The sequence below is a fragment of the Pseudomonas sp. NBRC 111143 genome (assembly GCF_001320965.1).
Classification (GTDB): domain Bacteria; phylum Pseudomonadota; class Gammaproteobacteria; order Pseudomonadales; family Pseudomonadaceae; genus Aquipseudomonas; species Aquipseudomonas machongensis.
In genome coordinates this window covers 1-101740 of record NZ_BCBT01000019.1, presented here as the reverse complement: position 1 = coordinate 101740, position 101740 = coordinate 1, and the positions used below count along the sequence as shown (strand labels likewise).

88 protein-coding genes, 14 tRNA genes and 1 pseudogene are annotated in these 101740 nt (G+C 62.8%); 21 read left to right on the top strand and 82 right to left on the bottom strand.

Going from position 1 to position 101740, the window contains the following annotated elements:
• Window positions 1–122: 122 nt before the first annotated feature.
• The 6 genes from pepN to APH44_RS13145 are packed head-to-tail and all read right to left on the bottom strand — an operon-like array spanning window position 123 to window position 6635.
• The gene (gene pepN / locus APH44_RS13170) at window positions 123–2783 is read right to left on the bottom strand and encodes an aminopeptidase N (RefSeq protein ID WP_054893124.1); all 2661 of its coding nucleotides are present in this window, start codon (window positions 2781–2783) and stop codon (window positions 123–125) included.
• Window positions 2784–2796: 13 nt separating this feature from the next.
• Complete coding sequence (locus tag APH44_RS13165; protein ID WP_054893123.1) at window positions 2797–3627, bottom strand: DUF2797 domain-containing protein; 831 nt, start codon at window positions 3625–3627, stop codon at window positions 2797–2799.
• Window positions 3624–3884, bottom strand: a complete 261-nt coding sequence (locus tag APH44_RS13160; protein ID WP_054893122.1) for a YeaC family protein — start codon at window positions 3882–3884, stop codon at window positions 3624–3626. The genes APH44_RS13165 and APH44_RS13160 overlap by 4 nt, the downstream gene beginning before the upstream one ends.
• Window positions 3885–3898: 14 nt before the next feature.
• Window positions 3899–4777, bottom strand: coding sequence for a rhomboid family intramembrane serine protease (locus APH44_RS13155; protein WP_054893121.1), 879 nt, complete (start codon window positions 4775–4777; stop codon window positions 3899–3901).
• A complete protein-coding gene (locus APH44_RS13150; RefSeq protein ID WP_172964830.1) occupies window positions 4774–5748 on the bottom strand; it encodes a metallophosphoesterase in 975 nt (324 codons plus the stop codon). The genes APH44_RS13155 and APH44_RS13150 overlap by 4 nt, the downstream gene beginning before the upstream one ends.
• Window positions 5745–6635, bottom strand: coding sequence for an NAD(+) kinase (locus APH44_RS13145; RefSeq protein WP_054893119.1), 891 nt, complete (start codon window positions 6633–6635; stop codon window positions 5745–5747). Before APH44_RS13145 ends, APH44_RS13150 begins: the two co-directional genes overlap by 4 nt.
• Between APH44_RS13145 and APH44_RS13140 the strand changes: the two genes are divergently transcribed.
• Window positions 6634–7668, top strand: a complete 1035-nt coding sequence (locus tag APH44_RS13140; RefSeq protein WP_054893118.1) for a DUF1853 family protein — start codon at window positions 6634–6636, stop codon at window positions 7666–7668. The genes APH44_RS13145 and APH44_RS13140 overlap by 2 nt on opposite strands.
• Before the next feature lie 151 nt (window positions 7669–7819).
• A complete protein-coding gene (locus APH44_RS13135) occupies window positions 7820–8365 on the top strand; it encodes a cytochrome b (protein WP_054893117.1) in 546 nt (181 codons plus the stop codon).
• Here APH44_RS13135 and APH44_RS13130 read toward each other — a convergent pair.
• The 3 genes from APH44_RS13130 to APH44_RS13120 form a co-directional block, all read right to left on the bottom strand.
• Entirely contained in the window at window positions 8356–9255 is a 900-nt protein-coding gene (locus tag APH44_RS13130; RefSeq protein ID WP_054893116.1) for a 1-aminocyclopropane-1-carboxylate deaminase/D-cysteine desulfhydrase, read from the bottom strand. The genes APH44_RS13135 and APH44_RS13130 overlap by 10 nt on opposite strands.
• A gap of 34 nt (window positions 9256–9289) precedes the next feature.
• Complete coding sequence (locus APH44_RS13125) at window positions 9290–13231, bottom strand: dermonecrotic toxin domain-containing protein (protein ID WP_054893115.1); 3942 nt, start codon at window positions 13229–13231, stop codon at window positions 9290–9292.
• An 84-nt stretch (window positions 13232–13315) separates the two neighbouring features.
• Window positions 13316–15352: an NADPH-dependent 2,4-dienoyl-CoA reductase gene (locus APH44_RS13120; RefSeq protein ID WP_054893114.1), complete on the bottom strand. Its 2037-nt coding sequence runs from the start codon at window positions 15350–15352 to the stop codon at window positions 13316–13318.
• A 186-nt stretch (window positions 15353–15538) separates the two neighbouring features.
• Between APH44_RS13120 and APH44_RS13115 the strand changes: the two genes are divergently transcribed.
• The gene (locus APH44_RS13115) at window positions 15539–16657 is read left to right on the top strand and encodes a nitrilase-related carbon-nitrogen hydrolase (protein ID WP_054893127.1); all 1119 of its coding nucleotides are present in this window, start codon (window positions 15539–15541) and stop codon (window positions 16655–16657) included.
• Between the two features lie 4 nt (window positions 16658–16661).
• A complete protein-coding gene (locus APH44_RS13110) occupies window positions 16662–17702 on the top strand; it encodes an AraC family transcriptional regulator (protein ID WP_054893113.1) in 1041 nt (346 codons plus the stop codon).
• A 238-nt stretch (window positions 17703–17940) separates the two neighbouring features.
• Here the strand turns inward: APH44_RS13110 and APH44_RS13105 are convergent, their stop codons facing one another.
• From APH44_RS13105 to leuC, 21 genes are all read right to left on the bottom strand, one after another.
• Entirely contained in the window at window positions 17941–18810 is an 870-nt protein-coding gene (locus tag APH44_RS13105) for a DUF2242 domain-containing protein (RefSeq protein WP_054893112.1), read from the bottom strand.
• A 257-nt stretch (window positions 18811–19067) separates the two neighbouring features.
• Window positions 19068–19144: transfer RNA gene (locus tag APH44_RS13100), tRNA-Asp, on the bottom strand.
• Window positions 19145–19283: 139 nt separating this feature from the next.
• A tRNA-Asp gene (locus tag APH44_RS13095) sits at window positions 19284–19360 on the bottom strand.
• 99 nt (window positions 19361–19459) lie between these two features.
• Window positions 19460–19536: transfer RNA gene (locus tag APH44_RS13090), tRNA-Asp, on the bottom strand.
• A gap of 79 nt (window positions 19537–19615) precedes the next feature.
• Window positions 19616–19691, bottom strand: a tRNA-Val gene (locus APH44_RS13085).
• 168 nt (window positions 19692–19859) lie between these two features.
• Entirely contained in the window at window positions 19860–20633 is a 774-nt protein-coding gene (locus APH44_RS13080; protein WP_054893111.1) for an SDR family oxidoreductase, read from the bottom strand.
• A complete protein-coding gene (locus APH44_RS13075) occupies window positions 20630–21841 on the bottom strand; it encodes an O-succinylhomoserine sulfhydrylase (RefSeq protein ID WP_054893110.1) in 1212 nt (403 codons plus the stop codon). The genes APH44_RS13080 and APH44_RS13075 overlap by 4 nt, the downstream gene beginning before the upstream one ends.
• A gap of 25 nt (window positions 21842–21866) precedes the next feature.
• Complete coding sequence (gene purF, locus APH44_RS13070; RefSeq protein WP_054893109.1) at window positions 21867–23372, bottom strand: amidophosphoribosyltransferase; 1506 nt, start codon at window positions 23370–23372, stop codon at window positions 21867–21869.
• 42 nt (window positions 23373–23414) lie between these two features.
• Window positions 23415–23969 (bottom strand): CvpA family protein, encoded by a 555-nt coding sequence (locus tag APH44_RS13065; RefSeq protein WP_054893108.1) that lies wholly within the window; start codon window positions 23967–23969, stop codon window positions 23415–23417.
• A gap of 196 nt (window positions 23970–24165) precedes the next feature.
• Window positions 24166–24849, bottom strand: a complete 684-nt coding sequence (locus APH44_RS13060) for an SPOR domain-containing protein (protein ID WP_054893107.1) — start codon at window positions 24847–24849, stop codon at window positions 24166–24168.
• Window positions 24833–26140, bottom strand: a complete 1308-nt coding sequence (gene folC, locus APH44_RS13055) for a bifunctional tetrahydrofolate synthase/dihydrofolate synthase (protein WP_054893106.1) — start codon at window positions 26138–26140, stop codon at window positions 24833–24835. Before folC ends, APH44_RS13060 begins: the two co-directional genes overlap by 17 nt.
• Window positions 26140–27033 (bottom strand): acetyl-CoA carboxylase, carboxyltransferase subunit beta, encoded by an 894-nt coding sequence (accD, locus tag APH44_RS13050; protein ID WP_054893105.1) that lies wholly within the window; start codon window positions 27031–27033, stop codon window positions 26140–26142. The genes folC and accD overlap by 1 nt, the downstream gene beginning before the upstream one ends.
• A gap of 252 nt (window positions 27034–27285) precedes the next feature.
• A complete protein-coding gene (locus APH44_RS13045) occupies window positions 27286–27906 on the bottom strand; it encodes a phosphoribosylanthranilate isomerase (RefSeq protein WP_054893104.1) in 621 nt (206 codons plus the stop codon).
• A gap of 60 nt (window positions 27907–27966) precedes the next feature.
• Window positions 27967–28821: a tRNA pseudouridine(38-40) synthase TruA gene (gene truA / locus APH44_RS13040; protein ID WP_054893103.1), complete on the bottom strand. Its 855-nt coding sequence runs from the start codon at window positions 28819–28821 to the stop codon at window positions 27967–27969.
• 95 nt (window positions 28822–28916) lie between these two features.
• On the bottom strand, window positions 28917–31574 hold the full coding sequence (locus APH44_RS13035; RefSeq protein ID WP_054893102.1) for a FimV/HubP family polar landmark protein: 2658 nt from the start codon (window positions 31572–31574) through the stop codon (window positions 28917–28919).
• A gap of 72 nt (window positions 31575–31646) precedes the next feature.
• A complete protein-coding gene (locus tag APH44_RS13030) occupies window positions 31647–32651 on the bottom strand; it encodes an aspartate-semialdehyde dehydrogenase (protein ID WP_054893101.1) in 1005 nt (334 codons plus the stop codon).
• 108 nt (window positions 32652–32759) lie between these two features.
• Complete coding sequence (asd, locus tag APH44_RS13025; RefSeq protein ID WP_054893100.1) at window positions 32760–33872, bottom strand: aspartate-semialdehyde dehydrogenase; 1113 nt, start codon at window positions 33870–33872, stop codon at window positions 32760–32762.
• A gap of 64 nt (window positions 33873–33936) precedes the next feature.
• Window positions 33937–35019 carry a 3-isopropylmalate dehydrogenase gene (leuB, locus tag APH44_RS13020; RefSeq protein WP_054893099.1) on the bottom strand — a complete coding sequence of 361 codons (1083 nt, stop codon included), beginning with the start codon at window positions 35017–35019 and terminating at the stop codon, window positions 33937–33939.
• 52 nt (window positions 35020–35071) lie between these two features.
• Window positions 35072–35836 carry a class I SAM-dependent methyltransferase gene (locus APH44_RS13015; RefSeq protein ID WP_054893098.1) on the bottom strand — a complete coding sequence of 255 codons (765 nt, stop codon included), beginning with the start codon at window positions 35834–35836 and terminating at the stop codon, window positions 35072–35074.
• Window positions 35837–35979: 143 nt separating this feature from the next.
• Window positions 35980–36624 (bottom strand): 3-isopropylmalate dehydratase small subunit, encoded by a 645-nt coding sequence (leuD, locus tag APH44_RS13010; RefSeq protein WP_054893097.1) that lies wholly within the window; start codon window positions 36622–36624, stop codon window positions 35980–35982.
• Entirely contained in the window at window positions 36621–38054 is a 1434-nt protein-coding gene (gene leuC / locus APH44_RS13005; RefSeq protein ID WP_054893096.1) for a 3-isopropylmalate dehydratase large subunit, read from the bottom strand. The genes leuD and leuC overlap by 4 nt, the downstream gene beginning before the upstream one ends.
• 131 nt (window positions 38055–38185) lie before the next feature.
• Between leuC and APH44_RS13000 the strand changes: the two genes are divergently transcribed.
• Both APH44_RS13000 and APH44_RS12995 read left to right on the top strand, forming a co-directional pair.
• On the top strand, window positions 38186–39064 hold the full coding sequence (locus APH44_RS13000; protein ID WP_054893095.1) for a LysR family transcriptional regulator: 879 nt from the start codon (window positions 38186–38188) through the stop codon (window positions 39062–39064).
• A 61-nt stretch (window positions 39065–39125) separates the two neighbouring features.
• Window positions 39126–42422, top strand: a complete 3297-nt coding sequence (locus tag APH44_RS12995; protein WP_054893094.1) for a bifunctional diguanylate cyclase/phosphodiesterase — start codon at window positions 39126–39128, stop codon at window positions 42420–42422.
• Between the two features lie 83 nt (window positions 42423–42505).
• Here APH44_RS12995 and APH44_RS12990 read toward each other — a convergent pair whose 3' ends face one another.
• From APH44_RS12990 to gltX, 12 genes are all read right to left on the bottom strand, one after another.
• On the bottom strand, window positions 42506–42949 hold the full coding sequence (locus APH44_RS12990) for an Hsp20 family protein (RefSeq protein WP_054893093.1): 444 nt from the start codon (window positions 42947–42949) through the stop codon (window positions 42506–42508).
• Between the two features lie 142 nt (window positions 42950–43091).
• Entirely contained in the window at window positions 43092–44072 is a 981-nt protein-coding gene (locus APH44_RS12985; protein ID WP_054893092.1) for a tRNA-dihydrouridine synthase, read from the bottom strand.
• A gap of 51 nt (window positions 44073–44123) precedes the next feature.
• The gene (locus APH44_RS12980; RefSeq protein ID WP_054893091.1) at window positions 44124–44558 is read right to left on the bottom strand and encodes a thioesterase family protein; all 435 of its coding nucleotides are present in this window, start codon (window positions 44556–44558) and stop codon (window positions 44124–44126) included.
• 43 nt (window positions 44559–44601) lie between these two features.
• Entirely contained in the window at window positions 44602–45435 is an 834-nt protein-coding gene (locus APH44_RS12975; protein ID WP_054893090.1) for an alpha/beta fold hydrolase, read from the bottom strand.
• Between the two features lie 25 nt (window positions 45436–45460).
• The gene (locus APH44_RS12970) at window positions 45461–46000 is read right to left on the bottom strand and encodes a TetR/AcrR family transcriptional regulator (RefSeq protein ID WP_054893089.1); all 540 of its coding nucleotides are present in this window, start codon (window positions 45998–46000) and stop codon (window positions 45461–45463) included.
• A gap of 166 nt (window positions 46001–46166) precedes the next feature.
• Window positions 46167–46242 (bottom strand) — tRNA-Glu (locus APH44_RS12965).
• A 41-nt stretch (window positions 46243–46283) separates the two neighbouring features.
• Window positions 46284–46359 (bottom strand) — tRNA-Ala (locus APH44_RS12960).
• 67 nt (window positions 46360–46426) lie between these two features.
• Window positions 46427–46502, bottom strand: a tRNA-Glu gene (locus tag APH44_RS12955).
• A gap of 42 nt (window positions 46503–46544) precedes the next feature.
• A tRNA-Ala gene (locus APH44_RS12950) sits at window positions 46545–46620 on the bottom strand.
• A gap of 53 nt (window positions 46621–46673) precedes the next feature.
• Window positions 46674–46749 (bottom strand) — tRNA-Glu (locus tag APH44_RS12945).
• Between the two features lie 71 nt (window positions 46750–46820).
• Window positions 46821–46896 (bottom strand) — tRNA-Ala (locus APH44_RS12940).
• A gap of 235 nt (window positions 46897–47131) precedes the next feature.
• Window positions 47132–48613, bottom strand: coding sequence for a glutamate--tRNA ligase (gene gltX, locus APH44_RS12935; protein WP_054893088.1), 1482 nt, complete (start codon window positions 48611–48613; stop codon window positions 47132–47134).
• Between the two features lie 143 nt (window positions 48614–48756).
• Between gltX and APH44_RS12930 the strand changes: the two genes are divergently transcribed.
• Window positions 48757–49830 carry an HlyD family secretion protein gene (locus APH44_RS12930; RefSeq protein WP_054893087.1) on the top strand — a complete coding sequence of 358 codons (1074 nt, stop codon included), beginning with the start codon at window positions 48757–48759 and terminating at the stop codon, window positions 49828–49830.
• A 49-nt stretch (window positions 49831–49879) separates the two neighbouring features.
• The gene (locus APH44_RS12925) at window positions 49880–51370 is read left to right on the top strand and encodes an MDR family MFS transporter (RefSeq protein WP_177339334.1); all 1491 of its coding nucleotides are present in this window, start codon (window positions 49880–49882) and stop codon (window positions 51368–51370) included.
• A 37-nt stretch (window positions 51371–51407) separates the two neighbouring features.
• On the opposite strand, the gene uvrB is transcribed toward APH44_RS12925, so the two are convergent.
• Window positions 51408–53423 (bottom strand): excinuclease ABC subunit UvrB, encoded by a 2016-nt coding sequence (uvrB, locus tag APH44_RS12920; protein ID WP_054893085.1) that lies wholly within the window; start codon window positions 53421–53423, stop codon window positions 51408–51410.
• Here uvrB and APH44_RS29735 point away from each other — a divergent pair.
• From APH44_RS29735 to APH44_RS12910, 3 genes are all read left to right on the top strand, one after another.
• Window positions 53422–53583 (top strand): hypothetical protein, encoded by a 162-nt coding sequence (locus APH44_RS29735; protein ID WP_156343750.1) that lies wholly within the window; start codon window positions 53422–53424, stop codon window positions 53581–53583. The genes uvrB and APH44_RS29735 overlap by 2 nt on opposite strands.
• A 127-nt stretch (window positions 53584–53710) precedes the next feature.
• On the top strand, window positions 53711–54907 hold the full coding sequence (locus APH44_RS12915) for an amino acid aminotransferase (protein ID WP_054893084.1): 1197 nt from the start codon (window positions 53711–53713) through the stop codon (window positions 54905–54907).
• 62 nt (window positions 54908–54969) lie between these two features.
• Window positions 54970–55045 (top strand) — tRNA-Asn (locus APH44_RS12910).
• Window positions 55046–55125: 80 nt separating this feature from the next.
• Here the strand turns inward: APH44_RS12910 and APH44_RS12905 are convergent.
• The 16 genes from APH44_RS12905 to APH44_RS29115 all read right to left on the bottom strand — a co-directional run bounded on the left by APH44_RS12905 (window position 55126) and on the right by APH44_RS29115 (window position 68542).
• Complete coding sequence (locus APH44_RS12905) at window positions 55126–55686, bottom strand: DUF1285 domain-containing protein (protein WP_054893083.1); 561 nt, start codon at window positions 55684–55686, stop codon at window positions 55126–55128.
• Window positions 55687–55696: 10 nt separating this feature from the next.
• Window positions 55697–56302 (bottom strand): DUF4823 domain-containing protein, encoded by a 606-nt coding sequence (locus APH44_RS12900; RefSeq protein ID WP_054893082.1) that lies wholly within the window; start codon window positions 56300–56302, stop codon window positions 55697–55699.
• A 65-nt stretch (window positions 56303–56367) separates the two neighbouring features.
• Window positions 56368–57336 (bottom strand): GTP 3',8-cyclase MoaA, encoded by a 969-nt coding sequence (locus tag APH44_RS12895; protein ID WP_054893081.1) that lies wholly within the window; start codon window positions 57334–57336, stop codon window positions 56368–56370.
• Between the two features lie 130 nt (window positions 57337–57466).
• On the bottom strand, window positions 57467–58102 hold the full coding sequence (locus APH44_RS12890) for a TetR/AcrR family transcriptional regulator (RefSeq protein ID WP_054893080.1): 636 nt from the start codon (window positions 58100–58102) through the stop codon (window positions 57467–57469).
• A 568-nt stretch (window positions 58103–58670) separates the two neighbouring features.
• Window positions 58671–59453, bottom strand: a complete 783-nt coding sequence (locus APH44_RS12885) for a TatD family hydrolase (RefSeq protein WP_054893079.1) — start codon at window positions 59451–59453, stop codon at window positions 58671–58673.
• A 36-nt stretch (window positions 59454–59489) separates the two neighbouring features.
• Window positions 59490–60476 carry a DNA polymerase III subunit delta' gene (locus tag APH44_RS12880; RefSeq protein ID WP_054893078.1) on the bottom strand — a complete coding sequence of 329 codons (987 nt, stop codon included), beginning with the start codon at window positions 60474–60476 and terminating at the stop codon, window positions 59490–59492.
• A complete protein-coding gene (gene tmk / locus APH44_RS12875) occupies window positions 60469–61101 on the bottom strand; it encodes a dTMP kinase (RefSeq protein WP_054893077.1) in 633 nt (210 codons plus the stop codon). Before tmk ends, APH44_RS12880 begins: the two co-directional genes overlap by 8 nt.
• A 9-nt stretch (window positions 61102–61110) precedes the next feature.
• Window positions 61111–62295, bottom strand: coding sequence for an endolytic transglycosylase MltG (gene mltG, locus APH44_RS12870; protein ID WP_054893076.1), 1185 nt, complete (start codon window positions 62293–62295; stop codon window positions 61111–61113).
• Between the two features lie 3 nt (window positions 62296–62298).
• The gene (pabC, locus tag APH44_RS12865; RefSeq protein WP_054893075.1) at window positions 62299–63120 is read right to left on the bottom strand and encodes an aminodeoxychorismate lyase; all 822 of its coding nucleotides are present in this window, start codon (window positions 63118–63120) and stop codon (window positions 62299–62301) included.
• Complete coding sequence (fabF, locus tag APH44_RS12860) at window positions 63120–64364, bottom strand: beta-ketoacyl-ACP synthase II (RefSeq protein ID WP_054893074.1); 1245 nt, start codon at window positions 64362–64364, stop codon at window positions 63120–63122. Before fabF ends, pabC begins: the two co-directional genes overlap by 1 nt.
• 175 nt (window positions 64365–64539) lie before the next feature.
• The gene (gene acpP / locus APH44_RS12855; RefSeq protein WP_054893073.1) at window positions 64540–64776 is read right to left on the bottom strand and encodes an acyl carrier protein; all 237 of its coding nucleotides are present in this window, start codon (window positions 64774–64776) and stop codon (window positions 64540–64542) included.
• 204 nt (window positions 64777–64980) lie between these two features.
• Entirely contained in the window at window positions 64981–65721 is a 741-nt protein-coding gene (gene fabG, locus APH44_RS12850) for a 3-oxoacyl-ACP reductase FabG (protein WP_054893072.1), read from the bottom strand.
• Between the two features lie 17 nt (window positions 65722–65738).
• Complete coding sequence (fabD, locus tag APH44_RS12845) at window positions 65739–66677, bottom strand: ACP S-malonyltransferase (protein ID WP_054893071.1); 939 nt, start codon at window positions 66675–66677, stop codon at window positions 65739–65741.
• A 127-nt stretch (window positions 66678–66804) separates the two neighbouring features.
• Entirely contained in the window at window positions 66805–67815 is a 1011-nt protein-coding gene (gene plsX / locus APH44_RS12840; RefSeq protein WP_082420829.1) for a phosphate acyltransferase PlsX, read from the bottom strand.
• 3 nt (window positions 67816–67818) lie between these two features.
• Window positions 67819–68001: a 50S ribosomal protein L32 gene (gene rpmF / locus APH44_RS12835; RefSeq protein WP_054893070.1), complete on the bottom strand. Its 183-nt coding sequence runs from the start codon at window positions 67999–68001 to the stop codon at window positions 67819–67821.
• A 13-nt stretch (window positions 68002–68014) separates the two neighbouring features.
• Complete coding sequence (locus APH44_RS29115; RefSeq protein WP_081255215.1) at window positions 68015–68542, bottom strand: YceD family protein; 528 nt, start codon at window positions 68540–68542, stop codon at window positions 68015–68017.
• Between the two features lie 95 nt (window positions 68543–68637).
• Here APH44_RS29115 and APH44_RS12825 point away from each other — a divergent pair, with 95 nt between their 5' ends.
• Window positions 68638–69216, top strand: a complete 579-nt coding sequence (locus tag APH44_RS12825) for a nucleoside triphosphate pyrophosphatase (protein ID WP_054893068.1) — start codon at window positions 68638–68640, stop codon at window positions 69214–69216.
• A gap of 33 nt (window positions 69217–69249) precedes the next feature.
• On the opposite strand, the gene APH44_RS12820 is transcribed toward APH44_RS12825, so the two are convergent.
• The 3 genes from APH44_RS12820 to rluC are packed head-to-tail and all read right to left on the bottom strand — an operon-like array spanning window position 69250 to window position 71891.
• On the bottom strand, window positions 69250–70245 hold the full coding sequence (locus tag APH44_RS12820; RefSeq protein ID WP_054893067.1) for a S49 family peptidase: 996 nt from the start codon (window positions 70243–70245) through the stop codon (window positions 69250–69252).
• A 2-nt stretch (window positions 70246–70247) separates the two neighbouring features.
• Complete coding sequence (locus APH44_RS12815; protein ID WP_054893066.1) at window positions 70248–70928, bottom strand: HAD family hydrolase; 681 nt, start codon at window positions 70926–70928, stop codon at window positions 70248–70250.
• 6 nt (window positions 70929–70934) lie between these two features.
• Window positions 70935–71891, bottom strand: coding sequence for a 23S rRNA pseudouridine(955/2504/2580) synthase RluC (rluC, locus tag APH44_RS12810; RefSeq protein WP_054893065.1), 957 nt, complete (start codon window positions 71889–71891; stop codon window positions 70935–70937).
• Between the two features lie 742 nt (window positions 71892–72633).
• On the opposite strand from rluC, the gene rne reads away from it, so the two are divergent.
• Entirely contained in the window at window positions 72634–75882 is a 3249-nt protein-coding gene (rne, locus tag APH44_RS12805; RefSeq protein WP_054893064.1) for a ribonuclease E, read from the top strand.
• Between the two features lie 100 nt (window positions 75883–75982).
• Here the strand turns inward: rne and murB are convergent, their stop codons facing one another.
• The 8 genes from murB to APH44_RS12765 form a co-directional block, all read right to left on the bottom strand.
• On the bottom strand, window positions 75983–77002 hold the full coding sequence (gene murB, locus APH44_RS12800; RefSeq protein WP_054893063.1) for a UDP-N-acetylmuramate dehydrogenase: 1020 nt from the start codon (window positions 77000–77002) through the stop codon (window positions 75983–75985).
• On the bottom strand, window positions 76999–77463 hold the full coding sequence (locus APH44_RS12795) for a low molecular weight protein-tyrosine-phosphatase (protein WP_054893062.1): 465 nt from the start codon (window positions 77461–77463) through the stop codon (window positions 76999–77001). The genes murB and APH44_RS12795 overlap by 4 nt, the downstream gene beginning before the upstream one ends.
• Window positions 77463–78227: a 3-deoxy-manno-octulosonate cytidylyltransferase gene (gene kdsB, locus APH44_RS12790; protein ID WP_054893061.1), complete on the bottom strand. Its 765-nt coding sequence runs from the start codon at window positions 78225–78227 to the stop codon at window positions 77463–77465. Before kdsB ends, APH44_RS12795 begins: the two co-directional genes overlap by 1 nt.
• A complete protein-coding gene (locus tag APH44_RS12785; RefSeq protein ID WP_054893060.1) occupies window positions 78224–78409 on the bottom strand; it encodes a Trm112 family protein in 186 nt (61 codons plus the stop codon). The genes kdsB and APH44_RS12785 overlap by 4 nt, the downstream gene beginning before the upstream one ends.
• Before the next feature lie 41 nt (window positions 78410–78450).
• A complete protein-coding gene (gene lpxK, locus APH44_RS12780; protein WP_054893059.1) occupies window positions 78451–79446 on the bottom strand; it encodes a tetraacyldisaccharide 4'-kinase in 996 nt (331 codons plus the stop codon).
• Window positions 79446–79880 carry a biopolymer transporter ExbD gene (locus APH44_RS12775; protein ID WP_054893058.1) on the bottom strand — a complete coding sequence of 145 codons (435 nt, stop codon included), beginning with the start codon at window positions 79878–79880 and terminating at the stop codon, window positions 79446–79448. The genes lpxK and APH44_RS12775 overlap by 1 nt, the downstream gene beginning before the upstream one ends.
• Window positions 79877–80512: a MotA/TolQ/ExbB proton channel family protein gene (locus tag APH44_RS12770; RefSeq protein WP_054893125.1), complete on the bottom strand. Its 636-nt coding sequence runs from the start codon at window positions 80510–80512 to the stop codon at window positions 79877–79879. The genes APH44_RS12775 and APH44_RS12770 overlap by 4 nt, the downstream gene beginning before the upstream one ends.
• 110 nt (window positions 80513–80622) lie before the next feature.
• A complete protein-coding gene (locus APH44_RS12765; RefSeq protein WP_054893057.1) occupies window positions 80623–82845 on the bottom strand; it encodes a DNA internalization-related competence protein ComEC/Rec2 in 2223 nt (740 codons plus the stop codon).
• A gap of 142 nt (window positions 82846–82987) precedes the next feature.
• Here APH44_RS12765 and APH44_RS29105 point away from each other — a divergent pair, with 142 nt between their 5' ends.
• Window positions 82988–83614 carry a DUF2062 domain-containing protein gene (locus APH44_RS29105; RefSeq protein WP_156343749.1) on the top strand — a complete coding sequence of 209 codons (627 nt, stop codon included), beginning with the start codon at window positions 82988–82990 and terminating at the stop codon, window positions 83612–83614.
• Here APH44_RS29105 and APH44_RS12755 read toward each other — a convergent pair.
• From APH44_RS12755 to APH44_RS12745, 3 genes are all read right to left on the bottom strand, one after another.
• Window positions 83498–84277 (bottom strand): ABC transporter permease, encoded by a 780-nt coding sequence (locus tag APH44_RS12755; protein ID WP_054893055.1) that lies wholly within the window; start codon window positions 84275–84277, stop codon window positions 83498–83500. The genes APH44_RS29105 and APH44_RS12755 overlap by 117 nt on opposite strands.
• Window positions 84274–85206, bottom strand: coding sequence for an ABC transporter ATP-binding protein (locus tag APH44_RS12750; RefSeq protein WP_054893054.1), 933 nt, complete (start codon window positions 85204–85206; stop codon window positions 84274–84276). Before APH44_RS12750 ends, APH44_RS12755 begins: the two co-directional genes overlap by 4 nt.
• A 147-nt stretch (window positions 85207–85353) precedes the next feature.
• Window positions 85354–85977, bottom strand: a complete 624-nt coding sequence (locus APH44_RS12745; protein WP_054893053.1) for a glutathione S-transferase — start codon at window positions 85975–85977, stop codon at window positions 85354–85356.
• Between the two features lie 184 nt (window positions 85978–86161).
• On the opposite strand from APH44_RS12745, the gene APH44_RS12740 reads away from it, so the two are divergent.
• Together APH44_RS12740 and APH44_RS12735 are read left to right on the top strand one after the other, a co-directional pair.
• The gene (locus APH44_RS12740) at window positions 86162–88609 is read left to right on the top strand and encodes an acyl-CoA dehydrogenase (protein ID WP_054893052.1); all 2448 of its coding nucleotides are present in this window, start codon (window positions 86162–86164) and stop codon (window positions 88607–88609) included.
• Window positions 88610–88742: 133 nt separating this feature from the next.
• The gene (locus tag APH44_RS12735; RefSeq protein WP_054893051.1) at window positions 88743–89153 is read left to right on the top strand and encodes a PA2817 family protein; all 411 of its coding nucleotides are present in this window, start codon (window positions 88743–88745) and stop codon (window positions 89151–89153) included.
• 99 nt (window positions 89154–89252) lie between these two features.
• Here the strand turns inward: APH44_RS12735 and APH44_RS12730 are convergent.
• The 3 genes from APH44_RS12730 to APH44_RS12720 all read right to left on the bottom strand — a co-directional run bounded on the left by APH44_RS12730 (window position 89253) and on the right by APH44_RS12720 (window position 89567).
• Window positions 89253–89328: transfer RNA gene (locus APH44_RS12730), tRNA-Gly, on the bottom strand.
• Between the two features lie 85 nt (window positions 89329–89413).
• Window positions 89414–89489, bottom strand: a tRNA-Gly gene (locus APH44_RS12725).
• A gap of 2 nt (window positions 89490–89491) precedes the next feature.
• Window positions 89492–89567, bottom strand: a tRNA-Glu gene (locus APH44_RS12720).
• Window positions 89568–89904: 337 nt separating this feature from the next.
• On the opposite strand from APH44_RS12720, the gene APH44_RS12715 reads away from it, so the two are divergent.
• On the top strand, window positions 89905–90672 hold the full coding sequence (locus APH44_RS12715) for a hypothetical protein (RefSeq protein WP_054893050.1): 768 nt from the start codon (window positions 89905–89907) through the stop codon (window positions 90670–90672).
• A gap of 51 nt (window positions 90673–90723) precedes the next feature.
• Here APH44_RS12715 and APH44_RS12710 read toward each other — a convergent pair whose 3' ends face one another.
• Both APH44_RS12710 and APH44_RS12705 read right to left on the bottom strand, forming a co-directional pair.
• The gene (locus APH44_RS12710; protein ID WP_054893049.1) at window positions 90724–91206 is read right to left on the bottom strand and encodes a GAF domain-containing protein; all 483 of its coding nucleotides are present in this window, start codon (window positions 91204–91206) and stop codon (window positions 90724–90726) included.
• Window positions 91203–92093 (bottom strand): ATP-binding protein, encoded by an 891-nt coding sequence (locus APH44_RS12705; RefSeq protein ID WP_054893048.1) that lies wholly within the window; start codon window positions 92091–92093, stop codon window positions 91203–91205. Before APH44_RS12705 ends, APH44_RS12710 begins: the two co-directional genes overlap by 4 nt.
• Window positions 92094–92318: 225 nt before the next feature.
• Between APH44_RS12705 and APH44_RS12700 the strand changes: the two genes are divergently transcribed.
• Window positions 92319–94631 carry a response regulator gene (locus APH44_RS12700; RefSeq protein ID WP_054893047.1) on the top strand — a complete coding sequence of 771 codons (2313 nt, stop codon included), beginning with the start codon at window positions 92319–92321 and terminating at the stop codon, window positions 94629–94631.
• Here APH44_RS12700 and APH44_RS12695 read toward each other — a convergent pair.
• Both APH44_RS12695 and msrB read right to left on the bottom strand, forming a co-directional pair.
• Window positions 94621–95109, bottom strand: a complete 489-nt coding sequence (locus tag APH44_RS12695) for a glutathione peroxidase (RefSeq protein ID WP_054893046.1) — start codon at window positions 95107–95109, stop codon at window positions 94621–94623. The two genes, APH44_RS12700 and APH44_RS12695, sit on opposite strands and share 11 nt — an antisense overlap.
• 12 nt (window positions 95110–95121) lie before the next feature.
• On the bottom strand, window positions 95122–95517 hold the full coding sequence (msrB, locus tag APH44_RS12690; protein ID WP_054893045.1) for a peptide-methionine (R)-S-oxide reductase MsrB: 396 nt from the start codon (window positions 95515–95517) through the stop codon (window positions 95122–95124).
• Window positions 95518–95685: 168 nt separating this feature from the next.
• Between msrB and APH44_RS12685 the strand changes: the two genes are divergently transcribed.
• Together APH44_RS12685 and htpX are read left to right on the top strand one after the other, a co-directional pair.
• On the top strand, window positions 95686–96897 hold the full coding sequence (locus APH44_RS12685; protein ID WP_054893044.1) for a pyridoxal phosphate-dependent aminotransferase: 1212 nt from the start codon (window positions 95686–95688) through the stop codon (window positions 96895–96897).
• Between the two features lie 227 nt (window positions 96898–97124).
• A complete protein-coding gene (gene htpX / locus APH44_RS12680) occupies window positions 97125–98012 on the top strand; it encodes a protease HtpX (RefSeq protein ID WP_054893043.1) in 888 nt (295 codons plus the stop codon).
• A gap of 74 nt (window positions 98013–98086) precedes the next feature.
• Here the strand turns inward: htpX and APH44_RS12675 are convergent, their stop codons facing one another.
• Window positions 98087–98734: a thiopurine S-methyltransferase gene (locus APH44_RS12675; RefSeq protein WP_054893042.1), complete on the bottom strand. Its 648-nt coding sequence runs from the start codon at window positions 98732–98734 to the stop codon at window positions 98087–98089.
• Window positions 98735–98836: 102 nt separating this feature from the next.
• On the opposite strand from APH44_RS12675, the gene APH44_RS12670 reads away from it, so the two are divergent.
• The gene (locus APH44_RS12670) at window positions 98837–99604 is read left to right on the top strand and encodes a class III extradiol ring-cleavage dioxygenase (RefSeq protein WP_054893041.1); all 768 of its coding nucleotides are present in this window, start codon (window positions 98837–98839) and stop codon (window positions 99602–99604) included.
• Between the two features lie 68 nt (window positions 99605–99672).
• Here APH44_RS12670 and APH44_RS12665 read toward each other — a convergent pair.
• A pseudogene (locus tag APH44_RS12665) lies at window positions 99673–101386 on the bottom strand (DEAD/DEAH box helicase).
• Window positions 101387–101740: the final 354 nt, after the last annotated feature.

Here is a 101740-nt window from a genome sequence, read left to right as displayed (position 1 = left end):
GAACACAACGGGCGGGACGTTATGTTTTGTTAACCGCCAAAAAGCATCGCGGGCAAGCCCGCTCCCTGATCCTCGTGGGAGCGGGCTTGCCCGCGAATAGGCCAGCCCGGTTTAAAAGTGAATCAAGCCAGGCTCTTGCTCACCACCTCATACACATCACTGGACAGTGCCCCGGAAGCGAGAATCCGCTCCAGCTCGCCCTTCATCAGCGCCTGACGCGCAGCATCGTACTTGCGCCAGCGGGTCAGCGGCGCCAGTTGGCGCGAAGCGATCTGCGGATTGAGCGCGTTGAGCTCGATCACCAGGTCCGCCAGGAAGCGATAACCCGAACCGTCGCCGGCGTGGAAGTTGACCAGGTTCTGCCCGGCAAAGGCGCCAACCAGCGCGCGCACCTTGTTCGGGTTCTTCAGGGTGAAGGCCGGGTGCTGCATCAGCGCCTTGACCCGCGCCAGCCCGCCCGGAAGGCTGCTTGCCGCCTGCACGCTGAACCACTGGTCCATGACCAGGGGGTTGTCCTTGAAGTGCTCGGCGAAGGCCTCCAGCGCCTTGGCGCGCTCGGCTTCGAACGGCGAGTTGACCAGTACTGCCAGCGCGGTCAGGCGCTCGGTCATGTTGTCGGCGTGCTCGAACTGCTCGAGGGTCGCTTCCAGCACCTGCGACTTGCTGGTGAGCATCAGGTACGACAGCGCGATGTTCTGCAGGCTGCGGCGGGCGAAGTGCTCGGCTGCGGCTACATAAGCAGTGCTGCGCGACACCTGGCGGTTGGCCTGGTAGCGCGCCCACAGCGCATCGAACAACTGCTCGGCGATCTGCTTGCGGGCGAACTCGCGGGCCGCGTGAATCGCGTCGACGTCAGCCACCTGGCTGATCTCGGTGAGGTAGGCCTCGCCGGGCAGCGACAGCATCTCGGCGACCATGGCCGGGTCCAGCGACTCGTTGCCCAGCACCGTACCCAAGGCGGTGATCAGCCGTGGGTCGAGTTTCAGCGCTTCGCCGCGCTGATGCTGGCCGATCAACTCCTGCAGCACCTGCACGGCCAGCTGCTGGCCCGCTTCCCAGCGGTTGAAGCCGTCGCTGTCGTGCTGCATGAGGAACATCAGCTGGTCGCGGTCGTAGGGGAAGCTCAGCTTGACCGGCGCACTGAAGCCACGCAGCAACGACGGAAGCGGCTTGGCGACGATGCCCTGGAAGGTGAAGGTCTGCTCGGCCTCGGTCACCGACAGCACGCGCTGGGTAACGACGTCAGCAGCTGTTTCACCGGCCAATTGCAGCGGCAGGTCATTGCCCTGGGCATCGAGCAGCCCCAACGCCACCGGGATCACGAATGGCAGCTTGTCGAGCTTGTCCGGCGTCTGCGGGCAGCTCTGGCGGAAGGTCAGGCTGTAGGTCTGTGCCGCGGCATCGTAGGTTTCGCTGACCTCAAGACGCGGCGTGCCGGCCTGGCTGTACCAGCGCTTGAACTGGGTCAGGTCGACGCCGTTGGCGTCTTCCATGGCCTTGATGAAGTCGTCGGTGGTCACCGCCTGGCCATCATGACGTTCGAAGTACAGGTCGCTGCCCTTGCGGAAGCCCTCGGCGCCCAGCAGGGTACGGACCATGCCTACCACTTCGGCGCCCTTCTCGTACACGGTCAGGGTGTAGAAGTTGGAAATCTCGATGAAGCTGTCCGGGCGCACCGGATGGGCCATGGGGCCGGCATCTTCGGCGAACTGGTGGGTGCGCAGGTAGGCGACGTCCTCGATGCGCTTGACCGTGCGCGAGTTCATGTCGGCGCTGAACTCGGCATCGCGGAACACCGTGAAGCCTTCCTTGAGCGACAGTTGGAACCAGTCGCGGCAGGTCACGCGGTTGCCCGACCAGTTGTGGAAATACTCGTGGGCGACCACCCCTTCGACGCGCTGGTGGGCGGCATCGGTGGCGGTTTCGGCGCGGGCCAGCACGCAACTGGAGTTGAAGATGTTCAGGCCCTTGTTTTCCATGGCGCCCATGTTGAAGTCGTTGACCGCCACGATCATGAAGATGTCCAGGTCGTATTCACGGCCATAGACTTCTTCGTCCCAGCGCATGGACTTCTTCAGGCTGACCATCGCGTGGTCGCACTTGTCGATGTTCTCGGGTTCGACGTAGATGCGCAGGGTCACGTCGCGACCCGACTGGCGGGTGAAGCTGTCCTCGACGCACCACAGATCGCCCGCTACCAGCGCAAAGAGGTAGGCCGGCTTCTTGAACGGATCTTCCCAGGTTGCCCAGTGACGGCCCTCTTCTGCCGGGCCGCTGCCGACCGGGTTGCCGTTCGACAGCAACACCGGGTAGCGGTGCTGCTCGGCGATCACCGTGGTGGTGAAGGTGCTCATCACGTCCGGGCGGTCGAGGTAGTAGGTGATCTTGCGGAAACCTTCGGCTTCGCACTGGGTGCAGAACATCTTGCCGGACTTGTACAGGCCTTCCAGCGCGGTGTTGCTTTCCGGATGAATCTTCACGCTGGTGTCGAGGGTGAAGCGCTCAGATTTGGGGTGGAGGGTCAGGCTACTGTCATCGAGCGCATAGTCACCGGCCTGCAGCTCCTGGTCGTCCAGCGCGGCGCGCTGCAGCTCCAGCTGCTGGCCATCGAGCACCAGCGGCGGCAAGCCGGCGCCGCGCTCGGGGTTGCGGCGCATGACCAGTTGCGCATGGACCAGCGTGTGGTCCTCGAACAGTTCGAAGGTCAGGTGCGTCTCGTCGATCAGGTACTCGGGCGCCTGATAGTCCTTGAGGTAGATCACTTGCGGTTGTTCGGTACGCATGGTGACGATCCTTTTACTGGAGCACGGCCAGCTGGTAGGCCGTGTACTTGCGAATATTGATCACGCCGGTGTCGAAGATCAGGTACTGGCCCTTGATGCCCAGCAGCGTGCCTTCCACCACCGGGTCCTTGTCCAGGTTGAAGCTGACGATCTTCTTCGGGTAGGCCTGGACCGGGTAGCGCAACTCGACCACTTCGGCGTCGGGCAAGGGTTGGATCGCCTGCAGGCCGAAGCGGCCTTGCAGCTCGCGCAGGCCTTCGGCGCAGGCATCGAAGATCTGTTCGCGCACCGCGACCAGGTCCAGTACCTCGGCATCGCCCTTGAGCAGGGTGCGCCAGTTGGTGCGGTCCGGTACCTGGCTGCGCAGCAGGTCTTCGACCAGGCCCGACTGCTGGCGAGTGGCCACGCGCATGATCGGCAGTGCCTGGCTGGCGCCCTGGTCGAGCCAGCGGGTGGGCAGTTGCGTGGCACGGGTAATGCCCACCTTGATGCCCGACGAGTTGGCTAGGTACACCACATGGTCGGTCATGCAGAACTGCTCGCCCCACGACGGCTCGCGGCAGGTGCCGGCGTCGTAGTGGCAGCGTTCAGGGGCCATGATGCACACATCGCACTGGGCCAGCTTGGTCATGCAGGGGTAGCAGTAGCCCTGGCTGAAACTGGTCTTGGTGCGCTTGCCGCAATGGGTGCAGTGGATCGCACCGAGGTATTCCAGACGCAGCGACTGGCCGATCAACGGGTTGACCGGCACCTGCTCCTCACCGAGGCGAAAGCTGTACTGCACGACCGGTGCTTCGAGACGCACCGCCATCTTGCTCAAGGAGCCACGAGCGAGTTCGATCAATGTACCGAGTCCGACTTGAACAGGATGTTGGGGATCGGCGCGGACTTGGAGGCGCATTCCTGCGGCCCCATATAGCCGGTGCGCTCTTCCTCGGGCAGGTTCTGGATTTCCCAGGCAATCACCGCTTGCAGCGACAGCTCCTTCTGCTCGGCGGTGAGCTTGCGGCCATCGGACCATTTGCCGATTTCCACCGCCGTCTTCAGGCTCTGGTAGATCTCGGGGGTGATGTTTTCGATCATTTGCGCGAAAGTGGACATGAGCGTCTCCTAAATCAAGCCGACAGTTTACGCCGGGCCAGCAGTCCACCCAAGAGGCCTGTCAGGCATCCGATGAGCAACCCGCCGACATGGGCGGCATTGGCGATCTGGCCGAAGCCGAGCTGGCCGACCACGCCACTCAGGCAGATCACCAGCCAGATGAGCATCATCACCAGCACGCCGCGGGGCAGGCTGAACAATGGGGTGGGCGCCAGCCACTGGTAGAGCCAGAGGTAACCGAGCAAGCCATAGAGCACTCCGGACAAGCCACCGAACAGGTTCGGGCCGCCGATGAAATGCTGGGCCAGGTTCGACACCAGGCTGAACACCAGGGTCAGCGCCAGCAACGCCCAGGGCCCCTGGCGCAATTCGATGCGCCGCCCCAGCTCCCAGTACCACAGCCCGTTCATGGCCAGGTGCAGAACGCCGAAGTGCAGCAGCATGGGCGACACCAGGCGCCACCACTGGCCCTCGCCCAGGCTCTGGGCCAGCGGCACGAAGTAGAGGTAGTCGCCCTGTACCTGGTAGTCCTGGAAGGTGAACCAGCTCAGGGTCGAGAGGTTTTCGCCCAGGCCGGTCAAGCCAACGACGGCCATGCACAGCAGCAGCATCCCCGCGGTAACCTTGCAGGCGCGCAACTGTTCCTTCAGCGGGGGCCGGGCCGGCTCGCTCGCCGGCAAGCCTGCGTCCATGACCGGCTCCACGTCGGCATTGCCGTCAGGGTAGCGCCGGTAGAGCTCGAGCACCTGCGCGGCCATGGCGGGCGGTACCCAGAGCACCTGCTCACTGCCCTCCTCGACCACCCGGTGCGGCACCTCGAGGCGCCGCAACAAGGCAACGAAACCACTGAGGTCGACACCCAGCGGCAGACGCATCACTTCGATCACGTTCATTGGCTGGCCTGCGGTCGGTCGACATCGACCCAGACGAACTTGTGCGGGTCGATGCGGGTTTCGTCGTCCAGCCGGTAGGCGGCCAGCTTGCCGTAGAGCACCGCGCTGTAGTCCAGGCAGGCCAGGTTGGCGCGAATCGGCGCGGGGTGGCCGCTGCGCCAGTAATGGCCGACGAACAGCAGTGGCTCATCCTCCGAATAACGCAGCAGCGCGTTCTTCTGGCTGTGGCTGAGTGGCGCGCGGGCCACTTCCTCCGGCAGCGCATCAGGTTGGAACACGATGTCGCCATAGGTTTGTGGGTCTTCTTCCCAGAACTTGGTGCGGAAGAAGGCGCGGGTCAGACCGTCGCCGCCGGTCAGCGTGAGGCCGTCCGGCAGGCGCATGTCGGTGCCGCGCAGCAGGCGGTTGCACACGGTCGAGGCGAAGCTTCCCGATACCGCCGAGGCCTGCACGAAGTGTTCGTCGATACGGCCGTCCGGGTACTGGGCGCGCAGCTGTGCGATCAGTTGATGATCCCAGCAGGCATGCACCAGACGGAAACGCCCGGCGTCGACGAACAGCGGCAGGGTGTAGAACCACTGGATGAAATCGTGCCAGTCGCCGGGATGCTGGGCGAACTGGGTGAGGGTCTCGTCGATCAGGCGGGCATGACGCGGCGTGTGCTCACGCACGAAGGCCTTGCCGCTGCCGGGGAGCGCCGGCGTGACCCAGCCCAGGGCGTTGTATTCGTGATTGCCCATGATGCAGTGGGCCTGGCCGGCTTCGACCATGTCGTGGACGATATGCAGCGCCTCGCGGATGCGCGGGCCACGGTCGACGATGTCGCCGAGGAACAGCGCCTGGCGCCGCGGATGGCGCCAGACACCGCCCGTGCGCTTGTAGCCAAGGGTGTCGAGCAGGCGTTCGAGGGTCAACGCACAACCGTGAACGTCGCCGATGATGTCGAAACTGCGTGCCGGATCGAGCATCAGTCGTCCCTGCCCCCCAGGCGACTGCCCCAGCCAAGCTTGGTGCGGCAGACTTCGTAGTAGTTATGATCCAGCGGATGGATCAGGCGCAGCTTCTGCGGCTTCTTGCTCACCGTGATGGTGTCGCCTGGAGCGCAGGTGAAGTGGTTCTGCCCGTCACAGGAGACCTGTGGATAGATCTGCAGGTCCTTGGCGACCACGATCTTCAGCTCGCTGTTGCCATCGACCACGATCGGCCGGCCAGACAGGGTGTGCGGGTACATCGGCACGATGACGATGGCATCGAGCTTGGGGTGCATGATCGGACCGCCGGCAGACAGCGCATAGGCGGTGGAGCCCGTGGGTGTGGCGACGATCAGGCCATCGGCCTTCTGGCTGCAGACGAACTGGCCGTCGATGTAGATCTCGAACTCGATCATCCGCGTCGACTTGCCCGGGTGCAGCACAACATCGTTGAGCGCGTCGCCCTGGCCAATGGCCTCGTTGTGGCGGCGAACCTCGGCCTGCAGCAGGAAGCGGTTCTCGACCAGGTAGTGGCCGTCGAGCACCTCGGCGACCTTGGTTTCCAGCTCGTCGGGGCGAATGTCGGTGAGAAAGCCGAGGTTGCCGCGGTTGATGCCCAGCACCGGGATGTTATGCCGGGCCAGCGCTCGGGCGGCGCCCAACAAACTGCCGTCGCCACCGACGACGATGACCAGGTCGCAGACCTCGCCCAGCAGCTTGCGCGTGGAGGTCTGCAGGCCGTGGCCCGGCAGCACTTCGGCGATAGTGTCCTCGAGGATCACGTGCAGGTGGCGCTCGAGCAGGAACTTCTTCAGCCGGCGGATGGTGTCGAGCACCTGCGAGCTGCCGAGGCGTCCGATGATACCGATATTGCGAAATTGCTCCATGGGGCTCCTGCAAGGCTCTGCGGCGGGTGACAATGCCTGGATTATGGGCGAAACGACCGGCCAGCGGCAAACCGGCTATGCTCGCAGGATGACACCCTTCACCGACCTCCACGCCCTGCCCCGCCAGCTCCGCCGCCCTGCCGTGCGTGATCTGGCGTGGGCGCTGCTGTCGCCGCCGCTGCTGAGCGAACCGCCCTGCCCGCAACGCCATCCGCTGGCGGCCAGCGGCTGGGCGGACGATCCGGGGCGGTTACGCGACTGGCTGCTGGCTCTGGACCATGATGCGCAGCCCTTGCAGACGTGGCTGGCGCGCCTCACCAGCCGGCGGTTGGGGCTGTACTACGAAAGCCTCTGGCAGTTCGCCCTGCAACAGGCACCCGGTGTCGAGCTGCTGGCCTCCAACCTGGCAATCCGCCGGGGCGGGCAAACCTTGGGTGAGCTGGATATCCTGCTACGCGATCGCACGGGCGACCATCACCTGGAACTGGCGATCAAGCTTTACCTCGGGCCGGATCAGGCTGATGCCCACGACCCGGCGCAGTGGCTGGGGCCAGGCTGTCACGACCGCCTGGGCAGCAAGCTGGCGCACCTGGTCGCACATCAGTTGCCGATCTCGGCTCGGGCTGAAAGCCGGGAAGTCCTGAATCAACTGCAGGTGGGCGATGTGCAGTCGCACCTGTGGCTGGGTGGCTATCTTTTCCATCCATGGCCAGGGCAACTCGCCTCACCCTTCGGGGCAAACCCTGCGCACTTGCGCGGGCGCTGGCTGCATCGACGCGAGTGGGCGCAATATGCCAGCGCTCACCCAACGGCACTCTGGCAACCGCTGCAACGCCATGCCTGGCTGGCACCTGCACGGGTCGAGGCTGGGGATCGCTGGGGGGCGGCGGGTTTTGCGGCCTGGCTGTGGCGCCTGGAGAAAGGAGCCGCGGCACAATTGCTGGTGAGGCTGGAGGAGGATGGCGAAGGCGCCTGGCAAGAGGCGGAGCGAGTGTTTCTGGTGAGTGACAGCTGGCCACACTTACCGGGATGACCCAGGACCAGTGCTCGAGAAAATGCCGTTCCGAGCCCAAGAATCATCGAAACAACCGACCTGAAACAACGAAAAATTACCAACCGACGCGCTAAAGTCCACATCAGGCGCCAGCAAGAGCGCCCATCCAACCTGATGACGAGGACCGACCATGGTTTCATCCACTCCCGCGCCCCACTACGCGCGCCTGTCCATCACCCTGCACTGGCTGATGCTGGTGCTGCTCGCCGCCGTCTATGCCTGCATCGAGCTGCGCGGCCTGTTCCCCAAGGACAGCGCCGAGCGCGACCTGATGAAGAGCCTGCACTTCATGCTCGGCCTCACCGTGTTCGTGCTGGTATGGCTGCGCCTGGCCATGCGCCTGGCACGCCCGACACCGCCTATCGTGCCCAAGCCACCCGCCTGGCAGACCGGCCTCTCCCATCTGGTCCACGTGCTGTTGTACCTGCTGATGATCGGCATGCCACTGGCCGGCTGGCTGATCCTCAGCGCTGCGGGCAAGCCAATACCATTCTTTGGGCTGGAGCTGCCTGCACTGATCGGCCAGGATCCGGACCAGGCAAAGTTCATCAAGGGCTGGCATGAACGCATCGGCACCTGGGGCTACTGGCTGATCGGGCTGCATGCCGTCGCCGGGCTGTACCACCACTACGTACGCCGGGACAACACACTGCTGCGCATGCTGCCTTACAAGTAGCCGCGCCGCCCCTGCAGGCCACCGGTATGAACGAAGATCAGGCGGGTGCCGGGTGAAAATCGCCCGGCCTCGACCTGCTCACGCAGCGCCAACAGCGCCTTCCCTGTGTAGAGCGCTTCGAGTGGCAGACCGCTGTACCGCTCGCTGTCTGCGATGAATGCCAGCAACGCGTCATCGCGCCGGGCGAATCCGCCGCGGCAGGCATCGTGCAGGCAATAGCCCGCTGTACCCGCCAGTTGCGCAATGCCCTGCTCCACACCATGATCGCGCGGCACCGCCAAGGCGCCATGCACCGGATGCGCGCCCTGCTCGGCCAGTACCAGGCCTGCCAGCGTGGTGCCGGTGCCCACCGCCAGCCACCAGGCGTGATAATCATCCCAACCGATCGACGCCAATTGCGCTTGTGCCTGCTCGACGATCTGCCCACATCCCAAGGCACCTTCCACACCGCCCCCACCTTCGGGGATGCAATGCCAGCCGGGATAACGCGCCTGCCAGGGTTGCCAGAAGCCTGGCGCGTGGCGCGCCCGATAACCACCGTAGCCCAACCAGTGCAAGGTCATGCCCAGCGCTTCCAGATCACGGACGGTCGGGGTGTCTTGCCGCTGGCCTCGCAACAACCCGGCGGTGGCGAAGCCTAAGCGTCTGCCCGCAGCGGCCAAGGCGTGCAAATGATTGGAATGGTTGCCGCCCAGACTGATCAGGCCAGGTGCGTTGGCCTTCCGGGCAGCATGCAGGTGATGCTGCAGCTTGAACCACTTGTTGCCACTGACCAGTGGGTCGATCAGGTCCAGACGCAACACCGCGCACGCCACACCGACGTGCGCCAACCAGGGCAGGTGCAGGCTTTGCAGGGGCGCGGCGGTGGAGCCGGAAAGTCCATCGAACATCTATAGCCCCCCGAAAAGCCCGCAAGTTAGCAGGTCAACGGCGCCCCGTCTTCCAGCTGTGGGCGTTACCGACATTGATGTAGTCTTCCAGTGGCGTCAGCAGCGCGGAAACGCGCTTCACCCATTCAAATACCGCGCGCTCGGGACGTACGCCGTTGTCCTGCGAGTGGAAGATATACAGCTTCGCCTCGGTCAAGGCCTTCTCGATCGCGCTGGCGCTGTGCCGCATCGTATTGAGCAGACCAGGGCCAGTCACCCGTGATACCTCACGCATGTACTCGGTGAAACCAGGATCGGAAAACTTCGGACGATGCCCAAGCTTGCGACTAGCGCTGAAACGCTGGGACATTTCCCGCAACACCGCATCGAGCAATGGATTGCCCTTGAGCGAGGCGAAATGACTGTTGTTGGGGCCGTTGAGCATCAGGGTCGCGTTGCTCACCACCCCGCCCACCGCCAGTTGCCCAGGGCGCAATGTCAACTGAGGCAGCGGGCGGAGCAGCACATCGTCCATGTCCATGTACACCCCGCCCAACTCATCTATCAACTTGTAGCGCAAGGCGTCGCAGGCCGCCGCATAGTTGCGGGTTTCCGGCCGCAGGAAGAACTTGAACACCTCACCCTGCGGACCCTCCTCGAAATCCTTGAAGAACGCGTCTCCCTTCAAGGACGTGCAGGTTGCTCCTGGGTAGCGCGAGCGTAGCTTGCGCAGCTGCAACGCATTGTTCACCCCCCATCCACTGCGGCCTAGAAAATGCAGATGCAACTGATAACCGCCGGCCCGTGCCATCTCGATGTTGCCCTTGAGCGTGGAGTCGTGAGACGCAATCAGACTGTCTGCGCTGCCGATCCAGATCTGGTGGATAACCTTCGGGAGCAGCTCCAGCCCACTGCTCGGCGGCAGCTCTGGTAACACCGGCCGCTGGAGACACTCCAGTTCCAGGCGCGCTTGCTGGCGCTCCAATCGAGAAGCCGCAGGGCCAGGGTCGACGGCGCCCAGATAGGTATTCGTCTGCTCATCCCTCCGGTAATAACGACCTTTGGAAGATGAGTACCAGCAGCAATAATCCAGATCGAACAGCACCTCCACCTCCTGGGTGCCGTCCATGATCCGGAAAGTCCTGCCGCTGCTATTGGCGCTTTCTCGGACCCCGCGCATCACCTTCACCGGCATTGGCCGGACCGGCAGCGGTTGATCCATTCCGCCCAGCAGCCCCGGGCGGCGCACGATCAGCCAGTCGCCTGTACGTGGATCACGTTCGATTCTTGGATCGGGATTGGAAAACAACGAGCGGCTTTGAACCCCGTCGCCTGACCCGATATAAAAAGTCGAAGTGCGTTGCAGCGGGTCACGCACTTCGTAGACGGGGTAGTAACGGCCCTGCAAAGACACGTTCAACCGACCATCGAAGACCAGTAACCCCTTGCGCAGGCCGTGAGAAATGACAAAGGGCGCGCCCTGAGGCTTGGGCACTTCGTCGATCGCGACGACCGACCGTACACCGCTGCCGCCCACCAGTCGCAGCGGCACTCCCGAAGCAGCGGGAGCCCTGAACCGGTAGAACTTTGCGTTAGCCAGGCCGCTCAGGCTGGTCAAGGCCTCGAGGGCATAGGTTCCGGCCTGCTCGCGCTGCCCGCTGGCCAGCGCCGCATAGCTGTTGAACATGTAATAGCCAAGCTCTGCCAGGTCGAGCACGGTCATGACCCGCGCAGGAATCAGCGCGCTCAGCACGCGGAACACGGTGACGGCGATATCCAGGCCTCGCTCCAGCCGCAACTCGGCATCGGAAACCGCCAGGCTGTTACCTTCGGCCAGCAGATAAGCGATGCGATAATTGAAAATTGCCTTGCCTATCGGTTGGTTGAGGGTTTGCGTCGCCAGCTCTGCACCGGCCTTGCCATCAGCGATGCGGAGCAACAGAGGCAAGGCGGTCCCGAGCTGATGACGGCCGAACCGCGACACCCAGTACTCAGTGCTTGCAGGCCACGGCGACGTCCGCTGGAGGCCCTCGAGCTCCTGGGCCAGCAAGCTGCGCAGAGCCCTGCGAGAGCTGTGGCGCCTGAACGGCTTGCCAGATGGATGGCCGGGTGTATAGCAGATCAGTGACGACTCACCGACTTCATGGAAGATCAGCACGTCACGCAGGGAGTTGCCACCCAGCGTGAGCAGCTGCAACTCGGCACGCTGCCCTTCGCGTATTGGCCGCTGGTCCGGCGATGGATGATCCAGAATGTCCTGGACAGCCTGATACCCGGAATCGTCAAGGTCACCGGTAGCATGCGCCAGGAACGCATCGAGCCGCAGACGTTTCTCGAACAGGCTTGTCGCAGCATCGTGGCGCCGCTGGTGCAGGCCTTTGGTTTCGCCATCGGAAGGTGTCTTCAACGCGTCGCTGATTGCTTGTAGATAGTGCGCCTGCAGGTCCAGCCGCTGGATCAGGCTGCCCAGCCGAGTACTGGAAAGATAGCGTGACTGAGCCTGGGTGACGCCACTGAATTCGACCGTCCAACTGGCGTCGGCCCTGGCATTCATGCGCATGGCGATGTATTCGAGCAACGAGCACTCGCTCTGCACGCTTTGCGCCTGTCCAGGATCAGGAGTGACGCCAGGCGCAAGTTCCGACTCTGGCAATTCGGGGCTGTATTCGACGACGTCGATCTCGACGGTGACAGCACGGGGGTCCAGATCCTGCCCGTCCTTGCGCAACTCGGCGCGAATCCGATCACAGGCGAAATCCTCGAAAGCGGGTAACTGCTGCCAATAGTCCTCGGCGAGGCTCTGCTGCCGGGCAATGTCCAGCAACAGGCCGTCCAGTATGTCTTGCTGCGCTTGGGCAAGGTTGCGCAGACCATCTGGTAGTTGCGCCCGCAACGACTGGCGTTCGGCCTCGAACGCCAACAACACCTGCGTTGAACGTGCACGCGATACATCCAGGCCGATACGATCATCCCATACACCGGGCTGCTCGCAGGTCGCGCTCGCACGCCAGGCCTCACACTGCTGTCTGGCCAGGTGCTCGAAGGGATTGTCCTCGATCACCCCGGCTCGTACTTCGAAGCTTGCGTCTTCGCGCTCCCATTCTTCCAGCAACGCCTGCTGCGCCTCCGGTGCCAGGCGCATCAACAAGGCCAAGCCCCAGGCGCGATCCTCCAACAATGCCTTGCGCACCCCATCCAGGGTGGCCTGGAGGTTGTCGTGACGACGGATGAAACCGAAGTATCCGCTGCAATACAGCACAGCTTCGCCGGTCAGAGCCTGCCGCTCGGTAACGTAGGAAAGGGCCGGGTCGTAGCCGGCCGGAATTTCGCTGAGGACCAGCACGCCTGGCAAGGAGAAAGACTTCGAGCTTCCACCGGTGCGCACCGTCAGGTCATAGACACCTCTTGGCACGCTGCGGTCGGAGAAACGGGGGTAGGCGACGATGTCTTCGATCAGCGCCCTGGCTTGGGCAGTGAGCGTTCCGACGCTCTCCAGCAGTTGCACATCATCCGCCAGGCTCGCGCGCACCTGCTGCTCCATGGCCAGTTGCCGAGGGGCCAACGACAGCTGCGCGGGAACCTCCCAGTAGGTTTGCGCATCGACCTCGAAGCGGCTGAGCACCATCTTGGCGTCTATAAGCTTCAAGGCGTCGTGCACCTGAGCCAGGGTCACGTCCGCCAGAAGGTCGGCTTCGACCAGCGAACTGGCGCTCGACGACAACACCGCCTGTGCCGGGTCGAAGAGATCAGCCGTGGTCTGCCCCAGGCGTGCGGACTCGACCAGGCTTTTCAGGGTGTGGGCATGGGTGACGGTACGCTCCTCGGAGCCCTCGTCGTCGATGAATTGCAACAGGTAGGGGGCACGCGCCAGCAGGCCTGGCAACTGTGCCTCGAACAGCGCAAGGGCCGACGCGCCGAGCGTGGGCAGGGCATCGGTTTGCGGGAATTGATCCGGCAGTTCGGCGGCAAGCGGCTGGGGTTGCGGGGGATGGGTCATGGCGGCAATCTCTTTTGAAAATCGAGAGGTTGCCGCCACCAGGCGGACAGTCGGTGCTAAGTATGTATTGGGAGTTCGGTCTTTCTAGAGCTCCGCTGCCAGGCGCGATCCCTGATTGATCGCACGCTTGGCATCGAGCTCGGCAGCGACATCCGCACCACCGATCAGGTGCACCGATTGCCCCTTGGCCAGCAGCCCTTCATACAGCTCGCGCTGCGGCTCCTGCCCGGCGCAGATCACCACGTTGTCCACCGCCAGCACCTGCGGTTCGCCTTCGCCAATGCGCACATGCAGGCCCGCATCATCGATCTTCAGGTAATCGACGCTGTTGAGCATCTGTACCTGTTTGTTCTTGAGACCTGTACGGTGAATCCAGCCAGTGGTCTTGCCCAGGCCGTCGCCGACCTTGGTCTTCTTGCGCTGCAACAGATAGACCTGGCGTGCCGGGGCATGGGGTTCAGGCTTGACCCCCGCGATACCACCGCGGGCTTCAAGGCTGGTATCGATACCCCACTCCTTCCAGAACGCAGCGCGATCCTGGCTGGTGGCGATGCCCTTGTGCACCAGGTACTCGCTGACGTCAAACCCGATACCACCGGCGCCGATCACGGCAACCCGCTCACCTACTGGCTTGCGCTCGAGCAGCACATCGAGGTAGCTCAGAACCTTGGCGTGCTCGACCCCGGGGATGGTTGGCGTACGTGGGGTGATGCCGGTAGCCAGGATGATCTCGTCAAAGCCGCCCGCCGCCAGCTCGTCGACACCGACACGGGTGTTCAGGCGCAGCGTCACGCCGCTGTTCTTCACTTTGTTGGCGAAGTAGCGCAGGGTCTCGAAGAACTCTTCCTTGCCCGGCACACGCTTGGCGACATTGAACTGCCCACCCATCTCGGCGCTGGCATCGAACAGGGTCACCTCGTGCCCACGCTCGGCGGCGACCGTCGCCACGGCGAGGCCAGCAGGCCCTGCGCCGACCACGGCGATGCGTTTCACCGCACGTACCGGCAGGTAGTTGAGCTCGGTCTCGTGGCAGGCACGCGGGTTCACCAGGCAACTGGTCAGCTTGCCGCCGAAGGTGTGGTCCAGACAGGCCTGGTTGCAGCCGATGCAGGTGTTGATCTCGTCCGCGCGGCCCTCGGCAGCCTTGTTGACGAAGTCAGGGTCGGCGAGGAAGGGCCGGGCCATCGATACCATGTCGGCATCGCCTTCGGCCAACACGGCTTCGGCCACTTCGGGCGTGTTGATGCGGTTGGTGGTGATCAGCGGAATCTGCACTGCACCGCGCAGCTTGGCGGTTACCTTGCTGAACGCTGCGCGCGGCACCTTGGTCGCGATGGTCGGGATGCGCGCCTCGTGCCAGCCGATGCCAGTGTTGATCAAGGTGGCACCCGCTTGCTCGATGGCCTTGGCCAACTGCACGATCTCGTCCCAGTTGCTGCCACCCTCGACCAGATCGAGCATCGACAAGCGGAAGATGATGATGAACTCACGGCCCACCGCTTCACGTACGCGTCCGACGATCTCTACCGCAAGACGCATGCGGTTCTCGTAGCTGCCACCCCAGCGGTCGGTGCGGTGGTTGGTGTGCGCGGCGAGGAACTGGTTGATGAAGTAGCCTTCCGAACCCATGATCTCGACGCCGTCGTAGCCGGCACGCTGGGCCAGTACCGAACAGTTCACGAAGTCATCGATCTGCTTCTGGATGCCCGCCTCGTCCAGTTCCTTGGGCTTGAACGGGTTGATCGGTGCCTGGATGGCACTGGGCGCCACTTGCCGGGGGCTGTAGGCGTAGCGACCGGCATGCAGGATCTGCAGACAGATCTTGCCCCCTGCCGCGTGCACCGCCTCGGTGACGATCCGATGCTTATCGGCTTCTTCGTCGGTGCTGAGCTTGGCCGCACCGGAGTACACGCCACCCTCGTCGTTCGGCGCAATACCGCCGGTCACCATCAGGCCGACCCCGCCACGAGCACGTTCGGCAAAGTAGGCGGCCATCCGCTCGAAGCCACCCGGGCGCTCTTCGAGACCGGTGTGCATGGAGCCCATCAGGGTGCGGTTACGCAGGGTGGTGAAGCCCAGATCGAGCGGGGCCAACAGGTGTGGGTAACGTTCGGCAGCCATGGAGGGACTCCTGATGAGGCGTGATCACGGAATGCGGGTGCCTCACACGGGCCCCGTCGTTTGTCTGCCGTCGACATTAAACAGGCGTTTGAACCGGCTCAATGATCGAAACTGACAACTTATTGATCCTGCTGCACAGCGGGACTACCCTAGAGCACCGTTGGCCTCAAGATGCCGTACCGCTTCATGCGCAAACTCCTGGCAAGCGCCTTGGCGCTGGTGATGATCGCCGCCCTGTTCAGCTATGGCTTCTGGACCCAACAGCGCCCGGAAGGTCATTACCTGTCCGATCTGCGCATCGAACTGGCGCTCAACCAGGGCGTACCCGGCGAGCACGGCAACCTGCTGGGCATCGAGCCGCTGCTCTACCCCAGCGACTACCAGAGCCTCGGGCGCCTGCACCGCAAGCTCTCGGCATATCTGGAACAGGCCCGCGCCCAAGGCTTGGTCAACCCGCGAACGGTGGTGGTGCTACCCGAGCACATCGGCACCTGGCTCTGGGCCCGCGGCGAGAAAAAGGAGCTGTACCAGGTCACCCAGTTCCGCGAGGCCTGGCAGTGGCTGGAGCTGAGCAACCCCGTGCGCTACGGCCTGGCCATGCTGGCGGCCACTGGTGATGATCGCCGCTCCGACGCGCACCTGCGCATGAAGGCGCGGCAGATGGCCGCTGACTACCAGCAACTGTTTGGCGGCCTGGCCCGCGAGTTCGGCGTCACCCTGGTGGCCGGCTCCATCGTGCTGCCGTCGCCTTATGTCGAGGAGGGCCAGTTGCATGTCGGCAAAGGCCCCCTGTTCAACAGCAGCCTGGTGTTCGCCAGCGATGGCACACCGCTTGGCCAGCCGCAGTTGCAGCAATACGCCGATAGCGAGGTCCGTCGTTTCATTCAAGATGGCCAGGCCCAGCCACTGCAGGTCGTGCAGACCCCGGCGGGGCGCCTGGGTGTACTGGTGGGCAGCGACAGCTGGTATCCGCGCAACCATGAACTGTTGGCTCACCAGTCGGTGCAACTGATCGCCAATCCGGTGTTTCTCAGTGGCAAGGGAAGTTGGCAGGAACCCTGGCGCGGCAACCGCCACCAACAGGCTGCCAACCAGTTGCCGCTGAGCAAAGGCGAAGTCAGTGAAGAGGCGGCTTGGCGTCAACTGATCCTGGCCGCCAACCCCAAGCTGCCAAGCATCAGTGTCTTCCTGCGCGGCCAGTTCTGGGAGCTGGGCAGCGACGGCCAGGGCTTTGCCAACCAGGCGGGCGCGCAACTGGCTGGCAATCCCAGCCAGGGTGCCCGCCTGCTGAACCTGTGGCTGTAAGGGCATGCGCCAGCCACGCGTGCGCCTGGGTGACCTCTCGGTAGGTTTCGTCCAGCCCCTGACCGAAGCCCTGCAGGAGCTGGGACATGACCCGGCACCGCTGCTGCAACGTTATGGGCTGGATGCCATGCGCATGAACGAAGCCGGTGCCCGCCTGTCGATTCCCCGCTACATGCACCTGGGGCATGCAGCCATCGAGCTCAGTGCCGAGCCCGCCCTGGGGCTGCGCATGGGGCGCCTGAGCCGCCTGGCCCAGGCCGGCCTGGCAGGCGTGACGGCAGCGCAAGCCCCGAACGTGCGCGAGGCCGCGCGTACCCTGCTGCGCTATGAGCCGCTGTACGCTGCCAACTATCGTGGCAGCTCGGCCTTCATCGAAGACGCCCAAGGGGCCTGGCTGCGCTTTTATTCGATCAGCCCGTACAACACCTACAACCGCTTCGTGGTCGATTCGTTGCTGGCCGGCTGGCTGGCACAGCTGTCAGGGCTGGCTGACACGCCGCTGCTGGCCGAACGCATGGAAATCGAGTTCGAGGCGCCCGCCTACAGTACCCTGTACCAACCATTGTGCAGCACGCCCGTGCAGTTCGGTGCCGCCAGCAACCAGCTGCGCCTCGGCCAGGCCGCCCTCGCGCTGGGCAACCCACACCACTGCCCCAGTACCTGGCAGCACCTGCTGCAACTGTGCGAGACGGAGCTGACTCAGCGCACGCGTGTGCGCAGCCTGGGCGAGCGCATCACACATCTGCTCGGCCCATTGCTCAACGGCGGACGGGAGCCTGACCTGGAGGAAGTGTCACGCCACCTGCAATTGCCCACCTGGACCTTGCGTCGCAAGCTGGCCGAGGAAGGCTCGAGCTTTCGCGGCCTGCTCAATGACACCCGACGCGACCTCGCCGAAACCTATATCCGCGACACGGAGCTGGCCTTCGGTGAAATCGCCTATCTGCTGGGGTTTGCATCGGCCGAAGCCTTCCAGCGCGCATTCAAGCGCTGGACGAGGCTGACACCGGGGGAGTTTCGCCGCCATCAGCGGCAAGTAGGCTAGAGCTCGGTGGCGTCTTCCGCCGGCTCCGGGGTATCCAGTTCATATGCCTGGAATTCGAGAAGTTCTTCCTGATAGTCGTCCATTGGCCTGCGTCCTCTTGCATTCATTTTTTCATGGGTCTGGCCATCAAGCTAAGCGGGCCGGATGAAGGAATCATGACATCCCCATGAGGAATAAACGTAGCAGGCGTTCAGGTCGTTAACCTCAGTACGTGTGTAACAGCAGATGAAGCATTTCCCTAGAGTGACGAAGGTACCGGCTCGCCGGTGGGTGCCGCTTGCTGCACCTGGATCGGCGCAGCTTCGACCGGCGGCGCAATAGGCTGGGAGCCCTGGCTATCGTCGACCACTGGCGCCGCGGGCGCCTCGCTGGCGGCTGGTGCTGCAGCGGTCGGCGATGGCGCGTGCTCCGAAGGAGTCACCGGCGCTGCCGGCTCGACCTGCGGCGCGCTGCCAGACACCGGTACCGCCGCTGGCTGTGCGGCCGGGGCCAATGCCGCAGGCTCGGGCAAGCCCAACTCCTGCGCCGGTTTTTCAGGCTTGGGCGCCTCCACCTGAGGGGCGGCCTTTTTCTGCTTCTTCTGTTTTGGCAGGTAGCTTTCGACCAGCGCGAAATAACGCTCGTAGAACTGCGGCGAAGTCACGGTTTCGCTGGCCACCTTGACCATGGAGTCGTCGGTGGAGCCGATCGGCATCGACACCGAGCCGAGGATGCCGACACCGAGGCTGGCCGAGGTGTTGGATTTTTTCAGGGTGTAGCGATCCTGCAGGGCGTTGGCAAAGATCGTCGAACGCTGATCGTCGCTGCTGTCGGGGGCGCAGGTGATGTTGAAGCTGATCTGCAGGTGGTTCTCGGCGTTCTGCTGGAAGCTTTTGTTGCCCGCCACCTGGCTCGCGTCACTGCTGGTGATGATATAGCCCTGGCTCAGCAATGCCCGGCGCGCGGCTTCGCACGACCCGGCATCGCTGACCTGGAAGCTGCGCGAGAACGTCCCCGAGTCGTCGAAGTTCTCGTGTTCGTAGATCGCTGCCTTTTTCGAGGAACAGCCGGAAACACCCGCCAGCACCAGGGCCAGCCCGAGCGCTACAGAGACGGTAGATCTGGACATTGTCAATTCCGGGAAGAACGAATGGTGCCTATTGTGCAACACATCGCTGGGTCGCCGAAACCGCTGGTCGGTGAAGAGTCTGTCAGCATCAGGTAAATGTTCAGACTGACCCCGTCAGCTCCACGCCGATGTCTAACAGCACTGGCGATTGATACAAAGGCCGGCACTAGCCATTCACCAGGCCACAGAAACAAAAAAAGCGACCCTAAGGTCGCTCTCTCTGTGCCTCGAGGTGTTCAGTGACCTCGAAGCGAATATGGCGCAGCGGACGGGACTCGAACCCGCGACCCCCGGCGTGACAGGCCGGTATTCTAACCGACTGAACTACCGCTGCGTGTCGCACAGGCCGAAGCCTGCTTGAAACTGGGATCTGCGTGCCAGCGCATGACGCTGGTGTTGCAGGCACAAAAAAGGCGATTGGTTTATCGCCTTCAATGTCGCTTGGAGGAGTTCTAGGGCCTCGAAGCAGAAGATGGCGCAGCGGACGGGACTCGAACCCGCGACCCCCGGCGTGACAGGCCGGTATTCTAACCGACTGAACTACCGCTGCGTATCTCGCAGGCCGTAACCTGCTTGAAACTGGGATCTGGCAGGAAGGTCTTGCCTTCATGCCACAGACCGGTGAAGCTCACCCATCTGTTGAAGTAAGTGGCGCAGCGGACGGGACTCGAACCCGCGACCCCCGGCGTGACAGGCCGGTATTCTAACCGACTGAACTACCGCTGCGCATGTGGACTTGCGTCCTGTTCCTCTCTGGTAGGAAGCCTCTTTCGAAGCGTCCCGGGTCAGGAACAATCTCAGGAAGTGGTGGGTGATGACGGGATCGAACCGCCGACCCTCTGCTTGTAAGGCAGATGCTCTCCCGGCTGAGCTAATCACCCTCGCGATGTTGCTTGTTGCGTTTGCTTCGCTGAGGCCGCGAAATTTACGCAGGTACCGATGCTAAGTCAATAGCCCCGTTGAATTTTTTTTCAAAAACCTGAAAAAGCGTCAGAACGAAAAAGGAGCCTTGTCGGCTCCTTTTGCTTTGCACAGCGGCAAGTGGCGCGTCAGCTGTAGATCATCTTGCGGCTCATGCCGCCATCGACCACAAATTCCTGGCCGGTGACGAATCCGGCCTGACGCGACAACAGCCAGGCCACCAGTGCCGCAACATCCTCCACCGTCCCTACCCTGCCCGTTGGATGCTGGGCATGGTCGGCTTCGGTGAGGGGTTCGGCGCGGCGCTGGGACGGATCGCGAGCGTCGACCCAACCAGGGCTGACGGCGTTGACCCGGATCTCCGGCCCCAGGCTCATGGCCAGGGCGTGAGTCAGTGCCAGCAGCCCGCCCTTGCTCGCGGCATAGGCCTCGGTGTCCGGCTCCGACTGACGTGCACGTGTGGAGGCCAGGTTGACGATCGCCCCGCCATGCGCGCGCAGGTAAGGCGCACAGTGCTTGGCCAACAGCATCGGGCCACTGAGGTTGACCGCCAATACACGATTCCATTGCGCAAGACTCAGGCTCTCGAGCGTATGGTTGTGCGGGTTGGCGATGGCCGCGTTGCACACCAGCGCATCCAGACGTCCGAACTGGCCCAGCACCTGCGCCACACCAGCGCTGACCTGGGCCTCGTCGGAGACGTCCATGGCGATGAACCAGGCGTTGCTGCCCAGGGTCTTGGCAACCTTGGCACCGCGCTGGCGGTCCAGGTCACTCAACACCACCTGCCAACCTTCGCAGATCAGCCAGGCGGCGATGCCCAGGCCGATGCCGCGGGCGGCACCGGTTACCAAGGCCACCCGACCGTTATGGTCTGGCTCGCCACCTGTCCAGTCGATCACAGCGCTGCCAACCCACGCGCCAGGTCGGCCTGCAGATCGGCGACGTCCTCAAGCCCCACCGCAACACGAATCAGGCTGTCACGGATGCCGGCCGCCTCACGCTCCTGCGGGCTCAGACGACCGTGGGAGGTGGTCGCCGGATGGGCGATGGTGGTCTTGCTGTCACCCAGGTTCGTGGTGATCGAAATCACCCGAGTGGCGTCGATAAAGCGCCAGGCGCCCTCTTTGCCGCCCTTGACCTCAAAGCTGACCACCGCGCCGAAGCCACTCATCTGGCGCTTGGCCAGTTCGTGCTGTGGATGGCTTGGCAAGCCGGCGTAATGCACCTTTTCCACACCCTCCTGCTGTTCCAACCATTCAGCCAAGGCCTGCGCGCTCTCGCAGTGCGCACGCATGCGCAGCTTGAGGGTCTCCAGGCCCTTGGTGAAAATCCAGGCGTTGAACGGGCTGAGGGTCGGCCCCGCGGTACGCAAGAAGCCCACCACTTCCTTCATCTGCTCGGCACGACCGGCAACCACGCCGCCCATGCTGCGGCCCTGGCCGTCGATGAACTTGGTCGCGGAGTGGAAGACGATATCGGCCCCCTGCTTGAGCGGTTGCTGCAGCGCCGGCGTGCTGAAGCAGTTGTCCACTACCAGCATCGCGCCACCGGTGTGGGCGATTTCGGCCAGTGCGCCGATATCCACCAACTCCGCCAGCGGGTTGGACGGCGACTCGACGATCAGCAGCTTGGTATTGGCCTTGATGGCGTTCTTCCAACCGCTAAGATCGACCAGCGGCACGTAGTCCACCTGCACACCGAAGCGCTTGAAATACTTCTCGAACAGGCTGATGGTCGAGCCGAACACGCTCTGCGACACCAGCACGTGGTCGCCGGCGCTGCACAGCGACATGACCACGGCGAGAATCGCCGCCATGCCGGTGGACGTCGCCACGGCCTGCTCCGCACCTTCCATGGCCGCCAGGCGCTCCTCGAAGGCACGCACGGTCGGGTTGGTGTAGCGTGAGTAAACGTTGCCCGGCGTTTCACCGGCAAAACGCGCAGCCGCATCGGCGGCCGTGCGGAAGACATAGCTGGAGGTCAGGAACAGCGCTTCGCTGTGCTCGCCCTCGGGCGTACGGTGCTGACCGGCACGCACTGCCAGGGTGTCGAAACCGACACCCTCCAAGTCGCTGTCCAGCCGTCCGGCATCCCATTGATCCGTCATGCCGTTACTCCTAAAAAGCCCAAAGTCAGTTGTTGTACAGGTCGATGATCGCGCTGACAGCCTGGGTCTTGACCTTGGCCGCATCGTTGCGAGCCTGTTCGATACGGTCCAGGTAGGCATCGTCGATGTCGCCGGTCACGTATTCACCGTTGAACACCGCGCAATCGAAGTGCTCGATCTTGATCTTGCCGCCACCGACCGATTCGATCAGGTCCGGCAGGTCCTGATAGATCAGCCAATCGGCGCCGATCAACTCGGCCACCTGCTCGGTGGTACGGTTGTGGGCGATCAGTTCGTGAGCGCTCGGCATGTCGATGCCGTAGACGTTGGGGTAACGCACAGCCGGCGCCGCGGAGCAGAAGTAGACGTTCTTCGCGCCTGCTTCACGGGCCATCTGGATGATCTGCTTGCAGGTGGTGCCGCGTACGATCGAGTCATCCACCAGCATCACGTTCTTGCCGCGGAATTCCAGCTCGATGGCATTGAGCTTCTGGCGTACCGATTTCTTGCGCGCGGCCTGCCCGGGCATGATGAAGGTACGGCCGATGTAGCGGTTCTTGACGAAGCCTTCGCGGAACTTCACACCCAGGTGGTTGGCCAGCTCCAGGGCCGCGGTGCGGCTGGTGTCCGGGATCGGGATGACCACGTCGATGTCGTGCTCCGGGCGCTCGCGGCGAATCTTCTCGGCCAGCTTCTCGCCCATGCGCAGACGCGCCTTGTACACCGAGACACCGTCCATGATCGAGTCAGGACGAGCCAGGTAGACATGCTCGAAGATGCAAGGCTGCAGTTTCGGGTTGTTGGCACACTGCTTGGTGTACATCTGCCCTTCTTCGGTGATGTACACGGCCTCGCCTGGCGCCAGGTCACGGATCAGGGTGAAGCCGAGGACGTCCAGGGCAACGCTTTCGGAGGCGATCATGTACTCGACGCCTTCGTCGGTGTGGCGCTGGCCGAACACCACCGGGCGAATGCCGTTGGGGTCACGGAAGCCGACGATGCCGTAGCCGGTGATCATCGCCACCACCGCATAGCCACCGACACAGCGGCTGTGCACATGGGAGACCGCCGCGAACACGTCCTCCTCGGTCGGCTGCAGCTTGCCGCGTACGGCCAGCTCATGGGCGAACACGTTGAGCAGCACTTCCGAGTCGGAATTGGTGTTGACGTGACGCAGGTCGGACTCGTAGATCTCCTTGGCCAACTGTTCGACGTTGGTCAGGTTGCCGTTGTGCGCCAGGGTGATGCCATACGGCGAGTTGACGTAGAACGGCTGAGCCTCGGCCGAGGTGGAGCTGCCCGCGGTCGGGTAGCGCACGTGGCCGATGCCCATGTGGCCGACCAGGCGCTGCATGTGGCGCTGCTGGAAGACGTCGCGCACCAGGCCATTATCCTTGCGCAGGAACAACCGGCCGTCATGGCTGGTCACGATACCGGCAGCGTCCTGGCCGCGGTGCTGGAGGACCGTTAGCGCGTCATACAGCGCCTGATTGACGTTCGACTTACCGACGATACCGACGATGCCACACATGCGACGCAACCCCTACTTTGACGAAACTTGAGTGAAAAGCGCTCAGGGCCGGGATGGACCGAGCAGCTGTTCCTTGAACGGAAGATCAACTGGAGAGCTGATCCCACTGGACATCCACTGACCGGCGAAACCGAGAATCAGGTTCTTCGACCAGTCAGCGACCAATAGAAATTGTGGTATCAGGCGTGATTCCTGCCACCACGGATCCTGTTGCACCGGGCCCAGGCTGAGCAAGCCGACGGCCACCACCACCAGCAAGGCCCCGCGCGCGGCGCCGAACACCATGCCGAGGAAACGATCGGTGCCGGACAGCCCGGTCACGCGGATCAGCTCGCCGACGAGGAAGTTGATCATCGCCCCCACCAGCAGGGTGGCGACGAAAAGAATGGTACACCCGGCGATGATCCGTGCCGAGGGTGTCTGGATATAGCTCTCCAGGTACTGCGACAGCGACCCGCCGAACATCCAGGCGACCGCGCCGGCAATGATCCAGATGAGCAAGGACAAGGCTTCCTTGACGAAGCCGCGCTTGAGACTGATCAGTGAGGAAACGGCGACGACCGCAATGATCGCCCAATCAACCCAGGTAAATGCCACGGTGCTGCCTGCAGACGTTTGAGGCGGCGCATTTTAACAGAGCGGAGGGCTTGGGGTAAGCGGAATGTCAGGTCGTTGAAGGCCTGCAGCTTGACTTCCAGGACAACTTTGTAGCTCTTGCGAGGGGTGGAATCCGAATGAAAAACGGCCCCGCCCGACCGGCGTCAATACGCTGATCTGGCAGGGCCGCCAGGATTCAGCCTCGTTCCGGCTGGAAACGAACCACGATACCCTTGAGATTCTGCTGGCGGTTGATCACATCACGCAGGCGCTCGGCTTCGGCACGCTCGATCAGTGGGCCGACGAATACCCGGTTCATGCCGTCGGCCGACCGGATATAGGCGTTGTAGCCCTGGCTGCGCAGCGTCTTCTGCAGGTTATCGGCCCCAGCGCGATTGGACAGGCTGGCCAGCTGGATCGACCAGCTCACCGGCAGGCCGTTGGCGTCGATCTTCGACGCTGCCGCCGGCTTGCTTGCACTGGCGGTGGCAGCAGGTGCGGGAGTGGCAGGCGGTACCGGGCGCGCTTCAGCTTTAGCGGCAGGTGCTGGGGGTGGCGACTTGGCCACCGGCACCTGAGCGACCTGCGCAGGTGACGGCGTGATCGGCTGGGTTGGCGCGCTGACCGGTGCAGTGGACTCGTCGACCACCACCGGCGGTTGCTCCGAGGGATCAGGCAGCGCCTGAGGCTCCGGCACCTGCACAGGCTCCACCTTGACGTCGGGCAGGCTTGGCATGGCCGGCGCCTGGGGCGCCTCGACGCGCACCTGGCGCATCTCGTCCTCGCGGGTGAACAGCATCGGCAGGAAGATCACCGCCAGCGCCACCAGCACCAGCGCACCGACCATGCGCTGCTTCATCCCTTTATCCAGCACTGCCATCTACTCCATCCTCCGGGACCTGCCGCTCGAGCCATTCCAGGGCTTGGCCGACGCAGAAAAACGAACCGAACAGCAAGATCTGGTCATCCGCCGTTGCCTGTGCACACTGCCCTTCGAGGGCAGCGGCGACACTGGCATAAGACTTCACCGTAGCACCTTGGTTCGTCAAGGCAGTGGCCAGTTCGGCAGCCGCACGACTGCGCGGGGTATCCAGGGGGGCTACCGCCCAGTCGTCGACCAGGCCCTGCAGTGGCGCGATCACGCCCTCCAGGTCCTTGTCGGCGAGCAGGCCGAACACCGCCAACCGACGCCCCTTCAACGGACGCGCGGCCAGACGGCGAGCCAGGTACTCGGCGGCATGCGGGTTGTGCCCGACATCCAGCAGCAGCTCCACCGCCTTGCCCTGCCAGGTCAACTGCCGACGGTCCAGGCGACCGGTAATGCGGGTATCGAGCAACGCCCGGCGAACCTGCTCGGCTTGCCACGGCAAGCCCATCAGCAGGTAGGCCTGCAGTGCCAGGGCAGCGTTTTCCATGGGCAGGTCGAGCAGCGGCAGGTCATGCAGCGCCACCGGCTGACCGTCGGTCGTGGTGCCACGCCAGCTCCAGCGGCCTTCGGCGCTGTCCAGGTCGAACTCACGGCCACGCAGGAAAAGCGGCGCAGCCAGTTCGGCGGCCTTGTCCAGCAGTGGCTGCGGTGGGTCCAGGTCGCCACATAGCGCCGGCTTGCCCGCACGGAAGATGCCAGCCTTCTCGAAGGCCACCCGTTCACGGGTATCACCCAGGTAATCGACATGGTCAACACCGATGCTGGTCACCAGCGCCATGTCGGCGTCCACCACGTTCACGGTGTCCAGACGGCCACCAAGGCCCACTTCGAGCACCACGGCATCGAGCTGCGACTGTTGGAACAGCCAGAAGGCCGCCAATGTACCCATCTCGAAGTAGGTGAGGGAAATCTCGCCCCGCGCCGCCTCGACGGCGGCGAAGGCTTCGCACAGACGCTCATCGCTGGCTTCGACGCCATCGATCAGCACCCGCTCGTTGTAACGCAACAGGTGCGGCGAGCTGTACACGCCGACCTTCAAGCCCTGGGCACGCAGCAACGAGGCGATGAACGCACAGGTCGAACCCTTGCCGTTGGTGCCGGTGACCGTCACCACCCTCGGCGCCAGCCTACCGAGCGCGAGGCGCGCCAGCACCTGCTGTGAACGCTCCAGGCCCATGTCGATGGCCGACGGGTGCAACTGCTCGAGGTATGCGAGCCACTCGCCCAGAGTACGCTGGCTCATCACGCGACGACGGCCGCTTCTTTTGCCTGCTCGGGAGTCGGTTGGCCGGTCATCTGTGCCAGCAGGCGGGCCAGGCGTGGACGCAGCTCATGACGGGAGATGATCAGGTCGATGGCACCATGCTCCAGCAGGAACTCGCTGCGCTGGAAGCCTTCCGGTAGTTTTTCGCGCACGGTCTGCTCGATCACACGCGGGCCGGCGAAGCCGATCAGCGCCTTCGGTTCACCGACGATGACATCACCCAGCATCGCAAGACTGGCGGACACACCACCATAGACCGGGTCGGTCAGTACCGAGATGAACGGGATGCCTTCTTCACGCAGGCGCGCCAGCACCGCCGAGGTCTTGGCCATCTGCATCAGCGAGATCAGCGCTTCCTGCATGCGCGCACCGCCGGAGGCGGAGAAACAGATCATCGGGCAACGGTTTTCCAGGGCGTAGTTGGCTGCGCGCACGAAGCGCTCGCCCACGATGGCACCCATCGAACCACCCATGAAGGAGAACTCGAAGGCGCTGACCACGATCGGCATGCCCATGAGGGTGCCGCTGACCGAGACCAGCGCGTCCTTCTCGCCGGTCTGCTTCTGCGCGGCGGTCAGGCGATCCTTGTACTTCTTGCCATCACGGAACTTCAGGCGATCGACCGGTTCCAGGTCAGCGCCCAGCTCGGCGCGGCCTTCGACATCGAGGAAGATGTCGATACGCTCACGAGCGCCGATACGCATGTGATGGTTGCACTTGGGGCAGACGTCGAGTGTTTTTTCCAGCTCCGGACGATACAGCACGGCTTCGCACGCCGGGCACTTGTGCCACAGGCCTTCCGGCACCGAGCTCTTCTTCACCTCGGAACGCATGATCGAAGGGATCAGTTTGTCTACCAACCAGTTGCTCATGCTCTATTCTCCCGTTTTGGCCGGTGGCGGGCTTGCTGTCGCCTGCCCTGCCCCGACCCTTGAGCTCAAATTCGTGTTCTAAACGACGATGGACCGGTCACAGGGACCACCCGCGCACCACTCCACCTTCAACCTGTACGCCGACGCCCCTGGCGTCGCGTGTTCTGATGACCAGCCCCACGGGGCCAGCCGGGCAGCACCGGGCTGCGATAGCTATGGACGATGGCACGCCGCCAACCGTCACATCCGCCGTCACGCCGCGCGGACCGCGCGCATGAAGGCTTCGATCTTGCTGGCATCCTTGATGCCCTTGGCCTGCTCGACGCCGCCACTGACGTCCACCGCATAGGGGTTGACCTGGGCGATGGCCTGACCGACGTTGTCCGCCGACAACCCACCCGCGAGGATGATCGGCTTGCTCAAGCGCGCCGGCACCAGCGACCAATCGAAGGCTTCGCCAGTCCCCCCCGGCACGCCAGCCACGTAGGTGTCCAGGAGAATGCCACGGGCGCCGGAGTACTGCTGGCAGGCAGCCTCGAGATCATCCCCGGGGCGCACTCGCAGGGCCTTGATCCATGGGCGGTGATAGCCTTCGCAATCGGCAGGGGTTTCGTCGCCGTGGAACTGTAGCAGGTCCAGTGGAACCACCTCGAGGATCTCGTTCAGCTCACAGCGTGACACGTTGACGAACAGCCCCACCGAGGTCACGAAGGGCGGCAACTGCTCGATGATCGCCCGCGCCTGGCGCACATCCATCGCGCGGGGGCTCTTGGCGTAGAAGACGAAGCCAATGGCATCGGCACCGGCCTCGACGGCGGCCAGCGCGTCTTCGATGCGGGTAATCCCGCAGATCTTGGTGCGGACGTTGCTCATGGACGACGAACCTTGAGTGATCGGTGAAAGGCCGGATGTTAGCAAATGACGTTTCGCCCGTCAGTCTGCCAACGCCTCGTAGCCGGTAAGAAAGTGTGGGCCGATGTAACGCTGCGGCAGGGCGAACTCTTCCGGATACTCCACCTGCACCAGGTACAGGCCATAAGGATGCGCCGTCACGCCCCCCTCCCGACGGTTGCGCCCCTCCAGTACCTCGCGGGCCCATTGCACAGGGCGCTCGCCGGCACCGATGGTCATCAGCACACCGGCGATATTGCGCACCATGTGATGCAGGAAAGCCGTGGCGCGCACGTCGAGGACGATCATCCGACCATGACGGGTAACGCGCAGGTGGTGGATATGCTTGATCGGCGACTTGGCCTGGCATTGGCTGGCCCGGAATGCGCTGAAATCGTGGGTGCCAAGTAGGTATTCGGCGGCCTCGGCCATCGCCGCGACATCCAGCGGGCGGTGATTCCAGGTCACCTCTTCGGCCAGGTGCGCCGGACGGATCGGATCGTTGTAGATGACGTAGCGGTAACGCCGGGCAGTGGCCTTGAACCGCGCATGGAAGTGCGCGGGCATCGTACGTGCCCAGGCCACGCTGATGTCATGGGGCAGGTTGAAGTTGGTGCCCAGGGTCCATGCACGTTCGTCACGCACGGCGCGGGTATCGAAGTGCACCACCTGGCCACAGCCGTGAACGCCAGCGTCGGTGCGCCCGGCGCACATCACACTGATCGGTGAGTCGGCGACCTTCGACAATGCCTGCTCCAGCGCCTGCTGGACACTGGGCACACCGCTGGCCTGGCGTTGCCAGCCGCGGTAGCGCGAACCTTTGTATTCCACGCCCAGGGCGATGCGCGAGTACCCTTCGGCCGCCGATTCGGCCGCGTCGATGTCGTTGATGTCCAAGAAAGCCAAACCTGTGGATGAAACGAAAAGGCGGCCATTATAACGACAACGGCAGCCCACAGGGCTGCCGTTGTCCGATCAGGGCAAGCTACGCGTCAGACCAGACGCGACAGCATGTCCTGCGCCTCCTGGCGCTGGCCGTCGTCGCCATCCTTGACCACCTCGTCGAGGATATCGCGGGCGCCCTGGTGATCGCCCATGTCGATGTAGGCCCGAGCCAGGTCGAGTTTGGTCGCCACTTCGTCGGTGCCGGAGAAGAAGTCGAAGTCCAGGTCATCCAGGGCTCCGGGCTCGAGCGCCGCATCCTCGGCGGTGAAGTGTGGCTCCAACGACGGCGATGCCAGGCTCTGCGACAACTTGTCGAGCTCGGCGTTGACGTCACTGAGTTCCGAGGCGAAGTGCTTGTCGGCTGGCGATTCGTCGTCCAGCGACAACGACAGGTCGAAGTCGTCCGGCAGCTCGAGTTCGGAAATCGGGTCGAATTCCGGAATCTCGTCGAATGCAGCCAGCTCGGCAGCGACATCCACGGGCGCCTCCGGCTCGGCAGCAGGCGGCGCGGCTACGGCCGGCTCACCGACATCCAGATCGAAGTCCGCCAGATCATCCAGGCTTTGTGGCTCGGATTGCGCCTGAGCCTGGGCCAGCAATGCCTCGAAATCGTCGTCGGCATCGCTCTCGACGACCGGCTCGGCCTGCACCGCCGGCTCAACCACGACCTCGGGCGTTTGCGTCGTATCAGGTGCATCCAGCACCGGGGCATCGAGCGAGTCGTCAAGCGCGAGGTCATCGTCCAGACTCAGGTCGAACGCACTGTCCAGATCGTCCGTGGCGGTGACGGGCACCTCATCGAGATCTGGCACGCTGTCCAGCACAGGCTCTGACTGGGGCGCCGCGGCCACCGCTTCGTCGACAACCGGCTCGGGCTCTGCGACAGGTGCCGCCTCGTGTTCCTGGAGCAGCTCCTGCACATACTGCTCGTCCATCTCCGCAGCCAGCGCAGCCGCGCCGAGCCCTGCCGCCGCAACCCCTAGCATGGCCGGATAACGTTGCTTGAGCCCCTCGACTTCGCCCTGGTTCTCAGGTGTACCGGGCAACTGGCGCTCCTGGCCGACGAACGCGTCCTGATCGCCTTGGCGAGCGTAGACTTCCATCAATTTAAGGCGCAGGTCGCTGCGCTGCGGCTCGGCAGCCACCACCGGCTCCAGCAGAGTAGCTGCGTGATTCAAGCGCCCCTTGGCGACGCTCTCGTCGACCTCGGCCAATAGCGCCGCGTGCGGATCGGCATCAGCCGGCGCACTGGCAACGACTGGCTTTTCCGCCGCCGCCGCTGCTGCAGCGGAGGCCGCCACCACGGCAGGCGACAAGGTCACGCTCGGCGCCGAGACGTCCAATCCATCGAAGCTGCTGGGCGGCAGGTCCAGATCCGGACCGCGCTCACCTTCCTCGGCCAAGGCTCGAGCCATGCGCAGGTGCTTCTCAGCCTCTTGCTGGGCCTTGCGCTTGCGCGCCAGAAGCAGCAACAGCAGCAGCAACACGAGGAAGGCCGAGCCCGCCAACAGCGCCAGCAACAGCGGATTGCCCAGCAGTTCGTCGAGTGCACTCGGTGGCTGCTCCGGCGCCGCCGCTGCTTGCGGCGCAGTATCCGCTGCGGCTGGCGGCGGCGTGACCGCAGGTTCGGCAGGGGCCAACTGGGCGTTGACCACCGGCTCGACGGGCGGCGTCGCGGCTACAGGTGCTGCAGGCTCGGCGGCCCCTTGCGCCTCGAGACGCGCCAACTGGTCGTTCTTCAATTCGATCAGACGCTGCAGCTTGTCCAGCTGGCTCTGCAGGTCGGTCATACGGCTCTTGAGTTCTTCGTTGTCGCGGCGGCTGGTATCCAGGCTTTCCTGGGCCACGGCCAGCTTGTCGCTCAGCGCCTTGGCGCTGTCGGCCCCCGTCTGCGTGCCGGGCGCAACCAGCCGCAGGTTATCGCCCTGGGCGATACGTGCAGGCGCGGCTTCGGCAGCCCCCCGACGGGTGGCATCCAACTGGCGCGCACGCGGCCCCAGGCGCCGACCTTCGCGCCAGGCGGCGTACTGCTCGGAAACCTCGCGGATCGCCTCACCCTGGGCAATGCTGCGGATCTGCTGCTCGTCTGGAAGGCGCAGGACCTGACCGGTCTTGAGCTGGTTGATGTTATTGCCGATGAAGGCATCGGGGTTCAGGGCCTGGATCGCCAGCATGGTCTGCTGGATCGAACCGCCGTGGGTGTTGCGTGCGGCGATCTGCCAGAGCGTGTCGCGCTGGCGCGTCGTGTAGCTGGCGGCGCTCACTGCCGGGCTGATGGCGCCCTGGGCAGGCTTGGCGCTGGCCTGCTGCGGCTGGTCGAGCGCCACGTTGTAGTCACGCAACAGCCGCCCTTGGGGCCACATCACCTGAACCAGGAACTTGACCACCGGCTCCGGCAGCGGCTTGCTGGATGTCACGCGCAACACGCTGCGACCGTTGGGATTGATCACCGGCGTGAACGTCAGGTCTTCCAGATAAGCGGGCAGCGTCACCCCTGCCTTGGCGAACTCCTCGGGAGGAGCCAGGCTCGGCGCCACTTCAGCGGCGGTGAGGTCGCGCACATCGAGCAACTCGATCTCGGCATCCAGCGGCTGGTTCTGCGCCGACTTGAGGGTCAACTCCCCCAGGCCAAGGGCATTGGCCATGCCGGACGACAGCGCCGAGGCGGCCGCGATGGCCAGAACCAGTTTGCGAATTCGAAGCATGACCTCTTCCCTTGTATGAATCGTCCTAAAAACCTGCCAGTGGTGTAGGACAAAATTGCTGGCCAGTATCTTTTACGCCATTTTTTTTATCAACAATTGCGCCAATTGTACGGCGTTGAGCGCCGCACCCTTGCGCACGTTGTCGGTGGTCAGCCACAAGTTGAGCTGCTGATCCTCGTCGACGCCATGGCGTACACGACCAACATAGACCACGTCTTGCCCCACTGCGTCACCGACGGGTGTCGGATAATCGTCATTTTCCACACGCTCGACGCTGGCAGCGGCGTCCAGCGCCTGGTTGACCGATTGCAGATCGACCGACTGGCGACTCTGCACCGTCACACTGAAGCTATCGCCGAAAAACACCGGGACTTGAACGCAGCTCACGGAAATCTTCAGCTCAGGCAAGCCCAGCAGCGTACGTAACTCGCTGACCAGGCGACGCTCCAGCGCTGCATGCCCCTGCTCATCGGTGGCCCCCACCTGCGCCAACAGGTTGAACGCCACCTGGCGATCGAAGAAACGCGGCTCCAACGGGCGGGCGTTGAGCAACTCGGCCGTCTGCCGCGCCAACTCGTTCACCGCCTCGCGCCCCTGGGACGAAACGGCCAGGCAGGCCATTACCTGGACCCGCTCGATATCCAGCAACCCCTTGAGCGGCGCGAGCGCAACGGCCAGCGCGACAGCGGCGCTGCTTGGGCTGGCCAGCAAGGCTGGCAATGCAAGGCCGTCGACGGCCTCGCCATTGGCCTCTGGCACCAGCGCCAGCGCGTCATCCAGCCCGCCCGACAGATCGATCACCGAGCAGCCGGCCTCGCGCGCCTTCTGCGCAAAGCTGCGGCTGACTGCAGCACCGGCGGCGAAGAACGCCAGCTTGGCCTGGGCGAAGTCGAAGCTGTCCACCTCACGCACTCGCACCTTCTTGCCAGCAAACATCACACTGCTGCCGGCAGATTCCATACTGGCCAGCAGGTGCAGGGTCGCGACCGGGAACTCCAGCTCCTCGAGAATCTGCACGAGGGTCTCACCGACACTTCCGGTGGCGCCGACGACGGCGATATCTAGGGGTTGGCTCATGGTTTGGCTCCTTCTGCGGGTACGGCGGGAGCGGCACTTTACTTGATTGCCGCACAAACAAAAAACCCGCGCTGTCTCCAGCGCGGGTTTTCGATCAACTTGAGGCGATCAACGCTCCAGCAGAATCCGCAACATGCGGCGCAGCGGCTCGGCAGCGCCCCACAGCAACTGGTCGCCGACCGTGAAGGCGCCCAGGTACTGGGACCCCATGTTCAGCTTGCGCAGACGACCGACCGGAATGTTCAGGGTACCGGTCACGTTGGTAGGACTCAGTTCCTGCATGCTGATCTCACGCTGATTCGGCACCAGCTTCACCCATGGGTTGTGCTGGCTGATCATGCCTTCGATATCGGCGATCGGCACATCCTTGTTCAGCTTGATGGTAAGCGCCTGGCTGTGGCAGCGCATGGCGCCGATACGTACGCAGATGCCATCGACCGGGATCGGGCTCTTGAAGCGGCCGAGGATCTTGTTGGTCTCGGCCTGAGCCTTCCACTCTTCGCGGCTCTGCCCGTTCGGCAGTTCCTTGTCGATCCACGGAATCAGGCTGCCAGCCAGCGGCACGCCGAAGTTTTCAGTCGGGTAGGCTTCGCTGCGCATGGCTTCGGCAACCTTGCGGTCGATGTCGAGGATCGCGCTGGCCGGGTTGGCAAGATCGTCGGCCACCGCAGCATGGGTTGCTCCCATCTGCTTGATCAGCTCGCGCATGTTCTGCGCACCGGCACCGGAGGCCGCCTGGTAAGTCATCGCGCTCATCCACTCGACCAGGCCGGCTTCGAACAGCCCACCCAGGCCCATCAGCATAAGGCTGACGGTGCAGTTGCCGCCGATGTAGTTCTTGGTGCCGGCGTCCAACTGCTGGTCGATGACCTTGCGGTTGACCGGGTCGAGGATGATGACTGCATCATCCTGCATACGCAGGGAAGAGGCAGCGTCGATCCAGTAACCCTGCCAGCCGGCTTCACGCAGCTTGGGGAAGACCTCGTTGGTGTAGTCGCCGCCCTGGCAGGTCAGGATCACGTCGAGGGTCTTGAGCTCTTCGATCGAATAAGCGTCCTTGAGCGGAGCAATATCCTTGCCCACGTTCGGGCCTTGGCCACCCACGTTGGAGGTGGTGAAGAACACCGGCTCGATAAGGTCGAAGTCCTGCTCCTCCAGCATCCGCTGCATGAGCACGGAACCGACCATACCGCGCCAACCGATCAGACCTACACGTTTCATCGCAACTACACCTTTGCTAAAAAGTGGGCCGCCATCGAAGGGAAACGATGGCGGGCCAGAGAGATTACAGATTCCGCAGCGCTGCGACTACTGCGTCGCCCATTTCCTGCGTACCGACCTTGGTGCAACCGGCCGACCAGATGTCACCGGTGCGCAGACCCTGATCCAGCACCAGGCTCACAGCCTGCTCGATCGCCTCGGCAGCGGCCTGCTGGTTGAAGCTGTAACGCAGCATCATCGATACGGAGAGGATGGTCGCCAGCGGGTTGGCGATACCTTGGCCTGCGATGTCGGGCGCCGAACCGTGGCAAGGCTCGTACATGCCCTTGTTGTCGGCATCCAGCGAAGCAGAAGGCAGCATGCCGATGGAACCGGTCAGCATGGAAGCCTCATCCGACAGAATGTCACCGAACATGTTGTCGGTCACCACCACGTCGAACTGCTTGGGTGCGCGCACCAGTTGCATCGCGGCGTTGTCGACGTACATGTGGCTCAGCTCGACGTCCGGGTAGTCCTTGGCGACGTCTTCGACCACTTCGCGCCACAGCTGGCTGGAGGCCAGGACGTTGGCCTTGTCCACCGAGCACAGTTTCTTGCCGCGCACGCGGGCCATGTCGAAGCCCACACGGGCGATACGGCGCACTTCACTCTCGCTGTAGGGCAGCGTGTCATAGGCTTGGCGCTCGCCACCTTCGAGCTCGCGCTGGCCACGCGGAGCACCGAAGTAGATGCCGCCGGTCAGCTCGCGGACGATGAGGATGTCCAGCCCGGAGACGATCTCGGGCTTGAGCGACGAAGCGTCAGCCAGTTGCGGATAGAGGATCGCCGGACGCAGGTTGGCAAACAGGCCCAGTTGCGCACGAATCTTCAGCAGACCGCGCTCAGGACGGATATCACGCTCGATCTTGTCCCACTTCGGCCCGCCGACGGCGCCGAGCAGGACGGCATCGGCCTTGCGCGCGCGCTCCAGGGTTTCGTCAGCCAGCGGTACGCCGTGCTTGTCGATGGCCGCACCACCGATCACGTCGTGCTCCAGGGTGAAGTCCAGGCCGAACTTGTCGTTGGCCAGCTCCAGCACCTTGACCGCCTCGGCCATGATTTCCGGACCGATGCCATCACCTGGGAGAATCAGAATCTGCTTGCTCATGCTTTCCTCTATTCATTCAAACAGCGCGGCTCGGTCAGCCACGCCGGAAACTCTATCGCTCGGCCCACAGCACCAGGACATCCGTGCTGAAGGAGCCATCAGCCTCGATCTGGTAATACTGCCGCACTTCCTCGCCCATCGCCCGCTGCAGCTGGCGAATGGCCACACGCATCGGTTCGGGAGTACGCATGCGCTCCACCCAGGACGCGAACTCCAGGCGCAGGCGCTGGCGGCTATGGCTGCGCGTGAACAGCCCTGCCTCGCTGACCTGACGCTGCCACTGGGCAGCAGAATAATCGCGTACATGGCTGGTGTCGCGCAGCACTTCGACACTTTGCAGGTATGTGTCGAGCAACGGGCTGCCCGGTGACATGACATCGACGAACGCCGCCACGCCACCCGGCTTGAGCACCCGACGCACTTCACGCAGTGCCAGGCCCAGGTCGCTCCAGTGGTGTGCCGAGTAACGGCTGAAGACGAATTCGAACGACGCGTCGGCGAACGGCAGACGCTCGGCGGCGCCGCGCTCGGTGACGATATTGGCCAGCCCACGCTCGCTGGCGGCCTTGGCAACCACGTCAAGCATCGACTGGGAAAGATCGTATGCCACGACTTGGGCCACCAGTGGCGCCACGTGAAAACTGACATGACCGGCGCCACAGCCCAGGTCCAGCACGCGAGCAGCGCCCTGCCCTTGCAGCTCGGCCTGCAGCAGGGCGAACTCGCTGCCCTGGGCATGCACGGTGCTGCTGAGGTAGGCGCTGGCCTGTTCGCCGAACTGACGCTGGACTACTTCGGTGTGGCTGGTACCCGTCATGATTCAATCCTTTTGGTTTTATTGCCTGTACCGGCCTCTTCGCGGGCAAACCCGCTCCCACTGGTACAGCATTGCCTCAGGCCTTGCGATATCTGTAGGAGCGGGCTCACCCGCGAAGAGGCCGGTACTGTCACCTACCTGCTTCAGGCATCCCGGAACAGCCAGGGCTGCGCGGCGCGGTGCTTGCCTTCGAAGGCCTTGATCGCGTCACTGTCCTGCAAGGTCAGACCGATGTCGTCCAGGCCGTTGAGCAGGCAATGCTTGCGGAACGCATCGATCTCGAAGTGCAGCACCTTGCCGTCTGGACGGGTAACAGCCTGCGCCTGCAAGTCGATGGTCAGCTGGTAGCCCGGGTTGGCTTCGACCTGCTTGAACAACTCATCCACTTCCTCATCGCTGAGGATGATGGGCAGCAGGCCGTTCTTGAAGCTGTTATTGAAGAAGATGTCGGCAAAGCTCGGCGCAATGATGCTGCGGAAACCGTACTCGTCCAACGCCCAAGGGGCATGCTCGCGGCTGGAACCGCAACCGAAGTTTTCCCGCGCCAGCAACACGCTGGCACCCTGGTAGCGTTCGTGGTTGAGCACGAACTCCTGGTTCACCGGGCGCTTGCTGTTGTCCTGGTAGGGCTGGCCCACGTCCAGGTAGCGCCACTCGTCGAACAGGTTGGGGCCGAAGCCGGTACGCTTGATCGACTTGAGAAACTGCTTGGGGATGATCTGGTCGGTGTCGACGTTGGCACGATCCAACGGCGCGACGAGGCCGGTGTGCTGGGTAAAGGCTTTCATGCTGCGCTCCCTTGGATCAACTCGCGGACATCGATGAAGTGGCCGGTTACCGCAGCGGCGGCGGCCATGGCCGGGCTGACCAGGTGGGTACGACCACCGGCGCCCTGACGGCCTTCGAAGTTGCGGTTGGACGTCGAGGCGCAATGCTCGCCGCTTTCCAGGCGGTCCGGATTCATCGCCAGGCACATGGAGCAGCCTGGTTCACGCCATTCGAAGCCCGCCGCAAGGAAGATCTTGTCCAGGCCTTCACGCTCGGCCTGGGCCTTGACCAGGCCCGAACCCGGCACGACGATGGCTTGCTTGACGGTAGCGGCAACCTTGCGGCCCTTGGCGATGTCCGCCGCAGCGCGCAGGTCTTCGATCCGCGAGTTGGTGCAGGAGCCGATGAACACGCGGTCCAGCTGGATATCAGTGATCGCCTGGTTGGCGGTGAGCCCCATGTACTTGAGTGCGCGCTCGATCGAACCACGCTTGATCAGATCGGCCTCGGCGGCCGGATCCGGCACGCGCTGGTCGACGGCGAGCACCATTTCCGGGGAAGTGCCCCAGCTGACCTGCGGCTTGATCTGTGCGGCGTCGAGTTCGACCACGGTGTCGAACACGGCATCGTCGTCGGAAACCAGGTCTTTCCAGGCTTCGACGGCACGCTTCCAGTCCTCGCCCTTCGGCGCATACGGACGGCCTTCGACATAGGCAACGGTAGTCGCATCGGTAGCCACCAGGCCGACACGGGCACCGGCTTCGATGGACATGTTGCAGATGGTCATGCGGCCTTCCATCGACAGCTCGCGAATAGCGCTGCCGGCGAACTCCATGGCGTGGCCGTTGCCACCGGCAGTGCCGATCTTGCCGATCACGGCAAGCACGATATCCTTCGCGGTGACGCCGACAGGCAACTGGCCTTCGACGCGCACCAGCATGTTCTTCATCTTCTTGGCGACCAGGCACTGGGTGGCGAGCACATGTTCGACCTCGGAGGTGCCGATGCCATGGGCCAAGGCCCCGAAGGCGCCGTGGGTCGAGGTGTGCGAGTCACCGCAGACCACGGTCATGCCCGGCAAGGTGGCGCCCTGCTCCGGGCTGATGACGTGGACGATGCCCTGGCGCTCGTCGTTCATCTTGAATTCGACGATGCCGTATTCGTCACAGTTCTCGTCCAGGGTCTGCACCTGCAGGCGCGACACTTGGTCGACGATGGCCTCGATACCCCCCTTGCGCTCTGGCGTGGTCGGCACGTTGTGGTCGGGCGTGGCGATGTTGGCGTCGATGCGCCAGGGCTTGCGATTGGCCAGGCGCAGGCCTTCGAAAGCTTGCGGCGAAGTCACTTCATGGATGATGTGACGATCGATATAGATCAAGGACGAGCCATCGTCGCGCCGTTTGACTTCGTGCGCATCCCAGAGTTTGTCGTAGAGCGTTTTGCCAGCCATCAGACTGTTCCTCATCAGCGTCTTTCTATGCCAATAACCCCTTGGCTTGTACGGACGATGCTATGGGGTTAGATTGAATAACTCAAATTCATAATTTTTATGCTTTGGATAACCAATAGGAATTCGAGCGCATGGACCTCGCCAACCTCAGCGCTTTTATCGCCATCGCCGAAACCGGAAGTTTTTCCGGCGCCGGTGAACGCCTGCACCTGACCCAACCCGCCGTCAGCAAACGCATCGCCGGCCTGGAGCAGCAACTGGATGTACGCCTGTTCGATCGCCTGGGCCGTGAGGTCACCTTGACCGAAGCCGGCCGAGCCCTGCTGCCTCGCGCCTATCAGATCCTCAATGTACTGGATGATACGCGCCGCGCCCTGACCAATTTGACAGGAGAAGTTACCGGGCGCCTGACCCTGGCCACCAGCCATCATATCGGCCTGCACCGCCTGCCCCCGCTGCTAAGGGCTTTCACCCGACAGCACCCTTCCGTGGCACTGGATATTCAGTTTCTAGATTCAGAAACGGCCTACGACGAAGTTCTCCATGGCCGCGCGGAAATCGCAGTGATCACCCTGGCCCCCGAGCCCCATCACCTGGTCCGGGCCGTTCCAGTGTGGGACGACGCCCTGGATTTCGTAGCGGCCCCGGAGCACGCCCTGGCCCTTGATAGCGATGTCAGCCTGGCCGATATCGCCCGCCACCCCGCCGTGTTCCCCGGCGGCAACACCTTTACCCACCACATCGTGCAGCGCTTGTTCGAGAGTCAGGGCCTGACGCCGAACATCGCCATGAGTACCAACTACCTGGAGACCATCAAGATGATGGTTTCAATCGGCCTCGCGTGGAGCGTGCTGCCACGTACTATGCTCGATGAACAGGTTGCACCCATCGCCTTGCCCGGCATACAGCTGTCGCGCCAGCTAGGCTACATTTTGCATACGGAACGAACGCTGTCGAATGCGGCAAAGGCGTTCATGGCATTGCTCGACAGCCACTCGGGGTCCGCCTGACCGTCCATCAGCCAGGCATTTCACTTACAAGGACGCTTCATCCGCCAAAGGTCTGGTACCGATGCCCAAATCAGCAAACCGCTTTCCGCGCCTGCCGCGCATCCCTGCGGTCGATCCCCAGGAGTCCGAGCAGGCCTGGCAGAATGCTCCGCAACTGCTCGCCGCGCTCAACGGCGCACGCCTGGGCGCCTGGCTGTGGGATATCGAAACCGGCCGGGTGAGCTGGTCACGAGGCACGCAGGCGCTGTTCGGCTTCGATCCCCTGCGCCCGTTGCCCGCGGATATCGACTACCTGGACCTGCTGCCGGAGGAGGATCGCGCCCGCACCCGCCAGCTGTTCCACGCCGTGGTCAACGGCGAGCCCGTGGAGCAGGCCATGCGCCATCGCATCCGCTGGCCGGACGGCAGCCTGCACTGGCTGGAAATCAATGGCAGCCTGACCCATGATCGCCATGGCCGTCCACAGATGATCGGCGTGATCCGCGAGATCACCCGTCAGCGCGATCGCGAAACCGCACTGATCAACTCGGAAAAGCGCTTTGCCACCCTCTTCCACCTCAGCCCCAATGCCATCCTCCTGACCCGCCGCCACGATGGCATGATCTTCGAGGTCAACCAGCACTTCGAGGACATGTTCGGCTGGCCCGGCGCCCAGGTCGTCGGCAAGACCAGCGTGGAACTCGGCCTCTGGGTCCACCCCGAACAGCGCCAGCAAGTACTGGAAGCCACTCGCAACAATGGCAGCCCGGTGATCATGGAAGTCCAGTTCCGTGCCACCAGCGGCAACATCCACGATGGCATCCTCTGCACCCAGGGTATCGAGCTCGAAGGCATCACCTACCTGATCAGCACCTTTGTCGACACCACCGAACGCAAGCGGGCCGAGCAGGCACTCAAGGACAGCCAGGAGCGCCTGGACCTGGCCCTGGACTCGGCGCAGTTGGGCACCTGGGACTGGCACATTCCCAGCGGAATGCTCTATGGCTCGGCGCGCGCCGCGCAACTGCACGGCCTTGACCCGGTGCCCTTCCATGAGTCCTTCGAAGCCTTCTTCGAAGGCGTGCCCGAGGAAGAACGCAGCGCCATGCGTCAAGCCTACCGCAGCCTGCGCGAAGGGCCGGCCGGCAACTACCAGATCACCTATCGCGTCCAGCTGGAGAACGGCGCATCGCGCTATATCGAAAGCCGTGCGCGGCTTTATCGCGACGAACATGGCAACCCACTGCGCATGGCCGGCACCTTGCTGGACATCACCGACCAGGTCGAGCGCGAGCAACGCCTGAGCGCCTCGGAAGAGAAGTTCGCCAGCCTGTTCCAGGTCAGCCCCGACCCGATCTGCGTCACTCACCAGGATACGGGCCAGTTCATCGAGATCAATCCAGCCTTCACCCAGACCTTCGGGTGGGACGCCGAACAGGTCATCGGGCGCACCGCCGAGCAGATCGGCCTCTGGGCCGAGTCGTCCGCGCGCGCGCAACGCATCGAACGGGTAATCCGCGATCAGGCCTTGAGCAATGTCGCGGTCGTGGTCAACCACCGCAATGGCTCACCACTGACCTGCGTGATTTCCAGCCGCCTGATCACCGTGGACAGCCAGCCCTGCAGCGTCACCACGCTGCGTGACATCACCCAGCAACAGCGCGCCGAGGCGGCACTCAAGGCCAGCGAGGAGAAGTTCGCCAAAGCCTTCCACTCGAGCCCCGACGCCATCACCATCACCGAACGGCTCAGTGGACGCTATGTCGAGGTCAACGACGGCTTCTGCCGCCTGACCGGCTACAGCAGTATCGAGGTGGTGGGGCGTACCGTTTTCGAACTGGGCATCTGGGCCGACGACAAGCAACGGGCAGCCTTGCTTGCTGAACTCAAGGAGCGCGGCCGGGTACACCACCGGGAGATGCTCGGGCGCAACAAACGCGGAGACATCCTGACCGTCGAGGTGTCCGTCGAGCCGATCAGCCTCAATGAAACCGACTGCCTGCTGTTGACCGCCCGCGACGTCAGCCAGTTGAAGAACGCACAAGCACAGATCCGCCACCTGGCCTACCATGACCCGCTGACCAACCTGCCCAACCGCGCCCTGCTGATGGACCGGCTCAGCCAGCAGATCGCCCTGCTCAAGCGCCACAACCTACGCGGCGCCCTGCTGTTCCTCGACCTGGACCACTTCAAGCACATCAACGACTCTCTGGGCCACCCCGTCGGCGACACGGTATTGAAGATCATCACTGCCCGCCTCGAAGCCAGCGTGCGCCTGGAAGACACCGTGGCACGCCTGGGGGGCGACGAGTTCGTAGTCCTGCTCAGCGGTCTGGAGGGGAGTCGCGAGCACGTCGAGGGCAAGGTTCGCGAGTTGGCCGACACCCTGCGCGAACTGCTGGCCGAACCCATGTCGCTGGACGGCCAGCGCCTGCAGGTGACACCGAGCATCGGCGTGGCACTGATTCCCGACCATGGCATCACCCCGGCCGATCTGCTCAAGCGAGCAGACATCGCCCTTTACCGCGCCAAGGATTCCGGACGCAATACCACCCAGCTGTTCCACACCACCATGCAAAAGGCGGCCAGCGAGCGCCTGCGCATGGAAAACGACCTGCGTCTGGCGCTCGCGCGCGGCGAACTGGCCCTGCACTTCCAGCCCCAGGTGGACGCCCGCGACAACCGCATCGTCGGTGCCGAAGTGCTCTTGCGCTGGCACCATCCGCAACTTGGCCAGCAAGCGCCCTCCCAGTTCATCCAGGTGCTCGAGGAAAGCGGCCTGATACTCGAGGTGGGTAGCTGGATCCTTGACGAAGCCTGCGACGCCTGCGCGCGCATGCTCGAGGACGGGCTGATCAGTGCCGACGATTTCAGTCTCTGCGTGAATATCAGCCCCCGGCAATTCCGCCAGAATGATTTCGTCGAACGAGTGCTACGCAGCCTCGACGACTATCGCTTGCCCAGGCGCATGCTCAAACTGGAGATCACCGAGGGCATTGTCATCCAGAACCTGGAAGACACCATCAACAAGATGCGTGAGCTCAAACGCTACGGGGTGAGCTTCGCCATGGATGATTTCGGCACGGGCTATTCGTCGCTGACCTACCTGAAGCGCCTGCCGGTGGATGCCCTGAAGATCGACCAGACCTTCGTGCGTGACGCGCCCAACGACCCCAATGATGCCGAGATCGTTCGAGCCATCGTGGCCATGGCGCGAAGCCTGGAGCTGGCGGTGATAGCAGAAGGTGTCGAACTGACGGAGCAACTGGAATTTCTCGAGCGACAGGGCTGTTACCTGTACCAGGGCTACCTGCACAGCCGACCGCTGCCCTTGCCGGAGTTTCGCCAGATCTTGCAGGAAACCCCGGCAGACTATTAATAGCGCCCTGCCTCTACGGGAGGGGTGTGCCCCATAAATGCGAAAGGGCACCCTAGGGTGCCCTTCCATTCACTTCACTGCATTCAATTCAGTGCAGCCTTTTCACCATTGATCGGAATACGCTTGGCCTTGGCTTCTTCCGGCACGATGCGCAGCAGGTCGATGCTGAGCAAGCCGTTAGCCAGACCGGCAGCTTTTACTTCAATGTGATCCGCCAGGCGGAACGACAGCTTGAAAGCACGCTGGGCGATACCCTGATGCAGATAGGTGACTTCGGCAGCGCCATTTTCGCGCTTGCCACCGGTAACGGTCAGGACGCCTTTTTCGACCTGAAGGTCGAGATCCTGCTCCTGGAAGCCGGCTGCAGCAACCACGATGCGATAGTGGTCATCGCCATGCTTTTCGACGTTGTAGGGCGGGTAGCTGCTACCGGCCTCATTACGTGCCGCGGATTCGAACAGGTCATTGAAACGATCGAAACCTACGGAATGGCGGAACAGTGGTGCGAGGGAGAAAGCAGTAGTCATGGTCATAAACTCCTGAGATTCAGCAAGTAAGTCACTACGCGACCCGACTTCGGCATCGCGTACTCAAGAGATAAGGTCAGGCAACGGACTTTCAAGGGCTCTCATGAAAAAATCTGCCCACCCCGCACGATGCAGCTGCACATCAGGCGACGCACTCGGTGAAAGAGGCCGTTTTCACTGGCTCGACGCCCAACAGCCGGCTGATGCGGGCGCAGTCATCCTCGCGCCGCAACTCGGCAAACAACAGCACCGCCTCCGGGTAGCTGCGGGTCAACATCGCCAACCACTGCTTCATCCGCCCGGGCGCATAGCGCGGCGACAATTTGGCCTGCGCCTGGCGCCAGAACTCGCGCAGCAGCGGTAGCAGGTCGCTCCACACCATCGGCTGGTAGTCCCGCCCCTCGCGCGCCGCGGCGATCTGCAAGCCCAGATCCGGCCTCGACACCAGCCCGCGCCCGAGCATGATGTTTTCGGCGCCGCTGACTTCGCGGCAGCGTCGCCAATCATCGACGGTCCAGATCTCGCCATTGGCAAAGACCGGCACCTTGACCACATCCTGCACCCGCGCCACCCACTCCCAGTGAGCCGGCGGCTTGTAACCCTCTACCTTGGTTCGCGCATGCACCACCAAGTGCTGCGCCCCACCTTCGGCCAGCGCGATGCCACACTCCAGCGCACCATCCGGGCTGTCGAAGCCCAGACGCATCTTCGCCGTCACCGGGATCTGCGCCGGCACCGCCCGTCGAACTTCACGAACGATGGCATGCAGCAGCTCGGGCTCCTTGAGCAGCACAGCGCCCCCGCGAGACTTGTTCACGGTCTTGGCCGGGCAGCCGAAGTTGAGGTCGATTACCGGTGCCCCGAGTTCACAGGCCAGGGCGGCGTTGTCCGCCAGGCACAGCGGATCGGAGCCCAGCAACTGCACACGCATCGGCGTGCCGGCAGCCGTGCGCGCACCGTTGCGCAACTCGGGTGCCAACTTGTCGAACGACGAAGGTGGCAGCAGGCGATCACAGACACGGATGAACTCGGTGACACACCAGTCGATACCCCCGACGCGGGTCAGCACGTCGCGCAGGATGTTGTCGACCAGCCCCTCCATGGGGGCCAGGGCAATTTGCATTTCAGGGTCCCGACGAGAAAAGGCGGCAGTCTAGCAAAAAATGCCCGTGGATCAGGCGCCGATCAGCGCCGGACCATAGCCCTCGATGAACTCGGCCGGCATCCGCCGAGGCTTGCCGCTGGACAGTTCGATACAGGCAAAGGTGGTTTGCGCGCGCAACAGGGTAACGCCGTCACGTGGGCGCTTGAGCTGAAAACGACGGGTCATGCGCAGGCGCTGATCCCAGTCGATGATCCAGGTGGCCAATTGCAGCTCGTCGTCTTCGTACGCCGCTGCCAGGTAGTCGATCTCATGGCGCACCACGGCCATTGCCCGGTCCAGACGACGGTACTCGGCCAGGTCCAGCCCCAGGCGCTGCGAGTGACGCCAGGCGCAGCGCTCCAGCCAGGTGACGTAGACAGCGTTGTTGGCATGACCGAGGCCGTCGATATCCTCGGTGCCGACGCGAAGGTCGATGATGAATGGCGCTGCCAGATCCCAGCTCATGCCCGCTCCTGTAGTCAGTGAACGGGCAGAGTGTAACGGATGCTCAGGCGCTTTGCCGTGCCGGTTGCGTCGTACGCGCCAGCAGCTCGAGCACAGCCTGGGCCAGACGCGGGTCAGCCAGCACCCGTTGATGCCCACCGTCCTCCAGCAGCAACAGGCGACTGTCGAACCAGGCCTTGTGGATGAGCTGCGCCTCACTGACCGCGACCAGCGCATCGTCGGCTGCATGAACCACCAGCCCAGGCAACTCGAGCTGGTAGCCACTGACATCCAGCCGATCGATCTGCACGCCCACGTCACGCTCGACCTGCCGGATGAAGGCTGCACGCGCCCGCCTGGGCATCCCCAGACGCCGGGCAAATCCGCGCAACACACCGAGCAATTGAGCAGGTGCAGCAATGCTCACCGCCGACTCGGCACGCAAGCCCCACTGCAACGCCAACATGACACTGGCGCCACCCATCGAATGACCGATCACGGCCCGCAACGGCGGCAGCTCCGCCGCGGCTTCAAGCAGAGCCCGGGCGAACAGCACCACATGCGCCTGCTGCCCCGGCGAACGGCCATGGGCCGGCCCCTCCAGGGACACGACCGTGTGTCCTGCCTGCACCAGGGCTTCGATCAGCGCGGCAAACTGGGTGGGCCGCCCTTCCCAGCCGTGCATCAGGAGCACCGTCGGCCCCTTGCCCCAGCGCAAGGCCGAAAGACCGAAGCGCAGGGTGATACGCTCGGCCGAAGCCAATAGCGGCAGCTCCCACTGCCGCGCAGGCAGGTTACGCGGCGTCATGAAGGCGCGCCGCATGCGCCCGGCGACATGCTCGGGGGCCAGATGGCCGAGGGTGCCGTTGACGCTGCGAATCCAGCTCAGGGTCGTCATCGCCTTGCTCCAGAGTTGAGGTTGCTCAGATAACCGCCGACTTGGCGGCGCGCAGAATACGGTCGGAAAGTTCGGTAGCGCCCAAGGCTCGGGCCAGGGCCAGGCCGCCGACCATCAGGGCGAGGTCGGCGAACGCCTTGTCGATATCCTCGGGACGATCGACCATCTGCGCCGTCATAAGCTCGAGGTGTTCGGCCAACATTTCGCGAAAGGCTGCGGGCAAACGCTGCATCTCACCCAACGCGTTAGGCAAGGGACAGGCGTGCTCATGGGCATCACGGTGCTTGCGCGACAGATAGAAAGCCGCTGCCAGCGCACGACGCTCAGCACCAGACAGGCTGGGGTCGACCTGCGAAAGCAAGGCCCGTCGCTCACCGAGCAACTGGTCGAATGCCGCCAGCATCAATTCATCCTTGCTATCGAAATGGGCGTAGAAGCCTCCGACGGTGAGGCCTGCTGCAGCCATTACCTGACCTACGCTGGGGTCGGCTGGCCCCTGCTGGATCAGTGCGCTACAGGCGGCGTCGAGAATACGCTCGCGAGTCCTGGTCTTTTTATCGTTCATGGGCACCCCCAAATATGATGATCGAAATATTACGCATATAATATTTTATGGCAAGCGAAATCGCGTACCGCTGATCGGGCACCTGGAAGATTAAGGAGGTAGAAAAACAAAAGGCCCATTCAATAATCGAATGAGCCTTTGAAGTCCCGTAAAACACGGGTAAAAATGGCGTCCCCTAGGGGACTCGAACCCCTGTTACCGCCGTGAAAGGGCGGTGTCCTAGGCCACTAGACGAAGGGGACGTAACCTTCGTGCCGATTCATTTTCACGAACCGTGGCAGATTGGTGGAGCTAAGCGGGATCGAACCGCTGACCTCCTGCATGCCATGCAGGCGCTCTCCCAGCTGAGCTATAGCCCCGAAACAAAACAAAAAGCTCACCCAACAGTCGAATGAGCCTTTCAACCCCGCAAAACGCGGGAAGAAATGGCGTCCCCTAGGGGACTCGAACCCCTGTTACCGCCGTGAAAGGGCGGTGTCCTAGGCCACTAGACGAAGGGGACGTAACCTTCGTGCCGATCCGTTTTCACGAACCGCGGCAAAATTGGTGGAGCTAAGCGGGATCGAACCGCTGACCTCCTGCATGCCATGCAGGCGCTCTCCCAGCTGAGCTATAGCCCCGGATTTCTAGCCTCTCGGCCCAGCGACATCATGAAATATCGCTTGTGCAATACTGGCGTCCCCTAGGGGACTCGAACCCCTGTTACCGCCGTGAAAGGGCGGTGTCCTAGGCCACTAGACGAAGGGGACGAACCTTCTTACCTTCAAGATCTGGTTGCTGGACCAGTCTTGCTTCACGACCTTGATCACGAAGCGGAATTTGGTGGAGCTAAGCGGGATCGAACCGCTGACCTCCTGCATGCCATGCAGGCGCTCTCCCAGCTGAGCTATAGCCCCACAATGTCGCTTTGAACTGAATCACCGGCTGGGTGCCTGGTGCTTCATTTTCGTTCATCGCTGTGGACGGGGCGCATATTAAGATCGGATTGCAGCACTGTCAAACGAATTCGTGAAAATATCAAAAATTTTTTTCACAGATAACAATCACTTACCGCCCTGCCCTGCTCCCGGCGATTGCCAGGTCCTGTGGCAGCGGGCAAGCCCACTGCCACAGGGGCGTGAGATAAGCCAATCAGGCGATGTTCGCCAGCAGCTTTTCCCACTCCTTGTTCTCTTTCTTCGACACGCCGCCCAGCAGTTCCAGCGCCTGGCGCAGACGGTAGCGGGTCAGGTCGGGGCCGAGAATCTCCATGGCATCAAGCACCGACACCGAGCTGGCCTGCCCCGAAATTGCGGCGAACATCAGCGGCATGGCGTCACGCAGCTTCAACTCCAAGGCCTCGACCACCGCCTGGATGCAGCCGGTAATACGCTCCTTTTCCCACTGCCGCAGGCTTTCGAGCTTCCACAAGATCAACTGCATGACCTGACGCACCTGATCGGGCGACAGTTTCTTGTGCTCGAACAGCTTGGCATCGAGCTTGAGGGCGCCCTCGAAGAAGAACCCGCCCAGTGGCGCGATCTGGCTGAAAGTTTCGACACGACCCTGTACATGCGGTGCGATCTTCATCATGTAGTCGCTGTTGAACGCCCACTTCTGTACGCGCGCCGCAAACTCCTCGACCGGCAGGTCGCGCAACCACTGGCCATTGAGCCAGGACAGCTTCTCGATGTCGAAGATCGGCCCGCCAAGGGAAATACGCGACAGGTCAAAATGCTCGACCATCTCTGCCAGGGAGAACTTCTCGCGCTCGTCCGGCATCGACCAGCCCATGCGCCCCAGGTAGTTGAGCATGGCTTCAGGCATGAAGCCCATACGCTCGTAGAACGTGACCGAGGTCGGGTTCTTGCGCTTGGACAGCTTGGATTTGTCCGGGTTACGCAGCAGCGGCATATAGCACAGCTTGGGCTGCTCCCAGCCAAAATACTCGTAGAGCTTGATCAGCTTCGGCGCCGACGGCAGCCACTCCTCGCCTCGCAAGACGTGGGTGATGCCCATCAGGTGGTCATCGACCACGTTGGCGAGGAAGTACGTCGGCAGGCCATCGTTCTTCATCAGAACCTGCATGTCCATGCGGTCCCACGGAATCTCGACATCGCCACGCAGCATGTCCGGCACCACACAGATACCTTCGCTCGGCACTTTCATGCGAATCACGTGGGGCTCGCCAGCGGCCAGTCGACGCTGCACTTCCTCGGCGCTCATTTTCAATGCGCGGCCGTCATAGCGCGGTGTTTCGCCACGGGCCATCTGTTCGGCACGCATCTGATCCAGCTCTTCGGCGGTGCAGAAGCAATAGAACGCATGGCCGGCATCGACCAGTTGCTTGGCGTACTTGGCGTAGATCTCGCCGCGCTCGCTCTGGCGGTACGGGCCGTGCGGGCCGCCAACGTCCGGACCTTCATTCCATTCGATACCGAGCCAGCGCAGGGCATCGAAAATCTGCTGTTCCGACTCGCGGGTCGAACGCAACTGATCGGTGTCTTCGATGCGCAGGATGAACTCGCCGCCGTGCTGCTTGGCAAAGCAGTAGTTGAACAGGGCGATGTAGGCAGTGCCGACGTGGGGGTCGCCAGTGGGCGATGGCGCGATACGCGTGCGAACGGTGGTCATGGACAGTCTCGGACGAAAGATGAAACAAAGGCGGGATGTTAGCAGGGTGCGGGCATCGGGCTCCAGCAATGGCGCTATCGTCACTTGTGACGGTGCATTGCCGAGCTGTTAAATTTGCTTACATTTCTGGAACGATAGTCCCTATGCCTGCTCAACTCAAACGCCGCCTGCTGATCTTTCTCACCTTGGTGGTGCTGATCGCGCTCGCCTTTCTCGCCCACTGGTATTTCAAGGGGCGTTTCTACGAGAGCACCGACAATGCCTATGTGCAGGGTGAGATCACTCGCATTTCCAGCCAGCTGGGTGCGCGGGTCGACGAGGTGCTGGTAGAGGACAATCAACACGTCACGCAAGGCGATCTGCTGGTCCGCCTGGAGGTCGCCGACTTCCAGCTGGCGGTCGAGCGTGCTCGCGCGGCACTGGCTACGCGTGAAGCCGAACGCGTCCAGGCGCAAAGCCGACTGACCCAGCAAGACAGCTTGATCGCCGCCGGCCGAGCCCAGGTGGCCGCCAACCAGGCCACCCTTGATCGCTCGCGCCTGGACCTCAATCGTGCCGAAGCCCTGCGCAAACCTGGGTTCGTCTCGGAGGAACGAGTCACCACCCTGTCTGCGGAAAACCACGTCGCCCGCTCCCAAGTCGACAAAGCCCAGGCCGACCTGCAGAGCCAGCGCCAGCAGATCGATGCATTGACGGCCGAACTCAAGCGCCTCGATGCGCAAATTGCCAACGCCCGGGCAGACCTGGCACAGGCAGAACTCAACCTTACCCGCTGTGAAATCCACGCCCCCATCAGTGGCACCATCGGCCAGCGCAGCGCCCGCAATGGCCAGGTGGTGCAGGCCGGCGCCTATCTGCTATCGATCGTCCCGGACGAAGACATCTGGGTGCAGGCCAACTTCAAGGAAACCCAGATCGGCAACATGCATCGGGGTCTGCGTGCCGAACTGATCTTCGACAGCTATCCCGACACCCCGATCGAAGGCCGTGTCGACAGCCTGTTCGCCGCATCCGGGGCGCAATTCAGCCTGCTGCCTCCAGACAATGCCACCGGCAACTTCACCAAGGTGGTGCAACGCATTCCGGTCAAGCTGACCTTTGCAGCCAATAACCCCTTGCACGGTCGCATTCGCCCAGGCATGTCGGTAACCGCCACCGTCGACCTGCGCAACAGCGCCGATCAGGCAGAGCGCGGCGAAACTCACGATGGCCGGTGACCAACTGCTGCGACCGACTGCGGAGCCTAGCCGGCGCGACTGGATTGCGGTGATGAGCGTGATGCTCGGTGCATTCATGGCCGTGCTGGACATTCAGATCACCAACTCCTCGCTCAAGGATATCCAGGGGGCGCTGTCTGCCACCTTAGAAGAGGGCTCGTGGATCTCGACCTCCTATCTCGTGGCGGAAATCATCATGATTCCGCTGACTGCCTGGCTTGTGCAGTTACTATCCGCACGGCGCCTGGCGGTGTGGGTCTCGCTTGGTTTTCTGGCGGCCTCGCTGTTGTGCTCGATGGCCTGGAACCTGGAAAGCATGATCGTGTTTCGCGCTCTCCAGGGGTTTACCGGCGGCGCACTGATTCCGCTGGCCTTCACCCTGACCCTGATCAAGCTGCCCGAACACCATCGAGCCAAGGGCATGGCGATGTTCGCCATGACCGCGACCTTCGCCCCCTCCATCGGTCCGACCCTGGGCGGTTGGCTCACCGAAAACTGGGGGTGGGAATACATCTTCTACATCAACATCCCGCCGGGGCTGGTGATGATCGCAGGGCTGCTCTACGGGCTGGAGAAGAAAGAGGCGCACTGGGAGCTGCTCAAAAGCACCGACTACGCCGGCATCGTCACCCTGGGGGTCGGCCTGGGCTGCCTGCAAGTCTTTCTGGAAGAAGGCCATCGCAAGGACTGGCTGGAGTCGAGCCTTATTGTCGGCCTGGGTACCGTGGCCCTGCTCTGCCTGATCACCTTCGTCATCCTCCAGCTTTCGCGGGCCAACCCCCTGATCAACCTGCGCATCCTCGGCAACCGCAACTTCGGCCTGTCGAGCATCGCCAGCCTGGGGATGGGTGTTGGGCTTTATGGTTCGATCTATCTGCTGCCGCTGTACCTTGCGCAGATCCAGGGCTACAACGCCCTGCAGATCGGCGAGGTGATCATGTGGATGGGAATTCCACAGCTGTTCCTGATTCCGCTGGTGCCGCAACTGATGAAGGTGATTGCGCCCAAGTTGCTCTGTGCACTGGGCTTTTGCCTGTTCGGGGCTGCCAGCTTCGGCTCGGGAGTGCTCAACCCGGACTTCGCAGGGCCACAGTTCAACCATATCCAGATCATTCGCGCACTCGGGCAGCCCATGATCATGGTCACCATCTCGCTGATCGCCACGGCTTACATTCAGCCCCAGGATGCGGGCTCGGCTTCGAGCCTGTTCAACATCCTGCGCAACCTGGGCGGCGCCATTGGTATCGCCTTGCTGGCCACCTTGCTGGATGCAAGGACCAAGGTGTATTTCGACTACCTGCGCGAATCAGTGGTGCCAAGCAACCCGCAAGTGGCGGAGCGGCTGGCCCAGTTGGCCGAGCGACTGGGCAGTGACAGCGCAGCACTGGGGCGCTTGAGCGAAATCACCCACCAGCAGGCATTGATCATGGCCTACAACGATGCCTTCCATCTGGTAGGGATCGGTTTGGCGGTCAGCATGGTGGCGGTCTTGCTGACACGCAAACTGCCGCAGGGGCTGAAAGCCGGCGAGGCACACTGACCCTGTAACCCGGCCATTTCTGCGCCGACGAGTGCACTCAGCTGGCGATCAGCCGCTCACGCAGTTGCCCGATCTCGTCGCGCAACTGGGCGGCGGCCTCGAACTCCAGGTCGCGCGCCAGCTGGAACATCTTCTCTTCCAGCACCTTGATGCGCTTGGTGATCTCGCCAGGAGTGGCGAGCTCTGCCTCGTAGCGCGCAGCCTCCTCCGCAGCCTTGGCCATGCCCTTGCGCTTCTTGCTGCGCGCACCGGGCACCGTGGCGCCTTCCAGGATATCGGTGATGTCCTTGACCACCCCCTTGGGCACGATGCCATTCGCCTCGTTGAACGCCACCTGCTTGGCCCGACGCCGCTCGGTCTCGTCGATCGCCCGCTGCATGGAGCCTGTCACCTGGTCGGCATAGAGAATCGCCTTGCCGTTTAGGTTGCGCGCAGCGCGGCCAATGGTCTGGATCAGCGAACGCTCCGAACGCAGGAAGCCTTCCTTGTCGGCATCGAGAATGGCCACCAGCGACACCTCCGGCATGTCCAACCCCTCACGCAACAGGTTGATGCCCACCAGTACATCAAAGGTACCCAGACGCAGGTCTCGGATGATCTCCACCCGCTCCACGGTGTCAATGTCCGAATGCAGGTAGCGCACACGCACATCGTGATCTGCGAGGTAGTCGGTAAGGTCCTCTGCCATGCGCTTGGTCAGGGTCGTCGCCAGCACCCGTTCCCCCACCGCCACGCGCTTGCCGATTTCCGACAGCAGGTCATCCACCTGAGTGAGGGCTGGACGCACCTCTACCTGAGGATCGACAAGGCCGGTTGGCCGCACCACCTGCTCGACCACACGCCCGGCATGCTCTGCCTCGTAAGGGCCAGGCGTCGCCGAGACGAAGATGGTCTGCGGGCTGACTGACTCCCACTCGTCGAAGCGCATAGGCCGGTTATCCAGCGCCGATGGCAGGCGGAAACCATACTCCACCAGTGTCTCTTTGCGAGAACGGTCGCCCTTGTACATGGCGCCGACCTGAGGAACGCTGACGTGTGACTCATCAATCACCAGCAACGCGTCGGCAGGAAGATAATCGTAGAGCGTCGGCGGCGGGGCGCCGGCCGGACGACCGGACAGATAGCGCGAGTAATTTTCGATACCGTTGCAATAACCCAGCTCGAGAATCATCTCCAGGTCGAAGCGCGTACGCTGCTCCAGACGCTGGGCCTCTACCAGCTTGTTGGCCTTGTTGAGGTACTCCAGCCGCTCGCCGAGCTCCTCCTTGATGCCGTCCACCGCCTCGAGCAGAGTCTCGCGCGGGGTCACATAGTGGCTCTTGGGGTAGAAAGTGAAACGCGGCAGCTTGCGAATCACTTCGCCGGTCAAGGGGTCGAAGGCGGCAATGTTCTCCACCTCGTCGTCGAACAGCTCGATACGGATGGCCTCGAGGTCCGATTCGGCCGGAAAGATGTCGATCACATCACCACGCACCCGGAAGGTGGCACGGGCGAAGTCCATCTCGTTGCGGGTGTACTGCAGGTCGGCCAGCCGGCGCAGCAGTGCGCGCTGGTCGAGCTTGTCGCCGCGATCGACGTGCAGAACCATCTTCAGGTAGGTTTCCGGGCTGCCCAGGCCATAGATACACGACACCGTGGTGACGATGATCGCGTCGCGCCGCTCCAGCAATGCCTTGGTCGCCGACAGGCGCATCTGCTCGATGTGGTCGTTGATCGAGGCATCCTTCTCGATGAAGGTGTCCGACGACGGGACGTAGGCTTCCGGCTGGTAGTAGTCGTAGTAGGAGACGAAGTACTCCACCGCGTTGTGCGGGAAGAAGGCCTTGAACTCGCCATACAGCTGGGCAGCCAGCGTCTTGTTCGGCGCCAGCACCATGGTCGGGCGCTGGACCTGTTGAATGACATTGGCGATGCTGAAGGTCTTGCCGGAGCCTGTCACCCCGAGTAGGGTCTGGTGCGACAGGCCCGCTTCGATACCCTCGACCATCAGGCGAATGGCTTCGGGCTGGTCGCCGGCCGGCTGGAATCGGGTGACGAGCTGGAACTCGGACATGACGGACCTCTTGGATGTCGCGGCAACTGTAAATTTAGCCAGTAGTCTATACGCAAAAAGACGCGCCGGGGTGGCCTTTGCCGCCGCAGATGTGAACGCTCATTGCGGTGGACAAGGCAATTCGACCAATGGTCGAAAAATATTTGCGCAAAGCGCCTGAAAACCTGTGCCAGAGTGTCGCAGTGACCGATCGGTATCACTATACTGACTCCCCGTTTGCACCGCTTCAGTGCACTGGGCTGGAGGGTGCATTTCCTATCACTCTCCTATTCAGAGCCAAGGTAACAATGAGCCTGTTTTCCGCTGTCGAGCTGGCACCCCGCGACCCCATCCTGGGCCTCAACGAAGCATTCAACGCTGACCCACGTACCGACAAGGTCAATCTGGGCGTTGGCGTCTATTGCAATGAGGAAGGCCGCATCCCGCTGCTGCGCGCGGTGATCGAAGCCGAAACCCAGCGTGTCGCCCAACATGCCTCCCGCGGCTACCTGCCGATCGACGGCATCGCTGCCTACGACCAGGCCGTACAAAAACTGCTGTTCGGCGCTGAATCCGCACTGCTGGCTGAAGGCCGCGTAGTAACCGTGCAGGCTGTCGGCGGTACCGGCGCCCTCAAGATCGGTGCCGACTTCCTCAAGCGCCTTGCGCCGAACGCGGTAGTCGCCATCAGCGATCCGAGCTGGGAAAACCATCGCGCCCTGTTCGAGACTGCAGGCTTCCCAGTACAGAACTACCGCTATTACGACGCACCGAGCAACGACGTCAACCGTGCCGGCATGCTCGAAGACCTGAACAAGCTGCCCTCGGGCTCGATCGTCGTCCTGCACGCCTGCTGCCATAACCCGACCGGTGTCGATCTGTCGCTCGACGACTGGAAGAACGTGCTGGAAGTGGTCAAGGCAAAAGGCCACGTGCCATTCCTCGACATGGCCTACCAGGGCTTCGGCGAAGGCATCGGCGAAGATGCCTTCGCCGTACGCCTGTTCGCCGAGTCGGGCCTGGAGTTCTTTGTCTCCAGCTCGTTCTCCAAATCGTTCTCGCTGTATGGCGAGCGCGTCGGCGCGCTGTCGATCGTCACCGCTTCGAAAGACGAGAGCACGCGCGTGCTGTCGCAGGTCAAGCGCGTGATTCGCACCACCTACTCCAACCCGCCGACTCACGGTGCAACCATCGTCGCCACCGTGCTCAACAGCCCGGAACTGCGTCAGATGTGGGAAGCCGAACTGGGCGAAATGCGTGAACGCATCCACGGCATGCGCAAACAGATGGTCTCGCTCCTGGCCGAGTACGGTGCCAACCGCGACTTCAGCTTCGTCGGTCGCCAAGTCGGCATGTTCTCCTACTCGGGCCTGACTGTGGAACAGGTCGCGCGCCTGAAGAACGACTTCGGCATCTACGCGCTGGACACCGGTCGCATCGCTGTGGCGGCACTGAACCAGAGCAATATCCACGTGGTCACCAAGGCCATCGTCGAAGTGCTGTAACTGCTTGATTTGCCAGGGGGCAGCTTGACTTCCCCTTGGCATTCAGTAAGATACGCGCAGATTCCGCGATAGCTCAGTCGGTAGAGCAAATGACTGTTAATCATTGGGTCCCTGGTTCGAGTCCAGGTCGCGGAGCCAGACACTGAAAAACCTCCAGATGCGCAAGCACTGGAGGTTTTTTGTTTTTCCGGGATCAGAAAGATCGTCGCAAGATGCGCTCAGTGGTCGCGCCCGATGGGGTAGAACACCCCGCCACTCCAAACCCCCAACCACTCCTCGCCATCGATCACGCGTGGCACCGCAAGCTCCACCAGTTGGTAGAACACATTGCGGTGGATGAGCGCTTCGAGGTTGCTGCGCATCAGCAGGTAAGGCGATGGCTCATGCGTTGTCGGATCGGTCTCTACCCGAATGGGGTGATCAGGACCGGCCTCGACCTGATCCTCGACATTGCTGGTGAATCGCAGGACCTGCTGCTCACCACTGCCCTCCACTTCCAGGCTGACCGCCACGAACGGCGCATCATCGACACGAATGCCGACCTTCTCCACAGGCGTTACCAGGAAATAGTCATCACCGTCGCGACGAATGATGGTAGAGAACAAGCGCACCATCGGCTTGCGCCCGATCGGCGTTCCCAGGTAGTACCAGGTGCCGTCGCGGGCGATGCGCATATCGATGTCGCCGCAGAAATCGGGATTCCACAGATGCACGGGAGGCAGCCCCTTCTCCTTGGGTATCTGCGCCAGAAGATCGTTGGCCTTGCCCGTACCTGTCATCACCCGTTCCTTACCGACTCATTCCCAAGAGGCTACGAGCGTACTCGCGCATGGGTGCCGCGAGCAAATCCTGCGGCGTGTTGTCGTGGAACGTCAACAAACCGCCACGGCTCTTGATGCGCGCGGTATCGATCAAATAGCGCGTGCTGGTTTCGATCAGCATCATCTGCACCACACCGGTATCCCAACCGAGGCGATCCACTGCCTGCTCGTCGTACCATTCGTCGCCATTACCAATGCGGTCATCGGTGCGAGCGAAACGGGTATAGAGCACGTAATGGGCTCCGACCGAACGCGCCTCGGCTATCGCGTCCTCCAACCCCAACGGCGCCCTGGCGCGACGCACCAGCGGGAAGTACTCGACGAAGCTCTTGAATGCTTCTTCGGCAACGGCATTCTGCTGCGGCACCGGCCCTTTTCCAGGCGGCACGAAGGCGCCCTGGCCAATGAAGATGAACGAATCAGGCTGCAGCCGAACCGACAGGGTTCGGGCGGTATCGCTGTGATCGAGCAGACCGGCGTCGCTCATCTGATAGCGAACACCTTCGCCCATGTCGCTGACTTTCATGCAGCCGCTCAACGCCATCAGCGCCAGCAGCAAGACCAGGCTACGCATCTTTCCTCCAGTGACCGGTGACGAAAAACCGGCGAATAGCCGCCAGATGCAGCTTTTGCGCCAGCTCAGCCGCCGATCACCTTCATCACTGTCACACCCCCCGAGAACGCCAGCTCCTGCTTGTCCGCCAGAGCCTTGACCAGCAGCCGCTGAATCACTGGAAGTGCCTGGTGACGCGGCTTGTCGAGCAGATCGCCGATAAAGTGGCGATTGCCCGAAGACAGGCAGCCATGCAGCCAGCCAGTAGAGGACAGACGCAAGCGCGAGCAGGTCCGGCAAAACGGCACGCTCTCGTTGGCAATCACACCAAAGTAACCTTGGCCAGGAATCTGGTAGCGCAGGGCCGTTGCATCCAAAGCCGCTGGCGCCTGCTGGAAGTGATGATGATCGCCGATCAATGCCAGCAATTGCTCGAGACTGACGAACTGACGCAGGAATGCATTCGAATCAAGCGCCAGGTGACCCATGCGCATCAACTCGATGAAACGCAGTTCATAGCCTCTTGCCAGGCAGTAGTCGAGCAGCGGCACTACCTGATCGAGATTGCGCCCGCGCATCGGCACCATGTTGACCTTGATGCGCATACCCGCCGCACTCGCCTCCTCCATGCCCCTCAGCACGCTGGCCAGGTCGCCGCCCCGAGCGATGCTGCGAAATGCGGTTGGGTCGAGGGTATCGAGCGAGACATTGAGCCGGTCGATACCCGCTGCACGCAACATCGCAAGCTTGCGACTGAGCAACTGACCGTTGGTGGTCAAGGCGATATCCTTGAGCCCCAAGCCACCGATAACCTTCAGGAACGGCTCCAGGCGGGGGCTGATCAATGGTTCGCCACCGGTGATGCGCAGACGCTCGATACCTGCGGCATCGACCAGAAGAGCCACCCCGCGCGCCAGTGCATCGGCAGACAGCTCATCCTGCGCCGCCACCAGGCGCTTGCCATCGGGCACACAGTAACTGCACGCATAGTTGCAGGCAGCTGTCAGGCTGACGCGCAGATTGCGAAAACGCCTGCCTTGACGATCGACGATCATGGGTGACTCCGGCATGAGAAAAGCGAGCCGGCAAAACTTGACTCAAAGATCAGGTTTTTGCAAGCCCTGTCGCCGAAGCAGAAGTGACTGGCGGAGCCTGTCCGTCATGGACAACGCTCCGCAGGGGTCTTCAGGTGGCCGGTTCCGGGTCGCGCTTGCGCTTGTTGCCCATGCGCACGCCGATGTCCATCAGGAACTGGAAGAAACCTTCCTGATCCTCGAGAACGTTGCTCCAGAACGGCGAGTGATACAGCGCTACGGCGCCATGCACCAACGCCCAGGCAGCACAGTAGTGGAAGTATGGCGGCACATCCTCGAGCTTGCCTTCACTGATACGGCCCTTGATCAGCTGGGTAAGGCGCTCGAAATTGGAGGCGCGAATACGGTGCAGTTCCTCGACCATCTCCGGCACCTGGTTACCCTTGACCACCTTCTCCTCGAGACGGTCGAACAAGCGGTAGCGCTGGGGATCGCGCATGCGGAACTCGAAGTAGGCTCGCGACAGGGCTTCTTTGTCGCGATCGACGTCGTCCGAATGCAACAGCGCGTTCAAATCACGCTCGTAGTCGAGCATCAGGCGCAGGTAGATCTCCGCCTTGGACTTGAAGTGCTTGTAGATCGTGCCTTTGCCGATACCGACCGCGTCGGCGATCATCTCGACGGTGACACTGTCTTCACCCTGTTCGAGAAACAGCTTGAGCGCCGTGTCGAGGATTTCTTGCTCGCGGCGACGAAACTCACGGACCTTACGAGGTTCTTTCTGCATAAGAAGGACTGGATGACAATCGAAGCGGATTATTATGCCTAACTTGCAGCAAATTGCACGGATCATCCAACCATATCTGTGTTTCATGATGAGTTCGAGTGCAAACCGGGTCTGCTTGGTCTGAATCCCAGGGATGCGTGAGATACTCCGCGCCTGACTGCCACTCGTCTACAACCGACGCGGCAGGGCTCGCCAGACTCGCCAGGCTCATCGAACGCTGTACGCAGCCGGGAAGCCGCGCACGATCTACACACTCTCCAGACTTTTCACCGCACATCTATACAGATAGGTACGTAATAGCAGCAAACTCATCCGATTTCTGCTGGCTGCCATACCCTGATGGCCCATTGGTTGTCAGGTGTATTCCAAATCTGTTTAAAAAACGACCAACTGACGCTGGCAGTGCGAGGATACTCGCCAATACTTGAAGTGTTGGCGCGACGCATCCCCCCAAGTGGCGCGCCGATAAAGGTGCCCAGGGACCGCGTACCTTTGTTTTACTCCTAATGGTCTTAACCCGGATTCCTCCCCCAGAATCCGGGTTTTTTTTGCCCGCCTTGCTTTAGCTTCAGGCGACGCGTGCCAAGGGGAACAGGCGCTTGAAGTTGGCGGTCGTGTGCTCGGCCAACTGCGCGTAGCTCACCCCTCGCACCGATGCGACGTACTCGGCGACCTCACGCACGTACTGCGGCAGATTCGGCTTGCCGCGATACGGGATGGGCGCCAGGTATGGCGAGTCGGTCTCTACCAGCAGGCGGTCGACAGGCACCTGGCGTGCGACCTCGCGCAGGGCGTCGGCATTGCGGAAAGTGACGATTCCGGAGAGCGAGATGTAGTACCCCAGATCGAGTGCAGCCTTGGCCATGTCCCAGTCTTCTGTAAAGCAGTGCAACACGCCCGCCTGCGGCAGACTGGCCTCGCGCAGCAGCGCCAGGGTGTCGGCCCGCGCCGCACGCGTGTGAACGATCACCGGCTTGCCTGTCTGCCGAGACGCCTCCAGGTGCAGGCGGAAAGACGCCTGCTGCAACTCGGCGGCCTCAGGCTCGTAGTGATAGTCCAATCCGGTTTCGCCAATGGCCACCACGTACGGGTGAGCCAGTTCGCGCAACAACCACTCCAGCGCCGGCGTCTCCCCCGGGGCCAGGTCGAGCGGGTGCACGCCTACCGAACAGTCGACGTCGGCGTACTGCTCGCTCAGGGCCTTGACCGCCCCGGCGTTCTCGGCGCTTACGCCGATGCACAGAAAATGCCCGACCCCACGCTCGCGGGCCGCCTGCAGGGCGGCGTCGAGCGAGCCCGCATGGGCGCTCAGGTCAAGTCGGTCGAGGTGGCAATGGGAATCTACGAGCATGGAATGAAAGCACACATGAAAATGAACGATGGGGAATCAGCGCGCGGCCAGCATCTGCAGCCAATGGGCCAACAGGGCTTCGAGCAGCAGCACGCGATTGAGGTTGGCCTTGCCCTGCACTTTCTGGCGCTGCTCGAGAATCCAGGCCTGGACCTCGAGCACCCTGCCCGGCCTGCTCTTCTGCGCAAGGTATTGTATGACCTTGCGCATGTCGGCCAAGCCTAGCCCGTCTTCGTCCTGGGTCAATTGGTAGCGCAGGATCAGGTGCGACCAGTCGCAGAACCAGTCGAACAGCAACAGTAGTGGCACGTTGTTCCAGGCCTCGGCCAACTGGCTGGGCGATTGCTGCTGCTTGATCAGCTTCTTCACCCCCTCGGTGACCAGTGCCCGTTGCTCGCGCACACCCTGTGACTGCAAGTTGACAGCCATCAGTGGCGACCCTGCCGCCAGAGTCAGCAGTTCGTCACGCTCGACCTGATCGAGCTCCGGTAGCGCCGTCGCCAGCCAGGCCTGACTCTGCGCAAGCGTCGGCTGCGCACAGGCGACTTGCTGGCAACGGCTCTTGATCGTTGGCAACAAACGGCTGGGCTGATGGCTCACCAGCAGCAGCACGGTATCGCCCGAAGGCTCTTCGAGACTCTTGAGCAAAGCGTTGGAGGCGTTGACGTTCATCGCTTCGACCGGCTCGATCAGTACCACCTTGCGCCCGCCCAGCTGCGCAGTCTGCACCACGAACGAAACCAGATCCCGCACCTGGTCGACCTTGATGGGCTTGTCGGCCTCTTCGGGTTCCAGCACGAAGTTATCGGGATGGCTGCCAGCCTTGAGCAACAGGCACGACTTGCATTGCCCGCAGGCATCCACCCCTTGCGGCTGCTGGCACAACAGGCGAGCCATCAGGCGTTCGGCCATGGCGCGCTTGCCGATACCCTGCGGCCCGTGCAACAGGTAGGCATGGGCATGCTGGCTGCGCCCGGCCAACTGCTGCCAGAGCGCTTGCTGCCAGGGGTAGGTCTCAGCCACGGCAACGCTCCAGGATACCTGGCAGCAATGCGTCGATGGCGCGCTGTACCGCCTCAAGCGGCTGCCCGGCATCCAGCAGGCTGTAGCGCTGCGGCGCTTGGCCTGCGCGCTGCAGATAAGCCTGACGCACCGCCTCGAAGAATGCCTGGCCCTCCTGCTCGAAGCGGTCCAGGCGACCGCGGGCGGCAGCACGGGCAAGACCGACTTCTACTGGCAGATCGAAGACCAGGGTCAGGTCCGGGCGCAGCGTGCCCTGAACGAAGTCTTCCAGCACCGCGATGCGCTCCACGGGCAGGCCACGTCCCCCGCCCTGATAGGCGTAGGTGGCATCGGTGAAGCGGTCGCAAAGCACCACGGCGCCCCGCGCCAGTGCTGGGCGAATGACCTCGGCCAAGTGCTGGGCGCGCGCAGCGAACATCAACAGGAGCTCGGTATCGACCGCCATGGTTTCGTCGCTGGGAGCGAGGAGCAACTCGCGGATACGCTCGGCCAACGGCGTACCACCAGGCTCACGGGTCATGACCACATCCACGCCCTGTTCACGCAGGCGCGCGGCCAGGTACTCGCGATTGGTGCTCTTGCCCGCGCCTTCGGGGCCTTCCAGAGTGATGAACAAACCGCTCACGGGCATTCCTTACTGTTTTTCGGTGGGCGCCGGCGCTTGTGCGGGCGCGGGCTCTTCGGCGGACTGGGCTGGTGCGCCTTCAAGGGCTTCGCCGGACCGAGGCGCGGCTTCAGTTGGCGGCTCGGCCCCCGGTGCCTGATCGACCGTGCCCTGCGGGCCTTGTGGCGCTGGGCTGGAACGGTAGTCGGCGCGGCGCTTGAGCTGATATTCGCGCACAGCCGTGTTGTGGTCGTCCAGGTCATCGGAGAAGACGTGGCTGCCATCGCCACGCGCGACGAAATACAGGCTGGTACCGTCTGACGGATTCAGCGCGGCGTGAATCGCTTCGCGCCCGACCATGGCGATCGGTGTCGGCGGCAGGCCGGTCATGGTGTATGTGTTGTAGGGTGTCGGTGCACGCAGGTCGGCACGCGTGATCTTGCCGTTATAGCGCTCCCCCATGCCGTAGATAACCGTAGGATCGGTCTGCAGCATCATGCCCAAGCGAAGGCGGCGCACAAATACGCCTGCGATCTGCCCTCGCTCCTGAGGAATACCGGTTTCCTTCTCCACCAGCGAGGCCATGATCAGCGCCTGGTAGGGATCACGGTATGGCAAATCGGTCACCCGATCCGCCCACTCCTTGGCCAGCACCTCCTCAAGGCGCATGTAGGCTTGCTGCAACAGTTCGACATCGGTCATGCCGCGCACGAAGCGATAGGTGTCCGGGAAGAAACGCCCCTCAGGGAAAACACCGGTATGCCCAAGCTTGTCCATCACTTCACTGTCGGAGAGCCCGTCGAGGGTGTGCTTGATCTTTTCATGCCTGGCCACGGCCGTGCGCACCTGGCGGAAGGTCCACCCCTCGACCAGGGTGAGGTTGTATTGCACCACATCGCCACGGCGCCAGGCGTCAAACAGGGCTTCGACGGTCATTCCAGGCGTCAGGCGGTACTCACCCGTATGCAGTGCGGTGCCAGCCATGTTGAAACGCCAGTAAAGACGCAACCAGAAGGCATCGTCGAGCAGCCCCTCGCTCTGCATGCGGTAGAACATGCGGTTGGGGTTGGTGCCATTGGGCACATCGAGCAGGCGCTCTTCGGTGACATGCAGCGGCTGCTCCAGGACCGAGTTAACCTTCCAGGCCGACCAGCCTACGGCCAGGCCGGCAAGGATCAGGCCCATTTCCAGCAGCAGCAGGATTTTGCGTCTCACGAATCAGGTATCCAGTAACGTACGGGCAACGGCCTGCAGTTTACGGGTGAGCGGCCCGGCCGGCCAGTCGAGGTTGAGCGCAGCGACAGTACGCACGGGCCAAATTCCATACACGCTGTTGCAGACGAACACCTCGTCGGCCGCCTCCAGATCGGCTTGCACAAGGTCGCCGGTCCGGACTTCGATACCCAGCGCCGGGGCTTCTTCCAGCAGCGCAGCGCGCATGACGCCTGCCACGCCGCAGCGGCTCAGGTCGGCAGTCAGCAGCACGCCGTCGCGGACCAGGAACAGATTACTGTAGACCCCTTCGATCAGGTGCCCCTGCACGTCACGCATCAGACCCTCGGCACAGGCAGGGTCTTGCCATTCGGCGCGAGCCATTACCTGCTCCAGGCGATTGAGGTGCTTGAGCCCGGCCAGCAGCGGCTGCTGCGCAAGACGGGTCTGGCAGTCGAACAGCCCGACGCCTTGCTCCGCGTTGACCGCGGGATAAGCTGGCATTGGACCACCCAGGAGAATGCGTCGGGCCACGGCTTCGGAAGCTGGCGCATAGCCACGCAGGCTATCGCCACGCGTGACGATCAGTTTTGCTACGCCTTCACCGAGCTGGCTGGCGTAACTCAGCAATTCGTCGCGAACCAGCACAAGATCGATATCGATCGCCAGGCGCTGGCAACCCAGGGCGAGGCGCTCGAGATGTCGCTGCAGCAGGCTGGGCCTGCCGCCGCGCACGGCGAGGGTCTCGAACAGACCATCGCCGTAGGCCAGGCCGCGGTTCTGCAGGTTGACTGCAGTCGCCGGCTGGCCGTCGATCCAGCTGTGCATCAATCGGCGAACCGGCGGAATACCAGCGAACCGTTGGTGCCGCCAAAGCCGAAGGAGTTGGAGAGCACGACATCGATCGGCATGCTGCGTGCCTGGTGCGGCACGAAGTCCAGATCGCAACCTTCGTCGGGCTCGTCCAGGTTGATGGTCGGCGGCGCCATCTGGCTGTTGATCGCCAACACGCTGAAGATCGCCTCTACCGCACCGGCAGCCCCCAGCAGATGGCCGGTCATCGACTTGGTCGAGCTGACGGCCAGCTTGTAGGCGTGCTCGCCAAACACACGCTTGATGGCCGCCACTTCGGCGATATCGCCAGCAGGAGTCGAGGTGCCGTGGGCGTTGATGTAGCTGACCTCTTCAGGCTTCACACCCGCATCGCGCAGGGCGTTGACCATGCAGCGTGCAGCGCCGTCGCCGGTATCCGGTGGCGATGTCATGTGGAACGCGTCGCCGCTCATGCCGAAACCGACCAGCTCGGCATAGATGGTCGCACCACGTGCCTTGGCATGTTCGAGCTCCTCCAGCACCAGGGCGCCGGCGCCGTCGGACAACACAAAGCCATCACGCCCCTTGTCCCACGGACGGCTGGCACGAGACGGCTCGTCATTGCGAGTAGAAAGCGCCCGCGAGGCGCCGAAACCGCCCATGCCCAAGCCGCACGCCGCCATTTCCGCACCGCCGGCGATCATCACGTCGGCCTCGCCATAGGCGATATTGCGTGCAGCCATGCCGATACAGTGGGTACCGGTGGTGCACGCAGTGGAAATAGCGTAGTTGGGACCCTGCAGCCCGAGGTGGATCGACAGGAAGCCGGAGATCATGTTGATGATCGAGCCGGGGACGAAGAATGGCGAAATCCGGCGCGGCCCTTGCTCGTGCAGGGTTCGGCTGGTGTCTTCGATATTGGTCAAGCCACCGATGCCCGACCCCATGGCCACGCCGATACGCTCGCGGTTGGCGTCGGTCACTTCCAGGCCAGCATTGCGCACCGCCTGGAAACCGGCCGCCAGGCCGTACTGGATGAACAGGTCAAGCTTGCGAGCTTCCTTGGCCGACAGGTACTGCTCGACCTCAAAGCCCTTCACCGAGCCGCCAAAACGGGTGGAGTAGGCACTCAGGTCCGTGTGTTCGATCGGACCGATGCCACTGCGGCCAGCCAGAATGCCCTGCCAGGTGCTTGGTACATCAGTACCCAGTGGCGACAGCATACCCATACCGGTGACCACGACGCGTCTACGCGACACAGCACTCTCCTTTTCTAATAACAGAGTCTCTTGCGATTGCATTCAGCATGGCCGAATGAAATGGCAACAGGCTCTCGATTGCCCGGTGAATGACGCCAATGGCTCGCAAAGAAAAAACCGCACGCCGGCAAAGGCAGTGCGGTTTTTCCCGACAAGAAGCGTCGACTGGAACGTCTTAGGCCTTGTGGCTGTTGACGTAGTCGATTGCAGCTTGAACGGTAGTGATCTTCTCGGCTTCTTCGTCAGGGATTTCGGTCTCGAATTCCTCTTCCAGAGCCATCACCAGCTCAACGGTGTCAAGCGAATCGGCACCCAGGTCATCAACGAAGGAAGATTCGTTCTTGACTTCCTCTTCCTTGACGCCCAGTTGCTCGGCGACGATTTTCTTGACGCGTTCTTCGATGGTGCTCATACCTAGTTTTCACTCCTAATGGACATATGTCATGCAGCTGGCCGGTGACCAAGTTTATAGGAAGACGCCTGCTTTTCAAGCGTAACGCGCCTTCACGAGAGACACCCGGCCTGCCACCTGGAATCTGGTTGCAGCTTTATAACGGATTTTAGGCTTGCAGTATGACTGTTTTTTTAAGCAATCCGTCACATTGAGTTGCTGATGTTACATGTACATCCCGCCGTTCACCGGCACGGTAGCGCCTGTGACATAGGCTGCGCCGTCGGATGCCAGGAAGGAAACCACTTTCGCGATCTCCTCGGCCTGACCCAGGCGGCCCAGCGGAATCTGGGTCCGCAGCGCTTCACGCTGCGCTTCGGGCAGCTCGCGGGTCATGTCGGTATCGATGAAGCCCGGGGTGACCGAGTTTACAGTGATACCGCGCGAGCCGACTTCACGCGCCAGGGCACGGCTGAAACCTTCGAGGCCCGCCTTGGCAGCGGCGTAGTTGGCCTGGCCGGCGTTACCCATGGCCCCGACAACCGAACCGATGCTGATGATACGACCCCAGCGCGCCTTGGTCATGCCGCGCAGCACGCCCTTGGACAGACGGTAGAGGCTGTTGAGGTTGGTGTCGATGACATCGAACCATTCTTCATCTTTCATGCGCAGCATCAGGTTGTCGCGGGTGATGCCGGCATTGTTGACCAGGATCGCCGGAGCACCGAACTGCTCGGTGATCGCTGCCAGCACGGCACTCACGGACTCTTCGCTGGTGACATTGAGCTCAAGACCGGTACCGGTGATACCGTGCTCCTTGAGGGTCTCGGCGATACGCTGGGCACCCGAAGCGGAAGTGGCGGTACCGATTACGGTAGCGCCCTGGCGGCCCAGTTCCAGGGCGATGGCCTGGCCGATACCACGGCTGGCGCCGGTGACCAGTGCAACTTTACCTTGCAGGCTCATGCAAGTTTCTCCAGATATCAGGCCAGCGCCGCACGGGTGGCGGCGACGGCGTCAGGGGTATTGAGGTTGTAGGTGGTAACGCCATCGGCGCAACGCTTGTTCAGGCCAGCCAGGACCTTGCCCGGGCCGCACTCGACCAGATTGACCGCACCGCTGGCCGCCAGGGTCTGCACACACTCCACCCAACGTACCGGCTGGTACAGCTGCGCCAACAGGTCGCGCTTGAGTGCGTCGAGATCGGCAGCGATGGCGGCGGTGACGTTCTGCACCACCGGAATCTGCGGCGCCTTCCAATCGACGGCGTTGACCGCTTCAGCGAAACGCTCGGCAGCCGGTTTCATCAGCGCACAATGCGACGGCACGCTGACCGCCAATGGCAGCGCACGCTTGGCGCCCTTGGCCTTGCACAGCTCGATCGCACGATCGACCGCCGCCTTGTTACCGGCGATGACGACCTGGCCCGGGGAGTTGAAGTTGACCGCACTGACCACTTCATCCTCGGCAGCCTCGGCGCAGATGGCTACCACATCAGCATCATCCAGGCCGAGAATCGCAGCCATGGCACCGTGACCTGCAGGCACGGCTTCCTGCATCAGCTGGCCACGGCGCTCGACCAGGCGAACGGCGTCCTTGAGCGACAGGCTACCGGCAGCGACCAGGGCACTGTACTCACCCAGGCTGTGACCAGAGACCAGGGCGGGTTGCGCACCACCCTCTTCCAGCCACAGACGCCAAAGGGCGATCGAGGCCGTCAGGATCGCCGGCTGGGTCTTGTCGGTTTGATTGAGTTGTTCTTCCGGACCTTCCTGGACCAGCTTCCACAGGTCGTAGCCCAGAGCCTCGGAAGCCTCCTTGAAGGTCTCGACGATTACCGGCTTTTCAGCGCCGAGCTCGGCGAGCATGCCCAGCGACTGGGAGCCTTGACCAGGAAAGACGAATGCGAGGGATGCAGACATTGAACAAGCCCTTATGATCTTGTCGTCGGATAGGGTGCGCCCCACCAATGGCGAGGCGCGGAATCTGAAAACTTGGATGGAAACGCAGACCAAGCGGTCACATTTAACCACTTCATCGCCAATATGCCTAAAGCAACAGGTCTTCGAGACGACCGTGCAACCGCTGCGGCAGGTTTTCCTGGATCTCGATCAGCGCGCGCTGGATGGCACTCTGCAGGCCCTGTACGCCCGCCGAACCATGACTCTTGATGACGATCCCCTGCAAACCGAGAAAACTTGCGCCATTGTGTCGCGCCGGCGCCAGGTCAGCCTGCAGGCGCCTGAGCAACGGCATCGCCACCACCCCGGCCGCACGAGAAAACAGCCCACCCTTGAACAGCGCCTCTATACGCGCACCGATCATGCTCGCCAGCCCTTCGCTGGACTTGAGCAGAATATTGCCGACGAAGCCGTCGCACACCACCACATCGGCCTCGCCGCGATACAGGCCATCGCCTTCGACAAAACCGATGTAGTTCAGCCCACGGGCATTGTGCAACAGACTGGCGGCCAGTTTGACCTGCTGGTTGCCCTTGATATCCTCGGTACCGACATTGAGCAACGCCACGCGCGGTCGCTGGATCCCCAGCGCCTGAGCCGCCACCGACCCCATCACGGCGAACTGGTAGAGGTTCTCGGCACTGCAATCGACATTGGCCCCCAGGTCGAGCAACTGACAATAGCCAGTCTGGGTCGGAATCGCCGCCACCATGGCGGGGCGATCGATGCCCGGCAGCGTCTTGAGGACAAAGCGCGACAGCGCCATCAGCGCCCCGGTGTTCCCGGCGCTCACACAGGCCTGAGCCTTGCCGTCACGCACCAGCTCAAGGGCGACGCGCATCGACGAATCAGGCTTGCCGCGCAACGCCTGCGAAGGCCGCTCGTCCATGCCCACCACCTCGCTCGCCGCGACAATTTGCAGGCGCGCACGATCGGCAGCTGCAAGGCCACTGACAAGTTCTTCAAGGAGAGAGGGTTGACCGACGAGGGTCAGGTGCAGCGAGGGGGTAGCCGAAAGGCAGGCAATGCTAGCCTGGACAATGCTGCGGGGACCGAAGTCCCCGCCCATTGCGTCGATCGCGATGATCTGAGCGGACAAGGATTACTCGTCAGCGCCCTTGTCGATCACTTTGCGACCACGGTATACGCCTTCTGGCGAAACGTGGTGGCGCATGTGTACTTCACCGGTGCTCTTCTCTACGGACAGCGCGTTTTCCGACAGGGCGTCGTGCGAACGGCGCATGTCACGGGCAGAGCGGGATTTTTTGTTCTGCTGAACAGCCATAATTGATTAACTCCTAAACGTTTGGGTCACGCTTTAACTGCGCCAAGACACTGAACGGGTTGGACCGCGATACCTCGTCCTTGCTCGATTCGGGCTCGTCTGCGCCCGCCGGCTGCTGGCATTCTTCCGGATGATGAGCAGGCACGATGGGGAGGGCGAGCAAAAGCTCCTCCTCGATCAGCGCCTGCAGATCCAAAGGATCTTCGCCCAGTTCCAGCACGTCATAGCCTTTCGGCAACGACTGGGTATTCGCACCCTCCTTCACCACGGCATAAGTACATTCGCTGTGGATCGGCAGGGTGACCAGCTCAAGACAACGCTGGCAAACCATTTTGACTTCGACATTCAGATCGCTGTGGATAACCACAACGTGCTGCTCGTCTCGCTCAAAATCGAACTTCGCCTGCACCGTACCGACATTATCGGAAAGCGGGTCGCAGAGTCTTTCCAAATCAGCGAGTTGCAGCGAACCTTGGAGGGTTACGCCACGATCGGCTAATTTGCGCGGGTCAACGTGAGGTGGAATCGGGTCATTCAACATAGGCGCAGCATTCTAGGGATGCCCCCCGCCCCTGTCAAAGGAAATTAGGCGGCATCACGCATGTTAGAATCGGTTCAATTGCGAAGGAGTCTACCATGCTTCCCCTGCTGCTTGCTTCAAGCTCCCCCTACCGGCGCGAATTGCTCCAGCGCCTGCGCCTGCCTTTCACCTGGGCGAGCCCCGATATAGACGAAGGGCGCAATGCCGAGGAGCCGGCCACCGAACTGGTTCGCCGCCTGGCCCGACAAAAAGCCGAAGCCCTGGCGAACAGCCATTCGCAACACCTGATCATCGGCTCGGACCAGGTCGCCGTGCTGGGCGAGCAGATCCTTGGCAAGCCACACACCTTCGAACGCGCGTGCGAGCAATTGCTGGCTGCCAGCGGCCAGCAAGTCACTTTCCTGACCGGCCTCGCCCTGCTCAACAGCAGCACAGGGCAATGCCAGGTCGACTGCATACCATTCACCGTAACCCTGCGCGAACTGGACCGTGAACGGGTCGAGCGCTACGTGCACGCAGAGCAACCACTGGACTGCGCAGGCAGCTTCAAGGCGGAGGGATTGGGGGTGACACTGTTCCAGAGCACCCAAGGCTGCGATGCGACGAGCCTGATCGGGCTCCCGCTGATTCGCCTGGTGGACATGCTGCACGCAGAAGGTGTGCAGCTACCCTGAAAGACGGGGCTGCCAGGCAGCCCCACTCATGATTCAACGCAGGGATGGCCCCTGGAAGCCCATGTACATGGCCAGACGCTCGGCGACGCTGGCACCGATACGCTTGGAGAAGCGATCGAACGGCGATTCCTGCACCGTGAAGTCCACCAACTCCTTCTCGCCGACAATGTCACGCGCCACATAGCTGGCACTGCCCAGGCCATCGATCAAGCCTAGCGCCTTGGCCTGCTCGCCCGACCAGATCAAACCACTGAACAGCTCGGGATGCTCCTTGTCCTTCAGACGCTCACCTCGCCCCTGCTTCACCATGGCGATGAACTGATTGTGCGTGGTATCCAGCACACCCTGCCAGAACGCCGTCTCTTCAGGCTTTTGCGGCGAGAACGGGTCGAGGAAGGCCTTGTGCTCACCAGAGGTATAGGCACGACGCTCGACACCAAGCTTCTCCATGGCGCCGACGAAGCCGTAGCCCGCGGCAGTCACACCAATGGATCCGACCAGGCTGGCCTTGTCGGCGTAGATCTCGTCCGCCGCACTAGCGATGTAGTAGGCGCCCGAAGCACCAAGGTCAGTGATCACCGCATACAGCTTGATTGCCGGATATTCAGCACGCAGCCGACGAATCTCGTCATATACGTAACCCGCCTGCACCGGGCTGCCGCCCGGACTGTTGATGCGCATCACCACAGCCTTGGTCTTGGCGTCCTTGAACGCCTCACGCAGGCTCTTGATGATGTTGTCGGCGCTGGCAGCTTCCTGATCGGCGATCACCCCGCGCACTTCCACCAAGGCGGTATGATTGGCACTGCGCGAAGCCGTGCTCTCCATATCCATCAGCGGAGAGAACAGGAACAGGAGACCGAACAGGTAGAGAAAGGTCAGCAGCTTGAAGAAGATCCCCCAGCGCCGCGCACGACGCTGCTCCTGAACACCCGCCAGGAGCGTCTTCTCGAGCAGCTTCCAGCTCTTGCGCTCTTCCTTGTCCTGCGCTGCACCCTCGGACTCAGGGGCTTTCCACTCGTCAGCCATGCTCACCTACCTTGGAGTTGAAGCTGCGCGGGACCAGCCAGCCACTCACGCAACTGTGAAAAATGCTCGACGCACACCTGAGGCCCGAATTCGCTCAGCGCCTGCAGCGACATCGCGCCATACCCCACCGCAACCGAGTGCATGCCTGCATTACTGGCCATCTGCAGATCGAATGCCGAATCTCCGACCATCAGCGCCCTGCCAGGTTCGACCCGGCAATGGGCGAGAATTTCCTCAAGCATCAACGGATGGGGTTTACCGCGGGTTTCATCAGCGGCCCGAGTGATATCGAAATACCCTTCCCAGCCATTGGCCTTGAGCACCCGGTCGAGCCCACGACGCGCCTTGCCGGTGGCCACCGCCAGACGATAGCCCTCGCTACGGAAGGCCTCCAGCGACTCCACCACCCCTTCGAACAGCGGTGAGGGCTGCTGATCCAGCGCCGTGTAGATATCTGCATAGTGCTGGCGAAAAATCTCGAGCTGCCGGGCATCCAGATGCGGATAGAGCACCGAGATCGCCTCGCTCAAGGCCAGGCCAATGATGCCCTTGACCGCAGCGTCGGCACTGGGAGCCTCGCCGGCACGCTCGGCAGCGGCATTCATCGCTTCGACGATGCGTCCGATGGAGTCGGCAAGGGTGCCATCCCAATCGAAGATCAGCAGCTCGTAGGGTTTGCTCATGACAGGTCAGGTCGCACTCAGGCGCTCCACGGTCTTGGCCCACATCTCGTCCACCGGCGCCTCGAGCTTCAATTCGCCACCGTCCGGCAGGGGCACGGTCAACGCATAAGCGTGGAGGAACAGGCGCTTGCCGCCCAGATCACGAATTTCGCGGGTGAAGTCTTCATCGCCGTACTTGCTGTCACCGGCGATCATGTGCCCGGCATGGAGCGTGTGCACACGGATCTGGTGGGTGCGACCGGTAATCGGACGCGCCTCGACCATCGTGGCGAACTCACCGAAGCGACGCAGCACGCGGAACAGCGTCAACGCTTCCTTGCCCTCTTCGTCTACTTCGACCATGCGCTCGCCAGAGCGCAGGTTGCTTTTCTGCAAGGGCGCATTGACCTGTTTCTTCGACTTTGGCCAGTGCCCACGCACCAACGCCATGTAACGCTTGTCGACGCCATCGCCACGCAGCGCTGCGTGGAGGTGACGAAGCATGCTGCGTTTCTTGGCGATCATCAGCAGGCCCGAGGTGTCGCGGTCCAGCCGGTGCACCAATTCGAGCTCCTTGGCATCCGGACGCAACTGGCGCAGCGCCTCGATCACCCCGAAGCTCAGGCCACTGCCACCATGCACGGCAATACCGGCGGGCTTGTTCATCACGATCAGCGCCTTGTCTTCGTAGACGATCGCCGCCTCCAGCCGCTGTAGCAACCCCTGCGCCACGGGAGCCGGCTCGTCGCGCTCGGGCAATCGGACAGGCGGCAAGCGCACGATGTCACCCGCCTGCAGCTTGTATTCGGGTTTGATGCGCCCCTTGTTCACCCGCACCTCACCCTTGCGCAGGATGCGATAGACCAGGGTCTTGGGCACGCCCTTGAGGGCCGTGATGAGGAAGTTGTCGATGCGTTGGCCGGCAAGTTCCGGCGCGACTTCGATCAGCTGAACGCCGGAAGTCGGGGGATTATTGGTCGTCATTGCTGGATCATAACAATTTTTTATGGAATTGAAGCACTTAATGATTACTGCTATAGTCGCGAACGCCGCCAAAAGCGGTAGGTCAGTACCGCACGGTTTCGAACCGGCCCTGACCAACGCAATTCTCGAGGACGCGAGGCCGTCCGACGGGGTTTTCGCCAGTTTACCGAAATGCCTGGAATCGCCACCAGCGCCGAGCAGAGAAGAACGAAAAAAAACGACAAGTGCGGTGTTTCACCTCCCTCCTGTTCTTTTTCGCATGCCCCTGCCCCGCCTCGTCGCTTCCGTGCAGCGCCTGGCGAATGCTTCGGAAATACCTGCCTTGGACATGAATGGCGCCAGCCCAGAATCTGCGCTGGCGAAAAATGCAACCCGTTGCGGATTCAGCGCGCGGCAGCACCCGAATTATCAGGGATACGTGCAGGGTGGAGATGTACAGCCCGGACCGTACAGCACGGCCGGCCACCGGCCCACTGTAATGGCCCGGCGAGCGGAACCGGTGTTTGCAGATGCCCCAGAGGCGTCCACGGCCCTCGGCTGATTCCTCCTCCTGACTGAGTGCGATAGGCACCGCAGCAAACAGGACGCGTCGTCGCGACAACGGCAGGCTGGGCAACCGGCTGGTGCCGAACGTCGTTGGACACGGGGGTGGCACGCCACCCTTTGCGCACCTTGGCACCGACCATGAGAAGTCGTGTGTGCCGAACGCCGTTTCCGGCAGCCCGGAAACCGACGGTACAACATGAAAAGAATGCTGATTAACGCAACTCAACCCGAAGAGTTGCGTGTAGCCCTGGTGGATGGCCAACGCCTCTACGACCTGGATATCGAGTCCGGCGCGCGTGAGCAGAAAAAGGCCAACATCTACAAAGGCAAGATCACCCGCATCGAACCCAGCCTCGAAGCCGCCTTCGTCGACTTCGGTTCCGAACGTCACGGCTTCCTGCCGCTGAAGGAAATCTCCCGCGAGTATTTCAAGAAGTCGCCTGAAGGTCGGGTGAACATCAAGGAAGTGCTGAGCGAAGGCCAGGAAGTCATCGTCCAGGTCGAGAAAGAAGAACGTGGCAACAAGGGCGCTGCCCTGACCACCTTCATCAGCCTCGCCGGCCGCTACCTGGTCCTGATGCCGAACAACCCACGCGCAGGCGGCATTTCCCGCCGCATCGAAGGCGAAGAGCGCAACGAGCTGCGCGAAGCCCTCAACGGCCTGACCGTTCCTGGCGACATGGGCCTGATCGTGCGCACCGCCGGCCTGGGCCGCAGCAGCGAAGAGATGCAGTGGGACCTCGACTACCTGCTGCAACTCTGGACCGCCATCAAGGAAGCCTCTCAGGATCGCGTCGCGCCCTTCCTGATCTACCAGGAAAGCAACGTCATCATCCGCGCCATTCGCGACTACCTGCGCCAGGACATCGGTGAAGTACTGATCGACAGCATCGATGCCCAGGAAGAAGCCCTGACCTTCATCCGCCAGGTGATGCCGCAGTACGCCAGCAAGGTCAAGCTGTACGAAGACAGCGTCCCGCTGTTCAACCGCTTCCAGATCGAAAGCCAGATCGAGACCGCCTTCCAGCGCGTGGTCGACCTGCCGTCCGGCGGTTCGATCGTCATCGATCCGACCGAAGCCCTGGTCTCCATCGACATCAACTCGGCGCGCGCCACCAAAGGCAGCGACATCGAGGAAACCGCCCTGCAGACCAACCTGGAAGCGGCTGAGGAAATCGCCCGCCAGCTGCGCCTGCGTGACATCGGTGGCCTGATCGTCATCGACTTCATCGACATGACCCCGGCCAAGAACCAGCGCGCCGTCGAGGAACGCGTTCGCGAATGCCTCGAAGCCGACCGCGCCCGCGTCCAGGTCGGCCGCATCTCGCGCTTCGGCCTGCTGGAGATGTCTCGCCAGCGCCTGCGTCCGTCGCTAGGCGAAAGCAGCGGCATCGTCTGCCCGCGCTGCTCGGGCACCGGCATCATCCGTGACGTCGAGTCCCTGTCGCTGGCCATCCTGCGCCTGATCGAGGAAGAAGCACTGAAGGACCGTACCGCCGAGGTACGCGCACAGGTGCCGATCCCGGTAGCCGCCTTCCTGCTCAACGAGAAGCGCAACTCGATCACCAAGATCGAACTGCGCACCCGTGCACGCATCATCATCCTGCCGAACGACCACCTGGAAACCCCGCACTTCGAAGTCCAGCGCCTGCGCGACGACAATCCGGACGTGCTGAACAACCAGTCGAGCTACGAGATCGCCACCAGCGAAGCCGAGGAAGCGCCGCAACCAACCGCTACCCGCACCCTGGTTCGCCAGGAAGCTGCAGTGAAGACCGCTCCGGCTCGTACCAACGCTCCCGAGCCTAGCCCGAGCGAAGAAAAACCTGCTGCAACCGCTCCAGCGCCTGTCGCCGCGCCAGAGCCAAGCCTGTTCAAGGGCCTGGTCAAGTCGCTGGTCAGCCTGTTCGCCGGCAAGGAAGAACCCGTCGTCGCTCCCGCCGCCACCCCCGAGAAGCCAACCACCGAGCGCAGCCAGCGCAACGAGGAACGCCGCAACGGCCGTCAGCAGAGCCGCAACCGCAATGGCCGTCGCGATGAAGACCGCAAACCGCGTGAAGAGCGCAGTGAGCGCACCCCACGCGAAGAGCGCCAGCCACGTGAAGAGCGTGCGCCACGCGAAGAGCGCGCACCACGTGAAGAACGTGCACCTCGTCAACCACGCGAAGACCGTCGTGGTAATCGTGAAGAACGCGTCCGCGAATTGCGCGAGCCACTGGATACCGCCCCGGCGGCCCGTGAGGAGCGTGCTCCACGCGAAGAGCGTGCATCTCGCGAGGAACGCGTAGCCCGCGAAGAGCGCGCACCACGTGAGGAACGCGCACCACGCGAAGAACGGGCACCACGCGAAGAACGTGCCCCACGCGAAGAGCGCGCACCTCGTGAAGAGCGCCCGGCCCGTGAGGAACGCGCACCACGCGAGGAGCGTGAAGAGCGCGCACCACGCGAAGAAAGGCAACCACGCCAGCCGCGCGAAGAGCGCCAGCCACGTGCCGCCGAACAGGCTGCCGAGGCGAGCGAGGAGCAACTGCCTAACGAAGAACTGCTGCAGGATGAGCAGGAGGGTGCCGATGGCGAACGCCCTCGCCGCCGCTCCCGTGGTCAGCGTCGCCGCAGCAACCGTCGTGAGCGCCAGCGCAATGCCAATGGTGAACTGATCGACGGCGATGATGAAACCGGCGAAGAGCAGCAGCCACAGCAGCACAAGGCCACTGAGCTGGGTGCCGAACTGGCCGCAGGCCTGGCAGTCACCGCTGCCGTTGCCAGCAGCAATATCAGTGCCGACGCCGAGGTCCAGGCCAACGAGCAGGCCGAGCGCGCCACCGCCACTGTCGTGGAGGCTGACGACCGTGAAGTGGTTCAGCCCGTCGAGCCGGCCGAGGTTGTCGCCAAAGCTGAGGAAGTCGCGATCGCGCCTGTCGTCGAGCAGCCGCTCAATGCGCCTGTGACCGTGGTCGAACCAGGCATCGAGCCTGTCGTCGAAGCGCCTGCACAACCACAGGCCGAAGTGGCCACCAGCGAGCCTGCGCCTGCAGTCGAAGCGCCAGCCACCGAAGCACCGGCCGTGGAAGCGAGCGAAGCGGAGAAGGCACCGGTTGCTGAAACTGCCGTAGAGCAAGCATCCGCTGTCGAAGCCGAAGTGATCGAGCCTGTCGTGGTCGAGCCAGTGGCTGTCGAGGCAGCACCGGTCGTCGCTGAAACAGCCCCTGCCGAAGAGGCTGCCCCTGCCGTAGCTGAAACTGCTCCGGCCCAAGAGCCGGCTGTTGAGGAAGCGGCCACCATCATGCTGCCGAACGGCCGTGCGCCGAACGACCCGCGTGAAGTGCGTCGCCGCAAGCGTGAGGCTGAAGCCGCTGCCGCTGCTGCTGCCGCAGCCCAGGCTGCCGCCGAAGCTGCCCCGGCACTGGAAACCACCGAGGATGAGCACAAACCTCACCACGGTTGATTCCAGCAGCTGAATGAAAAACCCCCGCCAGTGCGAACTGGCGGGGGTTTTTCTTTATCGCTCAAAACCCAGGAAAGCCGGGCCAGCCTGGTGGTGGCGATCAGTACAGATTTGGCTCCATCTCCAACTCGACGCCAAACCGTTCAAGGATATCCGCCTGGATTCGCTGCGCCAGGGCGTGCAACTGTGCGCCACTCGCCTGGCCGTAATTGACCAGCACCAGCGACTGCAAGCGATGCACACCAGCATCACCCTCACGGTAGCCCTTCCAGCCCGCCTGCTCGATCAGCCAGCCTGCCGCCAGCTTGACCTGCCCCTCAGACTGGGGATAGGCGACCAGACTCGGATAACGTGCGCGAATACTCTCAGTCAACTGCGCCGAGACCACCGGGTTCTTGAAGAAGCTGCCAGCATTGCCCAGCTCGGCCGGATCCGGAAGCTTTTCGCGACGGATGCTGCAGATGGCATCGCTGATGGCCTGTGCAGTCACCTCCTGCACGCCCTGCTCTTTCAGGCGCTGTCGAACCGGCCCGTAGTCCAGGTGCGCACGCAATGTACGGCTCAGCACGAAACGCACCCGCAGGATCAACCAACGGCCCGGGTTGCGCTTGAACACACTGTCGCGATAGGCGAACGCACACTCGTTCAACGTGAAGTCGCGCAGCTGGCCGGTCTCACGGTCCAGAGCGGTCAACCCTGCGAACACATCCTTGATCTCGACCCCGTACGCACCGACATTCTGCATCGGTGCCGCCCCGACCGTGCCGGGGATCAGGCTGAGGTTCTCCAGCCCGCACAGGCCCTGCGCCAGGCTCCATTGCACGAACGGATGCCAGGGCTCGCCTGCTTCGGCCTCGATCACGACACGCTCGCCATCGTCACTGAGGATGCGTCGGCCACGACTGGCCATGTGCAGTACCAAGGCATCGACGTCGCGGGTCAGCAGCAGGTTGCTGCCGCCGCCGACCACCAGCACCGGCAACTGCCGTTGCGCAGCCAGCGCCAGAGCCTGGCGGACTTCATCGTCGTCATGGGCCAAAGCGAGGTAGCGCGCCTTGACGTCGATACCGAAGGTGTTGAACGGCTTGAGCGATACACGCTCCTGCCACTGCGCTGTCATAACCGCCCCTTGATTTCCACGACCAGCTCGCGACAGGCCGCTTCGATCAGGTCCAGAACCTGCTCGAAACCTTCGGCACCGCCATAGTAAGGGTCCGGCACCTCATCCAGCATCGCGCCATACCTGCGCAGGAACAGGTCGAGCTCGCCGTGCGCATCGTGCGGGCGTAGCGCCTGCAGGTTACCCAGATTGCTCTTGTCCATGGCCAGGATCAGGTCGTACTCACCGAAGTGAGCGGCCTTGACCTGCTGTGCGCGCTGGCGCGACAAGTCATAACCCCGTACCAGTGCAGCCTTGCAGGTACGGCTGTCGGGCGCCTTGCCCACGTGCCAGTCTCCGGTGCCTGCTGAGGCCACGTGCACGCGCTCTGCAAGCCCTGCAGCCTGCAATTGGTGGCGCAGAACACCCTCGGCGGTGGGTGAACGGCAGATATTGCCCAGGCAGACGAACAATACGCGCATCAGGCCTCCAGCAAGCGCCGTACGCGCTCCAGGTCTTCAGGGGTATCGACACCCACTGCCGGCGCTTCGATGGCATCCTCGACATGGATACGCACCCCATGCCAAAGCGCCCGCAACTGCTCCAGCGCCTCGGTCTGCTCGAGCCAGCACGGGCCCCAACCGACGAAATCCTGCAGGAAGCCGACACGGTAGGCATACATGCCGATATGACGACGATACGGCACCCCTTCCGGCAACAGGTCGCGGCCTTTGGCGAAGGCATCGCGCGCCCATGGCAGCGGCGCACGACTGAAGGTCAGGGCAAGGCCATTCTTGTCGCTGACCACCTTGACCGCGTTAGGGTTGAACACGCTTTGCGGCTCGTGGATCGGCTCGGCCAGGGTTGCGATACCCGCCTCGGGGTGAGCCGCCAGATTGGCGGCCACTTGGTCGATGATCACCGGCGGAATCAACGGCTCGTCACCCTGCACGTTGACCACGATGGCGTCTGGCGGCAGCCCCAGATGCGCGACCACCTCGGCCAAACGGTCGGTACCCGACTCATGGTCGGCACGCGTCATCAGCACTTCGGCGCCAAAGGCCTGGCATGCTTCAAGAATGCTGGCATCGTCGGTAGCAATGACTACCCGTGCAGCACCGCTCTTGAGGGCCTGTTCCCAGACATGCTGGATCATTGGCTTGCCGGCGATCGGTAGCAACGGCTTGCCCGGCAGGCGCGTGGAGCGCAGCCTGGCAGGAATCACCACAGTGAAATTCAGGCTCATTTGTCCAGGCGCTCGTCGTCGCTCAGGGTGCGCGCCTCGCTCTCCAGCATGACCGGGATGCCGTCGCGGATCGGATAGGCCAGGCCGGCGCCCTTGCTGATCAGCTCGGTCTTGTCGGCGCTGAGCTTGAGTGGGCTTTTGGTGATCGGGCAGGCCAGGATATCGAGCAGTTTGGTGTCCATGGAGGTGTCCTTGAGGCCGGAGGCCGGAAAGTGGAAGTGATTCAAGGCAGCAGACGAGCGAGCTGCGCATCGAACCAGGCGACGAAGGATGGAGACGGTTCGGCATCAACGGCCAGGTACCACCAGTCGTCACCTGCAAAGTCACGGCATTTCACCGCGTCCTTTTCAGTCATGACCAATGGCAGCGGTGGCTCGAATGCCAGGCTCTGGGCATCGAACTGCGCATGGTCGGCGAAAGGGTGCGGCACGGGCTGCCAGTTTAGCCCTTGCAGGGTGTTGAAGAAACGTTGCGGGTTGCCAATGCCAGCCACGGCATGAAGGGCCTGACCGGCAGGAAAATGCTCGAGCGGACGACGCTCGCCGGTACGTAGGTTGACCAATGCACTCGGGCGCAGACCGAACGCGAATCCACGCGGCGGATCGACGGTCGCACCGTTGTGCAGCACTGCACCGACGTCATCCAGGCGCTCGACCGGCTCACGCAACGGGCCGGCCGGCAGGCATCGGCCGTTGCCGAGACCACGGGCCGCGTCGATCAGCACCAGCTCCAGGTCGCGCGCCAGCCGGTAATGCTGCATGCCGTCATCACAGAGAATCAGGTCCAAGGGCTCGCTGGCCAACAGCGCTCGCACGGCACGGGATCGGTCAGGGTCGATCATCAGCGGCACGTCGGTACGCTGCACGATCAGCAACGGTTCGTCTCCGGCCTGCGCAGCGCTCTGACTGGCGCGGACCCGCCAGGGGAAATGAGGCGGCTTGGCGCCATATCCACGACTGACCACGCCGACCTTCAGCCCCAGGCTTCGGCAATGCTCGATCAGCCAGAGGATCATGGGCGTCTTGCCGGTCCCCCCGACGGTGATATTACCCACCACGATGACCGGCACCGGAGCCCGATAGCTGGCGCTTTCGCCACTCAGGAAACGCGCACGCTTGCGCGTCACCACCCGCCGGTAAAGGGCCTCGAGCGGGCGCAACAGCCCCAGAGCGGGATGGCCTTGGTACCAGGCCGCGAGCAGACGATCGGTGAAAGCCATCAGGGCGTCCCCGGAGCCGCCTCGACGGTGGTCATGCGCAGGTGGCTGAAGCCGAGCTTGCCGGCAGCATCCATCGCCGTGATCACCGCCTGGTGCGGGGTCTTGCCATCGGCACTGATCGCCAGAGGCAATGTGTTATCCCCCCCGGACTCTCGCTCAAGGGCCTCGGTCAGGGTGGCCAGGTCGCTCTTGGGCAGCAGGTGGTTGTTCACCGAATACACACCATCGGCGCTGATCGTCACCTCCACCAGCTTGCCATCCTGCGGCGCGGCCGGTGCGCCGCTGGCGGCCTCGGGCAGTTCGACACGCAGTTGGGTCTCGCGGGTGAACGTGGTGGTGACCACGAAGAACAGCAAGAGCACGAACACCACATCGATCAGCGATGCAAGGTTGATGTCGACGTTCTCGCGTTGTCGATTGCGCCGGAACTTCACGCCTTGCCTCCGGCCACCTCGACCTCGCGATCGCCCTGCAGCACCTCGACCAGCTTGATCGCCTCCTGCTCCATGCCAACCACCAGCTCATCGATGCGGCGCAGCAGGAAACGGTGGAAGAATACGGCGGGGATACCAACCATCAGGCCCGCTGCGGTGGTCACCAGCGCCTTGGAAATACCCCCGGCGAGCACCGCGGCGTTGGCAGTCATCTGCGAGCCCATGAACGCACTGAAGATGTCGATCATGCCAAGTACGGTGCCAAGCAGACCGAGCAACGGCGCCATTGCAGCGATGGTGCCCAGGGTGCTGATGTAGCGCTCGAGCTCGTGGATGACCCGGGAGGCGGCCTCCTCGATGCATTCCTTCATGATCTCGCGGCCATGGCGAGAGTTTGCCAGGCCCGCGGCGAGGATCTCGCCCAAGGGGGAGTCGGCGCGCAAAGCCTTGAGCTTGTCACTGGTCAGTTGCTTGTCCTTGATCCACATCCATACCTGGCCCAGCAGGTGCGGCGGGGTGACGCGACTGGCACGCAGGGTCCACAGGCGCTCGACGACAATTGCCATGGCTGCGACGGAGCTCAGAATGATCGGCAGCATCATCCAGCCGCCGGACTTGACCAATTCCCACACAGTAAGCATCCCCCTGAAAAAGGCCGCCACTCTACCATAGGCAGACATGGGGCTCATCTGCCGAAGGTCAGGGGCTGGCGGGTGACCAGCATATTTCAGGTGTGCACGGCCTAGGAAGGCGGCTCACGCCAGAAGCGCCGCTGCGCACGCAATCCCTCGACCTCTCCGTGCCTGCCCAGTCGCAGGCGCAGCGCCCCTTGCAGTGCCGTGTCATGCACTGCCAGCCCATGCCGCCGATAGCGCTCGATCACCTGCGGGTGCGGGTGACCGAAACCATTGTGTCGCCCACGGGAAATCATCACGCCACGCGGCGCGATGGCGCGGATGAAAGGCTCGGTGGAGGAACTACGGCTACCATGATGCGGGGACTGCAGCCAGTCGATACGCGCCGCATCGGCGGACTCCAGCCAGGCACGCTCGGCACCGGCCTCCATGTCGCCAGCCAGCAGCAAGCGCTCACCCTGGGCCTCGACCAGCAGCACACAGGAGCGGTCGTTGCTGTTCTTGCCACTGGGCCAGTGCCACAGCGAGAAAGTCACGCCATCCCACTCCCAGCGCTCACCACTGCTGCACACCTGCGCGTCCAAGACTGCGGGCAACTCCCGTGCTTCGCCAGCCAGCACCCGCACCACCGGCAGGCCGCGCTGCACGGCGAGAGCGCCGCCGGCGTGGTCGGCATGTGCATGGCTGATCAGCATCAGATCGAGCTGGTTGACACCCAGCCTGCGCAAGGTCGGCAGCACCACGGTCTGCCCAAGGTCACTGGCGCCCATCGCCGGCCCGGCATCGTAAAGCAGACTGTGATGCCGCGTGCGCAACAGCACCGCCAAGCCTTGGCCAACATCCAGTTGCCAGACGTCCACCTCTGCGTGCGGCACCTGCTCGCGAGGCGCCCACAGCGCCAGCAGCATCACCGCCCCCAGTCCTCGCAGCGGCACGCCGCGTGGCAGCAAGAGCAGCAACGCGCCCGCACACACCAGCGTCCACGCCCACAGCGAAAGCGGCGGGGGCGTCCAGGGTGGACGCCATTCGGCCAGCAGGCCGAGCGCGCGAAACATCAGGTCGATCAACCCACCTGCCAGCCACAGCAACGATTCCCCCACCCCTGCCAACGGCAGCGTCGCCGTTCCGAGCAGGGCCAATGGCAACACCGCCAGGCTGATCCAGGGTACTGCCAGGAGATTGACCAACGGCGCGCTGAGGCTAACAGGCAGACCCAGCGCCAGCATCGCGGGCAGCAAACCGATGGCGATCACCCATTGAGCACGACTCCAGGCCTGCCAGGGCCGCCAGCCACCCAGACGCGCGCTGAAGCAGTAGATCAGCACTGCCACCGCCGCGAAAGACAGCCAGAAGCCCGGCATCAGGCTGGCCAGGGGCTCGAACAGCAATACACCTACCAAAGCCAGCAACAAGGGGAAGAACGCCCCCAGATGACGAAAGCGCAGACGCCAGACCAAGACAGTGGCCAGCATCAGGCATGCACGCTGCACCGGCACCTGAAAGCCAGCCAGGGCGCCATAGGCCAAGGCTGCTGCCATCGCCAGGCCGCACGCCCAGGGCAACCACGGTAGCCTCCCTGGCCAGGCACCCAGACGGGCCAGTCCGGCAACCAGCCCATAGATCAGCCCCGCCAGCAAGCCAATGTGCTGCCCCGAAATCACCATCAGGTGCACGGTGCCGGTCGCCTGCAAGGCCTGCCAGTCCTCCCGCGCCAGCCCAGAACCGTCACCGAGCACCAGCGCCGCCAGCACCACCTCCCGCCCTTGGGCGTCCACCGCCAGCAAGCGCTGGCGCAGCCTGTCGCGCCAGCCCCCGCTCGCCGGGGCCAGCATCTCCCCGGCCCTGACCGTTCCTGTGGCACCAATGCGCCGTGCCAGCAGCATCGCTTCGCGGTCGGGACCATGGGGATTGAGCAGCCCCTGAGGGCGTCTGAGGTTGACCGCGAGCCGCCAGCGCTCGCCAGTCCGGACCATGGGGCCGTCGAACCAGCTCAGTTGCATCCGGCGGGGTAACTTCGCACGCCGGGACTGTGCCTCGTCCAGCTCGAAACGCACGCTGCGCCCGGACTGCGTCGCCAGCCCCGTCACCCTGCCCTCCAGCCACAGCGTGCGCCCATCGAGCTCGGCGATCAGGCGATCATCAAGGGCCTGCTGCGCCGACCAGCAGGCCCAGCTCAGCCCCAGCAGGAACCACCCTATCGGCCAGACGCGAGTGAACAGGCACATCAGTGCCGACAAGAACAGAAGGAACAGCCATCCGACCGACGGCAAGGCAGGCAAGAGACCCAGGCTCAACAACCCGAGCGCCAGCGCAGACATCCCTGTGCGCATGAAGTAAAGCTCCGCAAGCGTAATCGCCCCGTCAGGCTAGGCCTGTTTGGCCGCCGAGCTCACTCAACAATTGTCACAAACTCTGAACGAGGCTGACGTGGAATCAAGGCATACTCGCCCTATTCGAGCACCGGGAGCCTACATGCCGCGCCGCCTCTTCAAACGCTACATGCCGGATCCGACCAGCATTCGGGAACACAAGTCCTTACGCTTTTTCGGCCGATTGCTGCACGACCCCAACCTCTGGCACCTGAATCGCCATTCGGTCGCTCGGGCCATGGGCGTAGGGTTGTTCGCAGCGCTCATCCCCATCCCCATGCAGATGCTGCTGGCCGCCAGCCTGGCGATACCGGTACGCGGCAACCTGCCCATCGCGGTCAGCCTGGTCTGGCTGACCAACCCGCTGACCATGCCACCGGTGTTCTTCGTCACCTACATGACCGGCGCGTGGTTGATGCAGATTCCTCCGCGAACGCTCCCGGAAGAACTGACCTTCGAATGGATCACCGACCAACTGTCCACCGTCTGGCAGCCGTTCCTGCTCGGCTCGGTGGTGTGCGGCGTGATACTGGGCGTTGCCGCCTACTTCACCACCTTGCTCTACTGGCGCTGGTGGGTCGGCCGGCAGTGGCGCCGGCGCAAGTGCAGAGTGTCATGCACGCATGCCGCGACCACTGACCAGCAGGCGGACGCACAGGGTATAGAGCACTGCGGTAGCCACCAGCATGAAGGTGATCGCAGTACCAATGCTGATATCCGACACCCCTAGAATGCCGTAGCGGAACGAGTTGACCATGTGCAGCACCGGGTTCGCCAGCGACACGGTCTGCCAGAACGGCGGCAGCAGGTTGATGGAGTAGAACACGCCACCCAGGTAGGTCAGCGGTGTCAGAACAAAGGTCGGAATGATCGAGATATCGTCGAAATTACGTGCGAAAACGGCATTGACGAACCCCAGCAGCGAGAAGATCGTCGCCGTCAGCAGCACCACAACGATGGTCACACCCAAGTGATGCACCTGCAGGTGGGTGAAGAACATCGACAGGATGGTCACGATCACGCCGACCGCCAGGCCGCGCAACACACCACCGAGGGCGTAGCCGACGAGAATGGTGTGCGGCGAGACCGGCGAGACCATCAACTCTTCGATCGAACGCTGGAACTTGCTGCCGAAGAAGCTCGACACCACGTTGCCGTAGGAGTTGGTGATCACCGACATCATGATCAGCCCCGGCACGATGTACTCCATGTAGGTGAAGCCACCCATGTCGCCGATCTGACGGCCGATCAGGTTACCGAAGATGACGAAGTACAGCACCATGGTGATCGCCGGCGGCAGCAGGGTCTGCGGCCAGATACGCAGAAAGCGTCGAACCTCGCGATAGACGATCGTATTCAGGGCGACCCAGTTGGTGCGCAGTTCCACACTCATACCGCCACCTTCGACAGGTTCTTTTCCACCAGGGCCACGAACAACTCCTCGAGTCGGTTGGTCTTGTTACGCAGGCTCTGCACCTCGATCTTCTGCAACGCCAATTGGCCGAACAACGCAGTGATGCCGATATCCTTTTCCACCTGCACTTCCAGCGTGTGCGGCGTGATCAGCCGGCACGGGTAACCTTGCAGCTTCGGCGCCGCGGGCAGGTCCTGCTTGAGGTCGAGGACGAAGGTCTCGACGTGCAGCTTGCCCAGCAACTGGCGCATGCTGGTGTTCTCGACAATGGTGCCGTGGTCGATGATGCCGATGTTGCGGCACAGCTGCTCGGCTTCCTCGAGATAGTGGGTGGTGAGGATGATGGTGATGCCTTTCTGGTTCAGCTCGGTGAGGAAACTCCACATCGAGCGACGCAGTTCGATATCCACGCCAGCCGTCGGCTCGTCGAGGATCAGCAAGCGCGGCTCATGGATCAGCGCACGGGCGATCATCAGGCGACGCTTCATGCCGCCGGACAGCGACCGCGACTGCACGTCGCGCTTGTCCCACAGCCCCAGTTGGGTGAGGTACTGCTCGGCACGCTCCTTGGCCAGCTTCGGCGGGATGCCGTAGTAGCCGGCCTGGGTGACGACGATGTCGAAGGTCTTCTCGAACTGGTTGAAGTTGAACTCCTGGGGCACCACGCCGATGCTGCGCTTGAGCGCGGCTGGCTGGCGGTCCAGGTCGTGGCCGAAGACATTCACCGTGCCGCTGGTCTTGTTCACCAGGGTCGAGAGAATGCCGATGGTGGTGGATTTACCGGCGCCATTGGGGCCGAGCAAGGCAAAGAAGTCACCTTCGGCGACCTCCAGGTCGATGCCCTTGAGGGCCTGAAAGCCGTTGCCGTAGGTCTTGGTCAGCTGTCTTATGGACAGGGCAGAACTCATAGCGGGTCACGTACCGAAGAAAAAGGTTCAGGACACGCCAGGTCAAGTCACTGGCGCAGTGAGTAGTGCGGCCATGGTGCAAGGCCTGACCGCACAAGTACAGTCATGTATATCGATAGTGACTATCGAAACGGGCGGGGTATCCGCTCAGGTCAGCGCTGTCATTACCGCGGCCTGATAGGCCGGACGCGTCTTCAGGCGCTCGTACCAGGTCTGCAGGTTGGGGAGATCGGGACGCTCGATGGGCATCTCGAACCAGGCGTAGGCAAAGCAGCCCAGCGGAATGTCGCCCATGCCGATCTGCTCACCGGACAGGTAGGGTTGGGTTGCCAGCGTCTTGTCGACGATCGCCAGCAACTCTGCGCACTTTTCCCGCGCAGCGTTGATCACCGTCCAGTCACGCTCATTCTCTGGGGTACGCAGCATGCCCCAGAACAGCGGGCGGAACGGCGCGGCGAAGGACGATGTGGTCCAGTCCATCCACTTGTCCGCCAGGGCGCGCTGGCGCGGATCGTCCAGGTACCAGCCCTGCTCGGCACCATATTCAGCGCTCAGGTAGCGCACGATGGTGTTGGACTCCCAGAGGACGAAGTCGCCATCCTCGAGCATCGGCACCAGGCCATTGGGGTTGCGCTCACGGTACTGAGGCTCGTTGACCACACCGAACGCCCCACCGGCGTCGATCGACTCGAACTCCAGCCCCAACTCGTGGGCAATCCACAACGCCTTGCGCACATTGCTCGAGTTCTTGCGACCCCAGATCTTCAGCATGACAACGTCCTTAGTGAGTGCAGAGGGTGGACAGTCTACTCCACAGTGACGCCACCTGTACCAGGGGACAATGCTCTGAAACTCCTGTGGCCACACCCTGTCACTGTTCTTAGCGAGCCATCCGGCGCATCGCGTCTAAGCTATCCGGGATGGCTCGAGCCCAAGCTTCCAAGGAGGAAGAACTATGCTGCTGTTGTGGTTGGTGGTGCTGGTGATCGGCGCCGCATATCTCACCCATCGACGTCTGGCACCGCTGCAGATCCTCGGGGTGATCGCCGCCTATGTGCTGTTGATGGGCATCTTCGCCGACGCACCTGGCTGGCTGCTGACCGTGATCTGGCTGGTGCTGGCCGCCAAGGCCGCCCTGCTGATATTGCCGCAGTGGCGGCGCCAGGTGTTCACCGGCCCCGTGTTCAAATGGTTCCAGCGCACCCTGCCACCCATGTCGCAGACCGAGCGCGAAGCGATCGACGCGGGCACTGTATGGTGGGACGGCCAGCTGTTCAGCGGCCAGCCCGACTGGAATACCCTGCTCGACTACCCTGCCCCCACGCTCACCGCAGAAGAACAGGCGTTCATCAATGGCCCCACCGAGGAACTCTGCGCCCTGGTCAGCGACTGGCAGATCGGCCAGGACCTCGACCTGCCACCCGCAGCCTGGGAACACATCAAGCAGCACGGCTTCTTCGCCCTGATCATCCCCAAGGAATACGGCGGCAAGGGCTTCTCCGCCTACGCTCACTCCCAGGTGGCGATGAAACTCGCCACTCGCAGCGGCGACCTGGCTTCGACCGTGATGGTGCCCAACTCGCTCGGCCCGGCCGAGCTGCTGCTGCACTACGGCACCGATGAACAGCGTAACCACTACCTGCCGCGCCTGGCCCGTGGCGACGAAATCCCCTGCTTCGCCCTCACAGGCCCACTGGCCGGCTCCGACGCTGGCGCCATGCCTGACACCGGCATCGTCTGCAAGGGGGAATGGAACGGCGAGGAAGTCATCGGCCTTCGCCTGAACTGGGAGAAGCGCTACATCACCCTCGGCCCGGTGGCCACCCTGCTGGGCCTGGCCTTCAAGGCCTACGACCCCGATCACCTGCTGGGCGAACAGGAATCCCTGGGCATCAGCCTGGCACTCATCCCCACCGACACTCCGGGCGTGGAGATCGGCAAGCGCCACCTGCCGCTGGGTGCAGCCTTCATGAATGGTCCGAACAGCGGCAAGGACGTGTTCGTGCCCCTGGACTTCCTCATCGGCGGCAAGGACATGCTCGGCAAGGGCTGGATGATGCTGATGAACTGCCTGTCGGTCGGGCGCTCCATCTCGCTGCCTGCGGTTGGCACAGGCGCTGCCAAGTACACCAGCCTGGTCACCGGCCAGTACGCCCGCGTCCGCGAGCAGTTCAACGTGCCGCTGTCCGCCTTCGAGGGCATCCAGGAATCGCTGGCACGAATCGGTGGCAACGCCTGGCTGATGGACAGCGCCCGCCTGCTCACCGCCAAGGCAGTGGACCTGGGCGAGAAGCCCTCGGTACTTTCGGCAATCCTCAAGTACCACCTGACCGAACGCGGCCGTGAATGCATCCAGCACGCCATGGACGTACACGGTGGCAAAGGCATCATCATGGGCCCGAACAACTACCTGGGTCGCAATTGGCAGGGCGCGCCGATCTTCATCACCGTCGAGGGCGCCAACATCCTGTCACGCAACCTGATGATCTTCGGACAGGGCGCGATCCGCTGCCACCCCTTCGTCCTCAAGGAAATGGCCCTCGCTGGGCGCGAGGATCGCGAGCAGGCACTCAACGAGTTCGACGATCTGCTGATGAAGCACATCATGTTCGCCGCCAGCAATGCGGCCAGCACTTTCGTGCTCGGCATCGGACTGGGGCACTTCGAGAAGATGCCGGGCGACGCCCTCAGCCAGGGCTACTTCCGTGCGCTGAACCGTCAGGCGGCCGCATTCGCCTTGCTTGCCGACCTGTCGATGATGCTGCTCGGCGGCGCGCTGAAGCGGCGCGAACGCCTGAGCGCGCGCCTGGGGGATGTCCTCAGCTACCTGTACCTGTCATCCGCAGCGCTCAAGCGCTATCACGACCTCGGCTCACCCGAGCACATGCAACCTCTGCTGCGCTGGGCGCTGGAAGAAAGCCTGGGGCAGGCCGAAAAGGCCCTCGACCGGCTGCTCGACAACTTCCCCAATCGCTTCATCGGCTGTGCGTTGCGGGTTCTGGTCTTCCCGTTCGGTCGCCGCCACACCGGGCCAAGCGATGAACTGGATAAAGAAGTCGCTGAACTGATCGGCCGACGCAAGGGTGATCCGGCACTGGAGGAACTGCTGGCGGGCTGCTTCCGCCCTGACGGCGAAGGTGATCCGGTAGCCGCCCTGCAGACAGCTTGCGACCTGCTGGACGAGGTGGCGCCACTGCACAAGGCGCTGCACCAGGGGCTCAAGGAGGGTAAGGTGCATCCCGCGCCGGGCCAGTCGGACATCGAAGCCGCCGTGCAGGCCGGCGTGCTGCAGGCTGATGAAGGCGAGAGACTCCAGGCAGCCGAAGCCGCGCGCCGGACAGTGATCGATGTGGATGCTTTCGACAAGGCGCAACTGCTGCCCGCGGATGGCAAGGTGCGCTGAGCACCTTCAGTCAGACAGATCCCCGGCCCCTGGCGGGCCGGCGGTCAAGGCAGTACGAGCGGCTGCGCCTGCCCCTGCGGGGCAAAACCTGCGTATACTCCGGCCCCCGTTTCAACACCAGAGGATCGCCCCCATGGCCAACCCCCACCTGGAGTACCACCTGCAACTGCTCCAACACCTGCGCACCATCCTGGTGGCCCTGGGCGACGCCGAGCAAGTGCCGGAAGAAAGCCACGCCCTGTTCCTCGAACGCTTCGACGAACTGCTGACCCTGCTGCCGCAGAACCCACTGGAAAGCCAGTACCTGGGCCAGGACCTGATCTGCCAGGTGATCACGCGCTACCCGCAGATCGCTCATCTGGTTCCGCGTGACCTGCTGTGGTTCTTCGGCGGCGACTGCCTGCACTACATGCCCGATGAAGAACTCGAGCTGTACCAGACGCTGGAAGAGCGTCGCTACGAGGCCGAGCAGAATGAAGAGCCCTTCGACTGGAACCTGGAGAAGCAGTTGCTGAGCGCACCCGACCAGGGCGAGCGCCACTGAGCAAAAATGGCCACGGGCATTTCAAATGTCCGTGGCCCCATGGCTGCGATGTTTTTGGAGGCAAAAAAAACGCCACTTCGATGAAGTGGCGTTTTCAAATGGAGCGGGAAACGAGACTCGAACTCGCGACCCCGACCTTGGCAAGGTCGTGCTCTACCAACTGAGCTATTCCCGCAATGTGAAGCAAAACCGCATTTGGCGTGAATGGCCTGAACCTTTCACTGCCGCTGCACCGTCAATGGACGCCACAGTTCTAAAACTGGAGCGGGAAACGAGACTCGAACTCGCGACCCCGACCTTGGCAAGGTCGTGCTCTACCAACTGAGCTATTCCCGCATTGGCGTCCCCTAGGGGACTCGAACCCCTGTTACCGCCGTGAAAGGGCGGTGTCCTAGGCCACTAGACGAAGGGGACACACTACAACTTCACTGCCTGCTGCGTTTGGCTGTGTGCTTTACGCTGCAAGTGGCGCGCATTCTATGGATGCCTCGACAAGCCGTCAACCCCTTTGTGGAAATTTATTTAAATCAACGACTTCCGCCCCTGTACATAGGTCGCGCATGATTCGCCCGGGGATTGGCGTTGCTTTTCTGACGCCAGCCCGGCAAGCTCGCATCAAAGTGCCAGCACTGTAGATTTTTGGCCTTGAGCCGACACCCATGGGTAGAGCCTGTCCGCCAGGCTGTACTGTTCGCCCCCTGGCGAACTCACTACACTCAATGATGCAAAACTTCTTCATGAGGCGTTAACGGTGACACCACTTCTGATCACCCTGCTCATCGTGGCGGGTATCGCGTTGCTGATCGTGATCGGCTACCTTAACAATGTCGTGGAAAACGCCAAGCTCGAGCGCGCGCGCCTTAAAGTCGAGCTGACCGAACGCCTGCGCCGCTGCGGCGAGATCACCGAAACCTTCCCCGGCCAACTGATGACCCCGGCGCTCAAGCTGCTGCTGACCCGCCTGGAGCTGAACCTCAATCAGCGCCTGCTGGCGCTGGACAAGCACAACGGCGATTTCAAGGCGCGCATCGTCGAACTCGAAGGGTTGATTGCCAAGGGCGACAAGTTGCCGGTCAACAACCCGCCGAGCCCGATTCAGACCGAGGTCAAGGCCAAGGACGTGCGCTTCCTGCTCGAGTCGCTGCACAACCAGATCGTGCGCGCTACCCAGGAAAACTTCCTGCAGTCCAACGAAGGCAAGTACTGGGTCAGGGAAATTCGCCACATCCTGGTATTACTGCACATCGAATTCTTCAATAACCTGGGCCAGCAGGCGTTGCAGCAGAATCAACCTGGCCATGCGCGCCTGGCGTTCGAACGCGGCGTGCAGTACCTGCGCAAACAACCGGAACCGAAACAATATGAAGAGCAGCTGACCTACCTGGAAAAACTACTCGCTCGCGCCAACGCGCAAGTACTGGACCAGATGGAGCCGGCCGAAAATGACCAGAACGCGCTGACCCAGGGTCTGAAAACCGATGAAGACGAGACGTGGAAAAAGCGGGTGATCTACGACTGATCCACAACCGTTGAAAACAAGAAGGGCCGCAAAAGCGGCCCTTCTTGTTTTTCAGCAGTCGCTCAACGCCAGGAAGATCGACGCCAGGCGTTCCAGCCCTCGCTGATCGGCCTCACTGAAACGCGCAAGGCTCGGGCTGTCCAGGTCGAGCACGCCAATCAGCCTGCCCTCCTTTACCAGCGGAATCACCAGCTCGCTGTTGGATGCGCTGTCACAGGCGATGTGCCCAGGGAAGGCATGCACATCCTCCACTCGCTGGGTCTGCAGGGTGGCTGCTGCCGCACCACACACACCCTTGCCGAATGCGATGCGCACGCACGCCACCTGCCCCTGGAACGGCCCGAGCACCAGTTCCTCGTTGCGGTTGAGGTAGAAACCCGCCCAATTCAGGTCTTCCACCTGGTGGTAGAGAAATGCCGAGAACTGCGCGGCGTTGGCGATGAAATCACGCTCGTCGGCGAACAGCGCCTGCACTTGCGCAGCCAGCAGGTCGTAGCCATCGAGGCCTTTGCCACTGGCGTTGAGGTCGATCATTGGTTCTGCTCCAGCAATTGCAGTCCAACCCAGTAGCGGGCGAACTGGTAGGCACAACGGCCATTACGGTTGCCACGGCCGGTGGCCCAGCGCGCAGCGAGGATGTCGAGTTCTTCAGTACGCTGCCAGACCAGCCCGGCCGGGCGCGCCAGTTGGCCGATCCAGTGCTCGACCACGTTGAGGAAATGCTCCTGGGTGAACGGGTAGAACGACAACCACAAGCCAAAACGGTCGGACAGGGCGATCTTGTCTTCCACCGCTTCGTTGGGGTGCAGTTCGCCGTCGATCATCTTCCAGTTTTCATTGTCGCTCTGCTTCTCGGGCACCAGGTGACGGCGGTTCGAGGTGGCATAGAGCAGGACGTTGTCCGGCGCCTGTTCGAGCGAACCATCGAGCACACTCTTGAGCACCCGGTAATCGCCCTCTCCCGCCTCGAACGAAAGGTCGTCGCAGAACAGGATGAAGCGTTGCTCGAGCTTTTGCAGTTGCTCGACCACCCGCGGCAAGTCGGCCAGATGATCGCGCTCGATCTCGATCAGGCGCAGGCCCTGCCCGGCATGTTCGGCCAGCAGCGCACGTACCAGCGACGACTTGCCGGTGCCCCGCGAGCCCCACAGCAGGGCGTGGTTGGCGGGCATGCCATTGATGAACTGATGGGTGTTGCGGCCCAGTTGCTCACGCTGCTGATCGACCCCGATCAGGTCCGAGAGCCGGATGTCGAGGCTGACTTCCAATGGCATGAGGTAGCCGCTGCGGCCATCACGCTGCCAGCGCGCAGCGAGGGTCGACGACCAGTCGATCTGCGGGCGGGGCGCCGGCAGCAGTGGTTCGAGGCGCGTCAGTATGGATTCAGCGTGTTCCAGGAATGCAATGAGGCGGGTGTCCATGAAGGTTTCCTTAATCAAGACCGATTCAGGAGCCGAGGCGCAGCCATTGCGCGACGACACTGCCCCTACAGAGCCAACAGGGGTTGTGGGAGCGAGCTCGTCTCGCGATGGCCGCGCACCGGCCCATTGATTGGATCGCTCGAAACAACAGACAGACCCGCCAGCAGCCGGGGCTGATCGGCTATGCTTGCGCAGCGCAAGGGGCGTTGAACCGGCTCGGGAACCATGGATATCAAGTTCACCAATCGCCTGTCATACAAGCAAGCCCGGTTGACAGTCCTGGTCGGCTTCATCCTGGGAACATTGCTCAGTCTCATCCAGATCGGCATCGATTATGCCAGCGAAGACGCGTCCATCAACCGCGAAGTGCAGGCATTGCTGCAAATAAGCCATGACCCGGCCTCGCGCATCGCCTATAACATCGACGCGGAGCTGGCCCAGGAGCTCACCGGCGGGCTGCTGCAATCGCCAGCGATCATCCGCGCACGCCTGATCGACAACAACGATACGGTGCTGGCCGACGTCCATCGCCCGCGCCAGGAAGACAGCTACCGGCCGCTCAGCGACTTCCTGTTCGGCGAGCAGCGCCAGTTCAAGGATCGCCTGTTCCTCGCCCACATGCCCGACGATTACCTCGGCACCCTGTACCTGGATGTCGACACCTATGCCTTCGGCAGCCGCTTTCTCGACCGAGCCGGCATCACCCTGCTCAACGGCTTCGCCCGCAGCCTGGTGCTGACCGGCATTCTCCTGGGGTTGTTCTACATCATGCTGACCAAACCCCTGGTCACCGTCATCGGCGCCCTGAGCGGCAGCGACCCACGCCAGCCCGGCCAGACGCGTCTGGACTACCCCAACGGTCATGAACACGACGAGATCGGGGTACTGGTGAAGGTCGCCAACCAGCAATTCGTCAGCATGGCCACCGAGATCCAGCAGCGGCGCAACGCTGAAAACCGCCTCACCCAGTACCTCAACGAACTGGAAGACATCGTTTCGGCCCGCACCGAAGAACTCAAGGCCAGCAACAGCCGGCTGAGCCAGTCCAACGAGGAACTGGAGGAAGCCCGCCGCCGCGCCCTGGACATGGCCCAGGCGCGCGCCGCCTTCCTGGCCAACATGAGCCACGAGATCCGCACACCGCTCAACGGCATGCTCGGCATGATCGCCCTGGCCCTGGACAGCGGGCTGAACGCCGAGCAACGCCAGCAGCTGTCGATCGCCCACGACTCAGGCAAGGTGCTGGTCGAGCTGCTCAACGATATCCTCGACCTGTCCAAGTTCGATGCCGGGCAACTGGAGCTCGAACGCATCCCTTTCGACATGGGGGCAATGGTCGAGGACACCGCCAACCTGCTGTCGCAGAACGCCGCGCCCAGTGTGGAACTGACCTGCCTGATCGCTCCGGACTTTCCCAGCTCCGTGCTCGGCGACCCCACCCGGGTACGCCAGATCGTCAGCAACCTGCTGTCCAATGCGCTCAAGTTCACCCGCTTCGGGCGTGTCGACCTTCGTCTTTCGAGCATCGTTGGCGGCGTACGCCTGGAAGTGTGCGACACCGGTATCGGAATCCCGGAGGAAGCCCAGGTGCGCATCTTCCAGCCCTTCACCCAGGCTGGCGCAGGCATCACCCGCCAGTATGGCGGCACCGGCCTGGGCTTGGCCCTGACCCGTAACCTGTGCAAGGCCATGCACGGGCATCTGCATATCAACTCGCAAACCGGCTTCGGCAGCCGCTTCAGCGCCGATCTTCCGCTGCCCACGCACACCGAAGCAGTCCCGCCTGCGCCGCTTAAGGGTCAGGTGGTGGCACTGAGCAACGCCTCCAGCGGTCTGGCTGAACTGTTGCATGGCCTGCTGCCAAGCTGGGGGCTGGATTATCAGCGACGCGACGATGCCAGTGGGCTCGACGGCATGGCCATCGACCTGCTCATCACCGACGACACCGAGCACCTGTTCGAACTGCGCCCCGGTGTCAACGCACCGATCCTGCTGGTCACGGCCTATGGCAACTTCCTGCCCGCAGAGCAGACCGCGCAATTGGCCCCTTTGCACCAGCAGGCTCGCCCGCTGGCGCGCAATGCCCTGTACCAGATGCTGCGCCGCACCCTGCAAGGCGAAAACGCTACACCCGCACCCTCCGAGGTCGGCCGCCTGCTGGAGCGACGCGCACAGATCCTTCTGGTGGAAGACAACCCCGTGAACCAGTTGGTAGCCAAGGGCATGCTCGCCAAGCTCGGCTGCCAGGTGCAGGTGGCCGCCCATGGTGCCGAAGCGCTGGAGATCCTCGAGCGCGAAGGCTTCGACATGGTGCTGATGGACTGCAACATGCCGGTGATGGATGGCTACGAGGCCAGCCGGCGCATCCGCCAGAGCGGGCGCTGGCCCGACCTGCCGATCGTCGCCCTGACCGCCAACGCCATGCCCGAAGAGCGCGAACGCTGTCGCGCCGCGGGCATGAACGACTACCTGGCCAAGCCGTTCCGGCGCGAAGAATTACTCGCCCTGATCGACCATTGGGTGCCGGTCAGCGGCTGAGCAGACGCTCGATATCGGCTTCCAGCGCCTGTGGCTTGGTGGTCGGTGCGTAGCGCGTGACCTTGCCACTGGACGGGTCGACCAGGAACTTGGTGAAGTTCCACTTGATCTTCTGCGTCCCCAGCAGGCCGGGCGCACGCTTCTTCAGCTCGGCGAACAGCGGGTGGGCGCCGGGGCCGTTCACCTCGATCTTGCGAAACAGCGGGAAACTCACGCCAAAGTTGAGTTCACAGAACTGCGAGATTTCCAACGCATCGCCCGGTTCCTGCTTGCCGAACTGATTACACGGAAAGCCCAGTACCACCAGGCCCTGCGCGGCATGGTCCTGCCACAGTTTCTCAAGCCCCTTGTACTGTGGTGTGAAACCGCACTGACTGGCGGTATTGACCACCAGCAGCGCCTTGCCGGCGAAGTCGCCGAGTTTTGTCTGCTCCCCCTTGAGGGTGACGCAGGGAATGTCCAGCAACGCATCGGCCATGTCGATCTCCCTTCACGCTTGCGGTTTGAAATCCAGGCATACCGAGTTGATGCAGTAGCGCAGCCCTGTCGGTGGCGGGCCGTCCGGGAACACGTGGCCCAGGTGCGCATCGCACTGGGCGCAGGTGACTTCGGTGCGGATCATGCCGTGGGAGGTGTCGCGGATCTCGATCATCGCACTGTCCTCGATCGGCGCGTAGAAGCTCGGCCAGCCGCAACCGGAGTCGAACTTGGTCTGCGCATCGAACAACGGCAGGCCACAGCAGATGCAGTTATAGATGCCGGCGCGCTTTTCGCTGTTGTATTTGCCTGTGAACGGTCGTTCGGTCCCCTTCAGGCGGCATACCTGGTATTGAGCGGGATCGAGCATCTCGCGCCATTCTTCAAGTGTTTTGTCGATCTTTTGCATGGATGGACCTCGGCAGGCTGAATTTCACCCTGCGCCGTCTTTTCCCTGGCGCGGGTGGCACGTATATTAGTTGGCTTGTGTGCAGACGATCAGTCTGGCACCCGCGCCCCGTCCTTTTCAAACCTTTTGACGACCGCGCCCCGCGACTTATCCATTCGGGATCACATCATGCAGTTCAGCAAATCGAACAAGCTCGCCAATGTCTGCTACGACATTCGCGGTCCGGTGCTCAAGCACGCCAAGCGTCTGGAAGAGGAAGGCCAGCGCATCCTCAAGCTGAACATCGGCAACCCGGCGCCCTTTGGTTTCGAGGCGCCGGACGAAATCCTCCAGGACGTGATCCGCAACCTGCCGACCGCCCAGGGCTACAGCGACTCCAAAGGCCTGTTCAGCGCGCGCAAGGCGGTGATGCAATACTGCCAGCAGAAGCAGATCGAAGGCGTCGGTATCGAGGACATCTACCTGGGCAACGGGGTGTCCGAGCTGATCGTGATGTCGATGCAGGCGCTGCTCAACAACAATGACGAGGTGCTGATCCCGGCCCCCGACTACCCACTGTGGACCGCAGCGGTGAGCCTGGCCGGCGGCAAACCCGTGCACTACCTGTGCGACGAGCAGGCCGACTGGTTCCCCGACCTTGACGATATCAAGGCCAAGATCACCCCGAACACCAAGGCCCTGGTGATCATCAACCCGAACAACCCGACCGGCGCGGTGTACTCCAGGGAACTGTTGCTCGGCATGCTGGAACTGGCCCGCCAGCACAACCTGGTGGTGTTCTCCGACGAGATCTACGACAAGATCCTCTACGACGAAGCCGTGCACATCAGCACCGCCTCGCTCGCCCCGGACGTGCTGTGCCTGACCTTCAACGGCCTGTCGAAGTCCTATCGGGTCGCAGGCTTCCGCTCCGGCTGGCTGATCATCTCCGGGCCCAAGCACCACGCGCAGAGCTATATCGAAGGCATCGACATGCTGGCCAACATGCGCCTGTGTGCCAACGTGCCGGCGCAGCACGCCATCCAGACCGCCCTGGGTGGCTACCAGAGCATCAACGACCTGGTATTGCCGCCGGGCCGCCTGCTCGAACAGCGCAACCGCACCTACGAGTTGCTCAACGCCATCCCCGGCGTCAGCTGTGTCAAGCCTATGGGCGCCTTGTACGCCTTCCCGAAAATCGACCCGAAGGTCTGCCCGATCCACAACGACGAGAAGTTCGTCCTCGACCTGCTGCTGTCAGAGAAACTGCTGATCGTCCAGGGCACCGCCTTCAACTGGCCGTGGCCGGACCACTTCCGCGTCGTCACCCTGCCGCGAGTGGATGACCTGGAGCAAGCCATCGGCCGCATCGGCAACTTCCTGCGCACCTACTCGCAGTAAGCGATCAAGGCCTTGTCGTGCCAACCGGCCGTGTTGGCACGACGTCCTCCGCCCCACGGATGAATTCTTACATCCTGCAACGGTCTATCTCCCGGCGACTCGCCGCGGCTCTGTCATACTTCGCGGTACACAGTTTGAAATAGTCGGCCAGTTGAATCGCCTCGGCCGCCACCTTATATACCCCGCAGTAGAGCGACATTTTCATCCGTCAGGAGAACGTAACAACCATGATGCGCATTCTGTTGTTTGTAGCCACCAACCTTGCGGTGGTGCTGGTTGCAAGCATTACCCTCAGCCTGTTCGGTTTCAACGGGTTCATGGCCGCCAACGGCGTCGACCTGGACCTGAGCCGCCTGCTGGTCTTCTGCGCCGTGTTCGGGTTTGCTGGCTCGCTGGTTTCGCTGTTCATCTCCAAGTGGATGGCGAAGATGACCACCGGCACCCAGATCATCACCCAGCCGCGCACCCACCACGAACAGTGGCTGCTGCAGACGGTCGAGGAGCTGTCCCGCGAGGCGGGCATCAAGATGCCGGAAGTGGGCGTGTTCCCCGCCTACGAGGCGAACGCCTTCGCCACAGGCTGGAACCGCAACGACGCACTGGTCGCCGTTTCGCAGGGCCTGCTCGAGCGCTTCTCGCGGGACGAAGTACGTGCGGTACTGGCCCATGAGATCGGCCACGTCGCCAACGGCGACATGGTCACCCTGGCACTGGTCCAGGGCGTGGTGAACACCTTCGTGATGTTCTTCGCACGTATCATCGGCAACTTCGTCGACAAGGTGATCTTCAAGAACGAAGAAGGTCAGGGCATCGCCTATTACGTCGCGACCATCGTCGCCGAACTGATCCTGGGCATTTTGGCCAGCATCATCGTCATGTGGTTCTCGCGCCGCCGCGAGTACCGCGCCGACGAAGCCGGGGCTCGCCTGGCAGGCACTGGCGCGATGATCGCTGCCCTGCAGCGCCTGCGCTCGGAACAAGGTATGCCGGTGCACATGCCAGATACGTTGAAGGCCTTCGGCATCAACGGCGGCCTCAAGCAGGGCCTCGCCGGCCTGCTGATGAGCCACCCGCCGCTGGAAGACCGTATCGATGCACTGCGTCGTCGCGGTTGATTCAACGCGGCAAATGGAAAGGGCGACTCAGGTCGCCCTTTTCTTTGCTCGTATTCTGGCCAGAAGAAGGCCGATCATCGCTGCAACCGATAGACCCGCTCCATCAGGCTGCCGACTCCCGCCTTCTGGAATTTGGGGCTGTCCTCGATGATATCCGGCGCCTCCAACTCGGCCACTTCTTGCCATCCAGCAAATCCGCGCCGGACTTCGTCATCCGGCACCGAGAACGGCGGCCCATCCAGACGCGACTGATCGTAATCCAAGGTAACCATCAGCCCCTGGCAAGCAGCCGGCAGGCAGGCAGAAAGCACCTCAAAGTAACGGGTACGCAGCGCCTGCGGTAGTGCAATCACCGCAGCGCGGTCATAGAGCCCCGCGCACTGTGCCAGATCTTCCGCCTGCAAGGCGAAGAAGTCACCACACCACAGCTCCACCAGGCCGCTGCGCCAAATCTCGAAGGCGCCATGGCGGGACACCTCGGCCTCAAGGCTGTGCTCCCGGAAGAAATCCGCCACCGCACGTTGCGACATTTCCACCCCTAGCACGCGATACCCCTGCCCCGCCAACCAGGCGACGTCCAGGCTCTTGCCGCACAAGGGCACCAGCACCTGGCTGCCGGGGGCCAGCATGGGCCAGTGTGCCTGCAGGTACGGGTTCACCTGCGACTGGTGAAAGCCGATCTGGTTGTCCGCCCACCGCTTGTGCCAGAACGCTGGCTCCATGACTCCTCCAATTTTTTCGATAGATAACTTGCAAAACTTATATTGGATGTCGATCGGTAACTGATCGAAGATGGCGGCATCTTAACCGCTCAGGACCCCGCCATGCTGCCTAGCCTGTTCATTTCCCATGGTTCGCCTATGCTCGCCCTGCAACCCGGCGCCAGTGGACCGGCACTGGCCCGCCTGGCGGCAGGCCTGCCGCGGCCGAAGGCGATCGTGGTGGTTTCCGCGCACTGGGAGAGCCAGGGACTGTCGGTGATGAGTGGCGCCCAGCCCCAGACCTGGCACGACTTCGGCGGCTTCCCTGCTGCGCTATACGCCGTGCAGTATCCGGCCCCTGGCGCCCCCGAGCTGGCACGCCAGGTAGCAGGTTTGCTCGGTGACGCCGGGCTGCCCGCCCAGCTCGATGCACAACGCCCCTTCGACCACGGCACCTGGGTGCCACTGTCGCTCATGTACCCGGATGCTGGCATCCCGGTAATCCAGGTTTCGCTGCCCAGCCGCCAGGGTCCAGCCCTGCAGTTGCAGGTTGGCAAGGCCCTGGCCGGCTTGCGCGCCCAGGGCATACTGCTGGTCGGCTCCGGCAGCATTACCCACAACCTGGGCGAACTGGACTGGCATGCCGGGCCAGACGCCATCGAGCCCTGGGCACGCGCGTTCCGCGACTGGGTGGTCGAGCAATTGAAGGCAGAGGATACGGCCACGCTGGAAGACTATCGGCAGCAGGCACCTTACGCGGTGCGCAACCACCCGAGCGATGAGCACCTGCTGCCCTTGTTCTTTGCCATGGGCGCAGGCGACAGGTTCGGGATCGTGCACCAGGGCTTCACGATGGGAGCATTGGGAATGGATATCTACAGGTTCGACTGATTCCACACCCGCCAATCGGCAGGCAAAAAAATCCCCGGCAAGCCGGGGATTTTTCATTGCTGCAGGACTCAGTCCTCGCGATAGCGGCGCAGCTTCAGTTGCTTGCCGGCCACGCGGGTGTCCTTGAGCTTGGACAGCAGACGCTCCAGGCCCTCTTCCGGCAGCTCGACCAGGCTGAAGCTGTCGCGCACCTGGATGCGACCGATAGCGTCACGGGCCAGGCCGCCTTCATTGAGAATCGCACCCAACAGGTTCTTGGCGGCGATACCATCACGGGCACCCAGGGCGGTACGGCAACGCACGCGGCCTTCGGCCAGCGGCATCGGCGCGCGACGCTCGCGGTCACCGCGCTCGCTGCGCTCACCACGATCACTGCGCTCGCCGGTGCGCTCACGCGGCGTGTAGGTCGGCACCAGCGGTTGCTCGCGCTCGACGGCAGCCAGGTCCAGCGGCTGGCCATTGGTGGCCTTGCGCAGCAACGCGGCAGACAGCGCGCGAGCCGAGCAGCCCAGGTCGGCGGTCAGGCGGTCGAACAGCTCACCATGGGTGGCCTCAGCTTCAGCCACCAGCGGTGCGAGGCTTGCGGTCAGCTTCTTGATACGCGCATCCAGCACGGCCTGTGGGCCAGGCAGACGAGCCTCGGCAACCTTCTGCCCGGTAACACGCTCGATCACCTGCAGCATGCGACGCTCACGCGGCGTCACCAGCAGCAGTGCGCGGCCATCGCGACCAGCACGACCGGTACGGCCGATACGGTGTACGTAGGATTCCGGATCGTATGGCATGTCCACGTTGAACACGTGGGTGATGCGCGGTACGTCCAGGCCACGGGCAGCGACGTCGGTAGCGACGACGATGTCCAGGCGACCGTCCTTGAGCGAGTCGATGACGCGCTCACGCTGGTTCTGGGCGATATCGCCGTTCAGCGCGGCAGCCTTGTAGCCCTTCGCTTCCAGCGCGGCGGCCAGGTCCAGGGTGGCTTGCTTGGTACGCACGAAGGCGATCAGCGCGTCGAATTCCTCGACTTCCAGCAGACGCAGCACAGCCGGGATCTTCTGGTCGGCGTGGACCATCAGGTGGGCCTGCTCGATCGCGGTGACGGTCTGGGTCTTGCTCTGGATCTTGACGTGCTTGGGCTCGCGCAGGTGACGCTCGGCGATCGAACGGATCGACGACGGCAGGGTCGCGGAGAACAGCACGGTCTGGCGGGTGGCAGGGATGGCGTCGAAGATCACTTCGAGGTCGTCCATGAAGCCCAGCTTGAGCATTTCGTCGGCTTCGTCGAGTACCAGGTACTGAACGGTGGACAGCACCTTCTCGTCACGACGCAGGTGGTCGCACAGACGGCCAGGCGTGGCGACGACGATCTGCGCACCGTTACGGATGGCACGCAGTTGTGGGCCCATCGGGGCACCACCGTACACAGCCACCACGTTAACGCCCGGCATCTGCTTGGCGTAGGTTTCGAAAGCGGTGGCTACTTGCAGCGCCAACTCACGGGTTGGCGCCAGGATCAGGGCTTGCGGTTCGCGCTTGCTCACGTCGATCTTGTTGAGGATCGGCAGGGCGAAGGCAGCGGTCTTGCCGGTGCCAGTCTGCGCCTGGCCGATCATGTCATGACCGGCGAGGATGATCGGGATCGACTGTTGCTGGATGGCCGACGGCTCTTCATAGCCGGTGGCCAGAACGGCGGCAACGATGTTCGGATGAAGATCGAGAGCGGCGAATCCGCCGGTTTCCTGGGTCATGGGTCTGCCTCTATGTGCATCCGCAAAGACCCATGCTCCAAAGCTGCACATGCCTTGAAAGACCCGGAGGTCACCCAGGCAGCTTTGGCGGCGGGGATTTGCGAAAACGATTGAAAAAGAATTACGTGGGAAAGGTCCGCCTAGCGGACGTGCAGCCGAAGCTGGACTCGGAGGGTTTGCACCACCTGATTTTGAGGTCCGCTAAAAGACCGGCGCGTACTATATACGAATTTGCGTTGATCTGTGAGAACTTTTTCACAGGTAGTGGCCATTATAAGGCCATCATTTAATCGAAAACTGAAACGTTTTTTCACGAGCGGCGGCGACTGCTTCGCGGGTAAACCCGCTCCCACAGGGTCGGCGCCACGCTCAAGGGCAGCGCTGCCCC

What these genes read in the sequence shown, in the direction of transcription:
- pepN (WP_054893124.1), bottom strand. Translation starts at nt 2,783, where the DNA reads ATGCGTACCGAACAACCGCAAGTGATCTACCTCAAGGACTATCAGGCG.
- APH44_RS13160 (WP_054893122.1), bottom strand. Translation starts at nt 3,884, where the DNA reads ATGTCCACTTTCGCGCAAATGATCGAAAACATCACCCCCGAGATCTAC.
- APH44_RS13155 (WP_054893121.1), bottom strand. Translation starts at nt 4,777, where the DNA reads ATGAACGTGATCGAAGTGATGCGTCTGCCGCTGGGTGTCGACCTCAGT.
- APH44_RS13140 (WP_054893118.1), top strand. Translation starts at nt 6,634, where the DNA reads ATGGGGCTCCTGCAAGGCTCTGCGGCGGGTGACAATGCCTGGATTATG.
- APH44_RS13145 (WP_054893119.1), bottom strand. Translation starts at nt 6,635, where the DNA reads ATGGAGCAATTTCGCAATATCGGTATCATCGGACGCCTCGGCAGCTCG.
- APH44_RS13135 (WP_054893117.1), top strand. Translation starts at nt 7,820, where the DNA reads ATGGTTTCATCCACTCCCGCGCCCCACTACGCGCGCCTGTCCATCACC.
- APH44_RS13130 (WP_054893116.1), bottom strand. Translation starts at nt 9,255, where the DNA reads ATGTTCGATGGACTTTCCGGCTCCACCGCCGCGCCCCTGCAAAGCCTG.
- APH44_RS13125 (WP_054893115.1), bottom strand. Translation starts at nt 13,231, where the DNA reads ATGACCCATCCCCCGCAACCCCAGCCGCTTGCCGCCGAACTGCCGGAT.
- APH44_RS13120 (WP_054893114.1), bottom strand. Translation starts at nt 15,352, where the DNA reads ATGGCTGCCGAACGTTACCCACACCTGTTGGCCCCGCTCGATCTGGGC.
- APH44_RS13115 (WP_054893127.1), top strand. Translation starts at nt 15,539, where the DNA reads ATGCGCAAACTCCTGGCAAGCGCCTTGGCGCTGGTGATGATCGCCGCC.
- APH44_RS13110 (WP_054893113.1), top strand. Translation starts at nt 16,662, where the DNA reads ATGCGCCAGCCACGCGTGCGCCTGGGTGACCTCTCGGTAGGTTTCGTC.
- APH44_RS13105 (WP_054893112.1), bottom strand. Translation starts at nt 18,810, where the DNA reads ATGTCCAGATCTACCGTCTCTGTAGCGCTCGGGCTGGCCCTGGTGCTG.
- APH44_RS13075 (WP_054893110.1), bottom strand. Translation starts at nt 21,841, where the DNA reads ATGACGGATCAATGGGATGCCGGACGGCTGGACAGCGACTTGGAGGGT.
- purF (WP_054893109.1), bottom strand. Translation starts at nt 23,372, where the DNA reads ATGTGTGGCATCGTCGGTATCGTCGGTAAGTCGAACGTCAATCAGGCG.
- APH44_RS13060 (WP_054893107.1), bottom strand. Translation starts at nt 24,849, where the DNA reads ATGGCAGTGCTGGATAAAGGGATGAAGCAGCGCATGGTCGGTGCGCTG.
- folC (WP_054893106.1), bottom strand. Translation starts at nt 26,140, where the DNA reads ATGAGCCAGCGTACTCTGGGCGAGTGGCTCGCATACCTCGAGCAGTTG.
- accD (WP_054893105.1), bottom strand. Translation starts at nt 27,033, where the DNA reads ATGAGCAACTGGTTGGTAGACAAACTGATCCCTTCGATCATGCGTTCC.
- APH44_RS13045 (WP_054893104.1), bottom strand. Translation starts at nt 27,906, where the DNA reads ATGAGCAACGTCCGCACCAAGATCTGCGGGATTACCCGCATCGAAGAC.
- APH44_RS13035 (WP_054893102.1), bottom strand. Translation starts at nt 31,574, where the DNA reads ATGCTTCGAATTCGCAAACTGGTTCTGGCCATCGCGGCCGCCTCGGCG.
- APH44_RS13030 (WP_054893101.1), bottom strand. Translation starts at nt 32,651, where the DNA reads ATGAGCCAACCCCTAGATATCGCCGTCGTCGGCGCCACCGGAAGTGTC.
- asd (WP_054893100.1), bottom strand. Translation starts at nt 33,872, where the DNA reads ATGAAACGTGTAGGTCTGATCGGTTGGCGCGGTATGGTCGGTTCCGTG.
- leuB (WP_054893099.1), bottom strand. Translation starts at nt 35,019, where the DNA reads ATGAGCAAGCAGATTCTGATTCTCCCAGGTGATGGCATCGGTCCGGAA.
- APH44_RS13015 (WP_054893098.1), bottom strand. Translation starts at nt 35,836, where the DNA reads ATGACGGGTACCAGCCACACCGAAGTAGTCCAGCGTCAGTTCGGCGAA.
- leuD (WP_054893097.1), bottom strand. Translation starts at nt 36,624, where the DNA reads ATGAAAGCCTTTACCCAGCACACCGGCCTCGTCGCGCCGTTGGATCGT.
- leuC (WP_054893096.1), bottom strand. Translation starts at nt 38,054, where the DNA reads ATGGCTGGCAAAACGCTCTACGACAAACTCTGGGATGCGCACGAAGTC.
- APH44_RS13000 (WP_054893095.1), top strand. Translation starts at nt 38,186, where the DNA reads ATGGACCTCGCCAACCTCAGCGCTTTTATCGCCATCGCCGAAACCGGA.
- APH44_RS12995 (WP_054893094.1), top strand. Translation starts at nt 39,126, where the DNA reads ATGCCCAAATCAGCAAACCGCTTTCCGCGCCTGCCGCGCATCCCTGCG.
- APH44_RS12990 (WP_054893093.1), bottom strand. Translation starts at nt 42,949, where the DNA reads ATGACTACTGCTTTCTCCCTCGCACCACTGTTCCGCCATTCCGTAGGT.
- APH44_RS12985 (WP_054893092.1), bottom strand. Translation starts at nt 44,072, where the DNA reads ATGCAAATTGCCCTGGCCCCCATGGAGGGGCTGGTCGACAACATCCTG.
- APH44_RS12980 (WP_054893091.1), bottom strand. Translation starts at nt 44,558, where the DNA reads ATGAGCTGGGATCTGGCAGCGCCATTCATCATCGACCTTCGCGTCGGC.
- APH44_RS12975 (WP_054893090.1), bottom strand. Translation starts at nt 45,435, where the DNA reads ATGACGACCCTGAGCTGGATTCGCAGCGTCAACGGCACCCTCGGCCAT.
- APH44_RS12970 (WP_054893089.1), bottom strand. Translation starts at nt 46,000, where the DNA reads ATGAACGATAAAAAGACCAGGACTCGCGAGCGTATTCTCGACGCCGCC.
- gltX (WP_054893088.1), bottom strand. Translation starts at nt 48,613, where the DNA reads ATGACCACCGTTCGCACGCGTATCGCGCCATCGCCCACTGGCGACCCC.
- APH44_RS12930 (WP_054893087.1), top strand. Translation starts at nt 48,757, where the DNA reads ATGCCTGCTCAACTCAAACGCCGCCTGCTGATCTTTCTCACCTTGGTG.
- APH44_RS29735 (WP_156343750.1), top strand. Translation starts at nt 53,422, where the DNA reads ATGACGGACCTCTTGGATGTCGCGGCAACTGTAAATTTAGCCAGTAGT.
- uvrB (WP_054893085.1), bottom strand. Translation starts at nt 53,423, where the DNA reads ATGTCCGAGTTCCAGCTCGTCACCCGATTCCAGCCGGCCGGCGACCAG.
- APH44_RS12915 (WP_054893084.1), top strand. Translation starts at nt 53,711, where the DNA reads ATGAGCCTGTTTTCCGCTGTCGAGCTGGCACCCCGCGACCCCATCCTG.
- APH44_RS12905 (WP_054893083.1), bottom strand. Translation starts at nt 55,686, where the DNA reads ATGACAGGTACGGGCAAGGCCAACGATCTTCTGGCGCAGATACCCAAG.
- APH44_RS12900 (WP_054893082.1), bottom strand. Translation starts at nt 56,302, where the DNA reads ATGCGTAGCCTGGTCTTGCTGCTGGCGCTGATGGCGTTGAGCGGCTGC.
- APH44_RS12895 (WP_054893081.1), bottom strand. Translation starts at nt 57,336, where the DNA reads ATGATCGTCGATCGTCAAGGCAGGCGTTTTCGCAATCTGCGCGTCAGC.
- APH44_RS12890 (WP_054893080.1), bottom strand. Translation starts at nt 58,102, where the DNA reads ATGCAGAAAGAACCTCGTAAGGTCCGTGAGTTTCGTCGCCGCGAGCAA.
- APH44_RS12885 (WP_054893079.1), bottom strand. Translation starts at nt 59,453, where the DNA reads ATGCTCGTAGATTCCCATTGCCACCTCGACCGACTTGACCTGAGCGCC.
- pabC (WP_054893075.1), bottom strand. Translation starts at nt 63,120, where the DNA reads ATGCACAGCTGGATCGACGGCCAGCCGGCGACTGCAGTCAACCTGCAG.
- acpP (WP_054893073.1), bottom strand. Translation starts at nt 64,776, where the DNA reads ATGAGCACCATCGAAGAACGCGTCAAGAAAATCGTCGCCGAGCAACTG.
- fabG (WP_054893072.1), bottom strand. Translation starts at nt 65,721, where the DNA reads ATGAGCCTGCAAGGTAAAGTTGCACTGGTCACCGGCGCCAGCCGTGGT.
- fabD (WP_054893071.1), bottom strand. Translation starts at nt 66,677, where the DNA reads ATGTCTGCATCCCTCGCATTCGTCTTTCCTGGTCAAGGCTCCCAGTCG.
- rpmF (WP_054893070.1), bottom strand. Translation starts at nt 68,001, where the DNA reads ATGGCTGTTCAGCAGAACAAAAAATCCCGCTCTGCCCGTGACATGCGC.
- APH44_RS29115 (WP_081255215.1), bottom strand. Translation starts at nt 68,542, where the DNA reads ATGTTGAATGACCCGATTCCACCTCACGTTGACCCGCGCAAATTAGCC.
- APH44_RS12825 (WP_054893068.1), top strand. Translation starts at nt 68,638, where the DNA reads ATGCTTCCCCTGCTGCTTGCTTCAAGCTCCCCCTACCGGCGCGAATTG.
- APH44_RS12820 (WP_054893067.1), bottom strand. Translation starts at nt 70,245, where the DNA reads ATGGCTGACGAGTGGAAAGCCCCTGAGTCCGAGGGTGCAGCGCAGGAC.
- APH44_RS12815 (WP_054893066.1), bottom strand. Translation starts at nt 70,928, where the DNA reads ATGAGCAAACCCTACGAGCTGCTGATCTTCGATTGGGATGGCACCCTT.
- rluC (WP_054893065.1), bottom strand. Translation starts at nt 71,891, where the DNA reads ATGACGACCAATAATCCCCCGACTTCCGGCGTTCAGCTGATCGAAGTC.
- rne (WP_054893064.1), top strand. Translation starts at nt 72,634, where the DNA reads ATGAAAAGAATGCTGATTAACGCAACTCAACCCGAAGAGTTGCGTGTA.
- murB (WP_054893063.1), bottom strand. Translation starts at nt 77,002, where the DNA reads ATGACAGCGCAGTGGCAGGAGCGTGTATCGCTCAAGCCGTTCAACACC.
- APH44_RS12795 (WP_054893062.1), bottom strand. Translation starts at nt 77,463, where the DNA reads ATGCGCGTATTGTTCGTCTGCCTGGGCAATATCTGCCGTTCACCCACC.
- kdsB (WP_054893061.1), bottom strand. Translation starts at nt 78,227, where the DNA reads ATGAGCCTGAATTTCACTGTGGTGATTCCTGCCAGGCTGCGCTCCACG.
- APH44_RS12785 (WP_054893060.1), bottom strand. Translation starts at nt 78,409, where the DNA reads ATGGACACCAAACTGCTCGATATCCTGGCCTGCCCGATCACCAAAAGC.
- lpxK (WP_054893059.1), bottom strand. Translation starts at nt 79,446, where the DNA reads ATGGCTTTCACCGATCGTCTGCTCGCGGCCTGGTACCAAGGCCATCCC.
- APH44_RS12765 (WP_054893057.1), bottom strand. Translation starts at nt 82,845, where the DNA reads ATGCGCACAGGGATGTCTGCGCTGGCGCTCGGGTTGTTGAGCCTGGGT.
- APH44_RS29105 (WP_156343749.1), top strand. Translation starts at nt 82,988, where the DNA reads ATGCCGCGCCGCCTCTTCAAACGCTACATGCCGGATCCGACCAGCATT.
- APH44_RS12755 (WP_054893055.1), bottom strand. Translation starts at nt 84,277, where the DNA reads ATGAGTGTGGAACTGCGCACCAACTGGGTCGCCCTGAATACGATCGTC.
- APH44_RS12750 (WP_054893054.1), bottom strand. Translation starts at nt 85,206, where the DNA reads ATGAGTTCTGCCCTGTCCATAAGACAGCTGACCAAGACCTACGGCAAC.
- APH44_RS12745 (WP_054893053.1), bottom strand. Translation starts at nt 85,977, where the DNA reads ATGCTGAAGATCTGGGGTCGCAAGAACTCGAGCAATGTGCGCAAGGCG.
- APH44_RS12740 (WP_054893052.1), top strand. Translation starts at nt 86,162, where the DNA reads ATGCTGCTGTTGTGGTTGGTGGTGCTGGTGATCGGCGCCGCATATCTC.
- APH44_RS12735 (WP_054893051.1), top strand. Translation starts at nt 88,743, where the DNA reads ATGGCCAACCCCCACCTGGAGTACCACCTGCAACTGCTCCAACACCTG.
- APH44_RS12710 (WP_054893049.1), bottom strand. Translation starts at nt 91,206, where the DNA reads ATGATCGACCTCAACGCCAGTGGCAAAGGCCTCGATGGCTACGACCTG.
- APH44_RS12705 (WP_054893048.1), bottom strand. Translation starts at nt 92,093, where the DNA reads ATGGACACCCGCCTCATTGCATTCCTGGAACACGCTGAATCCATACTG.
- APH44_RS12700 (WP_054893047.1), top strand. Translation starts at nt 92,319, where the DNA reads ATGGATATCAAGTTCACCAATCGCCTGTCATACAAGCAAGCCCGGTTG.
- APH44_RS12695 (WP_054893046.1), bottom strand. Translation starts at nt 95,109, where the DNA reads ATGGCCGATGCGTTGCTGGACATTCCCTGCGTCACCCTCAAGGGGGAG.
- msrB (WP_054893045.1), bottom strand. Translation starts at nt 95,517, where the DNA reads ATGCAAAAGATCGACAAAACACTTGAAGAATGGCGCGAGATGCTCGAT.
- APH44_RS12685 (WP_054893044.1), top strand. Translation starts at nt 95,686, where the DNA reads ATGCAGTTCAGCAAATCGAACAAGCTCGCCAATGTCTGCTACGACATT.
- htpX (WP_054893043.1), top strand. Translation starts at nt 97,125, where the DNA reads ATGATGCGCATTCTGTTGTTTGTAGCCACCAACCTTGCGGTGGTGCTG.
- APH44_RS12675 (WP_054893042.1), bottom strand. Translation starts at nt 98,734, where the DNA reads ATGGAGCCAGCGTTCTGGCACAAGCGGTGGGCGGACAACCAGATCGGC.
- APH44_RS12670 (WP_054893041.1), top strand. Translation starts at nt 98,837, where the DNA reads ATGCTGCCTAGCCTGTTCATTTCCCATGGTTCGCCTATGCTCGCCCTG.